Below are 114,004 nucleotides of genomic sequence, written 5' to 3' on the forward strand. Positions count from 1 at the left end.
CGGGAACGCGGGAACGCGGGAACGCGGGAACGCGGGAACGCGGGAACGCGGGAACGCGGGAACGCGGGAACGCGGGAACGCGGGAACGCGGGAACGCGGGAACGCGACCGCACGGAAACGCGGAAACGCGGGAACACGGTCACGAGGGGGCGGCCGACCGTCCGCGACCGGCGTCCGCGGACACGCGGCGCGGATCGGGGCTCTCCCCGCCGATGGGCACGAACCAGGGCCACACCAGACGGGCACGAACCGAGCCGCAACCAGACCGGCACGAACCCGGGCCGCAGCAGATAGGCGCGGCCCTGGGTCGCGGCCAGGTGGGCGACGCGACCCAGGCAGTGGCCATGTGGGGAGGGCCGAGTGGGCGGGTCGGTGGGCCGCGGGTGGGTCAGCCGGCGGGGGCCTCCGTGAGGATCTGGTCCAGCACCGCTTCCAGGGTGTCGCAGACCTCTTCCTTGCCCAGCGGGACGAGCCGGTCCGTACGGTCCAGGAAGGCGACCAGAGGCGCCGCACTGACCCGGAACAGGGCGCGCTCGATGCCCACTTGAAGGCTGATGAAGACGTCGCTGAGGTGCGCGGGCGAGGCCGGTTCGATCCGCACATCACCCTCACCGGACGGCCGACTCAGCCCGTCAAGCAGCAGCTCACGACCGAACGCCCAGGTCACGGGCGCATCGCCGGGCAGGTCGAAGGTGAGACGGACGGCATACGGATCGGCGCTGTCGAAGTCGAGATCCACCGGGATCCGGAACGAAAGCTCCTCGGAGACGACGAAGCTCATGATCACTTCTGCCTGAACTGTGTCGGTCATCAACCACTGCCCCGCACTTGATCGGAGATGGCCGGGAAACATCCCCCATAGCCCTATTGACGCCATCGTCGGCCAGGCGCAGGCAGATCACAAGGAGTGAGTTTTCAGATACTGATAGAGAAGGCGAGTGTCGTTAGTGTCGCCTCCGCCATTTTTCGTAGTCGATCCGTAACGGACCGCAATCGATGCAGTTCTTCCGCAGGCAGGGAGACCGCCAGGGCCGCCGCGGCCGCACCGACCTGGATGGGAATGGCTGCGCAGACCGTGCCGAGGGCATATTCGTGGCGCTCGTAGGCGGCCTGGCCGCGACGCACCGTATCCAGACGGCGTAGCAGATCGCCCTCGGTGTGCAGGGAGAACGGGGTTATGGACTGCACGGGATAGCGGGCCAGATGCTCCTTCCTCGTCGCGTCGTCAAGCTGAGCGAGCAGACATTGCCCGATCGCGTGGGCGTGGGCGGTGCTGCGGAAGTCGACCCACTCCTCCACCGGCGGCCGTTCCGGGTCGTCGGTCACCGCCACGACCTCTACTTCACCCTCGCGGTAGACGGCGAAGTAGACGGCGGCTCCCAACTCCCGGCCCGCGAGCGCCAGCGCTTCCGAGATCTGGGCCCGCTGCCGGCGCCTGGCCCCGGCCCGGCCGATGGCTTCGGCCGCCTCCCCGAAGACGAACACGCCGTTCTCCCGGCGCAGATAGCCCTCGTGGGTCAGGGTCCGCAGCAGGTGGTACGTCGTCGGCAGCGGCAGTCCGGTCTCTCTGGCGAGTTGTTTGGCAGGCGCCCCGTCCTCGTGCGCCCCCACCGCCTCCAGCAGCCGGAGCGCCCGCTGAACCGATCCGATCAGGGTGGGGTGAGAGCCGGATTCGCCATTCGCCATTGCCAACGCCAACCCCCAGGTTCCGCTCGCCGCGGGGCCTGGGCACCCCGGCCGCGGGAACCGCTCCCGCGCCCGCGCGCGTCGCCCGTCCCCCCGCGGTGACGCCCGTCCCGGCCTCGCCTCATGCAGCGCCTCCCGAACGTCACCACCCGCACCGCGACATCCGCACGCCACCATCCGAACGCCACCGCCCGGGCGTCATGTCCGAGCGGCACCGTGAGGACGTCAACATGCGGAATGTCACCATCCGGAAGACGTCTGCGGTCCGCACTCTAGCTCCGCACGTCGCACCGATAGGCCGAAAGCCGAGGGAGTTAACCCGCCTGGCCCAGCGGCAACCTCAAGGGAAGTGGGTGCGGCGGCGGGGGCGTGGTTGCGTTCGGCGCTTGCCGGGCATCGGCACCCGGGACCACCGCCGTCCCGGCCCAACCTGCCTCTGGACCACCCTCGTTCAGACGCCGTCGTCGCCCGGACCCACATCCGCCGGGGCCTTCGGCCCGCCATATTCCGGGTCGGCTGGGGCAGGTGATCGCCCGCCCCGGGAAGCGGGTGCCCGAACGCGGACCGCTGCGGAGAAGCGGGCGACCGGGCGGGCGCCCGCTGTGAGGGGAAGCCGCCGCCCGCGCGTGGGCCCCGGGGGGGGGGGAGAGAAACCCACACGCAGGTGGACCGCCGCGGTGGGCGGCCCCCGGCGCAGCCCCGTGGCTTACCAGTCGGTCTTCGACGAGGACGACGAGGAGCCGGTGAAGCGGCGGACCAGGTAAATGACCCCCGCGATCAGAGCCGCCGCTATGAGGACCTTGAACAGCAGGCCGATCAGGAAGTGGAGTGCGGAGGCGATCAGGCCGCCGAAGACCACGATCAGGATGACGGGCACCACAACCCAAGTGACCCACCACGGAAGTCCTGTGAATATCCCCTTACCAGCCACTGCTCTGCCCTGCTTTCTGTCGGTCGCGCTATCTGTACCGTTTGTCCGTACCGCGCTATCTGTCCGGTGCGCTGCGTCTCAGCGCCGATGGCACCGTCCGCGGGCCGCGCTCCTGCCGACTCGCCGCCTCCGGCTCTTCCATCACCCACGATGCTAGGGCGCAGAACATCGCCGCGGGGGCCTCACAGCCCCGGTTCAACCCTGACTTGTCCCCTACGGGTTCCGGGTCCCGACCCTTAGCTCTCAGGAGGAGAGAAGACCACCATGACCCGCAGATCCTCGCTGATGTGATGGAACTTGTGGGGTACCCCGGCCGGCACGTAGACGACGCTGCCGCGCGCCACCGGCTCCGTCTCGGCCCCGACGGTGATCAATCCCCGGCCGCTGACGACGAGGTACACCTCGTCCTGCGCGTGCGGCCGCTGCGGATCGGTGCTGCCGGCATCCAGCGCGTACAGCCCGACCGACATGTTGCGCTCCCGGATGAACTGCAGATAAGCGCCGTCGTTCGCGACCCTCTCTGCTTCCAGTTCCTCCAGCCTGAAAGCCTTCATGCCGTTCGCACCCCTCTGAGGATTCACACTCGTCTGCGACGATCTCACCATGAAGCATTTTCTGGTCAAGACGATCGCCAACGCCGCGGCGCTTGCCGTGGCCATCTGGCTGCTCAAGGACATCACGCTGACCGGCGAGAACACCGGCCGCAAGATACTCACCCTGATCCTCGTGGCGCTGATCTTCGGGGTGGTCAACTTCATCGTGAAGCCCGTCGTGAAGCTGCTGTCCCTGCCCTTGTTCATCCTCACCCTCGGCCTGATCACGCTGGTCGTGAACGCGCTGATGCTGCTGCTGACCTCCTGGCTCGCCGGCAAGGCCGACCTCGCCTTCCATGTGAACGGCTTCTGGACGGCTGTGCTCGGTGGCGTGATCGTCTCGGTCGTCTCCTGGGCGATGCACGTGATCCTTCCCGACGAGGACTGACCGTTGACCGTTCCGTACCGCGTCTGCTTCGTCTGCACCGGCAACATCTGCCGGTCGCCGATGGCGGAGTCCGTCTTCCGCGCCCGGGTCGCGGAGGACGGGCTCGACGGCCTGGTGGAGGTGGACAGCGCGGGCACCGGCGGCTGGCACGAGGGTGACGGCGCCGATCCGCGCACGGTCGCCGTCCTGCGCGCGGCCGGCTACCCGACCGCCCACACCGCCCGGCAGTTCCGCGCCTCCTGGTTCGCCCGCCTCGACCTGGTGATCGCGCTCGACTCCGGCCATCTGCGCGAGCTCCGCAGGCTGGCTCCCACGCCGCAGGACGCCGCCAAGGTGCGGCTGCTGCGTTCCTACGCGGTGCAGGCCGCCGCCGACCTCGACGTCCCGGACCCTTACTACGGCGGTTTCGAGGGCTTCGAGGAGTGCCTGGAGATGATCGAGACGGCGAGTGACGGCCTGCTGGCCGAGGTCCGCGCCGCGCTCACCGCGCGGCCGCTGCTCCCGGCGCGCGGACCCGAGCCCGACGACCGGCGCCCCGCGCAGGTCCCATACCGCCCGCAGGACACGCAGCTCCCGCCAGAGACACAGGCCCCGCACCCCCCGCAGGAGGACCTGTCCTCTCCGCAGGAGAAGGAGAACGCATGACGGGCGACGGCACTCGCGCCGTACGAGCCGGGCTCCCGGAGCCGGAAGCCTTCGAACCGGCGCTGCCCGGGCCGGTCTTCGCGGCCCACTACCACCTCCCCGGCGACGCCGCCGGCCCGTACACCTACGGCCGCGACACCAACCCGACGTGGACCCTTCTGGAACGTGCCATCGGGGAGTTGGAGTCCCCGGACGGCACCGCGCACACCGTTGCGTTCGCCTCCGGGATGGCGGCGATCAGCGCCGTCCTCTTCTCCCAGCTGCGCTCCGGCGACGCGGTCGTGCTGCCCAGCGACGGCTACCAGCTGCTGCCCGCCGTGCGCACCCGGCTGGAGAGCTACGGCATCGAGGTGCGTACGGCCCCGACCGCCCAGGACGCCCAACTCGACGTGCTGGACGGCGCCCGGCTGCTGTGGATCGAGACGCCCTCCAACCCCGGCCTCGATGTGTGTGACGTCCGCCGGCTCGCCGACGAGGCTCATCGGCGCGGTGCCCTGGTCGCGGTCGACAACACTCTCGCCACGCCGCTCGGCCAGCGCCCGCTGGACCTCGGGGCGGACTTCTCGGTCGCCAGTGGCACCAAGGCACTGACCGGCCACGGCGACGTCCTGCTCGGCTACGCCAGCACCCGGGACGCCGCGCTGGCCGACGCCGTACGGCAGTGGCGCAAGACCGTGGGCGCGGTCCCCGGCCCCATGGAGAGCTGGCTGGCGCACCGCTCGCTGGCCACCCTCGCCCTGCGCGTCCGCCAGCAGTCGGCCGGCGCCCTGGCGCTCGCCACCGCACTGGCCGACCGTCCGGAGGTCACCGGCCTGCGCCATCCCGGCCTGCCGGCCGACCCCGCCCACCCGCTCGCCGTTCGCCAGATGCGCCCCGGCCACTTCGGCTCCGTGGTGTCCTTCACCCTCCCGGACAAGGCCCACGCAGAACGCTTCCTGGCCGGCCTCACCCTGGTCGACGACGCCACGAGCTTCGGCGGCGTGCGCTCGAGCGCCGAACGCCGCGCGCGCTGGGGCGGCGACGCCGTCCCCGAGGGCTTCATCCGCTTCTCGATCGGGATCGAGGACCCGGACGATCTGATCGCGGACGTCCTCCGGGCCCTGGACACGGCCAACGCGGGCACCGCAGGAAGCGCAGACAACGCAGGCTGATCTGCCCTCGGTGGCCGACGCGGGCCCACATCGAGCTGGCCTGGCATCAGCGGGAGCATCAGCGTGAGCACCTGCGGCAGCGGCCATAGATCGAACGGCCAGCCCCAGGGCGCCACATGCGAGGTGCCGGATATGACAAGGGCCGGGCACAAGAGGGGCCGGCAGGGTATCCCCCCTCGTCACCCTGCCGGCCGCGGTTGTGTGGTGCGCGCCGCCACGTGTTTCACGTGAAACCGAATGTTCCACGTGAAACCAACCGCTCGAACAAGGCTAGTTGACTGAGCGTCAGTGTCCAATCACGCTATAGACACAGCCCTATCCGCAATTTTATGACTGGCTCGCGACCAGGCTTCCGAGGAGCGCAGGAGGTACGGGATGGATCTGGCTCTGCTGCGCACCTTCGTCACGGTGCACCGAGCCGGTTCCTTCACCCGCGCCGCGGCGTTACTCGGGCTGTCCCAGCCCGCCGTGACCAGCCAGATCCGGGCGCTGGAACGCCAGTTGGGCCGTCCGCTCTTCCTTCGCTACGCCCGTGGTGTCACGCCTACCACCGTCGGCGATGAGCTCGCCCACAAAGTGGCACCCCACCTCGACGCGCTCACCGAGATCACCGAGGCCGGGCTCGACCGGGAGTCCGTCACCCGCACCCTGCACCTCGCGGGGCCACCGGAGTTCATGGCCCAACGCGCCCTTCCCGCACTGGCTCCGCTCATCACCCAGGGCCTCTCCCTCCGCACCGCCTTCGGCTCCGCGGACGAGCTGCTGACCGGGCTGGCGGCCGGCCACCACGATCTCACCGTCACCACCACCCGGCCGCGCGGCGGGCTGCTGACCGCCACCGCCCTGTGCGACGAGGAGCACGTACTGATCGCTGCGCCCTCCTGGTCGGCGCAGTTCGGCGGCCCGGCCGAGCTACAGGCGGGCGGGGTCCGCGTACTGGATTCCGTACCGCTCGTCGAGGTCCACGAAAGCCTGCCGATGATCGCCCGCTACTGGACCGAGGTCTTCGACGCCAAGCCCGCGACGTCCGCCGCCGTCATCGCCGGCGATCTGCGCGCGGTACTGGCGTGTGTGACGGCCGGGGCGGGGCTGGCCGTGCTGCCGCGCTATCTGTGCGCCGAGGCGCTCGCGTGCGGCGAGGTCGTGGCGCTCCTCGATCCTCCGGTGCCGCCGCTGCGCACCTACTTCCTCGCCGTACGATCCGGGACGCTGGGCCTGCCGCATATCGCCCGGGCTCACGAGTGGCTGCTGCGGTCCGCGGTCGACTGGTGACGAGCCGCGGTGGCCGGTGGGCCGGTGGGGAGCTGCGGTGCCCGGCGGCTGGTGACGGAGGGGCGGGGGTTTCACCAGGGCGTGGTTGCGGCATCTGTCGACTATGACCGTACGGCCAGTCGTCAAACGCACCGCCCGCGCGATTCTGCTCGACGGCGAGGACCTGATTCTGATCAAACGCACCAAGCCGGGACGGGCCCCGTACTGGATCACCCCTGGTGGCGGCGTTGAGCCGGAGGACGCCACGGTCGTCGACGCGCTCCATCGCGAGCTGGACGAAGAGCTGGGGGCCAAGATCAAGGACGTGGTCCCGGTCTTCGTCGACACCGTCGAGCACTTCAGTGACGGCGGGGTGGACGGCGTGAAGGTCCAGCACTTCTTCGTCTGCCGGCTCGACTCCATGGACCCCACCCGCCGGCACGGCCCCGAGGTCGACGAGCCCTGCGGCGACTACGAGATCGTGCGGGTGCCGTTCACCCGCGTCGGCATCGCCTCCGTCGAGGTCGTCCCGCTGTCGCTGCGGCACTATCTCGACGGCAACATCGAGGGCGTACGGGCGATGCACGCGCCGGATCTGGGGTGAACCAGGGCCCGGCCCGCGCTGACCCTGACCAGGGGCGAGCCCACGGTGCAGGAGGCGCGGTTCAACGGTCGCGGCCGGGCTGACTCTCAGGCGTCGCGCCGGTCGAACCAGCCGCGGAACTCCGGCTCGTCCTCCGCCGGCCGACGCGGCTGGGCACGCGCCAGCACCCGCTCGACCCGGTCGAGGAACTCCGCGTTCAGCTCCCCCACGAAGTCGTCGTCGCCCGGGACAGCGGCCGCCCGGGCACTGGACGAGGGGCCGGTCAGCGAGGGCTGGGAGGGGAGAGAAGGAGAAGAAGGGAGAGAGCAGGGAGAGCGAGTTCCGCTTCCGTTCCCGGCACCGTGCGTCGCCGGTGGCTCCCCCGGCGTGTCCTCGTGCAGGCCGCCGCGGAGGTGTTCGTTCTTGCGCTCCGGACGACGGAAAGGCGCTCGGTCACTCGCCTCGGCCGCCGCGCCGAAGAAGTCACCGCCCTTCCGCTTGACGTCGTCGGTGCCCCAGGCCCGCGCCCCGCGCTGCTGCGGCGGGACCTTCTGGAGGTGCGGTATGTGCTTGGCGCAGTGGATGTACGCCTCCTCGACCTCGACCATGACCCACAACTGGGCGCGCCGGCCGGGGATCGGATCGACCGGCAGGCCGGGATGGCCGGCCCGCATCTCCTCGTCCATCACCACCCGGGCCCGGCCGTTGACGTGCAGGCCGATGCGGTCCCGGGTGAAGTCGACCATCAGGATGCCGAGACGGGGGTTCTCCGAGATATTGCCGATGGACGCCATGACGCCATTTCCCCGGTATTCCGGGTACGTCAGCGTGCGGTCGTCGAGCACCTGCACAAAACCGGGCGGGCCGGCGCGGAACGTCGCATCGCATTCACCGTGCCGGTCGGCCGTGGACAGGAAGAACATCTCCTGCCGGGCGACGAACTCCTGCATACGGGCATTGAGGTGGTCCAGCACCTGGTCCCGGTAGAACCGGTCGGCACGCTCGGTCGTACCGAGTCTCTGCTGCACCAGGTGCTCGCCGTCGCTCCCGGGGCGCTCCCCTTGCGGCATACCCCGCATGTCCCGCGCCTCTCGTGTCGGCCCGTATTCGCCGTGCTCTGCCAAGACCTCAATCCCCTACCGAGACCAGCTCTTCCACCGAGTCGTGCCGTATGCGGTCGGACGGAATGCCGACCCCCACCAAAGCGTCCACACCGCTGCGGATCAAGCCCGGCGGCCCGGAAAGATAGGCGTCGTATTCCCGGAACGGCCCGTATTGCCGGACTGCATCGGGGAGTTGACCGGTCTCGCTGCTTGTTCCGCCGCGGACCGCGGGCCCGGTGGCGACGACCGGGCGGACCGAGAGCCACTGGTGGGTCTGCTCCAGATGCAGCATGGTGTCGAGGTCATAGAGGTCGTGATCGCTGCGGGCTCCGTAGAACACCTCGACCGGGCGCCGGATGCCGTGGTCGGCGACGTCCTCGATCAGGGCCTTGATGGGCGCGATGCCGGTGCCGCCGCCGACGCAGAGCAGGCCGTTGCGGGTGGTGTGGTCGACGGTCATCGAACCGGCCGGTGCGCCGAGCCGAAGGACGTCGCCGGGGCGGGCGCGGTGGACCATGGCGTTCGAGACCCAGCCCGCCGGTACCGCCTTCACGTGGAAGGAGAGCAGACCGTCGGAACGCGGCGCGGCCGCGAAGGAGTAGTGCCGCCAGACCCGCGGCCACCAGGGCGTTTCGATGCTGGTGTACTGCCCCGCGAGGAACGGGTACGGCTGGTCGGGACGGACCGTGACCACCGCGATCTCGGGCGTGCGCAGCTCGTGCGAGACGACCTCGGCCTGCCACCAGGCAGGCGCCACGGCCTCGTTCTCGGCAGCCGCGTCGATCATGATCTGGGAGATCGCGGTATACGCGCGCACCCACGCGGCTTCGGTTTCCGGGCCCCAACTGGTCGTGGCATAACGGGAGAGCGCGCTGAGCAGGCATTCGCCGACCGCCGGATAGTGGTCGGGCTGGGTGCCGTATTTGCGGTGACCGCGGCCGAGGTTGGCGAGGTAGCCGGTGAGCACCTCGGTGTCGTCGATGTGCGTGGCCGCGGTGAGCAGCGCCTTGAACAGCCGGTCGCGCTGGGTGTCCATCGAGGCCGGGAAGAGGGCCCGCAGATCCGGGTGCTGGACGAAGAGCAGTGCGTAGAAGTACGAGGTGACCTTGTCGGCCACGGGCCCGATCTCGGCCATGGTGCGACGGATGAGGATCGCATCGGGCGAAGCGGACGCCTCGGACACGGTGGCCCCGAGCGCGGCGAGGGAGTGCTGGGGAGCGGGGGCCTGCTGGGGGGCGGGGCGAGCGGCGGGGGTACCGGTTGTGGGGTTACCGGGGTTGGGGTTACCGGGGTTGGGGTTACCGGGGCTGGGGTTACCGGGGCTGGGGTTACCGGGGCTGGCGGTGTTCGGGGCGGGGCGGTTCGTGGTGGGGGTGTTCGTGGTGGGGGTGCTGGGGTTCGTGATGCCAGGGCTGGGGGTGGCGCTGGGGGCAGGCGCCGCTGCCGTGCGCCGCGCCGCTTCGTGGACGGGCTCGGGCTCATGGCCACGGGCGGCGCCGCGCTCCCATACGGACGGGCGGGGCGACGGCTCTACGGGCTGACGGCGGGCGGCCTCTGGGGCCGGCTGGCGAGTGAGGTCGGCTGCCGGCTGGCCGGTGGGCTCCGGGACCGGCCGCCGGGTGGGCTCCGGGACCGGCTGGTGGGCGGGCTCTGGGGCCGGCTGGTGGGCGGGCTCTGGGGCCGGCCGGTGAACCGGCTCGCCGTAGGGGCGGGACAGGTCTCGGTAGGTCGGGGCGGGGTCGCCGTACGGGCGGGTGGGGTCCCCGTACTCGCCGTCGGGCTCGCCGAACGGGTTGGGGGGCTCGCGATGCGGCTGGGGCGCCTGCGGCGGCTCCGTCCCGCGATCGGCGGCGGTACCTACCGGCCGGATCGGGTTGACCGGCCGACTGGGTATCCGCTCCCGGTCGCTCGGAGTATGGGGGACGTTCGGCGCATCACGGCCGTCTTGTAGGCCGGCGTAGTCCCGTTCGCCTTGTTCGCCACGGTAGTCACGTTCGTCACGGTGAACGTGTCCGCCGCGTTCACCGTATTCGCCGTATTCGTCGCGTTCGCCGTAACCACCTTGCCCGCCGGGGTAGGCGCGTTCGTCCCGATAGACGCGCTCGTCCCGGTGGTTGGGCCCACCCCAGCCATGGGGCTCGTTCCAGTCATCGGACTCGGCCCGGCCACTTCCGTAGGAGGCGTTCCGGTCCTGGTCGCCCTGGTTCTCGCCTTCCTGGTTCTGGCCATCCCGGCCCTGGCCACCCCGGCGCCGACTGTCCTGACTGCCCGGATCCTGGCGGTCCCGGGCATTCTGTCGCTCCTGCCGTTCTCCGGAGGACTTCTTCTCCGGCGGAGTGAACCAACCCCAATCGCCGCTGCTGCCGCCAGAAGAGCCGCTATCGGCCGATGTGGTGGTCGGAGCGTCCATGGTCTGCCTCGCCTCGAACGTCTTTCGGTCGTCTTCGCACTTCCGTGGACCGGAACTGCCCGGAATTCCCCCGCCCTGGCCGGAATTCTTAATCGACTCAAGCGATCCCGGCAACACCCGTTAAAGCGGACAAATCTCACTTCCTTGCGGCAATGTGGAGCAGATGCCGCGTCAGCAGCATGCCACTCAGTCCAGCACAACGGACAAACAGTCGGAAGTCCGGGTGTCACGGGCCCCTTCACCGCTAGGCTGACGAGCTTTGCCCGCGTCCTTACGTGCCCGCGGAAGCCCTCACCACCGCCAAGCCGGACTCGACCATACCGGCAGTAGTTGAAACCACAAGCCCTGATCTTGGAACACTCCGCACACCCCTCCGATATCCGCGATCCTCCGTACAGAGCGCATTTTCCGCGCACACACGGGTGAATCCGCCGCAGAAAGCGTGGAATTACTCGCCGGTACGGACCAATGCGTACGCCTCCCGCAGATCACGTCCCGTGTAGGCAAATGAGGCCAGGTCGCTGACGTGGTGATCGGCATTCACCGCCACGGACCGGGGCACCGCCGCGAACAGTGCGGTGTCCGACATGGAGTCGCCGTACGCCACGCAGTCGTCACGGGTCAGCCCGTACTGCACACAGAGTTCATCTGCGATCCGCACCTTCGCCGCCGACGACAGGATGCCGTCCGGACTCACCGGCCGCCGGATCGGCACGGCGGGCCAGCGGGAACCGTGCGCCGTGTCGGCTCCCCAGTCCAGCAGCCGCTCGACGAAGAAGCCGGGCGAGAGGGAAATCACCGCGCATCGTTCGCCGCGTGCCCGGATATCGGCCCAGACCTCCCGAATTCCGGCGAGCCACGGGGCGCCGTCGAACGCGGCGGCCACTTGAAGTTCGGTCAGCTCGGCGGCCCACAGATCGCAGGCCAACTGCGCGAACTGCACCGGCGTCAGCTCCGCCGCGAAGAACCGGCGCTCCAACTCGGCGATCTCCCGCTCGAGACCGAGCTGCCGAGATATCTCCACGGCGGCCGCGGACCCGTACAGCAAGGTCCCGTCCATATCGAATAGATGCAGCGTCCCCATGCCGGGGAGCGTAACCACTCCACGATCACAGGGGCAGGGGGCAGGCGTCAGGGGTCAGGGGTCAGGGGTCAGGGGTCAGGTGAAGGCCGGGGCGAGGTGGGGGCGGGCCGAGGGGCGAGGCGGTGGGGCGAGGTGCGGGGCGGCAGACCAAGGTGCGGGGCGACAGACCAAGGGGCGGGGCGGCAGGTCCGGGAAATGAGAGGTCGGGCATCTAGGCGACTCGGACAGCGAGGCGACTCGGACGTCGGGAGGCAGCGGGGTTACCGCGACCGTGAACCGCCGCCCCGCGGGCCGTACTCAGGGGTGCGTATACGGGAATACTCCCCGCGGCAGATGTACGGCAGGGGCCCGGCCGCGACCGTGGACCGTATGCAGCAGCTCAACCGGCCCGCCCGCCGGGCCCTCCTCGTCCTCCATGTCGCCGTATCCGTCAGCTGGCTCGGTGTCACGCTCGGGCTGCTGGCGCTCGGCATCACGGGCTGGACCACCGACTCCCCCGAGATGGCAGCCGTCGCCTACCGCGCGATGAAGGTCTTCGGTGACTGGCTGGTCCTCCCCCTCGCCTTGAGTGCGCTGATCACCGGTCTGGTGCTGTCGCTGGGTACCCCGTGGGGACTGGCTCGGCATCGCTGGGTCTATCTCAAGTTCTGGCTCACACTCGTCGCGTTGCTGCTGTCGGTCTTCTCACTCCGTCCGGGCATCGACCGTCTCGCCGCCGAGGCCACCACCGGTGCCCCGGCCCCCGACATCAGCCTCGTCGCCGCACCGGCGGTCGCCTCGGCCCTCTACTTCTTCCTCACTGCGATCTCCGTCCTCAAGCCCTGGGGACTGACCCGCCACGGCCGCCGGCTGCGCGCGGACCGGGCCGCCGAAGCCCGCGCCCGCCGGGTGCCGGGGAACGGCAGGGCGGGCGCGGGGATCAGCTGACGGGCGGCCGGGCGGCCGCCCGGCCGATGCGTTCCCGCTCGGTCCAGCTCACTCCAGGCCCGCCTCCGCTATCGCGCTGAGGACGATCTGGTGGTCCTGATCGGGCGCGCCACCGCCGAAGCCGATCGCGCCGATCAGCCGGCCGTCGCGGTGGAGCGGCACCCCGCCCGCGAGGAAGAGCAGCGGCCGGTCCAGCGCGGTGGGCAGCGTGTGGAAGAGCCCGTCGGGCCGTACCAGCTCGACGAGGTCGGCGGTCGGCGCGTCCAACTGGAGGGCGGTGAACGCCTTGCGGGTGCTGGTCTCCCCGGAGATCAGCACGGCCGCATCGTCCCTACGGAAGCCGAGCAGATGCCCGCCCGCATCCAGAACGCTGACGCTGCCGCGCACCTCCATGCCCTCGGCCGCCCGCACGGCGGCCTCGATCAGGTTCTCCGCGTCGCGTGTGGTGAGCGGACGGACGACGGGAGCGCCGCTGTCGGTGGCGGAGGCGGAAGTGCGACCAGCGGTGGAAGGGGAGCCTGTGGAGGAGGAGGGGGAGGTCGTGGAGGAGGAGGTGCTCATGAGGTGTTCCTTGCCGGGTTCTTGCGGGGTTTCTTGCGTAATTTGCTGTCGGGGGAGGGAAGGCAGGGCCTTACCTGTGGTCTTGCTTGGGGACGTACGCGTGGGGCTTGCGTGCGGGTGACGTTGGGGCGGTGGAGGGGCCTGCGGCAGCTCGTACGAGGGGGCCTGCGGCGCTGCTCGTCCGGTGCGCTCGGCGTACGTCAAGCCGTAGGGGCCGCCGCGGGCTTCAGTGGTGCGCCGCTGCCACAGGCTCGGCGGCGACCGTGGCGGCGCCGCCCGCGGCCACCACCTGGCGACGGCCGGTCTGACGCCGCTCCAGGGCGGAGGCGAATATCGCCACACCGAGCGCGGCGGCAGTCATCAGCGCGCCGACCCAGTTGGGTGCGGTGTAGCCGAGGCCGGCCGAGATGACCAGCCCGCCGAGCCAAGCGGCCAGCGCGTTGCCGAAGTTGAAGGCCGCGATGTTGCCGGCCGAGGCGAGCGTGGGTGCGGCGGCCGCCTGGTCCATGACCCGCTTCTGCAGCGGTGGCACGGTCGCGAAGCCGAAGGTGCCGATCAGCGCGATGGTGATCGTCGCAGCGATCTTGTTGTGCGCGGTGAAGTTGAACGCGGCCAGCGAGAGCGCCAGACCGGTCATCGACACGTACAGCATCGGCATCATGGCGCGGTCGGTGAAACGGCCGGAGACCAGGTTTCCGCCGACCATGCCGAGGCCGAAGATGGCCGTCAGCCAGATGACGGAGGACGGGGCGAAGCCGGTGACCTCGGTCATCATCGAGGCGAGGTACGTGACCGCGGCGAAGACACCGCCGAAGCCGAGGATGGTCATCAACATCGCCAGGCCGACCTGCGGGTTGCGGAAGACCGCGAGCTCGCTGCCGATGCGCGAGGCGGCCCTCGCCTGCTGCGCCGGGATCAGCCTGATGATGCCCAGCAGGCCGATCACACCGAGCGCGGTGATGGCGTAGAAGGTGGTCCGCCAGCCGAACTGCTGGCTGAGCATCGTGCCGGCCGGGACGCCCACGACGTTGGCGACTGTCAGGCCGCTGAACATGAGCGAGAGGGCGGTCGCGCGCTTCTGGGGGGCAACGAGGTCGGCGGCCACGAGGGCGCCGATACCGAAGAACGCGCCGTGCGTGAAGGCGGAGACGATCCGGCCGGCGAGCATGATCCAGAAGCTGGGCGCGACGGCCGTGAGCAGGTTGCCCACGATGAACAGGCCCATCAGCAGCATCAGCATCTGCTTGCGCGTGAAGCGCGTGCCGAGCGCCGTCATCAGCGGGGCGCCGATCACCACGCCGAGGGCATAGAGGGTGGTGGCGTAGCCGGCGAGAGGGATGGAGACATCGAAGCCGGCCGCCATGTCGGGCAGCAGGCCCATGACCGCGAACTCGGTCGTTCCGATCCCAAAAGCACCGATGGCAAGAGCCAGGAGTGCGAGAGGCATGACGGATCCCTTCGAATCATTGCGTCCGTCCCTTACGAGCGTTCACAATAATTGCAGACGCGGGTTAATTGCAAGCGCTGGATATTTCGCCGGTGGCCTATCCTGGATCGTGCGCCCCATGAGGAGGTCTTCGATGACGCAGCAGACGCGCGAGAAGCAGGAAGCTCGACCGCAGACGGAGGCCGCGAGGGCAGGGTCCCCGCAGGCGGAGGCCGCGGGACCGGAGACCCCGGAGACCCCGGAGCCCGCAGTGGCCCCGGACGCCGGGTCCGGTTGCCCGCCGGCCGGTACCCCCGCCCTGGCCCAGGGCTGGTGCGCGCTCTCGGCTCTGCACGGTCGCATCGAGACGCACATCGAGCGCGCACTGCAGGCGCAGCACGATCTCAGCGTCCGCGAGTTCTCGGTCCTCAACGTGCTCAGCGAGCAGCACGACGGGCCGGGCGGCCACCTGCGGATGCACCAGGTCGCGGACTCGGTCGTGCTCAGCCAGAGCGCCACCACCCGCCTCGTGACCCGCCTCGAGGACCGCGGTCTGCTGTGCCGCTACCTGTGCCCTGACGACCGGCGTGGCATCTACACGAACGTCACGGCTGAGGGGCTGGCTCTTCTGGTGGAGGCCCGGCCGACGCATGACGGGGCCCTCTACGAGGCCCTGAAGGAGGCGGCACAGCGGCCTGAGCTGGCACCGCTGGTCACCGCGGTCCAGACACTCGCCCCGTCGGAGACCTGAGCAGCGGCCCAGGTCGGCGCGGCGGAGACGCCGAGGCCTAAGGTCGCGCCCATGAGCGACATCGAGATACGCCGCGCCACCGAGGCCGACCTGCCCGCCATCGTCGCAATGCTTGCCGACGACCCGTTGGGCGCCACCCGCGAATCGACGGACGACCTGACTCCGTACGTCGCCGCCTACACGGCACTGGCCGCCGACCCGAACCAGCACCTGATCGTCGCGTCGCGCGAAGGACGGACGATCGGGACCCTCCAGCTCACGGTCATCCCCGGCCTGTCCCGGCGCGGCGCCACCCGCTCGATCATCGAGGGCGTACGCGTCCACCGCGAGGAACGCAGCAGCGGCCTCGGCACCCAGCTCATCGAGTGGGCGATCGCCGAATCGCGCACGCTGGGCTGCCGGATGGTGCAGCTGACCTCCGACGCGACCCGCGTCGATGCCCACCGCTTCTACGAGCGCCTCGGCTTCGAGGCCTCCCACCTGGGGTTCAAGCTGATGCTGTGAACGAGGTACGGCGTCATACCCGCCGGGTGCGGCCCCGCGCCCGGTGTGCCCGCTGCCGGCAGGCCCCGCCGCAGTAGCGCGCGGGCCGGCCGGTGCGCGCGGTTTCGATCACCGTCCCGCACTCCGCACAGCACGTTTCGTTACGATTTCCGGGCGAACCAGGCAGTTTCGTTACGGTGTCATGAGTGCGCAGCGCCTCACACATCAGCGCCGTCATCCGGCCCGGCGCCCCGCCGTCAGCGTCCGATCCGGACCGGGCCTGCTCCATCGAGAGACAACCCACCAGCAGCGCCTTGAGGTCGGCCAACCCGACGTCAAGCCGTACCGCGCCGGCGAGTTGGGCCCTCGTGAGCAAGGATTCCAGCGCCTCGTCGAAGTCCCGCCCGACCTCCGGCGAGGGCGCGAAGTGTCCCGTTCCGGCCGCCTCCAGGGCGTCACACAGCGCCTTGTTCCGTGACGCGAGGCGCACCACCGAGGACAGGTAGCGGAAGAAGACCTCGCCGGGGTCGTCGACGTCCACCAAGTCCCTTGCGGTGTCCGTGAAGAGCTCGATCCGCTCCACGACCGCCGCCCTGAACAGGTCTTCCTTCGAAGGAAAATGGCGGTAGACGGTGCCCGCGCCGACCCCGGCCCGGCGGGCGATCTCCCCGAGCGGCACCCCCAACCCCTGTTCCTCGAAGGCCGATCGGGCCGCCTGGAGTACCAGCGCCCTGTTGCGCCGCGCGTCAGCACGCGCGGGCGCATGACCGTGCCGGGCACCACCCTCCGCCCTCACCGGACCTCCTGAAGACCCTGTCCAACCGGTTCACGCACCCCGCACTTCCAAGCGGGTCGCTCATTCCGATTCTACGAGAGCACTTGGACATGATCGTTAAGGGACTCACGGCGATGCAGCGGAGAGGGAGACGCGGTCGAGCCCGCGAGCCGGGGCCAGGGCCTGGGTGAGAGTCACCAGACGTGACGGAGGGAACCTCCAGCACGCCATAGATCTTCAGCATTCAGCCTGCGGCCGGAACCCCTGACGCGCCACCGGAGGGCACCCCATCGGGCCAGTCGCCGCGTCGGCGCGCTGCAGCAAATAGCACCCAACTCCGCCGCCAGGCAGGCCACTTGGCGAACAAAAAGGGGCCCGTGAGGAGCACTTCGGCGTCCTCGGGCCCGAGCGAATGAGCTGGTTTCATGTGAAACGCCGATGCATGGCGCATCGGCGTCGGGTCGTGTTTCACGTGAAACACGACCCGATCTCCGGCCTCCCTCAGCCGGCGGACACCTCGTCCCATGCCTCGCCCGCCGCCACGGCTGCGCCTTCGGCATCCACCGAGACGCCCAGCGCACGAAGCCCTCCGGCCAGCGCCACCAGCGAGGCCCGCACAACGGCGAGGTCGGCGGCACGGCCGTAGTGGTTCACCCGGATCATCTCCTTGGCCAGCGTGCCCGCCGCGGCCTGCACGGGTACCGCTCCATCCACCGCGAGTGCGGCGGCCACGATCTCCCGTGCGTCGACTCCCTCGGGCGCGCGCAGGGTTGTCGCTACCGGCGCCGCGTCTTCGTCACGCACGACATACGGAGTCAGCTCCCCCAGGGCACGTACGCCGGCCCTGGTCGCTGCTGCCGCTGCCCGGTGCCGAATGATGACCGCGTCCAGCCCCTCGGCCTCGATCCGGTCCGCCGCCTGCTCCAGAGCGAGCATCTCCAGCTGGGCCGGCGCGTGCGGCAGAGCCGTGCGACCGCCGTCGAGCCAGCGTTCCTTCCAGTCCAGCAGCGACAGGTACGAACGCCGCGGGGCCTGGTCATTGGCGGCGATCCGCTCCCACGCCCGGGCGCTGACCGAGGCCACGGACACTCCGGCGGGTCCGGCCAGTGCCTTCTGTCCGCCGATGACGCACAGGTCCACACCCCACTCATCGGTCAACAGGGGCTCGGCTCCGACCGAAGCGACCGCGTCCAGCATCAGCAGCGCCCCGTGCTCCCGCACCACGGCGCCGATCTCGGCGACGGGGTTGGTGTTGCCGGTGGCCGCCTCGGCGTGCACCAGGCTCACAAAGTCGATCTCGGGGCGCTCGCGCAGCGCCTCGGCCACCTGGCGCGGGTCGACCGCCCCGGTGAACGGTGCGGAGAGGGTGACCACCTCGGCTCCGCAGGAACGCAGCCAGCCGCCGAAGGTTTCGCCGTAGGGGCCGGTAATGATGTTGAGGGCGGTGCTGCCGGGCCGTACCGCGGACCGGATGCAGGCCTCCAGCGGCAGCAGCGCCTCACCCTGCATCGTCACGACGTCGCAGCGGGTGCGCATCAGCGCGGCGACCTTGTCCTCGATGCGCGCGAAGTGGGCCGCGGTGAGGGGCGGCAGGTCGAGCAGGTCGGGGGCGGCGGTGTTCGCGGTCGGATCAGACACGGCAGTCATGGGGCCTTCCAGCGGTAGCGAGCCGCCTCGGCGCGGCTCCTGACATCAGATTCGACTGTACGTCCGGAGTCCGCGCCGCCGCGTGACGGGCATCAGACCCGCCAACCCTCCGGATCCACTCCGCCGGGCACCGGCCCCGACGGCTCGTAGGGGCCACGGGTGAAGACGAAGGTGCCGAGGTCGAGATGGCTGACCACGCCCTGCTCGTCCCGCACCGCCTTCAGCGTCTCGCCCGCGTAGTAGCCGTCCAGGCCGGTCCAGGTGCCGTCGTCCTCGGCCCGGAACCGCGAGGCTCGTCCCGACCCGGACAGCGGGGCGAGTTCCAGCTCGCGGTCGGCCCGCAACCGCAGCGCATGCGGGTTCGCGCCCCAGTACCAGGGCCCTGTCAGCGCCAGCAGCTCCGGATCCAGCGGTCCGGACAGGGGGCGCCAGGGCTCGGGGATCCGGGGCTCGTGTGTGGTCACGATTCCGGCGAGCTCGGCAGCGATGGTGGGAACCGCCGGACCGGAGGTGCAGTTCGCCAGCACGATCGCCGCCACGTCCTCCTCCGGGTCGGTCCACAGTGCCGCCAGGAACCCGGGCATCGAGCCGGTGTGGCCGGCCAGCCGGCGCCCTTCCCGGCGTACGAGCTGGATCCCCAGCCCGCACCCGGCGTCCCAGCCGTTCTCCTCCGGCGGTACCGCGGGCGTGCGCATCTCGGCCACGGTCGACGCGCTCAGCACCCGGTCGTCTCCGCGCAGCAGGAAGGCCGCCCAGCGGCACAGGTCGTCCGGTGTCGACCACAACTGCCCGGCCGGAGCCATCAGTCCGGTGTCGTGGGCAGGTTCGGGCAGCAGCGCATCCGCCCACGGATGCACCGCCCAGCCGTTCGCGTGGGGTGCCTGGGGGCTCAGCGTCGTACGGACCATGCCCAGGGGCTGGAGGACCTCGCCCCGCAGCACCTCGTACCAGGGCATGCCACCCCGAAGCCGTTCGACCACCGCGCCGAGCAGGGCGTATCCCGGGTTGGAGTAGTGGTGCCGACGTCCCGCCGCGAGTCGCTGCGGGCGGTCATCGAACAGATCGGCCGGCTCGGGGCGCAGCTCGCCCGCGGTCCGCTCCCACCACGGGCCACGCGGCTCCGCCGTCAACCCTGAGGAATGGGAAAGGAGTTGGGCGATCGTCGCCTCAGGCACGGGGGTGCCCTTGAGGTGCTTGCTCACGGGGTCATTCAGACAGAGCAGCCCTTCGTCACGCAGCCTCATCACGAGGACGGCGACCAGCGTTTTGGTGAGCGAGCCGATCCGGTACTGCACGTCGCCGTGCGGCGCCTCCCCCTCGACGGAGCCCCGACTCCCCCTCCAGACCGCTCGTCCCCCGCGCACCACCGCACCCACCATCGAAGGCGCCCGCCCCTCGGCCTGCCCAACGGCCAGTCGGCGCAGCAGCGCCCGCCGCGTCTGCGGCAACAGCTCCGTGAACGCTTCATAGGTCTCGTCCCCCACCGGCCTTCTGCCCACCGGCCGGGGGCCGTCCGCTACGGGCTCATGCGACTCCGCGGACTGGGTGATGGTCATGGCGCGCTCCTCAACGACAGGTCCGACTCGGCCGGCCCCCATCCTCACCGTTTCACGTGAAACGTCGAGCAATCCGTCGCATGTTTCACGTGAAACGGCCCGCTGTCTCCCCTCGGCCTCTGCCTGGCCGCCGCCCTCACGCTCGCCCCTGGAAGAGACCGACAACGACACCAGCCCCCGACCGCCCCGCCACGGCGTCCCGCAGCGCCACCCCGCTCCCGTCAGCGCTTCTGGGCCCGCCTCATGCCGGCAAGGCGGCGGTTGCCAGCCTGGCCAGGGCAACCGCCTCACCGCTGCCCTCCTCGGCGCTGAAGACATGCACCACCAGGCCCGTCTCACCTGGTGCGGCCGGCACATGGAGCGTCTCGTAGTCCAGGGTGAGCAGGCCGGCCACCGGGTGCCGCAGTCGCTTGCGTCCGGCACCGCACATCACGACCTCGCCGCTGTCCCAGATCTGCCGGAACTCCGCACTGTGCGTGGACAGTTCGGTGATGAGCGCGACCAGTTCCGTGTCCTCGGGATAACGGCCTGCGGCGACCCGCAACTGGCCCACGGCCTCCGCTGCCCTGTCCTGCCACTCGGGATAAAGGTCCTGGGAGGCGGGGTCGCGGAAGAGGTAACGGGCGTTGTTCCGGTCGCGGCGTGCCGGGTCGGCCAGGCCACCGATCAGCTCGGCACCCAGGTCGTTCCACGCCACCACGTCGAGACGATGGTTCGTCACGAAGGCCGGGAGGCCGCCCATGGCGTCCAGCATCCGCTGCAGCCCGGGGCTGACCCGGACCGCGGGCGCGGGGCCCCGCCGGGCATCGGCCAGCGTGGCGAGGTGCCTGCGCTCCGCGGCGTCGAGGCCGAGCGCTTCGGCGAGGGCGTCGAGTACCTCGGGCGACGGCTGGGTGTTGCGGCCCTGTTCGAGGCGCACGTAATAGTCCACGCTGATCCCGGCGAGCTGGGCCAACTCCTCACGGCGCAGCCCCCGCACCCGGCGTCGCCGTCCGCCGGCGAGCCCGACGTCCTCCGGCGCCACCCGTCCCCGACGGGCCCGCAGAAAGCTGCCGAGCGCCCGCCGGGAGTCGCCGACCCCGTTCATCGCCCCGGTCTCGGTTCGGTTGCCGGTCCCGTGGCCCCTGCCACCCGTCTGCTCGTTGTGGTCCGCACCGTCCATGCGGTCAAGTATGGGTGGCCCTCGGATTACCAGGATCGCCGTTCCGGCGGTTGAAGCGGGTTCTGGTTACCCGGTCGCGTACGGGAGAACGTGGCCGCATGACCGAAGCCACGCCGCAGCAGCCGAAGAACATCCTCGTCGTCAGCGCCCATCCGGAACCCCGCTCGCTCAACGCCGTTCTGACCGCCTTCGCGGTCGAGCACCTGCGTGCGGCCGGGCACGAGGTGCGGGTGTCCGACCTCTACGCCATGAAGTGGAAGGCGACGGTGGACGCCGATGACTTCCCCGACCACAGCGCGGACCGGCGGCTGCAGGTGATGGCCGCCTCCGAGCGGGCCACGCTGACGGGGCGGCTGGCGCCCGACATCGCGGCGGAGCAGGAGAAGGTGCGCTGGGCGGACGCGGTGATCCTGCAGTTCCCGCTGTGGTGGTTCTCGGTGCCCGCGATCCTCAAGGGCTGGATAGACCGGGTGTTCACCAGCGGATTCGGGTACGGCCCGGCAGTTCCGCCGCCCTACAGCGAGGGTGCCCTGGCGGGGCGCCGGGCTCTTGTGTCGGTGACGGTCGGCGCCCGGGAGTCCGCGTTCTCCGACCGGGGCATCCACGGGCGGCTGACGGACGTCCTCCACCCGGTCCAGCACGGTCTGTTCTGGTTCACCGGCATGACGCCGCTCGAACCGTTCGCGAGGTACGGCGCGAACGACCTGCCGGAGGGCCAACTCACCGAGGCAAAGCGGGAGTTCGGCCGACGTCTCGACGGGCTCTTCACCGACGAACCGGTCCCCTTCCGGTCGCTCGACGGCGGGGACTACGGGCGGGACATGCGACTGTTGCCGGGCGTGGAGGCACCGGGAACGGGCGGACTCGACCTCCACCTCCGCGCAGCCGCGGAGATCCGCCCGGGCACCGGCATCCGACCGGACGTCCCCACCCGCCCTCGGGACTGACTCGGGCGCCGATCGCCAGGCCGGGGTGCGTCGTCAGGTCTGCGCCATGTCCACGAAGCGCGAGTAGTGGCCCTGGAAGGCCACCGTGATCGTGGCCGTCGGGCCGTTACGGTGCTTGGCCACGATCAGGTCGGCCTCGCCCGCGCGCGGGGACTCCTTTTCGTAGGCGTCCTCGCGGTGCAGCAGGATGACCATGTCGGCGTCCTGCTCGATCGAGCCGGATTCGCGGAGGTCCGAGACCATCGGCTTCTTGTCCGTGCGCTGCTCGGGGCCACGGTTCAGCTGGGAGAGCGCGATCACCGGGAGCTCCAGCTCCTTGGCCAGCAGCTTGAGGTTACGGGACATGTCCGAAACCTCCTGCTGGCGGCTCTCGGCGCGCTTGGAACCGCCGGACTGCATCAGCTGGAGGTAGTCGATGACCACGAGCTTGAGATCGTTGCGCTGCTTGAGCCGGCGGCATTTGGCACGGATCTCCATCATCGACAGGTTGGGCGAGTCGTCGATGTAGAGCGGCGCCGCGGAGACGTCCGGCATCCGGCGGGCCAGCCGCGTCCAGTCGTCGTCCGTCATGCTGCCGGAGCGCATGTGGTGCAGTGCCACCCGGGCCTCGGCGGACAGCAGGCGCATCGCGATCTCGTTGCGCCCCATTTCCAGCGAGAAGATCACGCTGGGGAGATTGCTCTTGATGGAGGCGGCGCGGGCGAAGTCCAGCGCGAGGGTGGACTTACCCATGGCGGGACGCGCGGCGATCACGATCATCTGGCCCGGGTGCAGGCCGTTCGTGAGGGAATCGAGGTCGGTGAAGCCGGTCGGCACGCCGGTCATCTGGCCCTGGCGGGAGCCGATCGCCTCGATCTCGTCGAGGGCGCCTTCCATGATGTCGCCGAGCGGGAGGTAGTCCTCGCTGGTGCGCTGCTCGGTGACGGCGTAGATCTCCGCCTGGGCGCTGTTGACGATCTCGTCGACGTCGCCGTCGGCGGCGTATCCCATCTGGGTGATGCGGGTGCCGGCCTCGACCAGGCGGCGCAGCACGGCGCGCTCGTGGACGATCTCGGCGTAGTACTCGGCGTTGGCGGCCGTCGGGACGGACTGGACGAGGGTGTGCAGGTAGGAGGCACCGCCGACCCGGCCGATCTCACCGCGCTTGGTGAGCTCGGCGGCGATGGTGATGGGGTCGGCTGGCTCGCCCTTGGCGTAGAGGTCGAGGATCGCCTGGAAGACCAGCTCATGGGCGGGGCGGTAGAAATCCTCGCCCTTGAGGACCTCGACGACGTCCGCGATGGCGTCCTTGGACAGCAGCATGCCGCCGAGCACGGACTGCTCGGCGTCGAGGTCCTGCGGGGGGACCCGTTCGAAGCCGCCGGGCCAGGAACCGCCGTCGTCCTCGCGGTCCGGCCGGTCACCGCGGCCGCGGCCCTTGCCGTCGGGCCGCCGGGACCGGGCGGCCGGCAGCAGGTCGCTGGGGCCGGAGCCCGCCCAGGGGTCCTCCATGGGCTCGGGAATGCTCACCCCGGCACCTCCTCCCGTCCGCGGCGCGGACCTTGCTGTGCGCTTCCTTCTTACGGCACAGCTCTGACAATCGAGACGCCCGACTCCGGTTACGGCGCGTCGAGTTCGGACGTGGTCTCAGGCCGGAACGGGCGGCGGGCGCCGGACCACGGTAGGCCCGTGGGCACCGTCCGCCAATCTGGTTATCCACAGGCCGTGTGGATGACTGGCTCCCAGCTGTGGAGAACCCCCCGGATCCTGTGCACGGGGCGGGGGAAACTTCTGTGGACAAGCACACAATCACCCCGTCCACACCGCTCTGACCTGCGGTTTCCTCATCCATAGGCTGTGGGGGAGAAAAACTTCACCCACCTGTTCAAGATCGCGGCAAACGGCACGGAGCAGACGACGCCGAACCACACAAAGTAAGGACCGCAAAGGGTTTGCATCTCTTACCTGTGGAAGATTAGATTGAGTGCATGACACAGGCTCCCGCGACCCCGCGGCGCATCGCCCGCCGCCACGACCGCGAGATCATCGCCCTCGCCGTGCCCGCCTTCGGCTCCCTGGTCGCGGAACCCCTCTTCGTCATGGTCGACAGCGCCGTCATCGGCCACCTCGGCACCCCCCAGCTGGCCGGCCTCGGCATCGCCGCCGGGCTGCTCACCACCGCCGTCTCCGTCTTCGTCTTCCTCGCCTACGCCACCACCGCCGCGGTCGCCCGCCGGGTCGGCGCCGGCGACCTGCCCGCCGCCATCCGCCAGGGCATGGACGGCATCTGGCTCGCCCTGCTGCTCGGCGCCGCGGTGATCGCTGCCGTGCTGCCCACCGCCCCCTGGCTGGTGGAGGCCTTCGGCGCCTCCGGCACCGCCGCGCCGTACGCCACGACCTACCTGCGCATCAGCGCACTCGGCATCCCCGCGATGCTCATGGTGCTGGCCGCCACCGGCCTGCTCCGCGGCCTCCAGGACACCCGGACCCCGCTCTACGTCGCCATCGGCGGCTTCTCCGCCAACGCGGCCCTCAACGTCGGACTGGTCTACGGCGCCGGCCTCGGCATCGCCGGCTCTGCCTGGGGCACCGTCATCGCCCAGTGCGGGATGGCCGCCGTCTACCTCACCGTCGTCGTCCGCGGCGCGCGCCGGCACGGCGCCTCGCTGCGCCCCGACGCGGCGGGCATTCGCGCCTCCGCCCAGGCCGGCGTGCCGCTGCTGGTCCGTACGCTCTCGCTGCGCGCGGTGCTGATGATCGCCACCGCCATCGCCGCCCGGCTGGGCGACGCCGAGGTCGCCGCCCATCAGATCGTGATCACGCTGTGGAACCTGCTGGCCTTCGCGTTGGACGCGATAGCCATCGCCGGGCAGGCCATCATAGGCCGCCACCTCGGCGCCGGGGACCGGACCGGCGCCCGGGCCGCCTGCCGCCGCATGGTGCAGTGGGGCATCGCCTCCGGCCTGGTCCTCGGGCTCCTGGTCGTGCTCTGCCGACCACTTTTCATCCCGCTGTTCACCTCCGACCCCGCCGTACGGGACCCGCTGCTGGCCACGCTGCTCGTGGTGGCCGTGACCCAGCCGGTCTCCGGTGTGGTGTTCATCCTCGACGGCGTCCTGATGGGCGCGGGGGACGGTCCGTATCTGGCCTGGGCGATGGTCCTGACGCTGGCCCTGTTCGCTCCGGCCGCGCTCGCCGTGCCCGCCTTCGGCGGCGGCCTGGTCACCTTGTGGTGGACCATGGCCCTGATGATGACCGTCCGCATGCTCACGCTCTTGCTGCGTACCCGGTCCGGCCGGTGGATTGTGACCGGAGCCTCCCGCTGAAGCATCTCCCGTAACACTCCGCGCCTGTCGATAATGACGGGGTGCGCTCGCTTGCCAGGAAGTCCTTGCTGTCCATGACGTTCGTCATCGTCATGGCCGCTGCCGTGGCGGGATCCGTCTCGGACGAGTCGGACACCAGCATCAGAGCCAGCGGGCGGAGCAGCTTCGGCAAGTCCGGCGAGTCCGGCCAGGACCCGCAGGACCAGGACCCCGCCGCGACCGCACCGGCCGATGACGGCAATGCGTACACCCCCCGCCGGACCGAGCAGAACGCCCGGGTCGGTGTGGTCTTCGAGAAGAACGACTCCGGCGATCACTTCTGCACCGCGAGCGTGGTGCAGAGCCCGGGCCGGAACATGCTGATCACGGCCGCGCACTGCGCCTTCGACGCCGAGGCCGGAAGCACGGTCGACGACCTCGTCTTCGCCCCCGATTACCGGGACGGCGACGAGCCCACCGGCCTGTGGAAGGTCAAGAAAGTGATCCTCGACGACCGCTGGGCCAAGTCACAGGACGAGGACCTCGACGTCGCCTTCCTCATCCTGGACAAGAAGGACGGCAAGAACATCCAGGACGTCCTGGGCGGCAATACCCTCGGCATCGACCGCGGCTTCGACAACGAAGTCAAGATCACCGGCTATCCCACCAGCCGCGACACCCCGATCTCCTGCCAGAACCGCACCACGAAGTACAGCGACACCCAGATGCGCATCCAGTGCACCGACTTCGAGGGCGGTACGAGCGGCAGCCCCTGGCTGGCCGACTACGACCCCAAGAGCCACACCGGCACGGTCATCGGTGTCCTCGGCGGCCACGAAGGCGGCGGCGACCAGGACGATGTCTCGTACGCGGCGTACTTCGACGACGACATCGCCGCGCTCTACCGGCGGGCCCAGGACGACGACTGAGCCCGCCGTCGCCGGCCACGCGACCGCGGACGGCACGGCGAAGGGCCGCACCCCAGGACGGGGTGCGGCCCTTCGGCTCGGTGCTGCGATTACGCGGCGACGACCTCGACGCCCAGCTTCGCGACGACCTCGGCGTGCAGACGCACGGAGACCTGGTGCGCGCCCAGGGTCTTGATCGGCGAGCCCAGCTCGACGCGACGCTTGTCGACGTCCGGACCACCGGCAGCCTTGATCGCCGCAGCGACGTCGGCCGGGGTGACGGAACCGAACAGGCGGCCCGCGTCGCCGGCACGCACGGCCAGCTTCACGTTGACGCCCTCGAGCTGGCCCTTGACCTCGTTGGCCTGCTCGATCGTGGCGATCTCGCGGATCTTGCGACCGCGGCGGATCTGCGCAACGTCCTTCTCGCCACCCTTGGTCCAGCGGATCGCGAAACCACGCGGAACCAGGTAGTTACGGGCGTACCCGTCCTTGACGTCAACGACGTCACCGGCGGTGCCGAGGCCGGAGACCTCGTGGGTGAGGATGATCTTCATTTGTCGGTCACCCTTCCCTTATCGCGCGGTGGACGTGTAGGGCAGCAGCGCCATCTCACGGCTGTTCTTCACGGCCGTGGCGACGTCACGCTGGTGCTGCGTGCAGTTGCCGGTCACTCGACGGGCACGGATCTTGCCGCGGTCGGAGATGAACTTCCGCAGCAGGTTCGTGTCCTTGTAGTCGACGTAGGAGATCTTCTCCTTGCAGAACACGCAAACCTTCTTCTTAGGCTTGCGAGCAGGCGGCTTCGCCATTGTCTCTCTCCAGTGAGTTCAAGAAGTTTGTGCTGACGCCCTCAAGGCCGCCGCCCGTTTCACGGCGCTGTTTCACGTGAAACAACGCAGTGCCGAGCCGATACGGACTTAGAAGGGCGGCTCGTCCGAGTAGCCACCGCCGGAGCCGCCGCCCCAGCCACCGCCGCCACCCTGCTGGCCACCGCCAGAAGGTCCGCCGGTCGCCCACGGGTCGTCGGCGGGAGCACCGCCGCCCTGCTGGCCGCCGCCGGAGCCACCGCCCCAGCCGCCGCCACCCTGGCCACCGCCCTGACCGCCACCGAAGCCGCCGCCCTGGCCACCGCGACCGCTGGTCTTGGTGATCTTGGCCGTGGCGTTCTTGAGGCTCGCGCCCACTTCCTCGACGTCGAGCTCATAGACCGTGCGCTTCACGCCCTCGCGGTCCTCGTACGACCGCTGCTTCAGGCGGCCCTGGACGACCACGCGGGTACCCCGCGTAAGGGACTCGGCGACGTTCTCGGCCGCCTGGCGCCACACCGAGCAGGTCAGGAACAGGCTCTCGCCGTCCTTCCACTCATTGGTCTGACGGTCGAAGGTGCGGGGAGTGGACGCGACGCGGAACTTCGCGACCGCCGCACCGGACGGGGTGAAGCGCAGCTCGGGGTCGTCGACAAGATTGCCGACAACCGTGATGACGGTCTCGCCTGCCATTAGGGGAACCTCTCGGCGGGTGTGCTGCTGGCTGCTGGTGTTGCTGCTACTCGGACCCGGTTACCGCTGGACGCTGACGCGTTCAGTGGGTCTCGGGACGGAGAACCTTGGTCCGGAGGACCGACTCGTTCAGGTTCATCTGACGGTCGAGCTCCTTGACGACCGCAGGCTCGGCCTGCAGGTCGATGACCGAGTAGATGCCCTCGGGCTTCTTCTTGATCTCGTACGAGAGACGACGACGGCCCCAGGTGTCGACCTTCTCGACCTTTCCGTTGCCCTCACGGACGACGGAGAGGAAGTTCTCGATCAGCGGGGAGACAGCGCGCTCCTCGAGATCGGGGTCGAGGATGACCATCACCTCGTAGTGACGCATGGTGAACCCACCTCCTTTGGACTCAGCGGCCACGGTCGTTCCGTGGCAGGAGGGTCATATGCGTTCCGCGCCGAGCCGGACCGGTCACCGGACAGACATGGGCGCAGACGGTACACAGTACCTGCCTGAAGTCTTCCGGTTGAAATCCGCCCGGTACACCCCCCAATCTGGAACGCAACGGGTGTGAGCGGCGTTACAGTGCGCCGCCCCTGTCATCGGAGGTGCTGCATGGCACAGGCAGCCAGGATCCAGCGCAGTCTGCTCTCGCTTCTCAACAGCGACGGCAAGGACCATCCCGTAGAGAACACCTTCGCCCTTGTCACCGTGGTGCTCGGCGCGATCGCCGCCTTCACCACTCTCTCTCCCAGTCTGCATCTGGTCAGTTCCTGGGTCGGCCTGGTCGGAATCGGCAGCGGCCTGTGGGGTCAGTTCATCTCGTCGACGACGGGTGAGCGCTTCTTGTTGATCATCGGTCTCGGAGCCTCAGGCTTCGGCTTCTTCCTCGGCATGGCGCACGGCGGCCTCTTCGGCGGCGTCATCGGATAGCCGCCCGGCCCCGTGCCACTGCGGCATACGGGGCCCCGGCGCGTACGGCCCAGACGGGGCGCTCCCCGGCCACAGTAGGCTTCGGCGCGAGAGCCGGAGCCCCGAACAAGGGGACACACCTGCCGAGGAGCGCCCCGCATGAGCCTGACCCTGAGGACCATCAGTCGAGAGCAGCATCTGGCATACATCCAGAGCCTGCCCGCGGCGAGCCACATGCAGGTTCCGGCCTGGGCGGATGTGAAGGCCGAATGGCGTTCGGAGAGCCTGGGCTGGTTCGACGCGAGCGGTGAGCTGGTCGGCGCCGGCCTGGTGCTCTACCGCCAGCTGCCCAAGATCAAGCGCTACCTCGCGTACCTGCCCGAGGGGCCGGTCATCAACTGGTACGCGCCGAATCTGGAGGACTGGCTGCAGCCCATGCTCAGCCACCTCAAGCAGCAGGGCGCCTTCTCCGTGAAGATGGGCCCGCCGGTGATCATCCGCCGCTGGGACTCCGCCGCGATCAAGTCCGGCATCCAGAACCCGGACGTCAAGCGGCTCCGCGACGTCGAGGCGACGCACATCGAGCCGCGCGCCTTCGAGGTGGCCGACCGGCTGCGGCGCATGGGCTGGCAGCAGGGCGAGGACGGCGGTGCCGGCTTCGGTGACGTCCAGCCCCGCTACGTCTTCCAGGTGCCGCTGGCCGACCGCTCGCTGGAGGAGGTCCACAAGGGCTTCAACCAGCTGTGGCGCCGCAATATCAAGAAGGCCGAGAAGGCCGGTGTCGAGGTCGTCCAGGGCGGCTACGACGACCTGGCCGAATGGCAGCGGCTCTACGAGATCACCGCGGAGCGCGACCGCTTCCGCCCGCGGCCGCTCGGCTACTTCCAGCGCATGTGGACGGCCCTCAACTCCGAGGACCCCAACCGCATGAAGCTGTACTTCGCCCGCCACAACGGCGTGAACCTCTCCGCGGCGACCATGCTCGTCGTCGGCGGGCACGTCTGGTACTCCTACGGCGCCTCGGACAACATCGGCCGCGAGGTCCGGCCCTCCAACGCCATGCAGTGGAAGATGCTGCAGGACTCCTACGCGCTCGGCGCCACGGTCTACGACCTGCGCGGCATCAGCGACTCGCTGGACGAGAACGACCACCTCTTCGGCCTGATCCAGTTCAAGGTCGGCACGGGCGGGCAGGCAGCTGAGTACCTCGGTGAGTGGGACTTCCCGCTCAACAAGCTGCTGCACAAGGCGCTCGACATCTACATGTCGCGCCGCTGACCGCTCCACCGCACCGTCCGTACTCCTGACACACCCCAGCCACGAGAAAGGTTCCGGGCCCGGCCATGGCGCTCACCCTCTACGTCGACACCGCGCGCTGGCGGGCGCATCAGCAGAGCGTTCTCCAGCAGTTCCCCGGGCTGGTCCCGGTCTGCAAAGGCAACGGTTACGGCTTCGGCCATGAGCGGCTCGCCGAGGAGGCCACCCGCCTGGGTGCCGACATTCTCGCGGTCGGGACGACCTACGAAGCGGCTCACATCAAGGACTACTTCAGTGGTGACCTGCTCGTCCTGACGCCGTTCCGGCACGGCGAGGAGCCGGTGCCGCTGCCCGACCGGGCGATCCGCTCGGTCTCCTCGGTCGAGGGCGTGGGCGGTCTGGTCGGCGCCCGGGTCGTGATCGAGGTCATGAGCAGCATGAAGCGGCACGGCGTCAGGCCGGAGGACCTGCCGAAGCTGGCCACGGCCATCGAGGACGTCCGGCTCGAAGGCTTCGCGATCCACCTGCCGCTGGACCGAGCCGACGGGTCCGACGCCGTCGAGGAGGTCATCGGCTGGATGGACCGGCTGCGGGCCGCCCGCCTCCCGCTGCACACCATGTTCGTCAGCCACCTCAAGGCCGATGAACTCGCCCGTCTCCAGCAGCAGTTCCCGCAGACCCGGTTCCGCGCCCGGATCGGGACCCGGCTCTGGCTCGGCGACCACGACGCCACCGAGTACCGCGGCGCGGTGCTGGACGTCACCCGGGTCGCCAAGGGCGAGCGCTTCGGCTACCGCCAGCAGAAGGCGGCCTCCGACGGCTACCTGGTCGTGGTGGCCGGCGGCACCTCGCACGGCGTCGGACTGGAGGCGCCCAAGGCGCTGCACGGTGTGATGCCGCGTGCCAAGGGAGTCGCCCGGGCCGGCCTGGCGACCGTCAACCGCAACCTCGCGCCGTATCTCTGGGCCGGCAAGCAGCGGTGGTTCGCCGAGCCGCCGCACATGCAGGTCTCGATCCTGTTCGTGCCGGCCGACGCGCCGCAGCCGCAGGTCGGCGAGGAGCTGGTGGCCCATCTGCGGCACACCACCACGCAGTACGACCGCCTCGTGGACCGCTGAGCCGGACCGCAGCCCACCGGACGGACGACGGGCCCGGTGCCGCAGATCCCCTCTGCGGCACCGGGCCCGTCGCATGGGACCGGCCGGCTCAGTCGCGGGCCACACCCCAGCGCACCGGTGGCACCTTCTCGAAGTGCACCGCAGGGCGCGGCGGGTGGTACGCCCGCCCGAGCACGAACGCATCGGGGCTGCGGTCCAGGACACCGCCCGACGGGTCGTCTTCACCGTCCCTGCGGACCACATCGCGCTCCGGCATCAGGACGTCCCGGACGACCAGGGCGCACAGGTAGAAGGTGCCCAGGAGGTGCAGTGCGATGGCCAGCTGGTAGCCCTCCGGCGGCAGCCCCTGGTGCTTGTCGCCGTTGCCGGTGTACGCGAGGTACATCCAGATCCCGAGGAAGTACATGACCTCGCAGGCCTGCCAGACCAGGAAGTCCCGCCAGCGCGGCCGGGCCAGGACGGCCAGCGGGGTCAGCCAGAGGACGTACTGCGGGGAGTAGACCTTGTTGGTGAGGATGAACAGCGCCACGACGAGGAAGGCGAGCTGGGCGAAGCGCGGCCGGCGCGGCGCGTAGAGCGTCAGCAGGCCGATGGCGCCGCAGCCCAGGATCATCAGCAGCGTGGCATAGGTGTTGGCGTTCTCCAGCGGGGACCCGGTGCGCTGGGAGATCAGCAGCCAGACGGAACCGAAGTCGATGGGCCGCTCCTGGCTGAAGACGTAGAACTTGGCCCAGCCCTCGCGGATGTGGAATCCCGTCGCATCGTGCGTGATCATCACCGGCAGGTTCACCACCAGCCATGACGCCACCGCGCCCGCCACCGCCTTGCCGTACGCGCGCCAGGCCCCCGCCCGCCAGCACAGCACCAGCAGCGGCCCCAGCAGGAGCACGGGATACAGCTTCGCCGCGGTCGCCAGACCGATCAGGACACCGGCGGCCAGCGGGCGGCTGCGGGACCACATCAGCATCCCCGCGGCCGTCAGGGCGATCGCCAGCAGGTCCCAGTTGATGGTGGCGGTGAGCGCGAAGGCGGGCGCCAGCGCCACCAGCAGTCCGTCCCAGGGACGCCGCCGGTGGGTACGGGTCACGCACACCGCGATGACGGCGGCGCAGATCATCAGCATCCCGGCGTTGACCAGCCAGTAGATCTGCTCCCGGAACTGAAGGTCCCCGCCGTGCGGCGTCATCCAGGAGGCGACCTCCATGAAGACACCGGTCAGGACCGGGTATTCCAGATACTCCATGTCGCCGGGCAGCCGGTCGAAGTACGGGATCAGCCCGTCGGCGAAGCCACGGCCGGCATAGAGATGGGGGATGTCGGAGTAGCAGGCATGGGTGTACTGGCTTGTGGCGCCGAAGAACCAGCCGCCGTTGTAACAGGGCAGCTTCTGCACCATGCCGAGCGCGAACATCCCGATCGCGACCAGCGCGATGACGCGTACCGGCGTCAGCCAGTTCGTGCCGAGCAGTGCGTGCCGGCCGATCGGCCCTCCGATCAGCTCGCTGCCGGCCGCCGCCACCTCGTCCCGCTTCGTCGGCCGCACCGGCTCGTCCTGTCGCACGCTCGTCATGGGCCCATCCTGCCGTACGAGCAGGGGCAGAACATGGCGAAGCCCCCACCCGGTCGAGCTGGGCAGGGGCTTCGTCAGTTCCTCCGTTTCACGTGAAACATCGCGCTGTTTCACGTGAAACGGTCGCGGCGTCAGCCTTGGGGGCCGCCGAAGATGCCGCCGCCTCCGTTGGCATCCGTGGGATCCGGTGTCGGAGTCGTGCCTCCGGTACCGCCGCCCGGTCCGCCGGTGCCGCCGCCCTTTCCGCCACCGTTGCCGTTACCGCCGGTGTTCCTGCAGGTGGGGTCGAACGGCGAGCAGGTGTCGGTCGGCGACGGGCTCGGGCTGTCGCTCGGGGGAGCGGACTCGGTGGGCTTGTCCGACGGGGTCGCCGACGGGGTGTCGGACGGCGTGGGCGTCGGCGTCGGGGCCGGCATCCCCGCCTCGTCCGCCTTCTGCCCGATGGGCGTCGCCGGGGGGAAGTCCACCGGGGTGACACCGTTCATCGCCTGCAGCATGTACTCGGTCCACACCTCGGTGGGCAGCGCACCACCGTGGATCGAGTCGAAGCCACCGACACCGTTCATGGACAGCTGACGCGGGTTCTGGGCGTCCTCACGGAACATCGTGATGGCCGTCGAGAGCTGCTTGGTGTAGCCGACGAACCAGGCCGACTTGTTCTCGTCGGTGGTACCGGTCTTGCCCGCGGCCGGCATGTTCAGTCGGCGGGCTGCCTTACCCGTGCCGTTCTGGATGACGTTCTTCAGGACCTTGGTGACGTTGTTGGCGATGTTGGAGTCCATCGCCGTCTCCTGCTTGGGCTTCTCGAAGTTCGGCAGGTCACGACCCTGTGACGTCACCTTGGTCACCGAGTACGGCTCCACCTTGGTGCCCGACTCGGCGAACGTCGCATAGGCATCGGCCATGCGGATCGCACTCGGCGTGGAGGTGCCCAGCGCGAACGACGGGTTGAGGTGCTTGTCGAAGCTGGCGTCCGAGATGCCGCAGGCCCGCGCCATGTCCCGGACCTTGTCCATGCCGACGTCCATGCCCAGTTGGACGAAGGGCGTGTTGACGGACTGCTCCATGGCCTTGACCAGCGAGATGTAGCCCCAGGGGTGGTTGCTCTCGTTCTCCTGGTAGAAGGGCGAGTTGTCCCGCTTCAGGACAAAGTTGCCTTGTGCGTCCTTCACCTTGAGGTGATCGTTGCCGTTGTAGAGGCTGTCCGGCGAGAGCCCTTCGGGCCGGGTCTTGGGGACGCCGTACTTCATCGACGCCGCGAGCACGAACGGCTTCCAGGTCGAGCCGACCGGCACACCGAAGGTGTCGGCGTTGTTGCTGAAGTGACCCTTGTCGTAGCCCTCACCGCCGTACAGGGCGACGATCTTGCCGTCTCCCGGCACCACGGACGCGCCACCGAACTGGACGAACTTGTCCTTCGCCCGCGTCTTCGGGTCGATGTAGCGCTTGTCGACCTTCTTGACCGCGGCCTCCAGCTCCCGGGTCTTCTTCTCGTCGAAGGTCGTCCGGATCGTGTAGCCGCCCTTGTCGAACCGTGCCTCGGGGATGCCGGCGTGCTTCAGGACGTACTTCTTGGCGACGTCCATCAGATAGCCGATCTGACCGCTCTTGCCGGCCACGGGCTTCGGCCGGATGGGCTTCGGGAACCGGTCCATCGTGTACTTGGCCCGGTCTGCCTTCTTCATGAGGCCGTTGGCCACCTCACGGTCCAGGATCCACGACCAGCGGGCCTTGACGCGCTTGGTGTTCTCCGCCGCCGTGGCCCCCGGCCCGGTACCGCCCGCGGGGTCGTAGAGATTGGCACCCTTGAGGACGGCCGCGAGGAACGCCCCCTCGTCCGGCGACAGCTTCCTCGCGTCCTTGCCGTAGTACGCCTGCGCCGCCGCCTGGACGCCGTACGCGCCGCGACCGTAGTAGCTGGTGTTGAGGTAGCCCTGCAGGATCTTGGGCTTGGTCATCTTCCAGCCGACCTTGATCGCGATGAACAGCTCCTTGAACTTGCGGTCAAGGGTCTGCTCCTGGCTCAGCATCGCGTTCTTCACGTACTGCTGCGTAATGGTCGAGCCACCCTGGGTCTCACCGCCCCTGGCCATGTTCACCAGGGCGCGGGCGATACCCATCGGGTCGACACCGGAGTCCGTCCGGAAGGACGCGTTCTCCGCCGAGATCGCGGCATCCTGCATCGATTTCGGAATCTCATCTATCGTCACGTTCTGACGGTTCGTCTCACCGTCGCGGGCCATGACCTTGCCATTGGCCCAGAGATAGACGTTGTTCTGCGACTTGGCGGCGTCGCTCTCACTCGGCACCTGGACCATCGCCAGCGCCACACCGGCCGCGCCGACGATCAGGCCCAGGAAGCCCACACACAGACTGGCGACCTGTTTCCAGGACGGGACGAACCGCCGCCAGCCGATCTTGTTGGCACGCGGATAGTCGATGAACCGCTTCTTGGCAGGTGGGCCGCCGCCCTCCCGACCGCGGCCGCGACCGCCCTCGGGGCCACCACCGCCACCGCCACGACGGCCTCCGCGGCCGCCGCCGCCGGAACCCATCGCGGCGGTGTCGGGCGCCCGGCGGCGGCTGCCGCGCTGGGCGGCCCTGCGGGCTTCGGCCCGCCCGCCCGGCCTCGGGTCCTGCCCGGGCGGGCCGGAAGGGGGCGTGGGGCCGGCAGCGGAGCCATGCGGAGGCGCGGCACGACGCCCTGGCCCTGACTGCTGTGCGGCGCGTCGGGCCGCGGCACGTCCGCCACTCTGCGGCTGTGGCGGTTTGCGACGGTGCTCGCTCATGGAACGGATACTCCTCGGGCAGGCGCGCTATCTCGTCGCCTGAAGGCGGCAGTTGTCTTCAGGTCCCCCCGATGCGCGGCCCGCCCCTGAGGCGCGAGCCGCACTACACCGAGGACGGGGACGTCTGATATCGGCCCGCGGTTCCCGGCAGTCTGCATGCCGCACAGACTACGCACGGCCAAAACCTGCCCAGTGTTGAAATTCACTCCAAATCAGTCAGGTTGGATGGCACGAATCAGTGATGTGACGCCGTTCACCGTCCCCCCTCTTGTTCCACCCCAGGGCCCGTTCTATCGTCTGGATGTATCGAGTCGATACATCAGGACGGCATAAAGAACGCACCGGGCCGAGGAGGCGGAGGATGAGCAGACGTTCCGGCATCCTTGAGTTCGCCGTCCTCGGCCTGCTCCGTGAATCCCCGATGCACGGCTATGAGCTGCGCAAACGGCTCAATACGTCGCTCGGGGTGTTCCGGGCGTTCAGCTATGGCACCCTCTACCCGTGCCTCAAGGCGCTGGTCGCGAACGGCTGGCTCACCGAAGAGACGGACGGTGACCCGGAGGGTGTTCCCGCCGCGGCGCTGACCGGGCGGCGGGCCAAGATCGTCTACCGATTGACCGCAGAGGGCAAAGAACACTTCGAAGAACTGCTCGCCCACTCCGGTCCGGATGCGTGGGAGGACGAGCACTTCGGCGTCCGCTTCGCATTTTTCGGCCAGACGTCGCGGGACGTACGGATGCGTGTGCTGGAAGGCCGCCGCAGCCGGCTGGAGGAGCGCCTCGAGAAGATGCGGACCTCCTTGGCCCGGTCCCACGAGCGGCTGGACGACTACACCCTCGAACTGCAACGCCACGGCATGGAGTCCGTGGAGCGTGAGGTCCGTTGGCTGAACGGACTGATCGAGAGTGAGCGTGCCGGGCGCGACCAGCGCGCACCGGACCCCGCGACGCAGAACAAGAAGAACCAGTCAGGAGATACGGGCGGCCTGCCCCGGCACCGGGGTGGATCCCGGCCGGATCCGTCCGATGACACCACCACATGAGGCGCTGCGGTGCAGTGCCTCATCGAGAACACAGGGAGCAACCGGAATGGGTTCGGTTCGCGTAGCCATCGTCGGCGTGGGCAACTGCGCCGCCTCGCTGGTACAAGGCGTCGAGTACTACAAGGACGCCGACCCGGACAGCCGCGTGCCCGGCCTCATGCACGTGCAGTTCGGCGACTACCACGTGCGTGACATCGAGTTCGTGGCTGCCTTCGACGTCGACGCCAAGAAGGTCGGCCTCGACCTCGCGGACGCCATCGGCGCGAGCGAGAACAACACCATCAAGATCTGCGACGTGCCGAACGCCGGCGTGCAGGTCCAGCGCGGCCACACCCTCGACGGCCTGGGCAAGTACTACCGCCAGACCATCGAGGAGTCCGCCGAGGCTCCGGTGGACATCGTCCAGGTCCTCAAGGACACCCAGGCGGACGTGCTGGTCTGCTACCTCCCGGTGGGCTCCGAGGACGCCGCGAAGTACTACGCCCAGTGCGCCATCGACGCCAAGGTCGCCTTCGTCAACGCCCTCCCGGTCTTCATCGCCGGCACCAAGGAGTGGGCGGACAAGTTCACCGAGGCCGGTGTCCCGATCGTCGGTGACGACATCAAGTCGCAGGTCGGCGCCACCATCACGCACCGTGTGATGGCCAAGCTCTTCGAGGACCGGGGCGTCATCCTGGACCGCACGATGCAGCTGAACGTCGGCGGCAACATGGACTTCAAGAACATGCTGGAGCGGGAGCGCCTGGAGTCCAAGAAGATCTCCAAGACCCAGGCCGTCACCTCCCAGATCCGCGACCGCGAGCTGGGCGAGGACAACGTCCACATCGGCCCCTCGGACTTCGTGGCCTGGCTGGACGACCGCAAGTGGGCCTACGTCCGCCTCGAAGGCCGCGCCTTCGGCGACGTTCCGCTCAACCTGGAGTACAAGCTCGAGGTCTGGGACTCCCCGAACTCCGCTGGCGTCATCATCGACGCGCTGCGTGCCGCGAAGATCGCCAAGGACCGCGGCATCGGCGGCCCGATCCTGTCCGCCTCCTCGTACTTCATGAAGTCCCCGCCGGTCCAGTACTTCGACGACGAGGCCCGCGAATACGTCGAGAAGTTCATCAAGGGTGAGGTCGAGCGCTGAGGCGCCGGTCGCAACCGCCGTTCGCAGGCCCCCGGGTATTCCACCCGGGGGCCTGCGGGCTGTGTGAGGCTGTGCCTCATGCATGCTGTGCGCGCCCTCCGCGTATTACTCCGGCTACGCGACTTCCGCTCGCTGCTCGCCGCACGGCTGCTCTCCCAAGCGGCCGACGGCGTGTACCAGGTCGCGCTCGCCACCTACGTCGTCTTCTCACCGGAAAAGCAGGCCTCGCCCGCGGCCATCGCCTCCGCCATGGCCATCCTGCTGCTCCCGTACTCGCTCCTCGGGCCGTTCACCGGTGTGCTGCTCGACCGCTGGCGACGCCGTCAGGTCCTGCTGTACGGGAACCTGCTGCGGACGCTGCTCGCCATGGCCACCGCGGCGCTGATCGTGTCGAAGGTCCCCGACTGGCTCTTCTACGCCTCGGCCCTGTCGGTAACGGCGGTGAACCGCTTCGTCCTGGCCGGGCTCTCGGCCGCGCTGCCCCGCGTGGTCGACGGTGAACAGCAACTGGTCATGGCCAACTCGCTCGCCCCGACGGCCGGGACGCTCGCCGCGACGGCCGGTGGCGGGCTTGCCTTCGCCGTCCGGCTGGCCGGCTCCGACGCGGATGCGTTCGTCGTGCTGCTCGCCGCGGCCTTCTACTTCCTTTCGGCGCTCACCGCCCTGCGTATGACGCCGCAGCTGCTGGGCCCCGACCCGGTGCAGCTCCAACCCGGGCTGGGCGAGGCCCTGTTGAGCACGGTGCGCGGCCTTACGGCGGGCCTGCGCCATCTCGCCCAGCGGCGGGTGCCGGCCCGGGCCCTGGCCGCGATGACCCTGGTGCGCTTCTGCTACGGGGCGCTGACGGTCATGGTGCTGATGCTGTGCCGGTATTCCTGGTCGGACACCGAGTCCGAGGGACTGGCGCTGCTCGGTATCGCCGTTGTGGTGTCGGGAGCGGGATTCTTCACCGCTGCCCTCGTCACTCCCTGGGCGGTGGGGCGGCTCACCGCGTTCGGCTGGATCGCCTGCTGTGCCCTCGGGGGTGCGGTGCTGGTGCCGGCGCTGGGCCTCTTCTTCACCCCGGGGCCGATGCTGGCTGCCGCGTTCGTGCTGGGTCTCGGCACACAGGGCACCAAGATTTCCACCGACACGGTCGTCCAGTCCTCGGTCGACGACGCCTTCCGCGGGCGCATCTTCGCCCTGTACGACGTGCTCTTCAACGTCGCCTTCGTCGGTGCCGCCGCGGTCGCGGCCCTCATGCTGCCGCCGGACGGCCGATCGGCCGCACTCATTGGGATGGTGACGGTCCTCTACGCGCTGGTCGCCGCGGCGATGGCCCGCTTCCGGCGCAGTTAGGCACCGCCCTCCCCGGCCCGCAGGGGACCGTGCCTGCAGTGGTGCGCCGAGACCCGGTACCTTACGGGCGTCCCACACAAGCCTGTACACAACAAAATCGGGGGAGTTCCATGACCATGCCGCCGCCGGGCCCCAATCCATACGGCCAGGCGCCGTACGGGCAGCAGCCTTACGGCCAGAACCCGTATCCGCAGGCGCCACCGGCTCCCCAAGCACCGTACGGCCAGCCCCAGGGCGGGTACGCCTACCCCCAGCAGCCGCAGGCGCCCTACGGACAACCCCAGCCCGGGTACCCGGCACAGCCGCAGCAGCCTTATGTCCAGCCCGGCGCTCCCATACCGCCGCCCCGCCCCGCCAAGACCCGTTCCGCCAAGTCGATTCTGCGGGGCATCGGGATCGTCTTCGTTCTGGTCGCCTTCGCGTTCTTCTGGTTCACCAGCCGGGACGACGCCAGCAACGCCGAGGCCGGCGACTGCGTGAAGAAGTCCAGCAGTGCACTCGACGACGGGCTCGCCGTGGTCGACTGCAGCAGCGGGGAGGCCCAGTACAAGGTGGCCAAGGTGCACGACGGCACCTCGGACCCGACCGTGTGCTCCGCCGGTGAGGACGCCTACGTCAAGACGGTGCACCGCCGTCGGCGGGCCGACACGGCCATGGTGCTCTGCCTGACCCCCACGAAGTAGCGCACTCCGTCTCCTGAAGACGATTCCGGGGCGGTGTTTCACGTGAAACACCGCCCCAGTCGTCTGCGCCACGTTTCACGTGAAACATGGCAGCGGTCCACCAACCGCTCGTTTCACGTGAAACATCGCATCGGTCGGCCGCCGGGCCGTTTCACGTGAAACATCAGCCCTGCTGCGTAGCCCACCAGTCCTTCAGCGCGGCGATCGCCGCATCACGCTCCATGGGCCCGTGCTCCAGCCGGAACTCCAGCATCTGCTTGTACGCCCTGCCGACCTCGGGCCCTGGCTGCAGACCCAGAATCTCCATGATGTCGTTGCCGTCCAGGTCCGGACGGATCGCATCGAGCTCTTCCTGTTCCTGCAGCCGTGCGATGCGCTCCTCCAGCCCGTCGTAGGCGCGGGACAGCGCACCGGCCTTGCGCTTGTTACGGGTCGTGCAGTCCGAACGCGTCAGCTTGTGCAGCCGCTCCAGCTGCGGCCCGGCGTCACGGACATAGCGACGGACCGCCGAGTCGGTCCATTCGCCCGTCCCGTAGCCGTGGAAGCGCAGGTGCAGCTCCACCAGCCGCGAGACGTCCTTGATCATGTCGTTGGAGTACTTCAGCGCGGCCATCCGCTTCTTGGTCATCTTCGCGCCGACCACCTCGTGGTGGTGGAAGGAGACCCGGCCGTCCTTCTCGAAGCGGCGCGTCCGCGGCTTGCCGATGTCGTGCAGCAGGGCCGACAGCCGCAGCACCAGATCGGGACCGTCCTCTTCGAGATCGATCGCCTGCTCCAGCACCGTGAGCGAGTGCTCGTAGACGTCCTTGTGACGGTGATGCTCGTCACTTTCCAGGCGCAGCGCGGGGAGCTCGGGCAGGACCCGGTCCGCCAGGCCGGAGTCGACGAACAGCCGCAGTCCCTTGCGCGGGTGCGGCGCAAGGATCAGCTTGTTCAGTTCGTCGCGGACCCGCTCCGCGGAGACGATGTCGATGCGGTCGGCCATCGCCTTCATCGCGGCGACGACCTCGGGCGCGACCTCGAAGTCCAGCTGGGCGGCGAACCGGGCCGCCCGCATCATCCGCAGCGGATCGTCCGAGAACGAGTCCTCCGGCGCGCCCGGGGTCCGCAGCACACGGGCGGCCAGGTCTTCCAGGCCGTTGTGCGGGTCGACGAACTCCTTCTGCGGCAGGAAGACCGCCATCGCGTTCACCGTGAAGTCCCGGCGCACCAGGTCGTCCTCGATGGAGTCGCCGTAGGACACCTCGGGCTTGCGGGAGGTGCGGTCGTAGGCCTCGGAACGGTAGGTCGTGATCTCGATGTCGAACGAGTCCTTCTTGCAGCCGACCGTGCCGAAGGCGATCCCGACCTCCCAGAGTGCGTCCGCCCACGGCCGGACGATCTTCAGGACGTCCTCGGGGCGTGCGTCGGTGGTGAAGTCCAGGTCGTTGCCGAGCCGGCCGAGCAGCGCATCCCGGACCGAGCCACCGACCAGGGCAAGTGTGAACCCGGCCTCCTGGAATCGGCGGGCCAGGTCGTCCGCGACGGGGGACACCCGCAGCAGCTCGCTCACGGCGCGGCGCTGCACGTGGTTCAACGCATTCGTCGACTGCGGGGTCCGCTCGGCGTGCGGGGCAGGGAGGTCATTGTTGGCGTTCGGCACAACAGAACAGGGTACGTGGCCGGGCCGCACGAAGCGCCACGTAATAAAGGCGCAGGTAATAAAGGGGACAGGCCGGTCGGGCGGCCGTCCGCTCCGCGATCATGTGGAGCAGTCCGCGGCACTGCCGCGCTGCGGGTCTCGTTACCATTCGTGGACGCACATTCCGACGACCACTGACGACGACGAGGGACGGGCGAGCGCGTGGCCGAGGCGGCAGGGTTCCAGGGGACTGAACGGCCGCGTGGTCGATGGCTACGCAGGACCGTGACACTCGTCACTGGAGTGCCCCTGCTCGTGGGCCTGCTCCAGACCCCGCACGCCCCCTCCGCCCAGGCCGCCCCGGCCGGGTCGCGCACGGTCGACGTGTCCATCGACGCCATGACGCCGTCGGCCCCCGGCAAGGGCGACACCGTCACCGTCTCCGGGACCCTGACCAACGACAGCAGCAGCACGATCACCGACGCGCACGTCGGCATGCACCGCGGCGATGCGCTGGGAAACCGCAGTTCGATCGAGGCGGCCTCCCGTCGCACCGGCTATCTGCCCAGCGTGGACGGCGAGGAGATCAAGGGCCACACGGAGAAGATCGCCAAGCTGGAGGCCGGTGCCAGCCGCCCCTTCAGCCTCAGCGTCCCGGTCAAGGACCTCGATCTCAACGATGACGGCGTGTACCAGATCGGTGTCTCTCTGTCGGGGCACTCCCAGGCCTCGCCGTACGACCAGCTCCTGGGCATCGACCGGACCTTCCTGCCCTGGCAGTCCGCGGATGCCGACAAGAAGACGCAGCTCACCTACATGTGGCCGCTGATCTCGTCCACGCACCTCACCGCGGAGACCGACGCCGACACCCAGCAGACCCCGGTCTTCCGCAATGACGATCTCGCCGCCGAGCTCGCCCCCGGCGGCCGGCTGCAGCAGATGGTCGCCCTTGGCAAGAACCTCCCGGTGACCTTCGTCATCGACCCCGACCTGCTCGCGACCGTCGACGCGATGACCAAGTCGTACCGCGTGAACGGCCCCGACGGCCCCATGGGGAAGAACCAGGCGGTCGCCAAGCAGTGGCTGCACCAGCTCGAAGAGGCGGTCAAGTCGCACCAGGTGGTCGCGCTGCCCTTCGCCGACCCCGACCTGGCCTCGCTGGCCCACCACGGCAAGGGCGTGCCGAGTGCGCTCAGCCACCTCGGCCCGGCCACCGACCTCGCCGACAAGACCGTGGACACGATCCTCGGGGTCAAGCCGCGCACGGACTTCGCCTGGCCCGTCGACGGCGCCCTCGACCGCTCGATCGTCGACGTCGCGACCTCGGCCGGCGCGCACAACGTGATCACCCGCAGCGACAGTCTCCGGGACGCCGGCCGGCTGTCCTACACCCCGACGGCGGCCCGCCCCATCGGCGGCGGCAACACGGCCATCGTGTCGGACGCACTGCTCTCCCGGGCCTTCGAGGGCGACATGTCGAAGGCGGCGAACGCGACGCACGCGGTCCAGGAATTCCTGGCCCAGACCCAGATGATCGGCCTCCAGGACCCGGAGCGGCAGCGCAGTATCGTCGTCGCGCCGCAGCGGATGCCGTCGGCCGGCCAGGCGCACGCCATGGCCACCGCCCTGCGCGAGCTGGACGAGTCCGGCCGCTGGACCCAGGCGCAGAACCTCGGCGCCGCGGCCAAGGCCAAGCCCGACCCCGCAGCCACCCGCCAGGTGCCGAGCGGCGCCTCCTACCCGTCCTCGCTGCGCCGGCAGGAGCTCCCCACCAAGGCGTTCCGGCAGATCCAGGACACGCAGTCGGCGCTGGAGGACTTCCAGCCGATCCTGGCCCAGCCTGAGCGGGTGGTGACCCCGTTCGGCAACGCGATAATGCGGGAGATGTCGACGCAGTGGCGCGGCGACCGCTCCGGTGCCGCCGGCTTCCGTCACTCCGTGCGCAACTACCTCAACGGCCTGACCACGAAGGTGCACCTGATCCAGAAGTCGGGTGCCACGCTTTCCGGACGCAGCGCCACGATTCCGGTGACGGTCCAGAACAACCTCTTCCAGGGCGTCAAGGACATGACGCTGCGGCTCACGTCCTCCCAGCCCAACCGGCTCGACGTGGGCAAATCGCAGCAGATCTCGGTGGACGGCGGGCACAGCCAGTCGTTCAAGTTCGACACCACCGCCAACGCCAACGGCCGGGCCTGGGTGACCGCCCAGCTCTACACCTCGGACGGCAAGCCCTACGGTGAGCCCATGACGTTCCAGGTGAACGTCACGGAGATCACCGCCACGGTGATGCTCGTCATCGCGGGCGGCGTGCTGCTGCTCGTGCTCGCGGGCGTACGGATCTACCTCCAGCGCAAGCGGGCGGGCAGCCGGCCCGAGGAGGACGGCCCCGATGACGGCTCCGAAGGCACGGCGGGCACGGGCGGCAACGACGGCGGCACGGACGGGGACGAGCCCGAGCAGCCGAGTGACCCCGCGCCGGACACCGGTTCGGAAAAGTCCGAGCCATCCGGCTCAGGTGAGAAAGTGGACCGTTGATAGATGGCGGGGCCGGATGGCCGGCGACTGATGAGGTGGGGCAGCGATGAATGCGCCGTACGACGGTGACCGGGGCCGGGGCGCCAATGGCGACCCCATGGGGCCGGTCCCTCCGACGCCCCCGTTCCCCGCGGATCAGGACCCGTACGTCCGGGACGCCTACCGCAACGACCCGCACCACGCCCAGGACCCGATGGCCCAGGATCCGGTGAACGACGCGCGCTACGACCGCGCCGCGCACCCGCCGCCGTCCCCGGGCCAGCCCACCCAGCCGCTCTACCCGCAGCCGGGGCCCGGACGGCAGGCGCCGGACCCGCAGGCCTGGGCCGCGCCCCGGACGCCCGCCCCGCAGCGCCCGGACCGGGCCGCTCCGTACGGTGACGACGCCGCGACGGCGCAGTTCATGGGTGTCGATCCCCTGGTCAACCAGGCCGGAGGCGAGCATCCGGAGTCCGACGCCTTTGCGCACCTCTACCGGGACCAGCATCCCTACGAGCCCCAGCGCTCCGCCCCGGCCGGCCCGCCCGCCGGGTTGCCGGTGACCGGGGCGGTGCCCGGGCCCGAGGCCGTTCCGCAGCAGACCGCGCCGGAGCCGGAGCCGGAGCCCGCTCCCGTGCCGGCGGCCGGCAAGCCCTCCGGCGGCCGGGCCTCCGGCCTGCTCAAGTCCAGTGCGGTGATGGCGGCCGGCACGATGGTGTCCCGCCTGACGGGCTTCGTCCGCTCGGCACTGATCGTCGCCGCGCTCGGCGGTGCGGTGCTCGGTGACTCCTGGCAGGTCGCCTACCAGCTCCCGACGATGATCTTCATCTTGACCATCGGCGGCGGTCTGAACTCCGTCTTCGTGCCGCAGCTGGTGCGCGCGATGAAGGAGGACGACGACGGGGGCGAGGCCTATGCCAACCGGCTGCTGACCCTGGTCATCGTGGTGCTCGGGGTGCTGACGGTGCTGGCGGTGTTCGCGGCGCCCCTCCTGGTGAAACTGGTCTCGTTCGACATCTCCCGGGACCCGGCGGCCAACGAGGTCGCGGTGGCGTTCACCCGCTACTGCGTCCCCACGATCTTCTTCATGGGCCTGCACGTGGTCATGGGGCAGATCCTCAACGCCCGCGGCCGCTTCGGCGCGATGATGTGGACCCCGGTCCTCAACAACATCGTCATGATCGCCACCTTCGGCCTCTTCATCTGGGTCTACGGCACGGCGAAGACCTCGCACATCGGCGTCACCACCATCCCCGACGAGGGCATCCGCCTCCTCGGCATCGGCACCCTCCTCGGGCTCGTCGTGCAGGCGCTGGCGATGATCCCGTACCTGCGCGACGCCGACTTCAAGCTCCGGCTGCGGTTCGACTGGCGCGGTCACGGCCTGGGCAAGGCCGCCAAGCTCGCCAAGTGGACCGTGCTCTTCGTGCTCGCCAACCAGGCCGGCGTGCTCGTCGTCACCCAGCTCTCCACCTGGGCCGGCAACACCGCCGACCAGCAGGGGCACCCGGGCACCGGTTTCATCTCCTACGCCAGCGCCCAGCTGATCTGGAACATGCCGCAGGCGATCATCACCGTCTCCGTCATGGCGGCGCTGCTGCCGCGGCTGGCCCGGTCCGCGCACGACGGGGACACCGGCGCCGTCCGGGACGACATGTCGCAGGGCCTGCGCACCTCCGCCGTCGCCATCGTCCCGATCGCGTTCGGCTTCCTGTCCCTCGGCGTCCCGCTGTGCACCCTGGTCTACGGATCGTCCGGCGCCGGCGTCCCGATGGGCTACATGCTGATGGGCTTCGGCATCGGCCTGATCCCGTTCTCGGTGCAGTACGTCGTCCTGCGTGCCTTCTACGCGTACGAGGACACCCGCACCCCCTTCTACAACACGGTGATCGTCGCTGCCGTCAACGCCGCCGCCTCCGGGCTCTGCTTCCTGGTCCTGCCGGCCCGCTGGGCCGTGGTGGGTATGGCGGCCTCCTACGGCCTGGCGTACATCATCGGCGTCGGGGTGGCCTGGCAGCGGCTGAGCAGGCGGATGGACGGTGACCTCGACACGGCGCACATCGTGCGGACCTACGCGCGGCTGGCCGGCGCCAGCCTCCCGGCCACCATCGTCTCCGGCGTCCTGGTGTACGGAATCATGCAGACGCTGGGCAGCGGGTTCGTCGGCTCCCTGGCCGCGCTGATCGCCGGCGCCGCCGCCCTTCTGGCCGTGTTCTACGTGGCCGCACGCAAAATGCGCATCGAGGAAATGAACGCCCTGGTCGGCATGGTCCGGTCAAAGCTTGGGCGTTGATTGAGCACAACCATCGACTGCCACCGTGTGTCGTGCATAGTGGCGGACTGTGGGCACAATTGTCTTGGCTCATTGAGCCTGCAACGGATGGGGAGGCAGGAACGACGGTGGCGGAACGGAGCACGGCTGCCGTCGACGTGGCCGACACGAGCGGCGAAGAGCCGCTGACCGCCAAGGCGGGCAAGGCCACGGACGACGGTGCTAAGGCCGAGAAGGTATCCGGCAGGGACAAGGACGTCGCACGTACCGACGAGACGCGTGCGGCGGACGAGGCCCAGCCACCGGAGCTGCACAGCGGCCACAAGCTCGCCAGACGCTACCGCCTCGAAGAGTGCGTCACCCGTCTGGACGGATTCAGCAGCTGGCGTGCGGTCGACGAAAAGCTGCGCCGCGCCGTCGGCGTACACATCCTGCCCGCCGACCATCCGAGGGCCCGGCCGGTGCTCTCCGCGGCCCGTTCCTCGGCGCTGCTCGGCGACCCCCGATTCGTCCAGGTCCTGGACGCCGTAGAGGAGAACGACCTCGTCTACGTCGTCCATGAATGGCTTCCGGACGCCACCGAGCTGGCCACCCACCTCGCCAACGGCCCCCTGGAGCCGCACGAGGCGTACCAGCTCGTCAGCCAGGTCTCCCAGGCCATGGCCGCCGCACACCGCGAGGGCCTGGCCCACCTCCGCATCACCCCCAGCTCGGTGCTGCGAACGGAATCCGGGCAGTACCGCATCCGCGGCCTGGCCGTCATGGCCGCGCTCCGCGGCATCACCTGCGAGCACCCGCAGCGCACGGACACCGAGGCGATCGGGGCACTGCTGTACGCCGCGCTCACCCAGCGCTGGCCGTACGAGAACGACGCGCACGGCCTGACCGGGCTGCCGAAGGGCGTCGGGCTGATCGCGCCCGACCAGGTGCGCGCCGGTGTCCACCGGGGCCTCTCCGAGCTCGCCATGCGCGCGCTGATCAACGACGGCGCCACGGCCTCCCGCCAGGAACAGCCGTGCACCACGCCCGAGGAGCTGGCCAAGGCGGTCGCGGCGATGCCCCGCATCCGGCCCCCGGAGACCGCGTTCACCACGCCCCCGCCGTACCAGCGCACGGGCTACCAGCAGGGCAGCTACCGGCAGACGGCCTCCCACAACGCCCAGCCCGGCCGACCGACCCAAGCGATCCCCACGCCGCCGCCCCCGCTCCAGAGCCGTACCGGCCGGGCCCTGAAGTGGTCCGTCTCCGCGCTGCTCATCGCGGCGCTGGGCCTGGGCAGCTGGCAGCTCGCGGACACCCTGCTGAAGCGCGAGAAGGACCAGGAAGATCCGGGGAACTCGCAGGCGCAGGGCGGAAGCAAGAAGAAGAAGCCTTCGGTTCCCCTGGCGATCCAAAGTGCCACGGAGTTCTCTCCGCTGGCATCTGCGTTCTCCGGAAACGAGGCGTCGAACACGACGGACGGCAAGCCCTCGACCGCGTGGGTGACCGGCCGTTTCCAGGGCTGGCCCAATTTCGGGAACCTGCCGGCCCGCAAGGACGGCAGCGGCATCGTCATAGACCTCGGAAGCGCCAAGGACGTCTCCGGCGTAGAGGTCAGCATGTACCGGCCGGGCCAGACGGTGGAGGTTCTGGCAGCGGCAGCGTCCGCGTCGAACCCGGCGGCGCTCAGCGACTTCTCGCAGCGGCTCTCCAAGCCGGCGAAGGCCGGTGAGAAGCTGACGGTGAAGCTGGACAAGGCCGTCAAGGCACGCTACGTGCTGGTACACATCACCGAGCTGCCGAGCGACGGCGTCTCGGACTGGTTCCGCGGCGGGATCTCCGAGATCAAGGTGACGGGCTGAGCAACAGCGGGCGAGCGGCCGAAACAGGGCGCTCGCCCGCTGATCAACGCCCCTGGGCACATTTACTTTCCCCACCCGGCGGGCTTCAATGGGACCGAGATCAGGCAGCTACGGCCGGGGGGCCCGTGTCCACCGACAGCGACAAGGCTTCGACACCAACCGACGCCGATCTCCTTGCGCTGCATGTGAAGGGCGACCCCGATGCGTTCGGGGAGATCGTCCGACGCCATCGCGACCGGCTCTGGGCGGTGGCGCTCCGCACTCTCGGTGATCGTGAGGAAGCGGCGGACGCCGTACAGGACGCCCTGGTCTCCGCCTACCGCGCGGCCCACACCTTCCGAGGGCAGTCCGCAGTGACGACCTGGCTGCACCGCATCACGGTCAACGCCTGCCTGGACCGGGCCCGCAAGGCCGCCTCCCGACGCACCTCGCCGGTTGCCGACACCGAGCGGCTGGAGCAGCTCCTCGAACCCGAGGAGTCCGCCGCGATCCCCGCCGAACGCCAGGACCTGCACCGCGAGCTGCTCCGCGCCCTGCGCACCCTCCCCGAGGAACAGCGCGCCGCCCTGGTCCTCGTCGACATGCAGGGCTACCCCGTCGCCGAGGCAGCCGAGATCCTCGACATCCCGACCGGAACGGTGAAGAGCCGCTGCGCACGCGGCCGTGCCCGCCTCCTCCCCTTGGTCACCCATCTGCGGGCTGACGGCGGGGGTAGCAACCCGGTGAGCGGGGGAAGGAACCGGGCGCAGGGGACATCCGTCCCACCGACGGCAGGAACGAAGGACACAGGTGCCGTGAAGGGCGGAGGTGGGCGAGCGTGACGTCGACAACCGGCACGGGTGAGCACCCGGAGGTTTCCGAGATCTCCGACCTCACGGACGGGCTGCTCTCCCCCTCGCGCAGCGCGGATCTGCGCGCCCACCTTGCCGGCTGCGCGCTGTGCGAGGACGTCTACGCCTCCTTGGAGGAGATCCGCCGGATGCTCGGCAGGCTCCCGGGCCCGACGCGCATGCCGACTGAGGTGGCAGGGCGCATCGACGCCGCCCTCGCGGCCGAGGCACTTCTCAACGCCACCGTTCCGGGCTCCGCGACGCAGGTTTCACGTGAAACAGCGCCCCGTGAAACGGCGGCTCGTGCCACGACGACCCGTGAAACGACCGCCCGCCCCGCTTCTGTTTCACGTGAAACCGAGCCCGAGGTCCGCAGCACGCCGATCACCCGCCCCGCCGGGCGTCCCACTGGTTCCTCCGGACCGGGTCGACACACACGCGGCGGCCGGGCCTCCCGCGCACGTCGCTGGCCGCGGGTGCTGCTCGGCACCACAGCGGCCGCGGCCGTCCTCAGTGTCGGCGGACTGCTCCTGCAGAACGCCGCCATGGACGGTACGCAGGCCGGGCCCAGCCGGACCACGGCGACCCACGAGAAGGGGTCGGGCGGTGCGGCCGGCCTGACCGCCACCAATCTCGGTTCCCATGTTCACGCCCTGCTGGCAACCAAGGGCTCGCACAAGTCGCCGGGCATCGGTGCCCGCAGCTCTCCCGAGACCCCGCTGCGGGGCAGCGCCGACACCGTTCCATCCTGCGTCCGCCAGGGCATCGGCCGCCCGGAGGCCCCGCTCGCCTCCAGCCACACCCGCTACCAGGGCAAGGACGCCTTTCTGGTCGTGCTGCCGGACCCGGCGGACGCCAAACGCGTCTCGGCGTACGTGGTCTCGTCCTCCTGTGTCTCCGCCACGCCGCCGGCGCCCGGAAAGGTCCTGCTGGCGCACTCGTACCCGCGAGATTGAACGACGAGTAGTGCGCTGTGACACTCCGGGAATGCACGCCCCGTAGGATCCGTTGGGTGGGGTGAGAGTTCCGAGAGCCCCAGCAAGCAGTCGGCAGAGACAAGGAAGACACCCGTGAGCGACGTCCGCAACGTGATCATCATCGGCTCCGGGCCCGCGGGCTACACCGCAGCGCTCTACACCGCCCGCGCGTCCCTGAAGCCGCTGGTCTTCGAAGGTGCCGTCACCGCCGGAGGCGCGCTGATGAACACCACCGACGTGGAGAACTTCCCCGGTTTCCGCGACGGCATCATGGGGCCGGACCTCATGGACAACATGCGCGCCCAGGCCGAGCGCTTCGGCGCCGAGCTGGTGCCCGACGACATCGTCTCGGTCGACCTCAGCGAGGACATCAAGACGGTCACCGACACCGCCGGCAATGTGCACCGTGCGAAGGCGGTCATCGTCAGCACCGGCTCGCAGCACCGCAAGCTCGGTCTGCCCCGTGAGGACGAGCTCTCCGGTCGTGGCGTGTCCTGGTGCGCCACCTGCGACGGGTTCTTCTTCAAGGACCAGGACATCGCCGTCATCGGTGGCGGCGACACCGCGATGGAGGAGGCCACCTTCCTCTCGCGGTTCGCCAAGTCGGTCACGGTCGTCCACCGCCGCGACACCCTTCGGGCCAGCAAGGCGATGCAGGAGCGCGCCTTCGCCGACCCGAAGATCAAGTTCGTCTGGGACAGCGAGGTCGCCGAGATCCACGGCGAGAGCAAGCTCTCCGGCCTGACCCTGCGCAACCTCAAGAGCGGCGAGACCTCGGAGCTCCCCGTCACCGGTCTCTTCATCGCGATCGGCCACGACCCGCGCACCGAGCTCTTCAAGGGCCAGCTGAACCTCGACGACGAGGGCTACCTCAAGGTCGACGCACCCAGCACCCGCACCAACCTGACGGGCGTCTTCGCGGCCGGCGACGTGGTCGACCACACCTACCGCCAGGCGATCACCGCCGCCGGCACGGGCTGCTCCGCCGCCCTCGACGCCGAGCGGTATCTCGCGGCGCTGGCGGACGGGGAGTCGACCCCCGAGCCCGAGAAGACCCCCGCCGCCTGACCCGCGGCTCCAGCTTTCCCATCACCCACCCCATAAGGAGATTGCCATGGCCGGCGCCACGGTGACCGTCACGGACGCCAACTTCGAAGAGGTCGTCCTCAAGAGCGACAAGCCCGTCCTCGTGGACTTCTGGGCCACCTGGTGCGGCCCGTGCCGCCAGGTCGCCCCGTCCCTGGAGGCCATTGCCGCGGAGCACGACGAGATCGTCATCGCCAAGCTGAACACCGACGAGAACCCGGCGACCACTGCCAAGTACGGCGTCATGTCGATCCCGACGATGAACGTCTACAAGGACGGCGAGGTCGTGAAGACCATCGTCGGCGCCAAGCCGAAGGCCGCGATTGAGCGCGACCTGGCGGACTTCCTCGCCTGAGTCACCTCCTCGTCTGTTTCACGTGAAACGGGCCCGTTCCTCACCGAGGACGGGCCCGTTCTCCGTTTCACGTGAAACAGAGCTCGGTTGCACGTGAAACATCGTGCGCTACAACGGCCGCAGGGCAGGCTCCTTCTGGACGGCGCCCAGCAAACGGTCAAGCGCCATCTCCACATCTTCCTTCCACGAGATCGTGGTCCTCAGCTCAAGGCGCAGCCGCGGAAAGCGGGGATGGGGGCGTACGGTCTTGAAGCCCACCGCGAGGAGGTGGTTGGCGGGGAGCACACAGGCCGGCTCGGTCCAGCGGGCGTCTCCGAACGCCTCGATCGCCTTGAATCCTCGCTGAGTGAGGTCCTTGGCGACCGTCTGGACCATGACCCGCCCCAGCCCCTGACCCTGGTATCCGGGCGTCAGCCATGCGGTGAGCAGCTGCACGGCGTCCGGCGATACGGGACTGGTCGGGAAGGCGGTCGAGCGCGGCACATAGGCCGGCGGGGCGTACATCACGAACCCCACCGGCACCTCATCGACATAGACGACCCGCCCGCAGGATCCCCACTCCAGCAGGACCGCCGAGATCCAGGCTTCCTTCTCCAGCTCGGGACGTCCCGCCTTTACCGCGGCCTCGCCGCTGACGGGGTCGAGCTCCCAGAAGACACAGGAGCGGCAGCGCTTGGGGAGATCCGGAAGGTTGTCCAGCGTGAGCGGTACGAGCCGACGGCCCATGGAACCAGGTCCTCACTTCTCTCGCCTGCCGCACCCCGCAGTGCCGTCAGCACGGCCGGCTCCCTGAGCAGACCACCAACGAACCCTCCGACGGCTGCCAGGCCGAAGCCCGCTGCCAGCAGTCCGGTGCGGCTCACCGATCGCATGGCCCTCTCCTCGATGTGAGGCGTCTCCACGTGGATGCGTGCCATACCCGATCGCATCGTATCGACCCTTTACGGGCACGGGTAGCGCGAGAGAGCAAAGGGCGGACCGTGTTCCGGTATGAACTCCGGAACACGGCCCGCCCTGGAGCCGTAGGCGTCAGCTCACTGCTTGTCGCTGGTCTCCTCATCGTTCTCCTCGGCCAGCGACTGGCCCAGGACGGGACCTTCGCCCGGGGCGAGGGTACCGAGGATGCGCTCCAGATCGTCCATCGAAGCGAACTCAACGACGATCTTTCCCTTCTTCTGGCCCAGGTCGACCTTCACCCGGGTTTCGAAGCGGTCGGAAAGCCGGGAGGCGAGCCCGGTGAGCGCGGGGGAGACCCGCGTACCCGCGCGGGGCCCCTTCGCCTTGCTCGGGCCCGTGGGGGTCGACCCCATGAGCGTCACGATCTCCTCGACCGAACGCACGGACAGCCCCTCGGCGACGATGCGGCGCGCAAGATGGTCCTGCTCCTCCGAGTCCTCCACGGAGAGCAGCGCCCGGGCATGTCCCGCCGAGAGCACCCCTGCGGCCAGCCGCTTCTGCACGGACGGGGAGAGCTTCAGCAGGCGCAGCGTGTTGGAAACCTGCGGACGCGAGCGGCCGATCCGGTCGGCCAGCTCGTCATGCGTGCACTGGAAGTCCTTGAGCAGCTGGTCATAGGCGGCTGCCTCTTCCAGCGGGTTGAGCTGGGCTCGGTGCAGGTTCTCCAGCAGCGCGTCGAGAAGGAGCTTCTCGTCCTCCGTGGCTCGTACGATCGCCGGAATCTTTTCCAGCCCCGCCGCACGGCAGGCCCGCCAGCGGCGCTCCCCCATGATGAGCTCGTACCGTCCGGGCTCGGCCTGACGGACCACCACCGGCTGGAGCAGGCCCACTTCCTTGATAGAGGTGATCAGTTCGGCGAGGGCGTCCTCGTCGAAGACCTCCCTCGGCTGGCGCGGGTTCGGGGTGATGGCATCGAGCGGCACCTCGGCGAAGTGCGCACCCGCCACTTCCGATACGCCGTCCGCCGGCGGCTCCACCGCTGCCGGTGCTTCCGTTTCACGTGAAACACCGTGCGTCGGCAGCGAGGTCACCTTGGCGGCGGCCACCCCTCGCTCCGGCGTCAGGACCGGTACGGACGTGGGTGATGTCGCTCCCTGCCCCACCGCGGGCCCGGCATGGTCCGTGCTCTGCGGTGCCGCGGGGATCAGCGCCCCGAGCCCACGGCCCAGGCCTCTACGTCGTTCGCTCACTGAGTCCCCTCCGAGATGCTGTGCTGTCCTTCATAGGTGACGCTGAGGCCCTGGCCCCCGGTCTGCGGGGCCCCACGCAGCGCGATCTCTCGAGCCGCTTCGAGATACGAAAGCGAACCACTGGATCCGGGATCATAGGTGAGCACTGTCTGCCCATAGCTGGGGGCCTCGGAGATCCGCACGGAGCGGGGGATGCTGGTACGGAGCACCTCGTGGCCGAAGTGGTTACGGACCTCGTCGGCGACCTGAGAGGCCAGCCGGGTGCGTCCGTCGTACATGGTCAGCAGAATCGTCGAGACATGGAGCTGCGGGTTGAGATGGCCCCGCACCAGGTCGACGTTCCGCAGCAGCTGTCCCAGCCCCTCCAGTGCGTAGTACTCGCACTGAATCGGGATCAGCACCTCGGCCCCCGCGACCAACGCATTGACCGTCAGCAGGCCGAGCGAGGGCGGGCAGTCGATGAAGATGTAGTCCAGCGGCTGCTCATACGCCTTGATGGCTCGGTCCAGACGGCTTTCCCGGGCCACCAGCGAGACCAGTTCGATTTCGGCGCCGGCAAGATCGATCGTGGCGGGCGCACAGAACAGCCCCTCCACATCCACGACCGGCTGCACCACATCGGAGAGTGGCTTGCTGTCCACCAGCACGTCATAGATGGACGGCACTTCGGCGTGATGGTCGATCCCCAGCGCCGTCGACGCATTGCCCTGGGGATCGAGGTCGATGACCAGAACCCGCGCCCCGTGCAGGGCCAGGGAGGCCGCCAGGTTCACTGTGGTCGTGGTCTTACCGACCCCGCCCTTCTGGTTGGCAACCACCATGACCCGGGTCTGTTCGGGCCGGGGAAGCCCCTCGCCCGCGCGGCCGAGTGCCTCTACCGCCAGCTGAGCTGCACGACCGATCGGGGTGTCGTCCATCGGGGGCGGCGTTTCACGTGAAACGTCGTCCCCGAACGACTCGCTACGGGGACCGGGGACCGGATCGGTCATCGGTCCCGCGATGTTGGCGTCGGACCGCAAGGATTCACTCTCCTCGACATCAGGCTCGCAATGGTCAGAGCCTGCCATGCTTTCGGCGTCGTGAACCAGTGAGGTCCGTTCTCCTGTGGACAAACCCACGTCTGTGGATACTTCCGTTACCCGTGTGGGTCTACGGTCGCGCGGCGCGGCAGCCGCACGACCACGGCCGATGATCCCTTGCAGCAGAGAGCGACGTTTCACGTGAAACACGATGCCAGCGTCGCGTCCGAATAAGACGCGACACTCCGTCTTGTGCCGTTTTGATGGGGTTTACGGAAATACCGCATCGCCTATTTCGCGGAACGGGATTCCCTCCCCCACTGCCGGTCTCCACGGCTCCGGCTATGCCTCAGCGCCGGCGCCCCCCAGTCGAACGGCTGGCCCGCGCCGCCTTCGCCCGCTTCGCCGCGAAGCGCACGCCACCAGGGCTCTCGCCCACCTCGACCCGCACCACCGTCGTCGGCGGATCCACGATGCCCTCACCGACCTGCACCACCGAGGTGTCGACCACACCGAGCTTGCTCAGCGCGGCCCGGGCACCCTTGAGCTCCTCCTCCGCGGCATCGCCCTTGAGCGCCAGCATCGCGCCGTACGGACGCAGCAGCGGAACGCCCCACCCGGCCAACCGGTCCAGCGGAGCCACCGCACGCGCGGTCACCACATGCACCTGGGGGAGCTTGCCCATGACCTCTTCGGCCCGTCCCCGCACGACCGTCACATGGTCGAGGCCGAGCAGCTCGACGACTTCCTGAAGGAAATTCGTCCGCCGCAGCAGCGGCTCCAGCAGCGTGATCTTCAGATCCGGCCGCACCAGAGCCAGCGGGATGCCGGGCAGCCCGGCCCCCGAGCCCACGTCACAGACCGAGACGCCCTCGGGCACGACCTCGGAGAGCACCGCGCAGTTCAGTAGATGCCGCTCCCACAGCCGCGGCACCTCGCGCGGCCCGATCAGCCCTCGCGTCACCCCCGCGTCGGCGAGCAGTTCGCCGTACCGCACGGCCTCCGGAAAGCGCTCACCGAATACCTCCTGTGCCGCCTTCGGCGCAGGAGGGAGCTCCGCTGCTGCCTCCGTCACGGGAACCGCCCTTCCTCTGGACTGCTTTTCCTGCCGGGAACCCGGGTCACGCACCCGGAATAACACAGAACGCTGACAACTTTTGGCCCCGCCTGCGAGCAGACGGGGCCAAAGAAAAAATGGATGCGCTGAGCGGTCAGGCCGGGAGGACAACCACTCGGCGCTGCGGCTCCTCGCCCTCGGACTCACTGCGCAGGCCGGCGGCCGCCACCGCGTCATGCACAACCTTGCGCTCGAACGGCGTCATCGGGTCCAGCTTCACCGGCTCACCGGTACCGCGGGCCTCCTCGACCGCCTTCGTACCGATCGCCGTGAGCTGCTCGCGCTTACGCGCCCGGAAGCCGGCGATGTCCAGCATCAGACGGCTGCGGTCACCGGTCTCCCGGTGCACGGCCAGCCGGGTCAGTTCCTGCAGCGCCTCCAGCACCTCACCGTCGCGGCCCACCAGCTTCTGCAGGTCGCGGCTGGTCGAGTCGCTGATGATCGACACCGCGGCGCGGTCGGCCTCGACGTCCATGTCGATGTCACCGTCGAGGTCGGCGATGTCCAGCAGACCCTCGAGGTAGTCGGCCGCGATCTCGCCTTCCTGCTCCAGGCGGGTCAGGGTGTCGGTGCCCTCGGCGGCAGGGGTCGTGTCCGTCACGAAAGGACTCCTTCTTACTTCTTCGACGGGTGCTTGGGGCGCTGCTGGCCCTTGCGCTGGCCGGACTTCGCGGAGCGGGACCCGGACGAGCCGCTCTGCGCGGTGCCGTCCTGCGCGGCCTTCTTCTCCAGCGACTGCTTCTTCGCTCCGCCCCGGCCGGAGTCCGCCGAGCCGTTCGCCGTATCACTCGATGCCGAGCCGGCCCGCGTACGGTTCTGGGCACCACCGGCCGGCGCAGCGCCGGTCTGCCGCTTGGCCTTCGTCTGGCGCTTGGGCTGCTGACGGTTCTGGCGCGCTTCCTCGACGGCCTTCTTCGCCGCGACCTCGGCCGGGCTCTCGACCAGCTTGCCCTGGGCCCGCAGCCGCTCCTGGCGCTCGGCGAACGCCTTGCTGCCGGGGGTCGGGTTACGACGGATGACGAACATCTGCTGGCCCATGGTCCACACGTTGGTGGTCAGCCAGTAGACGAGGACACCGACGGGGAAGTTGATGCCGAAGACGGCGAACATGATCGGGAAGACGTACATCAGCATCTTCTGCTGCTGCATGAACGGCGTCTTCACCGTGAGGTCGACGTTCTTGGTCATCAGCTGGCGCTGCGTGTAGAACTGCGACGCCGACATCAGGACGATCATGATGATCGTGACCACGCGGACGTTGGTGACCGAGGCACCGAGGCTCTCGATCTTCGCCGCGCTGTCCATGAACTTCGCCGCCAGCGGGGCACCGAAGATGTGTGCCTTCTGCGCGCTCTGCAACAGCGTCGCGTCGATGAAGCCGACCGTCTTGCCGTTCGCGATGTGGCTGAGGACCTGGTACAGCGAGATGAAGAACGGCGACTGGGCCAGAATCGGGAGACAGCTCGAGAGCGGGTTGGTGCCCGTCTCCTTGTAGAGCTTCATCATCTCTTCGGACTGGCGCTGCTTGTCGCTCTTGTAGCGCTCCTGGATCGCCTTCATCTTCGGCTGGAGCGCCTGCATGTTCCGCGTCGACTTGATCTGCTTCACGAAGAGCGGGATCAGGCAGATACGGATCAGCACCACCAGCGAGACGATGGACAGACCCCACGCCGCGCCACTGTTCGGATTAAAGATCAGGCTGTAGAACGAGTGGAACTGGACGATGATCCAGGAAACGGCGTAATAGAGAGGATTCAGGATCGTGTCCACGAATCAGGCTCCTTGGGCGTTGGGCTGAGTCTCGGGCTGGGCGGCGGGTTCATGGACGGCAGTCCCGCCCAGACGGCTCCTCAGCCGCTGGTGCCAGACCGGACGCTTCCGGGGAGGGACGTGGTCGACGCCACCGAGCGACCACGGGTTGCAGCGCAGAATGCGCCAGGCTGTCAGCGCAGTCCCTTTCACCGCGCCGTGCCGGTCGATGGCCGTGTAGCCATAGTGCGAGCACGACGGGTAGTACTTGCAGACCGGCCCCAGCAGGGGGCTGATGGTCCACTGATAGACCTTGATCAAAAGCAGCAGCGGGTACTTCACTGTGCGCTCCCTCCCGGGCCCCGGCCGGGGTTCCGGGGGTCCGCGGTGCGACCGCTGTCGGTCGCGGCCCCCGTGGGGTTGGAGCCTCTCGGCGCCCCTCCCAGCAGCCGCTCCAGGGCGGCGTCCAGGTCGCGGGCCAGTTCGTCGTGGTCCGCAGTGCCCGCGCCGGGCAGGGCCCGTACGACAACCAGGCTACCGGCGGGAAGCCGGTCCAGCCGGTCACGCAGGAGATGGCGAAGCCGTCGCTTGACCTTGTTGCGGACGACCGCGATGCCAACGGCCTTGCTCACGACGAAACCCGCACGTGTCGGGGGAACACATTCCCCCGACACGTGCGGGTCCGTTGAACCGCTACGACAATGCACGACAAGGAGCGGGCGCCCGGCCCTGCGCCCCCGGCGTACCGCGGTCGCGAAGTCCTCGCGCCGCCTCAGCCGATTTTCGGTAGGCAGCACGTCATGGACCTAGGTCGGGCTGCTCAGGCCGACAGGCGGGCGCGACCCTTGCTGCGGCGCGACGCGAGAATCGCGCGGCCGGCACGCGTCCGCATGCGCAGACGGAAGCCGTGGGTCTTCGCGCGGCGGCGGTTGTTCGGCTGGAAGGTGCGCTTGCTCACTCGGGGGCTCCAGGAATGCTTGTTGTCTCAAGGAGAGACAGATGTGGGGCGTCGTTGGCTGTCACCGTGCGCCCACGAGTAGCTCGCAACGCCTAAGTGCACCGCTACACGATCACCAGAGCGCGATCTTTGCCCATCGGAGGCAGGCGGCAGCAGCCATCGACAACTCGACCTGGTCACGGTACGCGCGGCTACGCCATCCGGTCAAACCGGCTCCATGTGAGCTCGCGCGGTCCGTCGTCAGGACACACTATGCACAGCCTGTGGACAACAACTTGAATCCCCAGGCCCGCCCTGACTACCGTGGCTGAACTCCGATTCCTTCCCGCCCGTCCTGAGAATCACACATTCGTGGGACTGTGAGAGAGCGTGCCCTGTGGCTGATGTACCTGCCGATCTTGCCGCAGTGTGGCCGCGCGTGCTCGATCATCTCCTCCGTGCGGAGGCCGACGGCCTCAAGCCGAAGGACCAGGACTGGCTCAAGCGGACCCAGCCGCTGGCGCTGGTGGCCGACACCGCGCTGCTCGCCGTGCCCAACGAATTCGCCAAGGGCGTGCTCGAAGGCCGGCTGGCGCCGCTGATCGGGGAGGCCCTCAGCCATGAGTGCGGCCGCCCGATCCGGATCGCGATCACCGTCGACGACTCCTCCGACGAGCCGCCGGCGCCCTCCGCGCCCGTACAGCACCAGTCGCCCCAGCAGCAGCCGCACCACCAGCAGCACCCGGCGCCGCAGCAGCACGAGGCGTACGACTACGAGCCCCGGCACGACAGCCGGCACGACAGCCGGCAGGGGTACGGGCACCAGGGCGACGACCTGCCCGGCGTCCGCCCCGCCTACCCGGACTACCAGCAGCCGCGGCACGAACCCGGCGCCTGGCCCCAGCACCTCGCCCCCGGCGGCCCCGGCCCGCGCGAGGACTACGGCTGGCAGCAGCAGCACCTCGGCGGCTTCCCCGAGCGCGAGACGTCCGCGGAGCAGTGGCGCGAGCCGTACCCGTCGGCGCCCCACGTACCGCAGCACCAGCAGGCGCAGCCCGACTACCGCGGCCAGGACCGCGGCCTCCCCCCGCAGCACTCCGACGGTGCGCGCTCCCCGTACGACGCGCAGCGCCGCGACCTTCCCGAGCACCAGCCCGGTGGCCACAACGGCCGCTCCGGTCCCGGTGCGCTGCCGGCGCCCAGCGGCGCCCCGGGCCCGCTCGCCGCGCAGCCCGCGCCGGCCACCGGCCCGGGTGAGCCGACCGCCCGGCTGAACCCGAAGTACCTCTTCGACACCTTCGTCATCGGTGCCTCCAACCGCTTCGCGCACGCCGCCGCGGTCGCCGTCGCCGAAGCACCGGCCAAGGCGTACAACCCGCTGTTCATCTACGGGGAGTCGGGTCTGGGCAAGACCCACCTGCTGCACGCGATCGGGCACTACGCGCGCAGCCTCTACCCCGGCACCCGCGTGCGGTACGTGAGCTCGGAGGAGTTCACCAACGAGTTCATCAACTCCATCCGCGACGGCAAGGCGGACGCGTTCCGCAAGCGCTACCGCGACATGGACATCCTGTTGGTCGACGACATCCAGTTCCTGGCGAGCAAGGAGTCGACGCAGGAGGAGTTCTTCCACACCTTCAACACGCTGCACAACGCCAACAAGCAGATCGTGCTCTCCAGTGACCGGCCGCCCAAGCAGCTGGTCACCCTGGAGGACCGGCTGCGCAACCGCTTCGAGTGGGGCCTGATCACCGACGTCCAGCCGCCCGAGCTGGAGACCCGGATCGCGATCCTCCGTAAGAAGGCGGTGCAGGAGCAGCTGAACGCCCCGCCGGAGGTGCTGGAGTTCATCGCGTCCCGGATCTCGCGCAACATCCGCGAGCTGGAGGGCGCCCTGATCCGGGTCACCGCGTTCGCGTCGCTCAATCGGCAGCCGGTGGACCTGGGGCTCACCGAGATCGTGCTGAAGGACCTGATCCCCGGTGGTGAGGACGCCGCTCCGGAGATCACCGCCACCGCGATCATGGCCTCGACCGCCGACTACTTCGGCCTGACCATCGACGATCTCTGCGGCTCGTCCCGCAGCCGGGTGCTGGTCACCGCCCGGCAGATCGCCATGTATCTGTGCCGCGAGCTGACGGACCTGTCGCTGCCGAAGATCGGCGCGCAGTTCGGCGGCCGGGATCATACGACCGTGATGCACGCCGACCGCAAGATCCGCGCGCTGATGGCCGAGCGGCGGTCGATCTACAACCAGGTCACCGAGCTGACCAACCGCATCAAGAACGGCTGAGGACGCGGCCGCCGCGCCGCCTCGGACCGACCGCGCACAGGGCGCCCGGGACCCGCTCCCGGGCGCCCTTCGCCGTTCTGGGGCCGCCCGGCGCGGCGGCCGACGCGGTGTACCACGCACTGCGCCGTCGTCCCGGAGCTGTGGAGAGCCGTCTCCCGTGTTCGATTCCGTGCCTGGTCACGGCCTCTCTCCACAGATTGGGCAAGAATCTTCCGTCCACACCCTGGGGAGAGGAAAGTTATCCCTGTGGGATCCACAGCCTGGGTCTCCGAAGGAAGATCGTAGGAGGTCAGCCGGGTGTGGATTTGTGGCCAACCGGTCTCCACAGGCTGTGGACAAAGATTTCGTCCACAGCGAGGTGGATCTCTTGTCCACCGCCCGCCCACAGGTGAGCCGCCGTTGTCCCCAGCAATCCCCAGCTTCTCCACACCCCTGTCCACTGTTCGGCAACACAACACCCCCTCTCACCGGGCTGAGTGAAAGCCGTCACATCAAGGTGATGGGTTGGGCTGTGGGGAACGTGGGTAAAGCTGGGGATGGCACTGGGGAGAACTGCCCGCCTCCTGTGCATCGGGTGTGCAGAACTTTCCGTGGTCCACAGCACGGGCCGTTTATCCACGGCCCCCGCCCACAGCCGCGGTGGACAAAAAACCGACGCTGACCTGCGTAGACGCAGTTGTCCACGGTTTCCACAGGGCCTACTACTACGACCACGGATATCTACCGGGGAACTCGTTCGGAAACGGGGCCTGTGCACAACTCGGCGGCCCGGCGTCCGACGTCGCCCGAGTCGACTTGACCCCGAGCCGCACCGACTGTCGGTGGCGTGCGTCAGACTGGTCTCCGGCAACTGAGCCGACGACGAAGGCCAGCAGGGCGTAAGCCAGCAACAGCAGGAGGCGGTTTCCGGTGAAGATCCGGGTGGAGCGCGATGTACTCGCGGAGGCAGTGGCCTGGGCGGCCAAGAGCCTCCCGGCCCGTCCGCCGGTGCCCGTCCTCGCGGGCCTGCTGCTGAAGGCCGAGGACGGCGCACTGAGCCTCTCCGGCTTCGACTACGAAGTCTCGGCGCGCGTCTCGGTGGAGGCCGAGGTCGAGGAGGAGGGCACGGTCCTCGTCTCCGGCCGGCTGCTCGCCGACATCTGCCGCGCCCTCCCCAACCGCCCGGTGGAGATTTCCACCGACGGTGTACGGGTGACCGTCGTCTGCGGCTCCTCGCGGTTCACCCTCCACACGCTTCCTGTGGAGGAGTACCCGTCCCTGCCGGCGATGCCCACCGCCACCGGCACGGTCCCCGGCGAGGTCTTCGCCGCGGCCGCCGCCCAGGTGGCCATCGCGGCCGGCCGTGACGACACCCTCCCGGTGCTCACCGGCGTCCGCATCGAGATCGAGGGCGACACGGTCACCCTGGCCTCCACCGACCGCTACCGCTTCGCGGTCCGCGAGTTCCTGTGGAAGCCGGAGAGCCCGGACGCCTCCGCGGTCGCGCTGGTCCCGGCCAAGACGCTGCTGGACACCGCCAAGTCCCTGAGCAGCGGCGACACGGTCACGATCGCGCTCTCCGGCTCCGGCCAGGGCGAGGGCCTGATCGGCTTCGAGGGCGCCGGGCGGCGGACGACGACCCGTCTGCTGGAAGGCGACCTGCCCAAGTACCGCACGCTCTTCCCGACCGAGTTCAACTCGGTCGCGGTGATCGAGACCGCTCCGTTCGTCGAGGCCGTCAAGCGCGTGGCGCTGGTGGCCGAGCGCAACACCCCGGTCCGGCTGAGCTTCGAGCAGGGCGTGCTGATCCTGGAGGCCGGCTCCAGCGACGATGCACAGGCTGTGGAGAGGGTCGACGCCGATCTGGACGGCGACGACATCTCGATCGCGTTCAACCCGGGCTTCCTGCTGGAGGGCCTGTCGGCGATCGACTCCCCCGTGGCGCAGCTGTCGTTCACGACGTCCACCAAGCCGGCGCTGCTGAGCGGTCGCCCCGCCAAGGACGCCGAGGCGGACGAGGCCTACAAGTACCTGATCATGCCCGTGCGGCTGTCCGGCTGACGGCCGGGAGCGCGAGGGTCGGCCCTCGGACGGCCGCAGCATGCCCGTGCGGCTGTCCGGCTGACGGGCCCTGATGAGCGGTTGAGCCCACAGGTGTGCGCGGACCTGCGGGCGTAGGCTCGGACTCGGGTCAGAACAGCAACGACTACGTGCAAAGAGGGTCTCTGATGGAGCTCGGTCTCGTCGGTCTCGGCAAGATGGGCGGCAACATGCGCGAGCGCATCCGCCGCGCCGGCCACACCGTCGTCGGATACGACCGCAACCCGGACCTGGCGGATGTGAACAGCCTCCAGGAGCTTGTGGACAAGCTGAAGGGTCCGCGGGTGGTCTGGGTCATGGTGCCAGCCGGCGCCGCCACCCAGTCCACGATCGACGAGCTGGCCGAACTGCTCTCGCCCGGTGACATCGTCGTGGACGGCGGCAACTCCCGCTGGACCGACGACGAGAAGCACGCCGAGGAGCTGAAGGCCAAGGGCATCGGCTTCGTCGACTGCGGGGTCTCGGGCGGCGTCTGGGGCCTGGAGAACGGCTACGCGCTGATGTACGGCGGCGAGAAGGACGACGTCGCCAAGGTGCAGCCGATCTTCGACGCCCTCAAGCCGGAGGGCGAGTTCGGCGCGGTGCACGCCGGCAAGGTCGGCGCCGGCCACTTCGCGAAGATGGTCCACAACGGCATCGAGTACGCGATGATGCAGGCCTTCGCCGAGGGCTGGGAGCTGCTGGAGAAGGTCGACTCCGTCACGGACGTGCGCGAGGTCTTCCGCTCCTGGCAGGAGGGCACGGTCATCCGCTCCTGGCTGCTCGACCTGGCCGTCAACGCCCTCGACGACGATGAGCACCTGGACAAGCTGCGCGGTTATGCACAGGACTCCGGCGAGGGCCGGTGGACCGTGGAAGCCGCCATCGACAACGCCGTGCCGCTGCCCGCGATCACGGCCTCGCTCTTCGCCCGCTTCGCGTCCCGCCAGGACGACTCCCCGCAGATGAAGATGATCGCCGCGCTGCGCAACCAGTTCGGTGGCCACGCGGTCGAGAACAAGAAGTAACCACCAGCAGTACTGGCACTACCACGCAGCCGGGGGAGGTCGGCGCACCGCCATGCACGTGACGCATCTGTCGCTCGCCGACTTCCGCTCGTACGCCCGGGTCGAGGTCCCGCTCGATCCGGGCGTCACGGCGTTCGTGGGCCCCAACGGGCAGGGCAAGACCAATCTCGTCGAGGCGATCGGCTATCTGGCCACGCTCGGCAGCCACCGGGTCTCCTCGGACGCGCCGCTGGTGCGGATGGGCGCCGAGCGGGCGATCGTCCGGGCCGCCGTCACCCAGGGCGAGCGGCAGCAGCTGATCGAGCTGGAGCTGAATCCCGGCAAGGCCAATCGCGCCCGTATCAACAGGTCCTCGCAGGTCAGACCGCGTGATGTGCTGGGCATCGTGCGGACGGTGCTGTTCGCGCCGGAGGACCTGGCGCTGGTCAAGGGCGACCCCGGCGAGCGCCGGCGGTTCCTGGACGAGCTGATCACCGCGCGCTCGCCCCGGATGGCCGGGGTCCGGTCCGACTACGACCGCGTCCTCAAGCAGCGCAACACCCTGCTCAAGACCGCCGCGCTGGCCCGCCGTCACGGTGGCCGCCAGATGGACCTGTCGACGCTGGACGTCTGGGACCAGCATCTGGCCCGGGCCGGCGCCGAGCTGCTGGCGCAGCGTCTCGACCTGATCGCCGCGCTGCATCCGCTTGCCGACAAGGCGTACGAGCAACTCGCCCCGGGCGGCGGCCCGTTGGCGCTGGAGTACCGCCCCTCGGCGGGCGAGGCGATGGCCGGCGCGACGTCCCGCGAGGAGCTGTACGGCGTGCTGGTGGCCGCACTCGGCGAGGCCCGCAAGCAGGAGATCGAGCGCGGCGTGACGCTGGTCGGCCCGCACCGCGACGACCTGGTGCTGAAGCTCGGCCAGCTGCCGGCCAAGGGCTACGCCAGCCACGGCGAGTCCTGGTCGTACGCGCTGGCGCTGCGGCTGGCCTCGTACGACCTGCTGCGTGCCGAGGGCAATGAGCCGGTGCTGGTCCTGGACGACGTCTTCGCCGAGCTGGACGCGCGGCGCCGGGAGCGGCTGGCGGAGCTGGTGGCCCCGGGAGAGCAGGTGCTGGTGACCGCGGCGGTCGACGACGATGTGCCCGGGGTGCTGGTCGGGGCGCGCTACGCGGTCTCCGACGGCGCGGTCGAGAAGGTGACTCCGTGAGCGAGCAGCAGTCCGACCGGCCCGAGCCTCCGGCGCTGTCCGGTGTGGACCTGGCCCGGCAGGCGCTGGTGGCCGCGAAGGAGCAGGCGCGGGCGCGGGGCGCGGCCGCGCAGCAGAAGAAGCAGGCCCGGCGCGGTGGCCTGCGCTCCGGCGCGCGGGCGGACGGCCGCGATCCGCTGCCGCTGGGCGCGGCGATCAACCGGCTGATCACGGAGCGCGGCTGGGAGACCCCGGCGGCGGTCGGCGGGGTGATGGGCCGCTGGCCGCAGCTGGTCGGCCCCGAGGTGGCGCAGCACTGTGAGCCGCAGCGCTACGACGAGGAGGCCCGGGTCCTGACCGTGGCGTGCGATTCCACGGCGTGGGCGACCCAGCTGCGCCTGCTGGCCCCGCAGCTGGTGGCCCGGCTCAACGAGGACCTGGGCCACGGCACGGTCAAGATGCTCAAGGTGCTGGGTCCGGGCGGCCCCGCCCGCCGGTACGGAGCGCTGCGCGCGCCCGGCAGCAAGGGCCCCGGCGACACCTACGGATAGGCCGCGGGACACCGGTGCACCACTGCGGCGGGTGAGACTCCGCTCACGGTAGCCGCCGGTTGACAGCCGGAAGCGCTGAGTGCCCGTTTGAGCGTCCTGGGGCCCCGTCTCGGATATGGGGAGTCGGCGGACGGCGGTTCAGGGCGGCACATGACGACTCAGGTGCCTGCAAACCCCCATGAGTGTCGGCGCCACCGGTACACTGGTAGCAATCCCGCCCACTCGCGGAACATGTCGAACGACGCAGCCGCTCCCGCCTGTTTTCAAGGGGTGACCCGCACAGGCGCGGAAGGGGCTTGTGCTGTGCCAGAAAGGGCGCTTCGTGGCCGACTCCGGCGACCTCAACGAGAACAACACGGCTTCTACTGAAGAGGAGGGGGTTCCGGCCGGCGCCATGGGCGACTCCTCGGAGGCGAAGTCGTACGACGCCAGCGCGATCACCGTCCTCGAAGGCCTGGACGCGGTCCGTAAGCGCCCTGGCATGTACATCGGCTCAACGGGTGAGCGCGGTCTGCACCACCTCGTGCAGGAGGTCGTCGACAACTCCGTCGACGAGGCGCTGGCCGGGCACGCCGACACCATCGACGTGACGATCCTCGCCGACGGCGGCGTGCGGGTCGTGGACAACGGCCGCGGCATCCCCGTCGGCATCGTGCCGTCCGAGAACAAGCCGGCCGTCGAGGTCGTGCTGACCGTCCTGCACGCCGGCGGCAAGTTCGGCGGCGGCGGCTACGCGGTCTCCGGTGGTCTGCACGGTGTCGGTGTCTCCGTCGTGAATGCGCTCTCCACGCGTCTGGCTGTGGAGATCAAGACCGACGGCTTCCGCTGGACCCAGGAGTACAAGCAGGGTGTGCCGACCGCCCCGCTGGCCCAGCACGAGGCCACCGACGAGTCCGGCACCTCGGTCACCTTCTGGGCCGACGGCGAGATCTTCGAGACCACCACCTACAGCTTCGAGACGCTGTCCCGGCGCTTCCAGGAGATGGCGTTCCTCAACAAGGGGCTGACCATCTCGCTCAAGGACGAGCGTCCGGACCACGTGGACGAGGACGGCAAGCCGCTCTCGGTGCGGTACCACTACGAGGGCGGCATCGTCGACTTCGTGAAGTACCTCAACTCCCGCAAGGGTGAGCTGGTCCACCCGACGGTCGTCTCGGTGGAGGCCGAGGACAAGGAGCGGAACCTCTCCGTCGACCTCGCGATGCAGTGGAACACCCAGTACAGCGAGGGTGTCTACAGCTTCGCGAACATCATCCACACCCATGAGGGCGGTACCCACGAAGAGGGCTTCCGGGCCGCGCTGACGGGTCTGATCAACCGTTACGCGCGCGACAAGAAGCTGCTTCGCGAGAAGGACGACAACCTCACGGGTGAGGACATCCGCGAGGGTCTGACGGCGATCATCTCGGTCAAGCTCGCTGAGCCGCAGTTCGAGGGCCAGACCAAGACCAAGCTGGGCAACACCGAGGTCAAGACCTTCGTCCAGAAGGTGGTCCACGAGCACCTCAACGACTGGCTGGACCGCAACCCCAACGAGGCCGCGGACATCATCCGCAAGGGCATCCAGGCGGCGACCGCCCGCGTGGCCGCCCGTAAGGCGCGCGATCTGACCCGCCGCAAGGGCCTGCTGGAGACGGCGTCGCTGCCCGGCAAGCTGAGCGACTGCCAGTCCAACGACCCGACCAAGTGCGAGATCTTCATCGTCGAGGGTGACTCCGCCGGCGGCTCGGCCAAGTCCGGCCGTAACCCGGAGTACCAGGCGATCCTCCCGATCCGAGGAAAGATCCTCAACGTCGAGAAGGCCAGGGTCGACAAGATCCTGCAGAACAACGAGGTCCAGGCGCTGATCTCGGCCTTCGGCACGGGCGTGCACGAGGACTTCGACATCAGCAAGCTCCGCTACCACAAGATCATCTTGATGGCGGACGCCGACGTCGACGGCCAGCACATCAACACCCTGCTGCTGACCTTCCTGTTCCGCTTCATGCGCCCGCTGGTCGAGGCCGGTCACGTCTACCTCTCCCGCCCGCCGCTGTACAAGATCAAGTGGGGACGGGACGACTTCGAGTACGCCTACTCGGACGCGGAGCGGGACGCACTGGTCGAGCTCGGCAAGCAGAACGGCAAGCGGATCCGCGAGGACTCGATCCAGCGGTTCAAGGGTCTCGGCGAGATGAACGCCGAGGAGCTGCGGGTGACGACCATGGACATCGACCACCGGGTCCTCGGCCAGGTCTCGCTGGACGACGCGGCCCGCGCCGACGACCTGTTCTCGGTGCTCATGGGCGAGGACGTCGAGGCACGCCGCTCGTTCATCCAGCGCAACGCCAAGGACGTCCGCTTCCTCGACATCTGAGCCCTGTCGGCCCTTCCAACAGCCGCAGCTCGAAAGGACTTTGAACCACCATGGCCGACGAGAACCCCCCTGTGACCCCGGACGGCGTGACCGCCGAGGGCGCGCCCGCCACCATCGAAGGCGTCGGGATGCGCGTCGAGCCCGTCGGGCTCGAGACGGAGATGCAGCGCTCCTACCTCGACTACGCGATGTCCGTCATCGTCTCGCGTGCGCTGCCGGACGTCCGGGACGGCCTCAAGCCCGTCCACCGCCGCGTCCTGTACGCGATGTACGACGGCGGGTACCGCCCCGAGAAGGGCTTCTACAAGTGCGCCCGCGTCGTCGGTGACGTCATGGGTACGTACCACCCGCACGGCGACTCCTCGATCTACGACGCGCTGGTGCGTCTGGCGCAGCCGTGGTCGATGCGGATGCCGCTGGTGGACTCCAACGGCAACTTCGGTTCCCCGGGCAACGACCCGGCCGCGGCCATGCGGTACACCGAGTGCAAGATGAAGTCGCTGTCCATGGAGATGCTCCGGGACATCGACGAGGAGACCGTCGACTTCCAGGACAACTACGACGGCCGCAACCAGGAGCCGACGGTCCTGCCGTCCCGCTTCCCCAACCTGCTGATCAACGGCTCGGCCGGTATCGCGGTCGGTATGGCCACGAACATCCCGCCGCACAACCTCCGCGAGGTCGCCGCCGGTGCCCAGTGGGCGCTGGAGCACCCGGAGGCCTCCCACGAGGAACTGCTGGACGCGCTGATCGAGCGGATCAAGGGCCCGGACTTCCCCACCGGCGCGCTGGTGGTGGGCCGCAAGGGCATCGAGGAGGCGTACCGCACCGGCCGTGGCTCGATCACGATGCGCGCGGTGGTGGCCGTCGAGGAGATCCAGAACCGCCAGTGCCTGGTGGTCACCGAGCTGCCCTACCAGGTCAACCCGGACAACCTCGCGCAGAAGATCGCCGACCTGGTGAAGGACGGCAAGATCGGCGGCATCGCGGACGTCCGTGACGAGACCTCCTCGCGCACCGGCCAGCGCCTGGTGATCGTCCTCAAGCGGGACGCGGTCGCCAAGGTCGTCCTCAACAACCTCTACAAGCACACCGATCTGCAGACCAACTTCGGTGCGAACATGCTCGCCCTGGTGGACGGTGTGCCGCGCACGCTCTCCCTGGACGCGTTCATCCGCAACTGGGTCACGCACCAGATCGAGGTCATCGTCCGCCGGACGAAGTTCCGGCTGCGCAAGGCCGAGGAGCGGGCGCACATCCTGCGCGGTCTGCTCAAGGCCCTGGACGCCATCGACGAGGTCATCGCGCTGATCCGGCGCAGTGAGACGGTCGAGGTCGCGCGCGAGGGCCTGATGGGCCTGCTGGAGATCGACGAGATCCAGGCGAACGCGATCCTGGAGATGCAGCTGCGCCGGCTGGCCGCCCTGGAGCGCCAGAAGATCACCGCCGAGCACGACGAGCTGCAGCGCAAGATCAGCGAGTACAACGCGATCCTGGCCTCCCCGGAGCGCCAGCGCCAGATCATCAGCGAGGAACTCGCCGCGATCGTCGAGAAGTTCGGCGACGACCGGCGCTCCAAGCTGGTGCCCTTCGAGGGCGACATGTCCATCGAGGACCTGATCGCCGAGGAGGACATCGTCGTCACGATCACCCGTGGCGGCTATGTGAAGCGCACGAAGACGGACGACTACCGCTCGCAGAAGCGCGGCGGCAAGGGCGTCCGGGGCACGAAGCTCAAGGAAGACGACATCGTCGACCACTTCTTCGTCTCCACCACCCACCACTGGCTGCTGTTCTTCACGAACAAGGGCCGGGTCTACCGCGCCAAGGCCTACGAGCTGCCGGACGCCGGGCGCGACGCCCGCGGCCAGCACGTGGCCAACCTGCTGGCCTTCCAGCCGGACGAGCAGATCGCGCAGATCCTGGCGATCCGCGACTACGAGGCCGCGCCGTATCTGGTGCTCGCCACGAAGGCCGGCCTGGTGAAGAAGACGCCGCTGAAGGACTACGACTCGCCGCGGTCCGGTGGTGTCATCGCGATCAACCTGCGCGAGCAGGAGGACGGAACGGACGACGAGCTGATCGGCGCCGAGCTGGTCTCGGAGACCGATGACCTGCTGCTGATCAGCAAGAAGGCCCAGTCGATCCGCTTCACCGCGTCCGACGACGCGCTGCGGCCGATGGGCCGGGCGACCTCCGGTGTGAAGGGCATGAGCTTCCGCGAGGGCGACGAGCTGCTCTCGATGAACGTGGTCCGTGCGGACACCTACGTCTTCACGGCCACGGACGGCGGGTACGCCAAGCGCACCGCGGTCGACGAGTACCGCGTCCAGGGCCGCGGCGGTCTGGGCATCAAGGCCGCCAAGATCGTCGAGGACCGGGGTTCGCTGGTCGGCGCGCTGGTCGTCGAGGAGACCGATGAGATCCTGGCCATCACGCTCGGCGGTGGCGTGATCCGCACGCGGGTCAACGAAGTCCGGGAGACCGGCCGTGACACCATGGGCGTCCAACTGATCAACCTGGGCAAGCGCGATGCCGTCGTGGGCATCGCACGGAACGCCGAGGCCGGCCGGGAAGCCGAAGAGGTCGACGGGGACGAGCCCGGGACCGAGGCGGCAGAGGTGACCGAGCCCCCGGCGGAGTAGCACGAGGAGTAGGTCATGAGTGGAGCCACGGGCGCTGCGGCGGGTGGACGGGGAGTTCGGAAGGACTCCCCGTCGGGACCCGCGACCGTGCAGGAGGACAGCGCCCGTGGCTCCGCCATTTCTGCCGACGGCCCCCGACACGAGGGCGCGCACCAGGGGGGACCCGTGAGCGACACCCGCCAGCCACAGCCGCAACCGCAGCCCCGGCCGCAGGACCCGGCCCCGCAGGCCGCAGAGGGCCCGCAAACGCCGTACCAGCCGCCCCAGGCGTATTCCACCGCCGGCGGGCCGGGCAGCGGCTCCCAAGCGGTCCGCAAGCCCCGTACGGGCGCCGCCACGGCCCCGCGGACGCGCAAGGCCCGGCTCCGGGTCGCGCGCGCCGATCCGTGGTCGGTGATGAAGGTCAGCTTCCTGCTCTCGATCGCGCTGGGCATCTGCACGGTCGTGGCCGTCTCGGTGCTGTGGATGGTCATGAACGCGATGGGCGTCTTCACCACGGTCGGCGGGACGATCAGCGAGGCCACCGGCTCCGGCGACGGCGGCGGCTTTGATCTGCAGTCGTTCCTGTCGCTGCCGCGGGTGCTGCTGTTCACCGGGATCATCGCGGTGATCGACGTGGTGCTGGCGACCGCGCTGGCCACACTCGGGGCCTTCATCTACAACCTCTCGGCCGGGTTCGTCGGGGGCGTGGAGCTGACCCTCGCCGAGGACGAATGAGGCCCGGGCGGGAGGGCGTCCGGGAGGCTCCCGGAACCGATTTTGGGAACGCCTCTGAAGTGCGCTAATCTTTCGGTGCAGCGAACGCGCGGCTATAGCTCAGACGGTTAGAGCGCTTCCCTGATAAGGAAGAGGCCCCAGGTTCAAGTCCTGGTAGCCGCACTGCACCATCGGCCCGGCCGGGGAACTCCCCGCCGGGCCGATTCGTTGTTCCGGTGCGGAAGTTGGCTCGCGGCGGGCGCCCGCGAACGAGGTGTTGCCGACCGCGAGCTAGGTAACCGATCGGTATCGGCCGGTGTGTATCATCGGCCGACATAGGTCCCCTACGTCAACGAAAGACGAGGTCGCGCGGTGAAGAAGCTTCTCCTGGTCGCACTGGCCGCCATCGGCGGGCTCCTCGTGTACCGCCAGATCCAGGCGGATCGCGCCGAGCAGGATCTGTGGACGGAGGCGACCGACTCCGTGCCCGCAGGTTCGGGTGTCTGAGACCCACCTACGTACAGCAAGTTCGTACGAACCCCGATTGCCCGGTGGCAGTCGGGGTTTCGTATGTCCGGGGGCGGGCGGGGCGGTGTGCGGTGGGAGCCGGGGAGCGGGCCGGGGTGGCTGATTGTCGTTGCGGGACCGTGACGGTGATCCTCTTGAGTTTGCTATCGCACACCATTAGCTTGCATAAGCAAAGTTTCTGTCGGTGATGTGACCAGCAGGACTCTGGGGGGATCAAGGAATGGCACACCGACCACGCAGAGGGGCGGGGGCGTTGCTCGGCGGGCTGATGCTGGCCCTGGCCGCCGTGGCCGCACCGTTTCAAGCCACCGCCGCGGGGACGTCAGACGCGGCGCCGGCCGCGGCCGGCAGCGGCATGGTGATGGTGCTCGACTCCTCCGGCTCGATGAGCGGGAGCGACGGGGCCGGCAGTACCCGGATCGCCGCCGCCCGCAAGGCCGTGGGCGCCGTCGTGGACGCCCTGCCCGACGGCTATCCGACCGGTCTGCGGGTCTACGGCGCGGACAAGCCCAAGGGCTGCGACGACACCCGGCTCGTCCAGCCGGTCGCCGCGCTCGACCGGGCGGGGCTGAAGCGGGCCGTCGCGGGCGTCCGGCCGAAGGGCGACACCCCCATCGGACTGTCGCTGCGCAAGGCGGCCGGTGACCTCCCCCGGCCGGCCGGCGGCTCGGGCGGCAAGCGCACGGTCCTGCTGATCTCCGACGGTGAGGACAACTGCCAGGCACCGCCGCTGTGCAAGGTCGCGGCCCAACTCGCCGCCTCCGGCGTCGATCTGCACATCGACGCCATCGGTTTCCAGGTGGCCGGCAAAGCCCGCGCACAGCTGGAATGCATCGCCAAGGCCGGCAACGGCCGCTACTACGACGCCCCGGACGCCCGGGCGCTCGCCCGTCAGCTCCAGCGGGCCGGCCAACTCTCCGCGGAGGGCTACCGGTTCAAGGGGAAGCAGGCCCGCGGCACGACGACGAAGAGCGGCGCCCCGCACCTCGTTCCCGGCCAGTATCTGGACTCCATCGGGCCCCACGAGGAGCGCTGGTACGCGGTCGAACTGGACGCCCGATCGACGGCCGACTTCTCGGCGACCGTGGTGCCGCAGTCCGGGGCCACCGTCGGCCTCCTCGACACCCTGAACACCCGGATCGCGTACGGCACCGACAGTGCCTGTGATTCCCGTACCGCGTTGTTCGGGCAGTCGGAGGGCGCCACGCCGCTGACGTCCGGCGTCAGCCGGGTCCCCTCGCAGACCGGCACCGGTACCTGCGACAAGGCGGGCCGGTACTGGCTGGTCGTCCAGCGCAAGGCCCCCAAGGGCTCGGACGCAGCGCGCTGGCCGATGGAGCTGACGTTTCACGTGGAACCACCGCTGACGAAGGGCGTCACCCCCGCGCAGTCGGAGCCCGAGTACGGAGCGGGCGGGAAGGACGCGACCCTGCCCACCACCGCGCCCCGGGACGTCACCGGCGGCACCGGCTTCAACGACGCACGCATCCTGCACCCCGGCGTCTGGCGGGACAGGATCCTTCCGGCGCAGACCCTTTGGTACAAGATGCGGGTCGGCTGGGGCCAGCAGCTGCGCTACGACGTGGAGTTCGCCAACGAACCGACGGTCAGGGGCCACAGCGCCGCCCTCTCCTCCGGCGGCACCCAGGTCTACACGCCGTTCCGCATCCCGGTCGGCAGCGGCACCGGTGAGTTCGACCCCTCGGTCCCGTACGACGGCCGGCCGGCCGCACTCAAGATGGGCACGGTCCCGGTCGCGTGGACCAACCGCTACGAGAACCACCCCAACGTCATTCCCGTGCACCAGAGGGGCGACTTCTACATCGCCGTGACGCTGGGCGCCAAGGCCGCCGAGATCGCCCAGAACCCGCGTATCGGGGTGGTGCTGCGGGTCGCGGTGCTGGGCAAGGAGAAGGGCGGCCCCGAGGCGGGCGCGGGCACGGTCAGCGGTGCCGCCGCCGAGCGAACTCCCGGGGCCCGGGCGGACGGTGCGTCACAGGACGTTGGAGGATGGTCCACAGCACGCGTGGTGGCCGTAGCCGTCGGTGCGGTGGGGGTCCTGATGCTGGCCGGTCTGGCACTGGCCTACGTAGGGGCCCGCCGGAAGTCGGCGGTCCGCGGCGGGGATTCGGATCCGATGAGGGGTGGCTCGTGGTGACCGGACGCACGGCGAGGCGGACCGTGTTTCACGTGAAACATGGCGGACGGGCGGTCGCCGCGCTGGCGGCGCTGGCCGCGGTGGCCGTACTTCCCGGGACGGTGGGCGTGGCCGCGGCCGCGACCGTGCCCGGCTACCGGATGGCGGACGACGCCACGGCGGTCAAGGGCACCGCCAGCCGCGCGGACGCCCCCGCGCTCAAGCCCGGGCTGCACACCGACACCCTCCGGCGCGGCCAGCAGAAGTACTACGCGGTGACCCTCGACGCCACGACCAACGCCTACTTCTCGGTGGTCGCCGCGCCCCGGCCGGGCACCAAGATCGAGGACTACAAGGACCAGTTCACCGTCAGCGTCCAGGACAGCAGCGGCCAGCCCTGCGGCACGGATGCGACACCGTCCTTCCACGGCGGCGGAATGGCCTATCCGATCGCCGACTACGCCACCCGCCGCATCGGCAGCGACCGCACCCAGTGCCAGGAGCCCGGGCCGTACTTCGTCGTCCTCACCCGGGAGGGATCGCAGACCTCCGGGCCCGACGCCTGGCCGGTCGAGCTGGACTACCTGCAGGAGCCTGCGGTCAAGGGCAGTGCCCCCGCCCGCCCGGCGCCGGGCTCCTGGTCCACCGCCACGCCCCCGGCGCGTACCGACACCACCAAGCGCCGGGCCAAGGGCGGCACCAGCTTCAACGACGCGGGCTCGGTCGCCGCCGGGGTGTGGACGGACCACATCGAGCCGGGCGAGACCCGCTTCTACCGCGTTCCGGTGGACTGGGGCCAGCGGCTCAACCTCAGCGCGGAGCTGCCCAACTCGGCCACCGGGAAATCGCGTTTCCTCGCCAACGCGCTCGGGCTGAGCGTCTACAACCCGGCCCGTGGTGCGGTCGGCAACGACAGCTTCGTCGCGTACGACAACGGGGCCGCCGCGAAGAAGTTCACCGCGCCGGTCGATTACGGCAACCGCTTCAACCCGACCGACGCGGTCAGCGCGATGCGCTTCGCCGGCTGGTACTACCTGGAAGTGAGCCTCAACCCCCACACCGCCCCGTACTTCCCCAAGGGCGCCGACCTCACGCTCCGGGTGGACGTCCGCCAGAGCCCGAAGCCGGGCCCCGCATACGCCTCCCCCAGCAAGGACTTCTCCGTCACGCCCGACGACCAGGAGGCGGCGCGGAACGGCCGCAGCGCACAGGCGGCCTCGGCGCGGAGCGGCACCCTGATGGCGGTCGCGTACGCCGGGATCGGCACGGGCGTGGTGCTGCTGACCGGGCTCGGGGCGTGGACGCTGGTGGCCCGGCGGTCCGCGGCGGCTGGTCCGCAGGTTCAACGCACGCCGGAAAGCCGGCCGTTCGGGCCACCTCGGGGCCGGTAGGCCGGGGTGGCCGGCGGGGTGGGGCGCGGTCTCAGGCGGTGAGAAGCGCCCAGACGCCGACCGCGATGCACAGCAGCGCCACGATCAACACCGGGACCGCGACCTTCGGGGGCGGTCCCGGTTTGCGGTACGGGGCGGGCGGCGCCACGGCCGGAGCGACGACCGGCATGCCGGCCGGCGGCTGCCCGGGAACCGGGTGCGGGCCCGCCGTGTAGGGACGGGTGGCGGCCGCCTCGGGCCGGACCGTGGCGGTGGGTTCGTACGCCGGCACCGGAGGCGGCGGGGGCACCACGGGGACCGGCTGGGGCAGGGGAGCGGGCGTCGGCGGGGTGGACGGCTCCGGCGGGGTGCGCGGCTCCGGCGGGGCGAGCGGGAAGCCGTCGGTGCCGGTGAAGAAGCCGCGCCCGGCCGTCCCAGGGTCGGTGAAGGAGCCGCGCCCGGCCGTCCCGGGATCGGTGAGGGAGCCGCGCCCGGCCGTCCCGGGATCGGTGAGGGAGCCGCGCCCGGCCGTCCCGGGATCGGTGAGGGAGCCGCGCCCGGTCGTCGTGGAACCGGTCGTGCCGGTGCCGGCCGCCGCGGGTCCGCCGTCCTGCGTGGGCTCGTCCGGCCCGCCGGTCGCCAGCGGCCCGTCCGGTCCGAACCCGGCCGGAAGCGGCCCGATGTGGTCGAAGACCTCGACGACCTCGTCCTCGACCGTTACCTCCGGCAGCAGCTCGACCACCGACAGGATCGCCTTGCGCGCCCCCGTGGCCGTCTTGAACCGGGCGTCCGGGTTCGGGTGCACCAGGGACGCCAGCACCTGCCACAGCGGCTCCGGTACGCCCTCGGGCGCGCTCGGGATCCCGTCGGCGAAGTGCCCGATCAGCGCCTCGGGATCCGGTTTGACGCCGGTGAGCAGATAGATCGCGACCAGCCCGACGGCGAACAGGTCGCCGGGGAAGTCCGGTTCGGCGCCCAGCAGCTGCTCCGGTGCGAAGTAACCGGGCGTCCCCACCACGTAGTTGGCCTCGGTGAGCCGGGGCTCGCCCTTGCGCATCGCGATGCCGAAGTCCGACAGCCGCAGATGCGGGCGGCCGGTGCCGGTGGCCTCCAGCAGGATGTTCGCCGGCTTGATGTCGCGGTGCACCACGCCCTCGGCGTGCACCGCGGTCAGCCCGGCCAGCAGCTGGTCCAGCAGCGTGCACACGAACCGCGCCGGCAGGGGCCCGTAATCACCGGTCAGATGAGCCAGCGAACCGCCGCTCACCAGGTCCATGGTGAACAGCACCTTGTCGTCGTCCGCCGCCCAGCTCGCCGGGGCCAGCACGTGCGGATGGTCGATCCTCATGGCCTGTTCGCGGACGAAGCGCAGCAGCGTGTGCGCATCGCTCTGCTGGAGCACCTTCGCCGCCACGTAGCGCCGCCGCCGGTGGTCCCAGGCACGCCAGACCGCGCCCACCCCGCCGCGCCCGATCGGGTCGATCAGCTCGTACCGGCCGGCGAAGATCTCACCCATTGCGCCCCGTCCGCTTCTTGGCCCGCGAAAGTCCCCTGTGGCTAACTCTGGTGCGCCTCATAGTGGGCGACCGCGTCCGCGGTGCGACCGGCACCGTAGACCCGGAGGAACTCTGCCAGTTCGGGGTGAGTGGGGGCGAGGGTGTTCGCCGCATCGATGATGTCCCCGGCGTCGGAGACCGAGCGCAGCAGCGACTGGATCTCGCGGACCACCCGGCGGACCGTGGTCGCCCCCGTCGACGACGTCTGCTGCGCGGTGTTGTTGAGCACCGAGCCGCCGGCCGTCTTCTTGATCTCTTCCATGCGGTCGGTGGCCTCGGCGGCGCTGATGCTGCCGTCCGCGACCTGGCCCGACAGCTCCTGCAGCGCCTGGACCCGCTGCACCACGGCCGGGTTGCCTATCTTCGCCCGCTGCCCGCTCATCAGCTGGGAGAGCATCGGGGCCGAGAGCCCGAGCACGGCGGCGAGCCGGGCCTGGTTGAGACCGAGGTCGTCGATGAGTCGGCGGAACAGCGCGCCCAGAGGCTCCCCGTACCAACTGCGCTGCAGCTCCCGGGCTCGCGCGGTGGCTTCCTGCTGTGCTGCGTCCATGCCGTCTCCCCTGTCTCCCCGATCGCTTCGCTGCCGCGAATCTCGCGAAGCATCCTACGGAGAGCGACGGTGTGCGGCGATACCCGGTCGGGAAAGCGCCCGGACACCGGGTACCCTGGTGCGCGAAGGGGCCTTAGCTCAGTTGGTAGAGCGCTGTCTTTGCATGGCAGATGTCAGGGGTTCGACTCCCCTAGGCTCCACTCCTCAAGCCCTTCCGGTCGGCGTCATCGCTGGTCAGAAGGGCTTTTTGCTGCGCTTGGGACTGACGGGCCATCACCGTGTCCCCGTTCGGGGCCCGCGGCCGCCGGCAGGCGAACGGGCCGCGCCCGCCGCCCCGCGGACGGGGTGGGGACGCGGCCCGGTGTGCTGTGGCGGTGCCCGGCGTCAGGCCGTGCCGCCGCCGCCTCGTTCATCGGCCTCTTCCTGCTTGGCCTGGACCTCTGGGTCGAGCGAGGCACCCTCGCTGCCGTCGACCGCGCTCAGCCGGCCGCGGTCGCCGACCTCGGTGGGGGCCGGCGGCTCGACCAGCCAGTCGGGGTTGGCCTGCTTGTCCCACCACTTCCATGCGGCGACCGCACCGGCGGCCAGGATGCCGAGCACCGCGAAGCGCTTGGCGGCCTTGCCCCGCCGGGCGCGGCGGCGGTGCTTCTTCTGCAGCCTGGCGATCTCCTTGGCGGTCACCTGGCCGCGCAGTGCCGCGAGCGCGGCGGTACCGCGGGCCACGGCTTCCTCACGTACCGGATCGGTCGCGGCGCGGGCACTGCTCACGGCGTGTTCCAGCCGCGGCGCGGTGTAGTCGGCGGCCTGGCGGGCCGCCTTGCGGGTCCGGCGCGCCGCCCGGTTCGCCGCCGCGTCCACCTTGGGCGGCAGGGCGCCGCGGGCGTGCTCGATACGCGGATGCAGATGGGCGTCGTACTGCACACGGGCCTGGTGGGCGGCTTCGGCCACCTTGGGGGCCATGCGCGTACGGGCCTCGTGCGCGTAGTGCACGGCGGCGTCCTTGGCCGTACCGGCATACGGAGCCACCGCCTCCGCGGCGTGCCGCACGCTGTCCCTGGCCGAACTGGTCGCGGTGCGCACGCTGTCCTTGCGGGTCACGGGATCCTCCTCCTCGGTGGCGTGTCCGGGGCTCGGGGGGTCGGTTCCCCTTGTCTGCTATGTCGCCTGTCCACCCGTTGGAAGATCATGCCCGCTCGCGCGACATACGGCATGTGCGAGGTGGCATACGGGTCAATACCGGACACTTCGGAGCTCTGTGGACGACGATGCCACGCTTTGCCGCCTGCCGCGCCCGAAATCAGTGCGAAGCCCGGTAAGAGGTGGTGGTCCGGCGACGGGAGGGGCACTTCGTGCGAGGATCGGGGGCCCGTCAGCAAAGACTCATGGAAGGTTGATCGTGGCTGAGCAGCTGTACGCCACCCTGAAGACGAACCAGGGCGACATCGAGATTCGGCTCCTGCCGAACCACGCACCCAAGACGGTCAAGAACTTCGTCGAGCTCGCCAAGGGTGAGCGGGAGTGGACGAACCCGGAGACCGGGGAGAAGACCACCGCTCCGCTGTACGACGGCACCGTCTTCCACCGGGTGATCAGCGGCTTCATGATCCAGGGCGGCGACCCGCTGGGCAACGGCACCGGCGGCCCGGGCTACGAGTTCGGCGACGAGTTCCACCCCGACCTGGCCTTCGACAAGCCCTACCTGCTGGCCATGGCCAACGCCGGCCCGGGCACCAACGGCTCCCAGTTCTTCGTCACGGTCTCCCCGACCGCCTGGCTGACCGGCAAGCACACCATCTTCGGTGAGGTCAGCAACGAGGCGAGCAAGAAGGTGGTGGACGCCATCGCCACCACCCAGACCAACCCGCGCACCGATCGTCCGGTCAAGGACGTGGTGATCGAGTCGGTGGTCGTCGAGACCCGCTGACCCGCGGCGCGCCCGGGCGCGGCCCGGGAACCATTGCGCCCCGCCTGGACGTACATCAAGCGGGGCGCGCAGCATGTCCGGGGTGGTGGTCGGGTGACGGGCGGGCGGGGCGGTGTGTTGTGATGCCCGTGTTTCGACGCCGCCCGGCGGACGTGGAAGAGGACGAGGGGACCGATGGACCAGGTGCCAGGCAGCCCGCAGGAGCCGCAGGACGCGCACGGCGATGACGGCCTGCCCGGCTGCTACCGCCATCCGGACCGCCCGAGCGGCATCCGCTGTACCCGCTGCGACCGCCCGGTCTGCCCCGAGTGCATGGTCAGCGCCTCGGTGGGGTTCCAGTGCCCGGACTGCGTACGCGGCGGCAGCGGCACCGGCCACTCCCCGCGGGCGACCGCCCCGCGCACGCTCGCGGGCGGCGCGGTCGCGACCGACCGGCGGCTGGTCACCAAGATCCTGCTGGGACTGAACGCCGCGGTGTTCGTGGCCGTGCTGGCGACCGGCGGCGAGACGAGCCCGCTGCCCGACCGGCTCGACCTGCTGGGCCTGGCCGCCGACCCGATCCGCTATCAGCTCGTCGGGGTCGCTGCGGGCGAGTGGTACCGCCTGCTGACCGCGATGTTCCTGCACCAGCAGATCGCGCACATCGCGTTCAACATGCTCTCCCTGTGGTGGCTGGGCCCGCCGCTGGAGGCGGCGCTCGGCCGGCTGCGGTTCACCGCGCTGTACCTGCTCTCCGGTCTCGGCGGCAGCGCGCTGTCGTACCTCCTCGCCGCCCAGAACCAGCCCTCGCTGGGGGCGTCCGGCGCGATCTTCGGCCTGCTGGGGGCGACCGCGGTGCTGATGCGCCGGCTGAATTACGACATGAAGCCGGTGCTGATCCTGCTCGCCTTCAACCTGGGCTTCACGTTCCTGTGGCCGCACATCGCCTGGCAGGCGCACGTCGGCGGGCTGATCGTGGGCGCCGCGGTGGCGTTCGGGATGGTGCACGCACCGCGTGACCGCCGGAACGCGGTGCATGTGGCGACGTGTGCGGTGGCGGTGCTGGCGATCGCCGCGGTGGTGTGGGTACGGACCCTCCAGCTGCTGGGCTGAGGGGTCGTCCCCACACGTTGTCCACAGTGCGTGGCCGATCTTGTGCAAGCTGTGCGGAACTCTGCCTCCGGACCGCTCTGACCTGTGTTTCCGCAGGAAGAGCCATGGAGGGAGCGGCCGGGCCGGAGGGCCCGGCCGATCACACCGGCGTCAACCGCCCGAGGGTTATCCACAGATCTTCTGAAGTTTTCCCCGGCTGTGGATAACCGTGTGGATGGCCTTGGGCAGGGCTTGCGCTACTTCCACTGAGTGGATACGCCGAAGCCCACCGCGATGAAGCCGAAACCGCAGACGATGTTCCAGTTGCCCATGGCCGCGATCGGCAGATCGCCCTCGGACACGTAGAACAGCACGATCCACACAAGACCGATCAGGAACATCGCCAGCATCACCGGCGCCACCCAACCCCGACCGGAGTTCATCTTCAGGTTGGTGGTCTTCGCCGGCGGCGGCGTGAAATCGTCCTTTTTGCGGATCCGTGACTTCGGCACGAGGAACTCTCCTGTCGATGCGCTGCGGTGTGCGCCGGGCGCGGACGCGGTGGGGTCGGATTCCTTTCCCGGGCGTCCGTTAGCGTAGTGCTTCCGCGGCGTCGTAAGGAGTAAGGGTACGTTGAGCAATCCCGCCGACCCCTCCGGCCTTCCCCGCCGTGCCCGTCTGCGGCCCGTCCGGCTGCTGACCCTCGTGGTCTTCGCCCTCGCCGGGCTGCTGTTCTGGCTGAGCTTCGACACCGCGCGGGGCACCAATCTGCGCTCCGACGACTCCATGCTGCGCCTTTCCGACCTCATCCAGGAACGCAGCCACAAGAACGGCGTCCAGGACGACCGCAACGCCACCCTGCGCGGGGAGGTCGACGCCCTCGCCCGGCGCGACAACGGCAGCTCCGCCGCCGAGGACGCCAAGCTCCGGGCGCTGGAGAAGAGCGCCGGCACCAAGCAGGTGTCCGGACAGGGCGTGACGGTCACGCTCATGGACGCCCCGCCGAACGCCACCGCCAAGATCCCCGGCGTCCCCGAGCCGCAGCCCAACGACCTGGTCATCCACCAGCAGGACCTCCAGGCCGTGGTCAACGCCCTGTGGCACGGCGGCGCCAAGGGCATCAAGGTCATGGACCAGCGGCTGATCTCCACCAGTGCGGTCCGCTGCGTCGGCAACACCCTGATCCTCCAGGGGCGGGTCTACTCCCCGCCGTACAAGATCACCGCGGTCGGCGACCGCGAGGCGCTCAACAACGCGCTGACCGCCTCCCCCGCCATCCAGAACTACCTGCAGTACGTCAACGCCTACGGCCTGGGCTGGAAAGTCGACCAGCGCGAGGCGGTGACTCTGCCCGGCTACTCCGGCACAGTGGATCTCCACTACGCACAGCCTGTGAAGCCGTAAGCCGTGCCCGCGGGCCGGCGGGAGGGCGGGCCGGATGACACTGCGGAGCCGGACAGCGGCGCGATGGATCGTACGGACGCTCAGCGAGATCTGCCTCACCGCCGGCGCACTGATCGTCCTCTTCGTGGTCTACCTGCTCTTCTGGACCGGCGTACGGGCCGACAGCGCCATGGACGGCGAGATCGGCGAGCTCCACGACCGGTGGTCGTCCACAGCGGCGGCCGCCCCCGACCGCACGCCGCCGCCCGGTAAGAGCCCCACCTCGGCCCCACCGCCCCGCCGTTACCGGTCGGGCGACTCCTTCGCCGTGATGTACATCCCGCGCCTCGGCGCCGACTGGGCCAAGCCCGTCCTGGAAGGCACCGCGACCGGCACCCTCCAGCGCGGCCTCGGCCACTACGCCCGCACCGCACGCCTCGGCGGCCTCGGCAACTTCGCCGTCGCCGGCCACCGCCGCACGTACGGCGATCCGTTCAAGGACTTCCCCGAACTGCGGCCCGGGGACGCCGTGGTCCTGACCGACGGCACGACCTGGTTCACCTACCGCATCGACAACCGCCCCTACACGACGCTGCCGGGCGACATCGGCGTGATCGACCCGGTGCCGCGGAAGTCCGGCTTCAACGGCCCGGGCCGCTACCTCACGCTGACCACCTGCGAACCGGAGTGGGGGCACAGCCACCGGCTGATCGCCTGGGCCCACCTCGATGCCACCCAACCCGTCGCCCAGGGAAGGCCGTCGGCTTTGACCGGCTGACCCACCCGCCCCCGCCCTCGCCCCTTACTCTGGTGTCGCAATCGACATCGTCATCGGCATCGGCAAGGGGACAGCGACAGCATGTACGGCTGGATCTGGCGGCATCTGCCGGGCAACACATGGGTCAAGGCGCTGATTTCCGTGGTGCTCGTACTGGCGGTCGTCTTCGTACTCTTCCAGTACGTCTTTCCGTGGGCGGAGCCGCTGCTGCCCTTCAATGACGTCACTGTCGACGAAGGGATGGCTGCCCTCTGATGACCGCACGGATTCTCGTCGTCGACAACTACGACAGCTTCGTCTTCAACCTCGTCCAGTACCTCTACCAGCTCGGTGCCGAGTGTGAGGTGCTGCGCAACGACGAGGTCGCGCCCCGGCACGCCCAGGACGGCTTCGACGGCGTACTGCTCTCGCCTGGACCCGGTACGCCCGAGCAGGCCGGCGTCTGCGTCGACATGGTCCGGCACTGCGCGGACACCGGCGTCCCGGTCTTCGGCGTCTGCCTGGGCATGCAGTCGATGGCGGTGGCCTACGGCGGGGTCGTGGACCGTGCGCCGGAGCTGCTGCACGGCAAGACCTCCCTCGTCGAGCACGGCGGCAAGGGCGTCTTCGCCGGACTGCCCTCGCCGTTCACCGCGACCCGCTACCACTCGCTGGCCGCCGAACCCGCCACCGTCCCGGACGCGCTGGAGGTCACGGCCCGCACGCACGACGGCATCATCATGGGCCTGCGGCACCGCCAACTCCCGGTCGAGGGAGTGCAGTTCCACCCCGAGTCGGTGCTCACGCAGTGGGGGCACCGGATGCTGGCCAACTGGCTCGTCGAATGCGGCGACGCAGGAGCAGTGGAGCGCTCGACGGGGCTTGCCCCGGTGGTCGGCAAGGTCGGCGCGTGACCGACCTACGCCCCGAGCGTGAAGGGAGACCCTACGAGCCGCACGGGCCGGAAGAGCCGTACGCGCCGCAGGACCCGTACGGGCCCCCGGACCCGCTCGGGCAGCCCGATGCGTTCGAGGCGGCGGTGGGCCGGCTCAGCGACCCGCTGAACGACCCGCTGCCTGGCCAGGACGCGCCGCCGCCCGGCACCGGCCGACGGCGGCGCCATGCGGCGCCACCGGCCGACGAGGGGCCGTCCTCGCCCTGGTTCCGCCCCCACCAGGAGCCGCAGCCCCCGTCCCCGCCCCGGCCCGACCCCGGGACGCCGCGGTCCTACGGCCCGGACCCCGCCGCCTACGGCCAGGCGTACGGCCCCCGCACCCGGTCCGGCGGCCCCGCCCCAGCCCCCGCCGCGCCCGAACCGATACCCGGGCCGCAGACCGCAGCCGCGCCCCCGGCGGCGCCTGCCCCCGCCCCGGCCGCTCCCGCCGCGCCTGCTCCCGCCCCGATGCCGCGGCGGGACGACGAGACCATGGCCCTGCGCCAGGCGGAAAAGCCCGGGTCGGCTGGCCGGAACGCCGTTTCACGTGAAACCGACGTCGTTTCACGTGAAACAGGAGCCGGTGTTTCACGTGAAACCACGTCCACGGCGTCCGGGTCGGCCGCGGCAGAGACGCCCGTGCCCGGCGGTCGCGCGGCCCGCCGTAAGGCCGCTCAGGAGGCCGCCAGGAGAGGCGGCCGGCGCGGCCGTCACAGCGGCGCTGCCCCCGCCGCCGCTGCCACGGCCTCCTCCGAACAGGCGCGTCCCCTCTCCCGCGTGGAAGCCCGCCAGGCCGCCCGCGCCGCGAAGGACAGCCCCAGCCTGATCGCCAGCCGCGCCCTGGGCGAGGCGTTCATCACCCTCGGCGTGCTGATGCTGCTCTTCGTCACCTACCAGCTGTGGTGGACGAACGTACGGGCCGAGGAGGAAGCCGGCGGCGCCGCCACCAACCTTGAGCACGAGTGGAACAAGGGCGGCGCGGAGAAGAAGAACCTCGCCGTCGGCGAGCGCTTCGGGATCATGTACATCCCCAAGCTCGATGTGAAGGCGCCGATAGCGGAGGGCACCGACAAGCACTCCGTGCTGGACCACGGCATGGTCGGTCACTACGACAAGAGCAGCGGGATCAAGACCGCGATGCCCTGGGACAAGAAGGGCAACTTCGCGGTCGCGGCCCACCGCAACACCCACGGCGAGCCGTTCCGCTACATCAACCGGCTCGTCAAGGGCGACAAGGTCATCGTCGAGACGAAGGCCGCGTACTACACGTATGAGATGGAGAGCGTGCTCCCGCAGACGTCGCCCAGCAACACCAGCGTGATCACGCCCGTACCGCCCGGCTCGGGCTTCACCAAGCCCGGCCGCTACATCACCCTGACGACCTGCACCCCGGAATTCACCAGTACCTTTCGGTTGATCGTCTGGGGCAAGATGGTCGACGAGCGGCCGCGGAGCAAGGGCAAACCGGAAGCGCTCGGCGGCTAGAAAACAAGAGGGGTGCTACGCGGTGACTGCAACCGGAACCGACGAAGAGAGCGACCGGTCCGCGCCGCCCTCGCCACCGCACCGGGTGCGCCGGACCATCGCGTCCGTCGTCAGCGTCATCGGTGAACTGCTGATCACCACCGGCCTGATCCTGGGCCTGTTCGTCGCGTACTCGCTGTGGTGGACCAACGTCCTCGCCGACCGCGAGGCGCACCAGCAGAGTGACCAGGTGCGCCGGCACTGGGCCAGCAGCGGCCCCAAGGGGCCCGGCGCGTTGGACACCAAGGACGGCATCGGCTTCCTGCACGTCCCCGCGATGGACAACGGCGAGGTGCTGGTCAAGAAGGGCACCAGCACCGAGGTCCTCAACGAGGGCGTGGCCGGCTACTACACGAAGCCGGTCAAGTCGGCGCTGCCGCAGGACAAGAAGGGCAACTTCACCCTCGCCGCGCACCGCGACGGCCACGGTGCGAAGTTCCACAACATCGACAAGCTCAAGGACGGCGACCCGGTCGTCTTCGAGACCAAGGACACCTGGTTCATCTACAAGGTCTTCGCGGTCCTGCCCGAGACGTCGAAGTACAACGTCGACGTCCTCAACAAGGTCCCCAAGGAGTCCGGCAAGCACCGGGCCGGCCGCTACATCACCCTGACGACCTGCACCCCCGTCTACACCTCGACCTACCGCTACATCGTCTGGGGCGAGCTGGAGCGCACGGAAAAGGTCGACGCGGACCGCACACCGCCGAAGGAACTGCGCTAGCCGCACACGGCCCGCCACGGCCCCGTACCGCCCAGCCGGCACACGACGAAGCCCCGGCCGCCCTCCACGGGCTGCCGGGGCTTCCTCGTCGTGCTGTACGGCTGTCAGCCGAACGGTCCGCCGATGAACCCGCCGCCGTTGTCACCGCCGTTGTCGCCGCCCCCACCGGCGGTGGTCAGCGTCACGGTGGTGGACTTCGGGTCGGACGGGGTGTTCGGCGCCGGGTCCTGGTTGATCACCCGGGCGTTGTCGTCCTGCGGCCCGTTGATCTGGATGTTGGTGAAGCCGGCCTGCTGCAGCGCCTTCTTCGCGTCCTTCAGCTTCTGGGTCCGCACCTCCGGCACCTGGACCTGCGCGGCTGCCTTGCCGATCACGAGGTTGACCGTGGAGCCGCTCTTGGCCGGGGTGTTGCCCGCCGGGGTCTGGTCGATCACCTTGCCGACCTGGCTCGGGTCGGGGGCGTCCTGCTCGGTCTTGGTGACGTTGAAGCCCAGGTCCTTCAGCTGCTTCTCGGCCGCCGCCGCGTCCTGGCCCTTGACGTCCGGCACGCCGGTCTTCTGGATCTCCTTGGCGACGGTGAGGGTGATCTCGGTGTCCTTGGTCGCCTTGCTCTGCCCGTCAGGGTTCTGCTTGATGACGGTGCCCGGCGAACGGTCGGACTCCTCGTCGACCCGCCTGACGTTCTGGAACCCCTTGTTGTGGAGCTCCCGCTCGGCTTCATCGAACTGCAAGCTCTTGACGTCGGGGACCGGCACCTTCGCCGCCCCCGCGCAGATCGTCACCGTGATCGTGTCGTTCTTGGCGATCTGGACGCCGGCCTCCGGGGTCTGGGAGGTGACCTGGTTCTTCTTGACGTTGGTACAGGGCTTGCGGCCGGCCGATTCGACCTTGAAGGAGCTGTTCACCCCGGACTGCTTGGCTTCCTTCAGCGTCCTGCCGACCAGGTTCGGGGCGTCGAACTTGGCGTCCTGCTTGCTGCCGGTGAACATCGCCTTGCCGATGAAGATCGCGCCGACCAGGACCAGCACCGCGGCCAGGACCAGCAGGATCGTCGAGACGTTGCTCTTCTTCTGGCCGCCGCCGCGGCGCCGGTCGGCCCGCTCGTCGTAGCCGTGGGCGCCGTCGTCCGGGTTCATCGGCGGGAGCATCGTGGTCTGGCCCGCCGGGTCCTGCGCCCGCAGCATCGTCGTGGGCTGGTCCTGGTCGTAACCGGCCGCGCCCATCGCCGAGGCCGCCGCGACCGGCTGGCCCTCCAGCGCCGCCTCGATGTCGGCGCGCATCTCGTCCGCCGACTGGTAGCGGTAGTCCGGGTCCTTGACCAGCGCCTTCAGGACGATCGCGTCCATCTCCGGCGTGATCTCGGGGTCGAAGTTGCTCGGCTTCTGCGGCTCCTCGCGGACGTGCTGGTACGCCACCGCGACCGGCGAGTCACCGACGAACGGCGGCCGCACGGTCAGCAGCTCGTACAGCAGGCAGCCGGTGGAGTACAGGTCGGAGCGGGCGTCGACCTGCTCGCCCTTGGCCTGCTCCGGCGAGAGGTACTGCGCGGTGCCGATGACCGCCGCGGTCTGCGTCATCGTCATGCCGGCGTCGCCCATCGCGCGGGCGATGCCGAAGTCCATGACCTTGACCTGGCCGGTGCGCGTCAGCATGACGTTGGCCGGCTTGATGTCGCGGTGGACGATCCCGGCCCGGTGGGAGTACTCCAGCGCCTGGAGGACCCCGATGGTCATCTCCAGCGAACGCTCGGGCAGCAGCTTTCTTCCGGAGTGCAGCAGCTCACGCAGCGTCGATCCGTCGACGTACTCCATGACGATGTACGGGATCGAGACACCGTCGACGTAGTCCTCGCCGGTGTCGTAGACCGCGACGATCGACGGATGGTTCAGCGAGGCGGCCGACTGGGCCTCACGGCGGAACCGGGCCTGGAAGGACGGGTCACGGGCGAGGTCCACCCGCAGCGTCTTCACAGCCACGGTGCGGCCCAGGCGGGTGTCATGCGCGAGGTACACCTCGGCCATGCCACCGCGGCCGAGCACCGAGCCCAGCTCGTACCGGCCGCCGAGGCGACGCGGCTCTTCCATAAGCTTCTCCAGCCCTCTCCGTCAGTCCCGACCGCACCCGTGTGTGTGGTCCGGCGGTGTGCTGTCCGAGCTACCGTACCCGGCACGCCCTACCGGACCGGGCCGGAGCCGCAACCTGATATGCGACCGGTATTGGCATGGCCCGGGTCACTTCTCGCCTTCGAGCACCGCTTCCATGACGCGCTTGGCGATCGGAGCGGCGAGCTTTCCACCCGCGATGTCGTTGCGCAGGGTGTCGGATCCCTCAATGACCACGGCGACCGCGACGGGGGTGCCCTTGTCGGTCTTCGCGTAGGAGATGAACCAGGCGTACGGGTTGTCCTTGTTGTTCTCACCGTGCTGTGCGGTACCGGTCTTACCGCCGACGGTGACGCCCTGGATCTGCGCGTTGGTTCCCGTGCCCTCCTTGACCACGGTCTCCATGATGCTCTGGACCTTCTGGGCGTTCTCCGGGCTCAGCGGCCGGCTCATCTCCTGCGGCGTGTGCTGCTGCACCACGTTGAGGTTCGGCGCGACCAGCGAGTCGACCATGTACGGCTTCATCAGCTTGCCGCCGTTGGCGACCGCGGAGGCGACCATGGCCATCTGCAGCGGGGTGGCCCGGTTGGATGCCTGGCCGATGCCCGCCATCGCGTTCTGCGGCCGGTTGTCCGTCGGGTAGATGCTCTCCGCGGCGCGGACCGGGGTGTCGATCTTGGCGTTGTTGAAGCCGAACTTCTCCGCCTCGGCCTTCATCTTCTTGTTGCCGAGGTCCGCGCTGATCTTGCCGAAGACGGTGTTGCAGGAGTACCGCAGCGCCTGCCGCAGGCTGGCGTTCTCACACGGGATGCTGCCCTCGTTCTTCAGCTCGATGCCCGAGGTGTCGGGCAGCGTGTACGGAAGTGGCGAGCGGGTGTCGGCATCGACGTCGGTGTAGAGCCCGTTCTCCAGCGCCGCCGAGGCCGTGACGACCTTGAAGGTGGAGCCCGGCGGGTAGGTCTGGCGCAGCGCCCGGTTGAGCATCGGCTCGTCGGGGTTGTTCTTCTTCAGCAGCGCGTTGTACGCCTCGGCGTCCTTGTCGCTCATCCCGGCGAAGGTGGACGGGTCGTACGACGGGGTGCTGGCCAGCGCCAGGATCGCGCCGGTCTCCGGGTTGATCGCGGCGACCGCGCCCTTGCTCTTGCCGAGCCCGTCGAAGGCGGCCTTCTGGGCCTTGGCGTCCAGCGTGGTCACCACGTTGCCGCCCTTCTGCTTGCTGCCGGTGAACATGTCCACCGTGCGGCTGAAGAAGAGCCGGTCGTCGGTGCCGCTGAGGATGCCGTCGTTGAGCTTCTCCAGCTGGTTGGCGTCGAACGCCTGCGAGGCGTAGCCGGTGACCGGCGCCCACATCTTGCCGTTCTTGTACGTGCGCTTGTACTTGAAGTCACCGCTGTCGGTGGTCGTCGAGCCGGTGATCGCCTTGCCGTCGACGATGATGTTGCCGCGCGGCGTGCTGTAGCGCTCGATCGCGACCCGGCGGTTGTGCGTGTCGTTCTTGAGTTCGTCGCCCTTGACGAACTGCACCCAGTTGACGCGGACCAGCAGGGCGAGGACGAGCAGGCCGCAGAAGATCGCGACCCGGCGCAGGGGCTTGTTCACGGGCGGACCACCTGGGTCATCTCGGCGTCGGTGGACGGTGCGGGGGTCGGTGCCGGGCGGCGCGCGGTGTCGCTGATGCGCAGCAGGATGGCCACCAGCGCCCAGTTGGCGATGACGGAGGAACCACCCTGGGCCAGGAACGGCATCGTCATACCGGTCAGCGGGATGAGGCCGGTCACACCGCCGGCGACGACGAAGACCTGCAGCGCGAAGGCGCCGGACAGGCCGATCGACAGCAGCTTGCCGAAGGGGTCGCGGGCGGCCAGTGCCGTACGGATACCGCGCTCGATCAGCAGGCCGTACAGCAGCAGGATCGCCATCAGACCGGCCAGGCCGATCTCCTCGCCGACCGTGGCGAGGATGTAGTCGCTCTTGGGGGCGATACCGCCGATGAGCCGGGAGTAGCCCTGGCCCAGGCCCGAGCCGAGGATGCCGCCGGAGCCGAAGGAGTACATCGCCTGCGCGGTCTCGGTGACACCGCCGTTGAGCAGCTCCAGCGGGTTCAGCCAGTTGTGGACGCGCACCTGGACGTGGGACTCGAACGTGGCCACGGCGACCGCGCCGCCCGCGCTGAGCAGCAGACCGAAGACGATCCAGCTGGTCCGCTCGGTGGCGACGTACAGCATGATCACGAAGAGGCCGAAGAACAGCAGCGAGGTACCCAGGTCCGTCTCGAAGACCAGGATCATCAGGCTGAGCGCCCAGATGACGAGGATCGGGCCGAGGTCGCGGCCGCGCGGGAGGTACAGGCCCATGAAGCGGCGGCTGGCCAGCGCCAGCGCGTCCCGCTTCACCATGAGGTAGCCCGCGAAGAAGATCGCGATGATGATCTTGGCGAACTCACCCGGCTGCAGCGAACCGACACCGGGGATGGTGATCCAGATGCGCGCGCCGAAACGGGCCGGGAAGAAGATCGGCGCGATCAGCAGCACCAGCGCGACCACCATCGAGATGTAGGTGTAGCGCTGCAGGACGCGGTGGTCCTTGAGGAAGATCAGCACGCCGAGGAAGAGCGCGACACCCAGCGTCGACCACATCAGCTGCCCCGGCGCCATCGCACCGCCCAGCTGCGGGGTGCTGATCTGCGGCTCCTGGTCCAGGCGCCAGATGAACACCAGGCCCAGACCGTTGAGAAGCGTGGCGATCGGCAGCATCAGCGGGTCCGCGTACGGCGCCCACTTGCGTACGACGAGGTGGGCGACGCCGGCCAGCAGGCCGAGGCCCAGTGTGTAGCCGAGCACGCCGGCGGGCACGGCCTCTTCCTTGGCCAGCCCGACGTTGATGTACGCGAACACCGGGATGAGCACGGCGAAGACGAGCATCGCCAGCTCGGTGTTGCGGCGGCTCGGGGCTCCGATCGTGCCGATGGTGGTGGTGTTGGTGGTACTGCTCATGAGATGTACGGCCCCCTACGCCCTACTGCTGGGTGCTGCAATTCTTTTCCAGCTTCTGCTGCTCCTCGGAGGGGGCCTGGCTGGGAGTGGGTGTGGGAGTCGCGGACGCGGGCGCCGACAGCGCCCCCGCCGTACCGGTGCCGGGCTTGGTGGTCGGCGTACCGGGCTTGGTCGGCGTGCCGGGCTTCGTTCCGGGCTTGGCGGGCGTGCCCGCCTGGCCCTTGCCCTTGTTGCGCGCCGCTTCGCGCTCGGCGGCCTCCCGCTGCTCCTTGCTGCGGCAGGCGTTCGCCTGCTTGCTCAGCTCGGTGACCTTGTCGCCGCCCTGCAGGCGGCTGTCGACCGCGATCGTCTGCTTGACCTGGTTGCGCTGGTACAGCGGCAGGTACTTGAGTTCGATCTCGGGGTGGTCCTCGTCCACGGCATTGAGCTTGAACCAGGCGAGGTCCTGGCTGATGCCGCGGTACAGCGCGACGTGGTCGTCCTTGGCGCCGACGAAGTACTGGGTCTGCGTCCAGCGGTAGCCCGCGTAGAGCCCGCCGCCGACGACGGCCAGCGCCAGCACGCCGAACAGCGACCGCTTGAGCCACCGCCCGCGCTTGGGCTTGACGAAGTCCTCGTCCATGAACGCGCCGAAGGAGCCCGGCGGCGGACCGCCGACCTCCGGGTCGCCGCTTCCGGGCGGTCCGAAGGCACCACCGGGCGCGGACGGCTGCCCGCCCGGGCGGCCGAGCTCGGCCGCCCGGGCGGCCGGCGTCTGGAGCGTGCTGGGGTCGTTGAGCTGGTTCTGGTTCTCCGCGACGGCACCGACGATCACCGGGGTGTCGTTGAGCTGCCCGGCCATCGCGTCGTTGCCGTCCACGTCCAGGACGTCGGCGACGATGCAGGTGATGTTGTCCGGGCCGCCGCCGCGCAGCGCGAGCTGGATCAGCTCCTGGATCGTCTCGTGCGGCCCGTGGTAGCCGGCCAGCGTCTCTTCCAGCGTCTGGTGGCTGACGACGCCGGACAGCCCGTCCGAGCAGATCAGATAGCGGTCGCCGGCCCGCACCTCGCGGATCGACAGATCGGGCTCGACGTGATCACCGCTGCCCAGCGCCCGCATCAGCAGCGACCGCTGCGGATGGGTGGTGGCCTCCTCCTCGGTGATCCGGCCCTCGTCGACCAGCCGCTGCACCCAGGTGTGGTCCTGCGTGATCTGGGTCAGCACACCGTCCCGCAGCAGATACGCACGGGAGTCGCCGACATGCACCAGGCCGAGCCGCTGGCCGGTCCACAGCAGCGCGGTCAGCGTCGTCCCCATGCCTTCGAGCTGGGGGTCCTCCTCGACCATCACCCGCAGCTGCTCGTTGGCACGCTGCACGGCACTGCCGAGCGAGGTCAGGATGTCCGACCCGGGGACGTCGTCGTCGAGCTGGACGAGCGTGGAGATCACCTCGGAGGAGGCGACCTCACCGGCGGCCTGGCCGCCCATGCCGTCCGCGATGGCGAGCAGCCGTGGCCCGGCGTAGCCGGAGTCCTCGTTGCCCTCGCGGATCATGCCCTTGTGCGATCCGGCGGCGAAGCGCAGTGACAGACTCATGTGCACCTCACCCGTCGGCTCGGGGTACAGCCGGTCTCGCCTGGCCACACTGCCCACCCTCCGGTCGGGAGCACGCCAGGGTCCGCCGAGTGGACCGCCGCGGCTCGCTCGCTCCGCTCGCTCATTGTCGTACTACTTCCGCAGCTCGATGACGGTCTTGCCGATGCGGATCGGGGCTCCCAGAGGAATCGGTGTCGGGGTCGTCAGTCGGGTCCGGTCCAGGTACGTGCCGTTGGTGGAACCGAGGTCCTCGACGATCCACTGGCCGTCACGGTCCGGGTAGATCCTGGCATGCCTGCTGGACGCGTAGTCGTCGTCCAGCACGATCGTGGAGTCGTGCGCACGGCCCAGGGAGATCGTCTGGCCTTGGAGGGCGACGGTGGTGCCGGTCAGCGACCCCTCGGAGACCACGAGCTTCGTGGGCGCTCCGCGGCGCTGGCGGTTGCCGCCGCGGCCGCCTTCCTGGCGGCGCTGTTGTTGTTGCTGCTGCGGGGGCGCGGCCTGGCGCTGCGTACGGGCTTCCTGCCCGCCGCGCCGGGCGGCCCCGCGCTGCGTCACGCGGGTGCCGAACAGATCGCTGCGGATGACCTGAACGGCCACGATGACGAACAGCCACAGTACGGCGAGGAAACCCAACCGCATGACCGTGAGGGTCAGCTCTGACATTGCCCCCGCTTCACCCTTCGGCTTGCCGGTAAACGATGGTGGTACTGCCCACGACGATCCGCGAGCCGTCGCGGAGACTAGCGCGGGTGGTGTGCTGCCCGTCTACCACGATGCCGTTGGTAGAACCCAGATCCTGGATCGTGGGGGGCGTTCCGACCCGGATCTCACAGTGACGCCGGGAGACACCCGGGTCGTCGATCCGTACGTCAGCGTCGGTGCTGCGGCCCAGCACGAGCGTGGGGCGCGAGATCTGGTGGCGGGTGCCGTTGATCTCGATCCAGCGCCGGGTCTGCGCGTGCGGCTGCGGCCCTGCACCGGGCGGTGCCGTACGGGGTACGGGCTGTGCGCCGCCGGGGGGCGGGGACGAAGGCATGGGGGGCGGGCTCACGTGGCCGGCGCCGGGCCGCGGGCCCTGCGGGATCGCCGAGGCGCGCTGGGCGGCCGCCTGGCCCGGGTGCTCCTGGGACGTGCTGGAGGCGAGGGTGCGGCTGCGCACGCGGTACAGGCCGGTGTCGAGATCGTCGGCCTTCTCCAGGTGGACCTTGATCGACCCCATGAAGGTGTAGCGCTGCTGCTTCGCGTAGTCGCGGACCATGCTCGACAGCTCGTCGCCGAGCTGCCCGCTGTACGGGCTCAGCCGCTCGTAGTCGGGGGCGCTCAGTTCGACGATGAAGTCATTGGGGACGACCGTGCGGTCGCGGTTCCAGATGGTGGCGTTGTTGTCGCACTCGCGCTGCAGCGCACCGGCGATCTCGACGGGCTGCACCTCGGACTTGAACACCTTGGCGAAGGTGCCGTTGACGAGACCTTCGAGACGCTGCTCGAAACGCTTCAGTACTCCCACGGGGCACCTCCTTCCTCAGTCTTCGTCGGTGTCGTCCTGATCGGGTGGTCCTGATACTGCTTACTGATCGTATCCACGCCTTGGGAAATCGGCTGGTTCCCCTTTCCCGCCTTGAGGACGAGTGTCGCCTCTCACAGGGTTGCCTGGTGCCTGTCCGCTCCTTGCCCGCTGCTCGTGCACTGCGATCGTAGATGTGCCCCGATGACAGTGTCCCGCAACCGCCGACCACTCCGGGCGGCCGGGCCCGCCGTCGTGCGGGCCCCGGACACCCTGCCCGCCACGGGGCCCCGCACGCCACCTCGTGGTTCCGTCCGTCACCACACCGCCCCGCACGTCCCCTTTGGCGGTGCTGCATGTCACCTCGACGGCATCTCGCGGTGCCGCACGTCACCGCTCGCCGCATGTCACCTCGCGGTGCCGCACATCACCTTGCGGTGCCGTCTGTCGCCTCCTGGTTCCGTTCATGGTTCCGTCTGTCGTCCTACGGCACTCACGTCCTTGTACGGCGCTGCACGGGCCGGGGACCCCGTCCAGGTCCCAGGGGACCCGGGCGGGGAGGGGCCCGGGGGAAAGGCGTGTGAACCCACCCCAGCCAGCGTGCTAATGTTCTGGATGTCGGCAGGCGCTCGCACAAGACCCGGACAGAACAACCCGGATCGCGTGAGAGAATCAACCGGCAGCACCCATGCGCGGGTGGCGGAATAGGCAGACGCGCTGGATTCAGGTTCCAGTGCCCGAAAGGGCGTGGGGGTTCAACTCCCCCCTCGCGCACAGATGAGACCCCCGGTCTCCGGAGAAATCCGGAGACCGGGGGTCTTTCGTTGTTCCTGGGCACGTTGCCTTCCTCACATTGTTGCCTCGGTCACCTTCTCGGTTGGGGATGGGTGCTGGGTGGGGACTGGGGGGCTGAGTGGGGGCTCGGCGAGGACTGGGGGCAGCTTGTGTGGGCTGCGTCACGGTCGCGTCACGGCCCGCCGTTAGGAGTCCGCAGGGAGTCTGCAGGGACGCCGTTGAGGCGTGCGCAGGGAGCCCGCGGGGAGGCCGCAGGGATATGGCTTCGCGGGATTCGTCAGGGCTGCTGCTGTAGTGAGTCCGTCACGGCCGTGCGGAAGGCGCGGATCCGGGCCGTCTCGCGGGCGGGGTGGTGGACCAGGCCGAGGACCGAGTCGGGGAGTCCGGTCACGGGGACGAAGGCGAGGTCGCGCCGGCCGTGGTAGTCCGCGGTGGGCCGGCACAGCAGCATCGCCCCGCGTCCGGCCGCGGTGAGGGTGAGGCCCTCCTGGAGAGTGCTGATCCGCGGCCCGGCAGGTACGGGGCAGCCCTGGGGTGTGGTGGCCGGGGCGTGGACCGCGCGCCAGTAGGGCGGAGCCGGATCGTCCGGGGAGATCAGCGGGACGCCGGCAAGCTCCTCGGCGCCGATCGCGGTCCGGGACGCCAGGGGATGCCGTACGGACACCGCGAGGGTCTGCTGCTGGGCGGAGAAGACCGGGCCGAGGGCGAGGTCCGGCTCGGCCATGGGCAGCAGCGTCACGGCGACGTCGACCGCTCCGCTGCGCAGCGCACCGAAGGGGTCGCACAAGGGGATCTCGACGATTTCGGTGGCGCAACCGGGGTGGCGGCGCTGGAAGGTGTCGATGGCCCGCATGATCCGGTCGTCCGCGGTCCCCTGGAACCCGATCGTCAGCCGCCCTTCGACGCCCCGGGCGGCACTGCGGGCACGCTCCACGGTGGCGCGCAGGGCGTCGTACGCGGGGCGCAGCGACGTACGGAACTCCTCGCCGAGCGGGGTCAGCCGGACCCGGCGGCTGGTGCGGTCGACGAGGCGGGCGCCGATCCGTGACTCCAGGGAACGCAGCAGCTGGCTGACGCGGCTCTGCGAGACGTACAGCCGCTCGCCGGTGCGCCCGAAGTGCAGTTCCTCGGACAGCACGAGGAAGCACTCCAGCTCGCGGAGTTCGAGGCCGGGGGCAGCGGTCATGAGGTGTACCCACTCCTGGGAGCGATGGGGAGCGGCGGGGGCGTTGGTGCTCGTTGGGGATCGGTGGGGGCGTTGGGGATCGATGAGTCCTGCTCATAGAAGGGTGAGGAGTTGGCCGTTGTTCCCCGGGCGCCGTGCGCCTTGGCTGGGGGCATGACGAACAGTGAGGACGGGCCGGTGACGAGTCCGGGGGTGAGCCTGGGGATGAGTCCGGAGAGCTCCGGGGTGGGCCCGGCGATGGGGCACGTGGGGGTGGCTGCGGAGCAGCCCGTGACGGCGACGGGCGATGGTCAGCAACTCGGGGACCGGGGTGGGGAGTTGGGCGCCCAAGGGACAGCTGGGCGGGGTGGGGGCTGGCCGGCGGTGGCGACGCTGGCGGCGGCGACCTTCACGGTCGTCACGTCCGAGATGCTGCCCGTCGGGCTGCTGACCCCGATCGGCCGGGAGCTGCGGGTCTCGGACGGGACGGCGGGGCTGACGCTGACCGTGACCGGCCTGGTGGCCGCGGTGGCCGCGCCGGTGCTGACGCTGCTGGTGGGGCGGCGGGACCGGCGGGCAGTGCTGGCCGCCCTGATGGCCACGCTGACGGCGGCGAACCTGCTTGCCGCGTACGCCCCGAACATCGCGGTGCTGCTGGTGGCCCGGGTACTGGTGGGGCTGGGGATGGGCGGGGTATGGGCGATTGCGGCGGGGCTTGCGGTGCGGCTGGTGCCCACGCACCGGGTCGCGGCGGCCACGTCCCTGGTCTTCAGCGGGGTCGCGGCAGCCTCGGTGCTGGGGGTCCCGGCCGGTACGTCCCTGGGCCAATGGAGCGGCTGGCGCGCGGCGTTCATGGGGATGGCCGCGGTGTGCGCGGTGGTGGCGCTCGCGCTGACCGTCCTGCTGCCGCCGCTTCCGGAGCCCGCCGCGGTCCGCCTCGCCGGGGTACTCGGGCTCCTGCGCGGTGCGCCCGTACGGACGGGACTGCTGCTGGTGACGCTTCTGGTGACGGGCCATTTCGCGGCGTACACGTATGTGCGGCCGGTACTGGAGGACGTGGCCGGTGTGCAGCCGGGGCAGATCAGCACGCTGTTGCTGGCCTTCGGCCTCGCCGGTCTGGCCGGGAACTTCGGGGCGGGGGCCGGGGCGGCGCGGGCCCCGCGCGCGACGCTGGTGGTGATCTGCGGGGTGCTCGCCGGAACGGTCCTGCTGGTGCCGCTGCTGGGGCGGGGCACCGGGGTGGCCGGGCCGGGGGCCCTGATGGCCGTGGGGGGCCTGTTGGCCGTATGGGGCCTGTCTTACGGGGGTGTCTCGGTCAGCACCCAGACGTGGCTGATGGCGGCCGCACCGAGTGCGCGGGAGGCCGCCTCCGCGCTGTTCGTGGCGGTGTTCAACGGGGCCATCGCCCTGGGCGCCTTCCTGGGCGGCCGGGCCGCGGACAGTTGGGGGCCGGCTGGCGTGATGTGGCTGGGCGGCGCACTGGCGGCGGGGGCGCTGGTGACGGCGGGGTGGGGAAGGGGCCAGGAAGGGGATGGGGATGGGGATGGGGCCGGTGATTGGTGATGCGGCCGGAGAAGGGGATGGGGTGGGGAAGGGGCGGGGGGCTCTCCGTAGAGGGGCTCTTTCGTTGGCGAGCCCCCGCCGCGGGTTCCGGGCTCTGCGGCTTGCCCGGAGCCCGCGGCTGGATGGTCCCGTTCAGGGGTTCAGGGGTTCAGGGGCGGAGTGCTGGAGTTCTGGGGCTTGCGCCCGAGGTTTCGGTGCCCGGCTCCCGTTCTCAGGCGGCGAGGCGCGCGACGAGGGCCTTGGCCTTGGCCGCGGCGTCCTCGTGGGCCTTGTCGCGGGAGGTCTCGTACAGCGGCACCAGGTCGGCCATCGCCGGGTTGACGGGTGCCATGGTCAGCTCGGGGACGATGAACTCGACGTCCAGGCCCATGCCGCTGCCCAGTACGGCCTCCAGGTAGTTCTGCACGTACTCCATGCCCTCACGGGGCGTGCCCGGCGCGTACGAGCCGCCACGGCTGGCGACGACCGTGACGGGCGTCCCCTTGGCGGACGGCGCCTCGCCCGCGGTACGGCCCATGATGATCACCTGGTCGAGCCACGCCTTGAGCGTGGAGGGGATCGTGAAGTTGTACATCGGCGCGGCGATGACGACCGCGTCGGCCTGCTCCAGCTCCTCGGCGAGCTTGACCCGCACGGCAAACGCGGCCTGCTGCTCGGGGGTGTGGGAGGCCGGGTCGGAGAACGCGGCGGAGGCGGCGACGCCGTCGAGGTGCGGCAGCGGGTCGGCGGCCAGGTCGCGGTGGATGACGGTGCCCTCGGGGTGCTGCTCCTCCCAGGTCTTGCGGAAGATCGCGGTGACCGAGCGGGAGGCGGAGACGCCCTCGGGGGAGACGGACGAGTCGATGAGCAGAAGCGTGGCCATGGGAATCGTTCCTTCGGTTGGTGTGGTCCGGTGGGTGCTGTCCGGTTGGTGCTGTCTGGTGGGTGCCGTCCGGTAGGGGCCGGGCGGTAGGGACCGTCCGGTAGGGGCCGGGCGGGGACAGCGGGGCTTCAGCAGGTGGGGCGGGTCCGGTGGGTTCGGCGCGTTCAGGTTCAGCGGGGCTTGCGAGTGGCCTCACCGGGGGCTCGGCCCTCGGGTCGGCGCCCCAGGGATCAGCGGGTACTCGTGCTGCCCCTGGCTGAGCACGGGATGACCAACGTTTGGCTAGCTGGTTGAATTCCGTACGTCACTATTCATAGCACAGGAGCTTACTTTTCTGCAGTAGCCAACGAGAGGGCGGTACGCTGGGTGGATGGCGGACCACAGCGAGGCGACGTGTAAGCAGGTCGATGACGGCATGGCGCGCGTCTTCGAGCTGTTCGGGAAGCGCTGGACGGGGCTGATCGTCGCCACCCTGATGTCCGGCCCGGTGCACTTCGCCGACCTGCGGCGGGCGATCCCCGGTATCAGCGAGCGGATGCTTTCCGACCGTCTGATGGAGCTGGCGGGGGTCGGCCTGATCGTCCGTGAAGTGGACGCGGGCCCTCCGCTGCGTGTCTCGTACCGGCTCACGGAGGCCGGCCTCGCGATGGACCCCGCCCTCAAGGAGTTGGGGCGCTGGGCGGAGACGTATCTGGCGGACGGCGGGCAGTGCCCGCAGCGGTTCCGGAGGTAGGCGGTCAGGGCGCAGGGGCAGGGCCCAGGGGGCAGGGGTCAGGGGTCTTCGTCCCTGGTTTTGTCTTGGATCTCCGTCTGGGGCTCTGTTCGGGTGGGGTGCCTCAGCCGCCCGAGTTAGCCCAGTTACCCCAGTTACCCCAGTCGCTCCTGGGCCGCGTTGTAGCGCCGTAGGTAGGTGGCGAAGCGGTCGAGGTCGGTCTCGTCCCAGTCGGCCAGGCGCTCGTGGAAGGCCTGCCGGCGGCTGGCGGTGACGTTGGCGAGCACCTGGGCGCCCTTCTCGGTGGGGTGGAGCACCTGGACGCGGTGGTCGTCCGGGTCGACGCGGCGCTCGACGAAACCGAGCTTCTCCAGTGCGGCGATCTGCCGGCTGACCGTGGACTTGTCCAGGAAGTAGTGCGCCGCGAGGTCCGTCGCGCGGCATCCGCGCTGGTCATCGAGGTGCGCAAGCAGGGTGTAGGAGACCAGTGACAGCTCGGGATGCATCCGGGCGGCGGTCGCGCGGGCCCGCCGGGCGAAAGCGGTCATCTCCTGCTGGATGGTCTCGACGGAGTCATCGCGGTGGGGCACGGGTTGCCTTTCGTAGATGTAGTTGTATAGTACAACGTAAGCGTGAGTTGTATTTGCCAACCATTGCCAACCATTGCCGGCTGCCCGCTCGCAGTCCGCCGCGGGCCAGCGACAGAACTTCCCTCAGCGTGAGAAGGCTCGCCCCATGAGTACGGTCCGACGTCCCGACCACCACCACAGTGCGCCCAAGACCCAAGGCGGCCACCGGGCCGGCTCCGCCGCCAGCCCCGCCGCCGGCCGCCCCGCCACCCACGCAGCCGGGCTCCGCCATGTCCTGGTGCATCTGGTCACGCCGATGCTGATGTGCATCGGCATGGGGCTCGCCTACCTGGGCGCGTTCGCGCATCCCGCACCCCACCACTTGCCGGTCGCGGTCGTCGGATCGAGCCGTAGTGCCCAGCTGCTCGCCCAGTCGATCAACGACAAGTCGGGCGGTGACCTTGAGGCGCGTACGGTCCCCCATCGCTCGACCGCGATCGAGCAGCTGAAGCACCAGGACATCTTCGGTGCGTACGTGATGAACGCGACGGCGCAGAACCAGCCGCAGGAGCGCACGCAGGGGCAGGCGCGCGGACAGACGCAGGGACAGCCGCAGGGACAGGCGCGCGGGCCGGAGGCCCCCGAACTGCTCGTCGCGAGCGCCGGATCCGACACCAGCGCCTCCGTCGTGCAGAAGATCTTCACTCCCGTCGCCGCCCGCCAAGGCGCCCCGCTGAAGGTCACGGACGTCGCACCGCCCGCCGAGGACGATCCGACCGGGCAGGGCATCTTCTTCCTGCTGGTCGCGATCAGCATCGGCTCGTACGCCTCGGTCGCGGTGATCGGCGGTGCAGGCGCCGTGCTGCCGCTCCGGTTGCGGGCTGCCTTGGCGATGGTTACATCCGTCGTGGTCAGCCTCATCGGCACGGCGTTCGCGGGCCCGGTGTTCCACCTCGTCGACCACGGCCTGTGGGGCCTGTGGGGTATGGCGTGGCTGTACTCCGCCGGTGTTCTGCTGATCGGTACCGGCCTGCACACCTTCCTCAAGCGGTGGACGACGCTCGGTGTGATGGCCCTCTTCGTGATGCTCAACTTCACCTCGTCCGGCGGGATTTTCCGGCCCGAGATGCAGAACGGCTTCTTCGCCGCGCTGCACTCCTTCTGGAACGGTGCCGGCTTCGTGGAGGGCCTCCGCAGTCACGTCTACTTCGACGGTTACGGCCTGTCCGGGCACGTTTGGACGCTGGTGGGCTGGCTGCTCGTCGGTGTGCTGATGGTCGGTCTGGCGGGGCTGGCCGAGCGACGCCGACGGGCCGCGGAGGCGGAGGCGGCGGCCAATGCGGCGGCGGTGGCGGCGGCCGCGGTGGCGGCAACGGTGCCGGAGCCCAGGCCGCGGCGGTCGGTGGGGGCGGCGGCACCCGGCACCGGCTCGGCGGACGAGGCCACCGAGGAAGAAATGGAGGAGGCGGCGGTGGTCGTCTAGCGGACCGATGACTCACCACTTCGAGGGCAGCCGCTGCTGTGGGCCTGGCGGGTTGCGGCTGACGGTGAGGGCTGGGCGGCTTGGCAGTGTGGGAGGTCGGCGGCTTGGTGGTTGGGGGGCTTGACGGTTTGGAGGGTTGGCGGCTTGGCCTGACCGCCTGACCGCCTGACCGCCTGACCGCCTGACCACCTGGCCGCCTGACCTCCCCTTCCCCCTTCCCCTTCCTCCCCCTCAACGACCAGCGGATACGCAGAGTCGCGGAGTTATCCACAGGCGCTGCGCGCGATGATGCGACGTCGGTAACGTCATTGCACGTCGGCAGGCCGGGCGCAGTCCCGTCCGGCGGCCGGTAAGTAGTGCCCAATGACAGAGAATTCGCCGACCCCACCGACCTGGTGGTTGTCGCCGAAGTCGCCGCAGCCGTAAAGGTCCTGAAGGGGGAGGTGGCCCGCATGACGCGTGTGCCATACGTACCGGGGTTTGCCAAGGCCGATGCACAGGGCCCGTCACCCAAGGCGGCCGGCCGGGCGTTGCGCGAGCGGCTGCCCCGTGCCGCGCAGTCCGCACTGTCGAGCGGGGCCGAACGCCCGGACGCGGTAGCGGCGGTGGAGGAGTCCAACGCCGGACGGCTTACCGACCTGACGCCCATACGGGTCGGCCGGATGGCCGCGAGCCCGTTCGCCTTCCTCCGCGGCTCCGCGGGCCTGATGGCGTACGACCTGACGGCCGACCCGGTGACCGGTATCGGCGCCCAGATCTGCGGGGATGCCCACGCCGCCAACTTCGGGCTCTACGGCGATGCCCGTGGCGGCCTCGTCATCGACCTCAACGACTTCGACGAGACCCTGTACGGGCCGTGGGAGTGGGATGTGAAGCGGCTCGCCACGTCGATGGTCCTGGCGGGACGGGAAGCGGGTGCGGCTGAGGATGAGTGCCGCAAGGCTGCCCAGGACGCGGCGGGCGCGTACCGACGCACGATGCGGCTGCTGGCGAAGCTGCCGGTGACCGAGGCGTGGAACGCGATCGCCGATGAGGAGTTGGTCTCGCACACCGACGCCCGGGACCTGCTGGGGACGCTGGAGCGGGTGTCGGCCAAGGCGCGGAAGAACACCAGCGCCCGGTTCGCGGCGAAGGCGACCGAGCGGACGACGGACGGTGGCCGTCGGTTCGTGGACGCGCCGCCGGTGCTGCGCCGGGTGCCGGACGCCGAAGCGGCAGCCGTGGCCGCCTCCCTCACCAGCTACCTGGACACCCTCCCCGAGGACCGGCTGCCCCTGCTGGCCCGGTACGCGGTGCACGACGTGGCCTTCCGAGTGGTCGGCACGGGCAGTGTGGGGTTGCGGTCGTACGTGGTGCTGCTGCTGGATCACCGGGGCGAGCCGCTGGTTCTGCAGGTGAAGGAGGCCCGCAGCTCGGCGCTGGCACGGTATGTGGAGAAGGCCGGCTTCCCGGCCCCGGCGGTGACGCATGAAGGCCGTCGGGTGGTGCTCGGCCAGCGGAGGATGCAGGTCGTCAGCGACATCCTGCTCGGCTGGACGACCGTGCAGGACATACCCCCGGCCGCCGGAGGAGGCACCCGCTCCACGGCGCCCGACCAGGGGACGGGCGATTTGGGTGCCGGACTTCCCTTCCAGGTCCGCCAGTTCAGAAACCGTAAGGGCAGCGTCGACCCGGCCCAGCTGACCGGCGACCAACTGGACGACTACGCCCGGATGACCGGCGCCCTCCTCGCCCGGGCCCACGCCCACAGCGCCGACCCACGCCTGGTGGCCGGCTACTGCGGCAAGAGTGAGGAACTGGACGAGGCCATAGCGAAGTTCGCCGTCGCTTACGCAGACCGCACGGAAGCGGACCACACGGCACTGACCACAGCAGTGAAGAACGGCCGCATAGCGGCAGAAATGGGGGTATGAGCTCGGCCGAGCCCGGCCGCGCCGCAGCAGATCACATCTGCCGGTGACCGCCAGGCTGCCTCTTTGGGGCTTGCCTGTGGCGACCGACGATGGCCTCACCGATCGAGGGTGGCCTATGCCGATTGACGGTGGCCTGTGGCCTCTGTCGACGCTCGAGGGCCTGTGTCGATCGATGAGTGCCGACCGTTGATCGTCGCGTTGATTCTCGCGGTGGCCATTGCGCTGGTCGTGGTGCTGATGGTGGCGCTGGCCGGGGGCGGCCTCGGTGGGGGCGGCCTCGGTGGGGGCGGGATAGGTGGTGGGTGATGAGCGGTGGCGGGTGGTGGTGGCGGTAGGTGGTAGGTGGTAGGCGGTGAGCGGGGAGTGGGGTGGTGGGTGAGGCGGTAGGTGGTGCGTGGTGGGGGGTGGGTGAGGGGCGGGGGGGGGGAGGGGCCCAGGGGGAAGGCAGCAGGGAAAGGCGAAGCGTCACCCTCCATCGCGGACCGTGGCCGAGGTTCGGGTCACGGAAGCCTTCAGGCGGTGGCGAGGCAGGGCGGGGGTCGGCTCGGGCCGTACGCTGACCGGGTGACGAACTCGCACGCGGAGAACACACAGGACGGCCAGCACCGAGCGGACGGACCGGGCACGGCGGATGCCCTGGGGGAACCGCAGGCGTCGGATGCTCGTGGCGGCGGTCAGGGCGCCCCAACCGCCGGCACGGAAGGACAGCCGGCCCCGTTCGACGGTTCCGGCTCGTCCGGCGACGCCTCCCCGTCGCGCGAACCCGGCAATGTCACCGGCCCGGACCCGACCGCCGGTCAGGCCGACTCTGCTGGCCAAGGCCCCTCCGTCGGCCAGGACCCGTCCGCCGACCAGGCCCCGTCTCTTGATCCGGACCCATCCTCCGGCCAGGACTCCAGTGCCCAGGACTCCCGTGATCAGGACTCTCGTGGTCAACAGGCCCCTCACGCTCAAGACGCGGCCGATGAGGGGACGCGGCGGTTGGCCAAGGCCGTGTTGGCGGCGGAGCGGGCGTTGATCGAGTTCGAGATCGCGGTGGAGACGTTCCGGGTGGAGGTGGAGAACTTCTCCCGGCTGCACCATCAGCGGCTCGGCCCCATGTACGCGCGGCTGGACGAGCTGGACGCGCAGATCGCCGAGGCCGTGGCAGCGCGTACCGGCGACCCCGAAGACATCCGTAAGGCCCGCGAGGCGCGGGCGTCGGTGCTGCCGATGCCGGAGGTGGAAGAGCTGTTCCACGGCTGGATGGGCTCGGACGGGCTGTTCCCGGAGGCGCAGGCGATGCTCACCGAGCAGCCGGTGCAGCCGCCGCAGAAGGTTCGGCCCAGTGAGGAGGCTCGTAAGGCCTACCGCGAGCTGGTCCGCAAGGCCCACCCGGACCTGGCGCGGGACGATGCGGAGCGGGCGCGGCGGGATGCGTTCATCGCGCGGGTCAATGCGGCGTACGGCCGGGGCGACGAGGCGGCGCTGCAGGAGCTGGCACGGGAGTGGGAGGCCGGTCCGGCGCCGGCCGAGGAGCGGCTCAGCGAGAGTGAGGAGCTGTACGCCCGTCTGGAGTGGCTGGCCACGCGCAAGGAACTGCTGGCGGCCGTTGCCGCCGAGCTGGAGGAGAGCGCGATCGGCGCGATGATCAAGATGGCGCCGGAGGACCCGGACCGGTTGCTGGACGAGATCGCCGAGAAGCTGCTCGCCGACGTCGCAGAACGTGAGGCGTACCTCACGCAACTGGTCGGGTAGCGTCGGACCATGCAATTTGGTTCTGTACCCACCGTCGGTGTCGATGCGCTCTCGGCCGAGGCCTTCCTCCTGGACGTCCGGGAGGACGACGAGTGGGAGGCGGGGCACGCCGAAGGTGCCCTGCACATCCCGATGAGCGAGTTCGTCGCCCGCTACGGGGAGCTGACCGAGAAGGCGCCCGAGGGCGACAAGGTCTACGTTCTGTGCCGCGTCGGTGGCCGTTCGGCCCAGGTGGCGCAGTACCTGGTTCAGCAGGGCATCGACGCCGTGAACGTCGCGGGTGGCATGCAGGCGTGGGAGGCTGCGGGTCGTCCTGTTTCGGACGGTAAGGGCGGAACGGGGACGGTTATCTAGCCGGCTGCCTACGCGGCTGGTGAGTACGCGACCAATGCCTACCCGGCCATTGCCTAGCTGATTGGGGTTGGTCGCCCCACTGGGCCGCTGCCCGCTGCCCGCTGCACATGTCCGTCGCCACGCCCTACCCCCTGCGCTCTCTCCCCCCCCCCGCGAGCCAAGGGCGGCGCACCCTGGACAGGCGAGCGGGCACCAGCCCGCTGAGCGCCCGACAACCCGGTGAGTCCGCGCGCCCTCCCCACCGAAGCTCACCCCACCGAAGCTCACCCCAGCGGATGCGCCGCGAGCAGGTCGCTGAGGGCCTCTTCGTGGGCGGCGGCGGGGCCGAGGGAGAGTTCGAGCTGCTTGGCCCAGGCGTGGTAGCGGTGCAGCGGGTAGTCGGTGTCGGCACCGAAACCGCCGTGCAGGTGCTGGGCGGTCTGGACGACGCGGCGTACGCCCTCGGAGGCCCAGATCTTGGCGACCGCGATGTCCCCGGCCGGTGGCAGCGGGCCGGGTGCCTCGGAGGCGAGGCGCCAGGCGGCCTGCCAGAGGGTGGCCTCCATGGCACGCAGGTCGATGAAGCGGTCGGCGGCCTGGACCGCCACGGCCTGGAAGGTGGCCAGCGGGAACCCGAACTGTTCGCGCTTGCCGGTGTACTCGCTGGTCATGGCGAGTACCCGCTCGCCGAGCCCCAGGGCCAGGGCACAGGTGCCGATGGTCAGGAGATGGCGGAGGGATTCCCAGGCGGCCGGGTCCGTGAGCGTTTCGGCGGCGCTGATACGAACGGAGTCGAGCCGTACCTCGGCCTGGCGCTCGCCGCTGGTCGAGATCTGGTCGGCGAGCGTGACGCCGGGGTGGGCACGGGGGACGAGGGTGAGGACGGCGTGGCCCTCGGCGGTGTGGGCGGGCAGCAGGATCCGGTCGGCGGTCGCGGCCCAGGGAACGGCGGTCTGCGTGCCGTCGAGGATCCAGTCGGTGCCCTCGTGGGTGGCGCGTACGGCGAGTTCGGCCGGTTCATGGCCCGTACGGCCGGCTGCGGCGACGGTGATGACGAGGTCGCCGGTGGCGATCTGCGGCAGTACGTCCGTACGGAGCGCGGCATCGGCGTACCGCTGGAGGGTGAGCGCGGCCGCGCCGGACTCCAGTAGAGGCACACGGGCCAGCACCTTCGCCGATTCGCGCAGTACGAGACAGAGGGCTATCGGGTCGAGGCCGGCGCCGCCGTGCTCCGGCGCGATGAGCAGGCCCAGCAGATCCGCGTCGGCGAGCTTGCGCCACAGTGCACGGTCGAAGTCGTCGGCGACCGCTCCGGTGGTGAGTGCCGGGCTGGGTACGTCGTCTGGAGCGGTCCCCGAGAAGACGGCCCGCGCCGCTTCGACGGCGGCCTGTTGTTCCTCGGTGAAGGTGAAGTCCACTGCCTGTCCTTCCTTCCGCACAACACCACGACCTGACGATCCGTCAAGTCAGGCGCCAAGGTAGAACATGTTCCAGGAATTGGGAATGGCGGTGGTGGCGAAGAGGCGGGGAGGACAGGGCAGTGCAGGCCAGGGAAGGGCGAGGGGCGGGAGCCGTGGGCGGACTTCGGCCCGGAACAGGCAAGGGTTGAGCTTCGGCCGCGGCGAGTCGAGTGCGGCTTGAAGGGCTTGAGTCGCTCGAAAGCACGGCCCCTCCACCCGAGCCCACCCCACCCCCCTACCGGTCGAAGTCCAGCTCCACCTTCTCCGTGACCGGGTGGGACTGGCAGGCGAGGACGTAGCCGGCGTCGACCTCGTCGGATTCGAGGGCGAAGTTGCGGTCCATGCGTATCTCGCCGGAGACCAGGAAGGCCCGGCAGGTGCCGCAGACGCCGCCCTTGCAGGCGTAGGGGGCGTCGGCGCGGTTGCGGAGGACGGCTTCGAGGAGTGATTCGCCGTCGTGGACGGGCCAGGTGCCCGAGCGGCCGTCGAGGGTGGCGGTCACCGTGCTGTGCGCGGGGGCCTTGGCCGCGGGTGCGGTCGGGGTGCCGTTGTCGACGTGGAAGATCTCTTCGTGGATGCGGTTGCGGGGGACACCGAGGGCGCGCAGGGCGCGTTCGGCGCCCTGGACCAGGCCGTACGGGCCGCAGAGGTACCAGCCGTCGATGGCGTCGGTCTTCAGCAGGGCGGGCAGCAGGGCGCGGAGCCGGTCCTCGTCCAGGCGGCCGGAGGGCAGGCCGGCCTGCTGTTCCTCGCGGGAGAGGGTGTGGATCAGCTGGAAGCGGTCGGGATAGCGGTCCTTCAGATCGGCGACCTCCTCCAGGAACATCGTCGAGGCCGCGGTGCGGTCGCTGCGGATCAGGCAGAAACGGGCGTCGGGCTGCTGGGCGAGGAGGGTGGTGGCGATGGAGAGTACGGGGGTGATGCCGCTGCCGCCGACGATCCCCACGAAGTGACCGGGGCGCGGCGCGAGGACGAACCGGCCGGCCGGGGCCATCACCTCCACCGTGTCGCCGACCGCCAGTTCCTTGAGCGCGTAGGTCGAGAAGGCGCCGTCCTCGACGTGCCGGATGCCGACGCGCAGGACGGGCTCGTCGGTGGCCGGGGCACAGACGGAGTACGTACGGCGGATCTCCTGGCCGTCGACCGTCCTGCGCAGGGCGATGTGCTGCCCGGGGGTGTGCCGGAAGGTGCTGCGGAGTTCGGGCGGGACGGTGAAGGTGACGGCCACCGCGTCGTCCGTGAGCCGCTCGACCTCCTGGACCCGGAGCGGGTGGAACATCACAACTCCTTGAAGTGGTCGAAGGGTTCGCGGCAGGACTCGCAGCGGCGCAGCGCCTTGCAGGCCGTGGAGGAGAACCGGCTCAGCAGGGTGGTGTCGGTTGATCCGCAGTGCGGGCAGCGGATCGTGAGGGCGACGGAGACCGGTCCGCCGGACGGGCCGGCCGGGCGCGGTGGGGCGATGCCGAAGTCGGCCAGCTTGCGGCGGCCCTCGGCGGTGATGGCGTCCGTGGTCCACGGCGGGCTGAGGACCGTACGGACCTCGACGTCGGGTATGCCGTGGTCGTGGAGTATCCGCTCGATGTCGGCGGACATGGCCTCGATGGCGGGGCAGCCGGTGTAGGTGGGGGTGAGCTCGACCTCGACGCGGTCGGGGGCGGTCAGCCGCAGACCGCGCATGACGCCGAGTTCGGCGAGGGTGAGGACGGGCAGCTCGGGGTCGGGAACGGAGCCGGCCAGTGCCAGCAGTTCCGCTTCGAGGGCCGTGGCCGTGGCCTGGGCGGTGGGCGGGGTGGCCGTGCCGACCGTGCCGGCCCTGCCGACCGTAGGGGGCATGCCGGGCCTGGTGGTCGTGGTGTCTCCGGTGGTCACCATGTCGCCCCCGGGTGGCTGCGGTGGAGGTGCTGCATCTCGGCGAGCAGCCGTCCGAACGGTTCGGTGTGCAGGCCCTGGCGGCCCGCGCCGGCGGTCCAGGCGCCGCGCTGCGGTCCTTCGGGGAGGCGGAGGGTGGCCTGCTCGACGGTGGCGGTGATGCGGGTGGTCCACGCGTCGTGGAACGTGGCCCAGGGCAGCGTTTCCAGCCCGGCCACCGGCTCGAACATCTCGCCCGTGAAGCGCCAGAGGGCGTCCAGGGCGCGCTGCATCCGGGTGTGGCTCTCGTCGGTGCCGTCGCCCAGCCGGAGGGTCCACTGGACGGCGTGGTCGCGGTGGTAGGCGACCTCCTTGACGGCCTTGCCGGCCAGGGGCGCCAACTCGGTGTCTCCGCTCGCCAGTTGCTCGAAGAGCAGCTCCTGGAAGGTGGAGAAGTAGAGCTGGCGGGCGATGGTGTGGGCGAAGTCGCCGTTGGGCTGCTCGACGAGCTGGAGGTTGCGGAACTCCCGCTCCTCGCGCAGATACGCCAGCTCGTCCTCGTCGCCGGCCAGGGAGAGCAGCACCCGGGCCTGACCGAGCAGGTCCAGCGCGATGTTGGCCAGCGCCACCTCCTCCTCCAGGACCGGGGCCCGGCCGGCCCACTCGCCCAGGCGGTGGGAGAGGATCAGCGCATCGTCCCCCAGGGGCAGGGCCGGGGTGGTCACGGTGTCCCTCACAGGTGGTGCACCCCCTCCGGGATCTCGTAGAAGGTCGGGTGGCGGTAGGGCTTGTCGCCGGCCGGTTCGAAGAAGGCGTCCTTCTCGTCCGGGGAGGAGGCGGTGATCTGGGCGGAGGGCACCACCCAGAGGGAGACGCCTTCGGAGCGCCGGGTGTAGAGGTCGCGGGCGTTGCGCAGTGCCATCTCGGCGTCCGGGGCGTGGAGGCTGCCGGCGTGGGTGTGCGACAGACCGCGGCGGCTGCGGACGAAGACCTCCCACAGGGGCCAGTCGGTGGGGCGGGCGTCCGCCGCTTCGGCGGGGGCGCCGGAGGCGGGGGTCTCCGCGGGGCGGGGTGTCGTCGTCATCGTCCGGCCTTCCCGTGCTTGGCCGCGTGTGCGGCGGCTGCCTCGCGCACCCAGGCGCCTTCTTCGTGGGCCTGTCGGCGGCGGTTGATCCGCTGTTCGTTGCAGGGCCCGTTGCCCTTGAGGACCTCGCGGAACTCGGTCCAGTCGATGGAGCCGAAGTCGTGGTGCCCGCGGTCCTCGTTCCACACCAGGTCGGGGTCGGGGAGGGTGAGGCCGAGGGCCTCGGCCTGGGGGACGCAGATGTCGACGAAGCGCTGGCGGAGCTCGTCGTTGGAGTGCCGCTTGATCTTCCAGGCCATGGACTGGGCGGAGTGCGAGGACTCGTCGTCCGGCGGGCCGAACATCATCAGGGAGGGCCACCACCAGCGGTTGACCGCGTCCTGCGCCATCGCGTGCTGGGCTTCCGTGCCGCGGCTGAGGGTCAGCAGGAGCTCGTAGCCCTGGCGCTGGTGGAAGGACTCCTCCTTGCAGATGCGGACCATCGCGCGGGCGTAGGGGCCGTAGGAGCACCGGCACAGCGGTACCTGGTTGGTGATCGCCGCGCCGTCCACCAGCCAGCCGATGGCTCCGACGTCCGCCCAGGTCAGGGTGGGGTAGTTGAAGATCGAGGAGTACTTCTGGCGGCCGGAGTGGAGCTTGTCGAGGAGCTCGTCGCGGCTTGTGCCGAGGGTTTCGGCGGCGCTGTAGAGGTACAGGCCGTGGCCGGCCTCGTCCTGCACCTTGGCCATCAGGATCGCCTTGCGGCGCAGGGAGGGCGCGCGGGTGATCCAGTTGGCCTCCGGCTGCATGCCGATGATCTCGGAGTGGGCGTGCTGCGCTATCTGCCGCACGAGTGTGGAGCGGTACGCCTCCGGCATCCAGTCCCGTGGCTCGATCCGCTCCTCCGCGGCCACGGTGGCGTCGAACGCGGCCTCCTGAGCCGCCTCCTCCGGCGCGATCGTCGTCATGTGTGCCCCCTCGCTCCCGACCGACCGATCGTTCGGTTCAATGGTGAGTGGGCGGGCAGCGGGTGTCAAGCCTGTGGATAAGTCGGGGGAGGGTGTGCCCGGTGCGGCCGCGTAGGTACGGTTCCCCAGCGGAGTTGACCGCATGGATTTACGGGAACGGGGCGGGAATGCAGTCATACGGGGACGAACCGCGGCCTTTGGCCGCGCTGTCGCTACCCTCGCGGATCGTCATAGGCGTGGCGGCCTGCGCCGTCGCCGTCATCGTCGCGATTCATCTCGCCATGATGTTTCTCCACGTCGCGCCGCAGAACACGCTCAGCAAGCAGCAGGGCGCCCTGATCAGCGACTACGTCTATCCCGAGTACGAACAGAACTGGAAGCTGTTCGCGCCCAATCCCCTCCAGCAGAACGTCGCGGTCCAGGTCCGAGCGGAGGTCCGTGCCGAGGACGGCAGCGGCCGCACCACCGGCTGGACCGACCTGACCGCCCGTGACGGCCGGGCCATACTCCACAACCCGCTGCCCAGCCACACCGAGCAGAACCAGCTGCGCCGGGGCTGGGAGCTCTTCCTCAACAGCCACAACGCCCAGGGCCGCCCGATCGGCACCCGCGGCGAGCTGGCCGAGCGCTACATCCGACGGATCGTGATGTTCCGGATGCAGGGCGAGTGGACCGCGGCCGGCGGCCGGGTCGAGCGCATCCAGGTCCGCTCCCGTACGTCCGCCGTCAGCCCGCCGCCGTGGAGCACCGAGAAGATCAGCGACAAGCCCGTGTACCGCGTGCAGCCCTGGTGGCAGGTCACCACGGCCGACCTCCCCGAGGGGGCGAACAGCCAGTGACCTCCCCGATGCCCCAGCAGCCCCAGAACACCTCGCAGCCCTCGCACACCACGGAGCCCACCGACGTGCCGCAGCAGGCGCACGCACCCCACGACCCCCAGGCCCCCGCCGCGACCCCGGCCGCCTACGAGGAGACCCGGATCGAGCGCACCGTCGGCCGCCTCTTCGGCCGCGCCACCGGCCGCGCGCTGGCCCCGTACCAGACCGCCGTGATCCGGATCGGCTTCTCGGCGACCTGGCTGCTGTTCCTGCTGCGCGAGTGGCCGCACCGCCTGACGCTCTACGGGCCCGACAGCCCCTGGAACCTGGACATGGCGCGCCACCTCCTGGACGCCAATCACGCCTTCTCCATGCTGCTGTGGTCCGACGGCCGCGGCTGGTTCGAGTGCGTCTACCTGATGGCCGTCGCGTCCAGCGCGGCGCTGCTGCTCGGCTGGCGCACCCGCACCATGTCGGTGCTCTTCATGCTCGGCGTGATCTCGCTGCAGAACCGCAGCGTCTTCATAGGGGACGGCGGCGACAACGTCATCCACCTGATGTCGATGTATCTCGTGCTCACCCGGTGCGGCCAGGTCTGGTCGCTGGACGCCCGCCGTGCCAAGCGTGCCCGGGCAGCGGCGGAGGCGTCCGCGGCAGAGGCGGCCGCAGCCGGCGGGGAGGCGCCCGAGGAGGCGCAGACCGCCGCACGCACGCCGGGTGCGGGCCGCGGACGCGATCTGACCGGCATCGTCCTGTGGGCCGTGCTCGGCCTCGCCCTCGCGGTCGCGCAGCTCACCGGCAGCTACGCCCTCCTGTGGTTCGACAACGGCCCGTTCCCGCACATCGGCTGGAGCCTGGTCCTGTGGGGCCTGTGGGCCGCGCACGCCCTCTGGTGGGCGGTCCAGCGCTACGCGCCGGGGGAGCCGCGCACCGTCCTGGACACCCTCACCAAGCTCGCCCACAACGGCGCACTGCTGGTGATCATGGTCGAGGTCTGCCTGGTCTACTCCACCGCCGGCTGGTACAAGATCCAGGGTTCCCGCTGGCAGGACGGCACCGCGGTCTACTACCCGATGCACCTGGACTACTTCTCGCCCTGGCCCGCGCTCTCCCAGCTGCTCGGCAGCAACGGCCTGATGGTCATGCTGATCACCTACGGCACGGTGATCGTCCAGGTGGCCTTCCCCTTCACGCTCTTCAACCGCCGGCTCAAGAACGTGCTCCTGGTCATCATGATCTGCGAGCACCTCTCGATCGCGTTCCTGCTGGGGCTGCCGTTCTTCTCGCTCGCCATGATCGCCGCGGACGCGGTCTTCCTGCCGACGAACTTCCTGACCTGGCTCTCCGCCCGCGTCTCCGGCCTGCGCGAACGCCTCTTCCCGCGCACCCTCCCGGCCGGCCCGGACGGCGGCCCCGGAGGGGGTGAGCCCCCGGCCCGTACGGAGCACGGCGGCGGTGGCCATACGCTCGTGGGGTGAGCAGCGAGAAAACCGCCCCCGCCGAGCCCCTCCAGTACGACGAGGGCTACGGGACCCAGATCGGCGTCGGCCCGCATCCGGCGCCCTGGCCGCAGGACGACCGTTACGACCCGGAGCTGCTCGCGCACGGCGACCGCCGCAACGTCGTCGACCACTACCGCTACTGGACGCGGGAGGCGATCGTCGCGGACCTCGACACCCGCCGCCACGACTTCCATGTGGCGGTCGAGAACTGGGGCCACGACTTCAACATCGGCTCCGTCGTGCGCACCGCGAACGCGTTCCTGGCCAAGGAGGTCCACATCGTCGGCCAGCGGCGCTGGAACCGGCGCGGGGCGATGGTGACCGACCGCTACCAGCACGTCCGCCACCACCCGGACACCGCGGACCTCACCGCCTGGGCCACCGCCGAGGGACTGCCGATCATCGGGATCGACAACCTCCCGGGGGCCGTGCCGCTGGAGACGACGGAGCTGCCGCGGCGCTGTGTGCTCCTCTTCGGACAGGAGGGCCCGGGGCTGACCGAGGAGGCGCGCCGCCACGCCTCGCTGGTCTGCTCGATCGCGCAGTTCGGCTCGACCCGCTCGATCAACGCGGGGGCGGCGGCCGCCATCGCGATGCACGCCTGGATCGGCCGCCACGCGCGGATCGACGGGCCGGACGCCGGCTGACCGGCGCCGGCCCCGGCCACGTCACGCGGGCCGGCGCCCGGCCCGCTCACATCATGCGGGTCGGCGCACCTCCACCATCCGGAAGCGGTTGGCCACGAACGCGCCGTCGCAGAGCACCGCATTCGCCGCCGGGTTACCGCCGGAGCCGTGGAAGTCCGAGAACGCCGCGGTCTGGTTCACATAGACCCCGCCGGTGAGGTTCAGCGACAGCTGGGCGCACTCCTCCAGGCAGGCGTCCTCCACCAGCCGCTCGACCTCGGCGTCCGTGGTGTACGCGCCGACCGTCATGGCGCCCTTCTCGCGGACCGTCCGCCGCAGCAGGTCCACGGCGCCGGCGGCGGAGTCGACGGCCACCGCGAACGACACCGGCCCGAAGCACTCCGACAGATACGCCGCCTCGGAATCCGGCTTGGCGCCGTCCAGCTTGACGATCACCGGGGTGCGGACCGTCGCCCCGGGGAAGTCGGGGTTGGCCACCTCACGGGAGGCCAGGGCCACCTCGCCGAGCCCGGCGGCGGCGTCGATCCGCTCCTTGACCTGCGGATTGACGATCGCGCCCAGCAGCGCGTTGGCCCGCGCGTCGTCGCCCAGCAGCCCGCTCACCGCGCCCGCGAGGTCGCTGACCACCTCGTCGTACGACTTGGGCCCGGCGTCCGTGGTGATGCCGTCGCGGGGGATCAGCAGGTTCTGCGGGGTGGTGCACATCTGGCCGCTGTAGAGCGACAGGGAGAAGGCGAGGTTGCTGAGCATGCCCTTGTAGTCATCGGTGGAGTCGATGACGACGGTGTTCACGCCGGCCTTCTCGGTGTGGACCTCCGCCTGCCGGGCGTGGGTCTCCAGCCAGTCGCCGAACGCGGTCGAGCCGGTGTAGTCGATGATGCGCACCTCGGGGCGGACGGCCAGCGTCTTGGCCAGGCCCTCGTCCGGCTTGTCCACGGCCAGGCACACCAGGTCGGCGGGGAACCCGGCGTCGTCGAGGACCTCGCGCGCCACCTTGACGGTCATGGCCAGCGGCAGCACGGCCCGCGGATGCGGCTTGACCAGGACCGGGTTGCCGGTGGCCAGGGAGGCGAACAGGCCGGGGTAGCC

At 69.9% G+C, this 114,004-nt stretch carries 102 protein-coding genes, 3 tRNA genes and 2 pseudogenes (1 of these 107 running past the window's edge); 57 read left to right on the top strand and 50 right to left on the bottom strand.

The window, feature by feature from the left end; all coding sequences use genetic code 11:
• Positions 1-388: 388 nt before the first annotated feature.
• The 4 genes from ACZ7MX_RS12390 to ACZ7MX_RS12405 form a co-directional block, all read right to left on the bottom strand.
• Positions 389-811, bottom strand: coding sequence for an SsgA family sporulation/cell division regulator (locus ACZ7MX_RS12390; protein ID WP_037837830.1), 423 nt, complete (start codon positions 809-811; stop codon positions 389-391).
• Between the two features lie 104 nt (positions 812-915).
• Positions 916-1,686, bottom strand: a complete 771-nt coding sequence (locus ACZ7MX_RS12395; RefSeq protein ID WP_472131515.1) for an IclR family transcriptional regulator — start codon at positions 1,684-1,686, stop codon at positions 916-918.
• 706 nt (positions 1,687-2,392) lie between these two features.
• Positions 2,393-2,617 carry a DUF5326 family protein gene (locus ACZ7MX_RS12400; RefSeq protein ID WP_030411993.1) on the bottom strand — a complete coding sequence of 75 codons (225 nt, stop codon included), beginning with the start codon at positions 2,615-2,617 and terminating at the stop codon, positions 2,393-2,395.
• Positions 2,618-2,853: 236 nt separating this feature from the next.
• Positions 2,854-3,171, bottom strand: a complete 318-nt coding sequence (locus ACZ7MX_RS12405) for a cupin domain-containing protein (protein ID WP_030798295.1) — start codon at positions 3,169-3,171, stop codon at positions 2,854-2,856.
• A 49-nt stretch (positions 3,172-3,220) separates the two neighbouring features.
• Between ACZ7MX_RS12405 and ACZ7MX_RS12410 the strand changes: the two genes are divergently transcribed.
• The 5 genes and pseudogenes from ACZ7MX_RS12410 (at position 3,221) to ACZ7MX_RS12430 (ending at position 7,249) form a co-directional block, all read left to right on the top strand.
• Complete coding sequence (locus tag ACZ7MX_RS12410) at positions 3,221-3,598, top strand: phage holin family protein (protein ID WP_472131516.1); 378 nt, start codon at positions 3,221-3,223, stop codon at positions 3,596-3,598.
• A 3-nt stretch (positions 3,599-3,601) separates the two neighbouring features.
• Positions 3,602-4,090: pseudogene (locus ACZ7MX_RS12415) on the top strand (low molecular weight protein-tyrosine-phosphatase); the annotation flags it as partial.
• 149 nt (positions 4,091-4,239) lie between these two features.
• A complete protein-coding gene (locus ACZ7MX_RS12420; RefSeq protein ID WP_472131517.1) occupies positions 4,240-5,394 on the top strand; it encodes a cystathionine gamma-lyase in 1,155 nt (384 codons plus the stop codon).
• 375 nt (positions 5,395-5,769) lie between these two features.
• Positions 5,770-6,666, top strand: coding sequence for a LysR family transcriptional regulator (locus ACZ7MX_RS12425; RefSeq protein ID WP_472131518.1), 897 nt, complete (start codon positions 5,770-5,772; stop codon positions 6,664-6,666).
• Between the two features lie 103 nt (positions 6,667-6,769).
• Positions 6,770-7,249: an NUDIX domain-containing protein gene (locus tag ACZ7MX_RS12430; RefSeq protein ID WP_030411999.1), complete on the top strand. Its 480-nt coding sequence runs from the start codon at positions 6,770-6,772 to the stop codon at positions 7,247-7,249.
• 86 nt (positions 7,250-7,335) lie between these two features.
• Here ACZ7MX_RS12430 and ACZ7MX_RS12435 read toward each other — a convergent pair whose 3' ends face one another.
• The 3 genes from ACZ7MX_RS12435 to ACZ7MX_RS12445 all read right to left on the bottom strand — a co-directional run bounded on the left by ACZ7MX_RS12435 (position 7,336) and on the right by ACZ7MX_RS12445 (position 11,825).
• Positions 7,336-8,298 carry a pyridoxamine 5'-phosphate oxidase family protein gene (locus ACZ7MX_RS12435; RefSeq protein ID WP_472131802.1) on the bottom strand — a complete coding sequence of 321 codons (963 nt, stop codon included), beginning with the start codon at positions 8,296-8,298 and terminating at the stop codon, positions 7,336-7,338.
• Positions 8,299-8,356: 58 nt separating this feature from the next.
• The gene (locus tag ACZ7MX_RS12440) at positions 8,357-10,741 is read right to left on the bottom strand and encodes a globin domain-containing protein (protein WP_472131519.1); all 2,385 of its coding nucleotides are present in this window, start codon (positions 10,739-10,741) and stop codon (positions 8,357-8,359) included.
• A gap of 448 nt (positions 10,742-11,189) precedes the next feature.
• Positions 11,190-11,825, bottom strand: a complete 636-nt coding sequence (locus ACZ7MX_RS12445; protein WP_472131520.1) for an HAD family hydrolase — start codon at positions 11,823-11,825, stop codon at positions 11,190-11,192.
• A gap of 369 nt (positions 11,826-12,194) precedes the next feature.
• On the opposite strand from ACZ7MX_RS12445, the gene ACZ7MX_RS12450 reads away from it, so the two are divergent.
• Entirely contained in the window at positions 12,195-12,752 is a 558-nt protein-coding gene (locus ACZ7MX_RS12450) for a DUF2269 family protein (protein WP_472131521.1), read from the top strand.
• Positions 12,753-12,800: 48 nt separating this feature from the next.
• Here ACZ7MX_RS12450 and ACZ7MX_RS12455 read toward each other — a convergent pair whose 3' ends face one another.
• Complete coding sequence (locus ACZ7MX_RS12455; RefSeq protein WP_472131522.1) at positions 12,801-13,313, bottom strand: GlcG/HbpS family heme-binding protein; 513 nt, start codon at positions 13,311-13,313, stop codon at positions 12,801-12,803.
• A 226-nt stretch (positions 13,314-13,539) separates the two neighbouring features.
• Positions 13,540-14,760, bottom strand: coding sequence for an MFS transporter (locus tag ACZ7MX_RS12460; RefSeq protein WP_472131523.1), 1,221 nt, complete (start codon positions 14,758-14,760; stop codon positions 13,540-13,542).
• Between the two features lie 250 nt (positions 14,761-15,010).
• Here ACZ7MX_RS12460 and ACZ7MX_RS12465 point away from each other — a divergent pair, with 250 nt between their 5' ends.
• Both ACZ7MX_RS12465 and ACZ7MX_RS12470 read left to right on the top strand, forming a co-directional pair.
• Complete coding sequence (locus tag ACZ7MX_RS12465) at positions 15,011-15,490, top strand: MarR family winged helix-turn-helix transcriptional regulator (RefSeq protein ID WP_472131804.1); 480 nt, start codon at positions 15,011-15,013, stop codon at positions 15,488-15,490.
• Positions 15,491-15,541: 51 nt separating this feature from the next.
• Positions 15,542-15,994 (top strand): GNAT family N-acetyltransferase, encoded by a 453-nt coding sequence (locus ACZ7MX_RS12470; protein WP_472131524.1) that lies wholly within the window; start codon positions 15,542-15,544, stop codon positions 15,992-15,994.
• 13 nt (positions 15,995-16,007) lie between these two features.
• Here the strand turns inward: ACZ7MX_RS12470 and ACZ7MX_RS12475 are convergent, their stop codons facing one another.
• The 4 genes from ACZ7MX_RS12475 to ACZ7MX_RS12490 all read right to left on the bottom strand — a co-directional run bounded on the left by ACZ7MX_RS12475 (position 16,008) and on the right by ACZ7MX_RS12490 (position 21,113).
• On the bottom strand, positions 16,008-16,769 hold the full coding sequence (locus ACZ7MX_RS12475; RefSeq protein WP_472131525.1) for a TetR/AcrR family transcriptional regulator: 762 nt from the start codon (positions 16,767-16,769) through the stop codon (positions 16,008-16,010).
• Positions 16,770-17,249: 480 nt separating this feature from the next.
• Positions 17,250-18,395: a pyridoxal-phosphate-dependent aminotransferase family protein gene (locus tag ACZ7MX_RS12480; RefSeq protein ID WP_472131526.1), complete on the bottom strand. Its 1,146-nt coding sequence runs from the start codon at positions 18,393-18,395 to the stop codon at positions 17,250-17,252.
• Between the two features lie 92 nt (positions 18,396-18,487).
• Positions 18,488-19,951, bottom strand: a complete 1,464-nt coding sequence (locus tag ACZ7MX_RS12485) for a serine hydrolase domain-containing protein (protein WP_472131527.1) — start codon at positions 19,949-19,951, stop codon at positions 18,488-18,490.
• A 241-nt stretch (positions 19,952-20,192) separates the two neighbouring features.
• Positions 20,193-21,113 (bottom strand): helix-turn-helix domain-containing protein, encoded by a 921-nt coding sequence (locus ACZ7MX_RS12490; RefSeq protein ID WP_472131528.1) that lies wholly within the window; start codon positions 21,111-21,113, stop codon positions 20,193-20,195.
• A 98-nt stretch (positions 21,114-21,211) separates the two neighbouring features.
• Here ACZ7MX_RS12490 and ACZ7MX_RS12495 point away from each other — a divergent pair, with 98 nt between their 5' ends.
• Complete coding sequence (locus tag ACZ7MX_RS12495) at positions 21,212-22,060, top strand: NAD(P)H-dependent oxidoreductase (RefSeq protein ID WP_472131529.1); 849 nt, start codon at positions 21,212-21,214, stop codon at positions 22,058-22,060.
• A 33-nt stretch (positions 22,061-22,093) separates the two neighbouring features.
• Here ACZ7MX_RS12495 and dnaB read toward each other — a convergent pair whose 3' ends face one another.
• A complete protein-coding gene (gene dnaB / locus ACZ7MX_RS12500; protein WP_362137834.1) occupies positions 22,094-23,551 on the bottom strand; it encodes a replicative DNA helicase in 1,458 nt (485 codons plus the stop codon).
• A 476-nt stretch (positions 23,552-24,027) separates the two neighbouring features.
• On the opposite strand from dnaB, the gene ACZ7MX_RS12505 reads away from it, so the two are divergent.
• Together ACZ7MX_RS12505 and ACZ7MX_RS12510 are read left to right on the top strand one after the other, a co-directional pair.
• Positions 24,028-25,365, top strand: coding sequence for an MATE family efflux transporter (locus tag ACZ7MX_RS12505; RefSeq protein WP_472131530.1), 1,338 nt, complete (start codon positions 24,028-24,030; stop codon positions 25,363-25,365).
• A 41-nt stretch (positions 25,366-25,406) separates the two neighbouring features.
• Positions 25,407-26,273: a trypsin-like serine peptidase gene (locus ACZ7MX_RS12510; RefSeq protein WP_472131531.1), complete on the top strand. Its 867-nt coding sequence runs from the start codon at positions 25,407-25,409 to the stop codon at positions 26,271-26,273.
• 89 nt (positions 26,274-26,362) lie between these two features.
• On the opposite strand, the gene rplI is transcribed toward ACZ7MX_RS12510, so the two are convergent.
• From rplI to rpsF, 4 genes are all read right to left on the bottom strand, one after another.
• The gene (rplI, locus tag ACZ7MX_RS12515) at positions 26,363-26,809 is read right to left on the bottom strand and encodes a 50S ribosomal protein L9 (protein WP_030412253.1); all 447 of its coding nucleotides are present in this window, start codon (positions 26,807-26,809) and stop codon (positions 26,363-26,365) included.
• A gap of 18 nt (positions 26,810-26,827) precedes the next feature.
• Complete coding sequence (rpsR, locus tag ACZ7MX_RS12520) at positions 26,828-27,064, bottom strand: 30S ribosomal protein S18 (RefSeq protein ID WP_003978893.1); 237 nt, start codon at positions 27,062-27,064, stop codon at positions 26,828-26,830.
• 108 nt (positions 27,065-27,172) lie between these two features.
• A complete protein-coding gene (locus ACZ7MX_RS12525; RefSeq protein WP_472131532.1) occupies positions 27,173-27,754 on the bottom strand; it encodes a single-stranded DNA-binding protein in 582 nt (193 codons plus the stop codon).
• 82 nt (positions 27,755-27,836) lie between these two features.
• Positions 27,837-28,127, bottom strand: coding sequence for a 30S ribosomal protein S6 (gene rpsF / locus ACZ7MX_RS12530; RefSeq protein ID WP_006604399.1), 291 nt, complete (start codon positions 28,125-28,127; stop codon positions 27,837-27,839).
• Between the two features lie 228 nt (positions 28,128-28,355).
• Here rpsF and ACZ7MX_RS12535 point away from each other — a divergent pair, with 228 nt between their 5' ends.
• The 3 genes from ACZ7MX_RS12535 (at position 28,356) to ACZ7MX_RS12545 (ending at position 31,027) form a co-directional block, all read left to right on the top strand.
• Positions 28,356-28,673 carry a hypothetical protein gene (locus ACZ7MX_RS12535; RefSeq protein ID WP_265361889.1) on the top strand — a complete coding sequence of 106 codons (318 nt, stop codon included), beginning with the start codon at positions 28,356-28,358 and terminating at the stop codon, positions 28,671-28,673.
• A 138-nt stretch (positions 28,674-28,811) separates the two neighbouring features.
• Complete coding sequence (locus tag ACZ7MX_RS12540; protein ID WP_362137720.1) at positions 28,812-29,930, top strand: lipid II:glycine glycyltransferase FemX; 1,119 nt, start codon at positions 28,812-28,814, stop codon at positions 29,928-29,930.
• A 65-nt stretch (positions 29,931-29,995) separates the two neighbouring features.
• A complete protein-coding gene (locus ACZ7MX_RS12545; protein ID WP_472131533.1) occupies positions 29,996-31,027 on the top strand; it encodes an alanine racemase in 1,032 nt (343 codons plus the stop codon).
• 88 nt (positions 31,028-31,115) lie between these two features.
• Here the strand turns inward: ACZ7MX_RS12545 and ACZ7MX_RS12550 are convergent, their stop codons facing one another.
• Both ACZ7MX_RS12550 and ACZ7MX_RS12555 read right to left on the bottom strand, forming a co-directional pair.
• Positions 31,116-32,597: a glycosyltransferase family 87 protein gene (locus ACZ7MX_RS12550; RefSeq protein WP_472131534.1), complete on the bottom strand. Its 1,482-nt coding sequence runs from the start codon at positions 32,595-32,597 to the stop codon at positions 31,116-31,118.
• Between the two features lie 131 nt (positions 32,598-32,728).
• Positions 32,729-35,386, bottom strand: coding sequence for a transglycosylase domain-containing protein (locus ACZ7MX_RS12555; RefSeq protein ID WP_472131535.1), 2,658 nt, complete (start codon positions 35,384-35,386; stop codon positions 32,729-32,731).
• A 361-nt stretch (positions 35,387-35,747) separates the two neighbouring features.
• Here ACZ7MX_RS12555 and ACZ7MX_RS12560 point away from each other — a divergent pair, with 361 nt between their 5' ends.
• The 4 genes from ACZ7MX_RS12560 to ACZ7MX_RS12575 all read left to right on the top strand — a co-directional run bounded on the left by ACZ7MX_RS12560 (position 35,748) and on the right by ACZ7MX_RS12575 (position 39,578).
• Positions 35,748-36,428, top strand: coding sequence for a PadR family transcriptional regulator (locus ACZ7MX_RS12560; RefSeq protein ID WP_472131536.1), 681 nt, complete (start codon positions 35,748-35,750; stop codon positions 36,426-36,428).
• Positions 36,429-36,474: 46 nt separating this feature from the next.
• Positions 36,475-37,557 (top strand): inositol-3-phosphate synthase, encoded by a 1,083-nt coding sequence (locus ACZ7MX_RS12565; RefSeq protein ID WP_472131537.1) that lies wholly within the window; start codon positions 36,475-36,477, stop codon positions 37,555-37,557.
• A 78-nt stretch (positions 37,558-37,635) separates the two neighbouring features.
• Positions 37,636-38,895 carry an MFS transporter gene (locus ACZ7MX_RS12570; protein ID WP_472131538.1) on the top strand — a complete coding sequence of 420 codons (1,260 nt, stop codon included), beginning with the start codon at positions 37,636-37,638 and terminating at the stop codon, positions 38,893-38,895.
• Between the two features lie 110 nt (positions 38,896-39,005).
• Positions 39,006-39,578: an LppU/SCO3897 family protein gene (locus tag ACZ7MX_RS12575; RefSeq protein WP_472131539.1), complete on the top strand. Its 573-nt coding sequence runs from the start codon at positions 39,006-39,008 to the stop codon at positions 39,576-39,578.
• A gap of 163 nt (positions 39,579-39,741) precedes the next feature.
• Here the strand turns inward: ACZ7MX_RS12575 and ACZ7MX_RS12580 are convergent, their stop codons facing one another.
• The gene (locus ACZ7MX_RS12580; RefSeq protein WP_472131540.1) at positions 39,742-41,220 is read right to left on the bottom strand and encodes a CCA tRNA nucleotidyltransferase; all 1,479 of its coding nucleotides are present in this window, start codon (positions 41,218-41,220) and stop codon (positions 39,742-39,744) included.
• 282 nt (positions 41,221-41,502) lie between these two features.
• Here ACZ7MX_RS12580 and ACZ7MX_RS12585 point away from each other — a divergent pair, with 282 nt between their 5' ends.
• From ACZ7MX_RS12585 to trxA, 7 genes are all read left to right on the top strand, one after another.
• Positions 41,503-43,737 (top strand): DUF6049 family protein, encoded by a 2,235-nt coding sequence (locus ACZ7MX_RS12585; RefSeq protein ID WP_472131541.1) that lies wholly within the window; start codon positions 41,503-41,505, stop codon positions 43,735-43,737.
• A gap of 46 nt (positions 43,738-43,783) precedes the next feature.
• The gene (gene murJ / locus ACZ7MX_RS12590; RefSeq protein WP_472131542.1) at positions 43,784-46,009 is read left to right on the top strand and encodes a murein biosynthesis integral membrane protein MurJ; all 2,226 of its coding nucleotides are present in this window, start codon (positions 43,784-43,786) and stop codon (positions 46,007-46,009) included.
• A 107-nt stretch (positions 46,010-46,116) separates the two neighbouring features.
• Positions 46,117-47,829 carry a protein kinase family protein gene (locus tag ACZ7MX_RS12595; protein WP_472131543.1) on the top strand — a complete coding sequence of 571 codons (1,713 nt, stop codon included), beginning with the start codon at positions 46,117-46,119 and terminating at the stop codon, positions 47,827-47,829.
• Positions 47,830-47,954: 125 nt separating this feature from the next.
• Positions 47,955-48,650 (top strand): RNA polymerase sigma factor SigM, encoded by a 696-nt coding sequence (gene sigM, locus ACZ7MX_RS12600; RefSeq protein ID WP_472131544.1) that lies wholly within the window; start codon positions 47,955-47,957, stop codon positions 48,648-48,650.
• Positions 48,647-49,615, top strand: a complete 969-nt coding sequence (locus ACZ7MX_RS12605) for an anti-sigma factor family protein (protein ID WP_472131545.1) — start codon at positions 48,647-48,649, stop codon at positions 49,613-49,615. The genes sigM and ACZ7MX_RS12605 overlap by 4 nt, the downstream gene beginning before the upstream one ends.
• Before the next feature lie 114 nt (positions 49,616-49,729).
• Positions 49,730-50,704, top strand: a complete 975-nt coding sequence (gene trxB, locus ACZ7MX_RS12610) for a thioredoxin-disulfide reductase (protein ID WP_030412270.1) — start codon at positions 49,730-49,732, stop codon at positions 50,702-50,704.
• 46 nt (positions 50,705-50,750) lie between these two features.
• Complete coding sequence (gene trxA / locus ACZ7MX_RS12615; protein ID WP_360942433.1) at positions 50,751-51,077, top strand: thioredoxin; 327 nt, start codon at positions 50,751-50,753, stop codon at positions 51,075-51,077.
• A 108-nt stretch (positions 51,078-51,185) separates the two neighbouring features.
• On the opposite strand, the gene ACZ7MX_RS12620 is transcribed toward trxA, so the two are convergent.
• The 9 genes and pseudogenes from ACZ7MX_RS12620 to rpmH all read right to left on the bottom strand — a co-directional run bounded on the left by ACZ7MX_RS12620 (position 51,186) and on the right by rpmH (position 58,067).
• Positions 51,186-51,803: a GNAT family N-acetyltransferase gene (locus ACZ7MX_RS12620; RefSeq protein ID WP_030412272.1), complete on the bottom strand. Its 618-nt coding sequence runs from the start codon at positions 51,801-51,803 to the stop codon at positions 51,186-51,188.
• Between the two features lie 308 nt (positions 51,804-52,111).
• Positions 52,112-53,224 carry a ParB/RepB/Spo0J family partition protein gene (locus ACZ7MX_RS12625; protein ID WP_472131546.1) on the bottom strand — a complete coding sequence of 371 codons (1,113 nt, stop codon included), beginning with the start codon at positions 53,222-53,224 and terminating at the stop codon, positions 52,112-52,114.
• Positions 53,221-54,291, bottom strand: a complete 1,071-nt coding sequence (locus ACZ7MX_RS12630; RefSeq protein WP_078871841.1) for an AAA family ATPase — start codon at positions 54,289-54,291, stop codon at positions 53,221-53,223. Before ACZ7MX_RS12630 ends, ACZ7MX_RS12625 begins: the two co-directional genes overlap by 4 nt.
• A gap of 301 nt (positions 54,292-54,592) precedes the next feature.
• The gene (rsmG, locus tag ACZ7MX_RS12635) at positions 54,593-55,318 is read right to left on the bottom strand and encodes a 16S rRNA (guanine(527)-N(7))-methyltransferase RsmG (RefSeq protein ID WP_472131547.1); all 726 of its coding nucleotides are present in this window, start codon (positions 55,316-55,318) and stop codon (positions 54,593-54,595) included.
• 136 nt (positions 55,319-55,454) lie between these two features.
• Positions 55,455-55,961 (bottom strand): Jag family protein, encoded by a 507-nt coding sequence (locus ACZ7MX_RS12640; RefSeq protein WP_472131548.1) that lies wholly within the window; start codon positions 55,959-55,961, stop codon positions 55,455-55,457.
• 14 nt (positions 55,962-55,975) lie between these two features.
• Positions 55,976-57,130, bottom strand: coding sequence for a membrane protein insertase YidC (gene yidC, locus ACZ7MX_RS12645; RefSeq protein WP_472131549.1), 1,155 nt, complete (start codon positions 57,128-57,130; stop codon positions 55,976-55,978).
• Positions 57,131-57,133: 3 nt separating this feature from the next.
• Entirely contained in the window at positions 57,134-57,451 is a 318-nt protein-coding gene (gene yidD, locus ACZ7MX_RS12650; protein WP_472131550.1) for a membrane protein insertion efficiency factor YidD, read from the bottom strand.
• Positions 57,452-57,537: 86 nt separating this feature from the next.
• Positions 57,538-57,906: pseudogene (gene rnpA, locus ACZ7MX_RS12655) on the bottom strand (ribonuclease P protein component); the annotation flags it as partial.
• A gap of 23 nt (positions 57,907-57,929) precedes the next feature.
• Positions 57,930-58,067, bottom strand: a complete 138-nt coding sequence (gene rpmH, locus ACZ7MX_RS12660; RefSeq protein WP_003956500.1) for a 50S ribosomal protein L34 — start codon at positions 58,065-58,067, stop codon at positions 57,930-57,932.
• A gap of 376 nt (positions 58,068-58,443) precedes the next feature.
• On the opposite strand from rpmH, the gene dnaA reads away from it, so the two are divergent.
• From dnaA to ACZ7MX_RS12720, 12 genes are all read left to right on the top strand, one after another.
• Positions 58,444-60,339, top strand: coding sequence for a chromosomal replication initiator protein DnaA (gene dnaA / locus ACZ7MX_RS12665; RefSeq protein ID WP_472131551.1), 1,896 nt, complete (start codon positions 58,444-58,446; stop codon positions 60,337-60,339).
• Between the two features lie 909 nt (positions 60,340-61,248).
• Positions 61,249-62,379 (top strand): DNA polymerase III subunit beta, encoded by a 1,131-nt coding sequence (gene dnaN, locus ACZ7MX_RS12670; RefSeq protein ID WP_472131552.1) that lies wholly within the window; start codon positions 61,249-61,251, stop codon positions 62,377-62,379.
• 167 nt (positions 62,380-62,546) lie between these two features.
• Positions 62,547-63,425 carry a phosphogluconate dehydrogenase (NAD(+)-dependent, decarboxylating) gene (gene gnd / locus ACZ7MX_RS12675; RefSeq protein ID WP_472131553.1) on the top strand — a complete coding sequence of 293 codons (879 nt, stop codon included), beginning with the start codon at positions 62,547-62,549 and terminating at the stop codon, positions 63,423-63,425.
• A 52-nt stretch (positions 63,426-63,477) separates the two neighbouring features.
• Positions 63,478-64,614 (top strand): DNA replication/repair protein RecF, encoded by a 1,137-nt coding sequence (gene recF, locus ACZ7MX_RS12680; RefSeq protein WP_472131554.1) that lies wholly within the window; start codon positions 63,478-63,480, stop codon positions 64,612-64,614.
• Positions 64,611-65,144, top strand: coding sequence for a DciA family protein (locus ACZ7MX_RS12685; RefSeq protein ID WP_472131555.1), 534 nt, complete (start codon positions 64,611-64,613; stop codon positions 65,142-65,144). Before recF ends, ACZ7MX_RS12685 begins: the two co-directional genes overlap by 4 nt.
• Before the next feature lie 298 nt (positions 65,145-65,442).
• A complete protein-coding gene (gyrB, locus tag ACZ7MX_RS12690; RefSeq protein WP_472131556.1) occupies positions 65,443-67,500 on the top strand; it encodes a DNA topoisomerase (ATP-hydrolyzing) subunit B in 2,058 nt (685 codons plus the stop codon).
• A 50-nt stretch (positions 67,501-67,550) separates the two neighbouring features.
• Positions 67,551-70,145: a DNA gyrase subunit A gene (gyrA, locus tag ACZ7MX_RS12695; RefSeq protein WP_472131557.1), complete on the top strand. Its 2,595-nt coding sequence runs from the start codon at positions 67,551-67,553 to the stop codon at positions 70,143-70,145.
• A gap of 15 nt (positions 70,146-70,160) precedes the next feature.
• A complete protein-coding gene (locus ACZ7MX_RS12700) occupies positions 70,161-70,862 on the top strand; it encodes a DUF3566 domain-containing protein (protein WP_472131558.1) in 702 nt (233 codons plus the stop codon).
• An 88-nt stretch (positions 70,863-70,950) separates the two neighbouring features.
• Positions 70,951-71,024 (top strand) — tRNA-Ile (locus ACZ7MX_RS12705).
• Positions 71,025-71,213: 189 nt separating this feature from the next.
• Positions 71,214-71,348 (top strand): DLW-39 family protein, encoded by a 135-nt coding sequence (locus ACZ7MX_RS12710; RefSeq protein WP_003958712.1) that lies wholly within the window; start codon positions 71,214-71,216, stop codon positions 71,346-71,348.
• 241 nt (positions 71,349-71,589) lie between these two features.
• Positions 71,590-73,527 (top strand): vWA domain-containing protein, encoded by a 1,938-nt coding sequence (locus ACZ7MX_RS12715; protein ID WP_472131559.1) that lies wholly within the window; start codon positions 71,590-71,592, stop codon positions 73,525-73,527.
• Positions 73,528-73,559: 32 nt separating this feature from the next.
• A complete protein-coding gene (locus tag ACZ7MX_RS12720; protein ID WP_472131560.1) occupies positions 73,560-74,897 on the top strand; it encodes a hypothetical protein in 1,338 nt (445 codons plus the stop codon).
• Between the two features lie 31 nt (positions 74,898-74,928).
• Here ACZ7MX_RS12720 and ACZ7MX_RS12725 read toward each other — a convergent pair whose 3' ends face one another.
• Together ACZ7MX_RS12725 and ACZ7MX_RS12730 are read right to left on the bottom strand one after the other, a co-directional pair.
• Positions 74,929-76,392 carry a serine/threonine-protein kinase gene (locus ACZ7MX_RS12725; protein WP_472131561.1) on the bottom strand — a complete coding sequence of 488 codons (1,464 nt, stop codon included), beginning with the start codon at positions 76,390-76,392 and terminating at the stop codon, positions 74,929-74,931.
• Between the two features lie 41 nt (positions 76,393-76,433).
• On the bottom strand, positions 76,434-76,982 hold the full coding sequence (locus tag ACZ7MX_RS12730; RefSeq protein WP_472131562.1) for a helix-turn-helix domain-containing protein: 549 nt from the start codon (positions 76,980-76,982) through the stop codon (positions 76,434-76,436).
• Between the two features lie 127 nt (positions 76,983-77,109).
• Here ACZ7MX_RS12730 and ACZ7MX_RS12735 point away from each other — a divergent pair.
• Positions 77,110-77,182 (top strand) — tRNA-Ala (locus tag ACZ7MX_RS12735).
• A gap of 184 nt (positions 77,183-77,366) precedes the next feature.
• Here the strand turns inward: ACZ7MX_RS12735 and ACZ7MX_RS12740 are convergent.
• A complete protein-coding gene (locus ACZ7MX_RS12740; protein WP_472131563.1) occupies positions 77,367-78,080 on the bottom strand; it encodes a DUF5324 family protein in 714 nt (237 codons plus the stop codon).
• A gap of 298 nt (positions 78,081-78,378) precedes the next feature.
• Between ACZ7MX_RS12740 and ACZ7MX_RS12745 the strand changes: the two genes are divergently transcribed.
• Both ACZ7MX_RS12745 and ACZ7MX_RS12750 read left to right on the top strand, forming a co-directional pair.
• Positions 78,379-78,906: a peptidylprolyl isomerase gene (locus ACZ7MX_RS12745; protein ID WP_030412293.1), complete on the top strand. Its 528-nt coding sequence runs from the start codon at positions 78,379-78,381 to the stop codon at positions 78,904-78,906.
• A gap of 174 nt (positions 78,907-79,080) precedes the next feature.
• Positions 79,081-79,998 (top strand): rhomboid family intramembrane serine protease, encoded by a 918-nt coding sequence (locus ACZ7MX_RS12750; protein ID WP_472131564.1) that lies wholly within the window; start codon positions 79,081-79,083, stop codon positions 79,996-79,998.
• Between the two features lie 236 nt (positions 79,999-80,234).
• Here the strand turns inward: ACZ7MX_RS12750 and crgA are convergent, their stop codons facing one another.
• Positions 80,235-80,489 carry a cell division protein CrgA gene (crgA, locus tag ACZ7MX_RS12755; protein ID WP_030412295.1) on the bottom strand — a complete coding sequence of 85 codons (255 nt, stop codon included), beginning with the start codon at positions 80,487-80,489 and terminating at the stop codon, positions 80,235-80,237.
• A 121-nt stretch (positions 80,490-80,610) separates the two neighbouring features.
• Here crgA and ACZ7MX_RS12760 point away from each other — a divergent pair, with 121 nt between their 5' ends.
• From ACZ7MX_RS12760 to ACZ7MX_RS12785, 6 genes are all read left to right on the top strand, one after another.
• Entirely contained in the window at positions 80,611-81,381 is a 771-nt protein-coding gene (locus ACZ7MX_RS12760) for a DUF881 domain-containing protein (RefSeq protein ID WP_030798418.1), read from the top strand.
• 34 nt (positions 81,382-81,415) lie between these two features.
• A complete protein-coding gene (locus ACZ7MX_RS12765; protein ID WP_472131565.1) occupies positions 81,416-82,138 on the top strand; it encodes a class E sortase in 723 nt (240 codons plus the stop codon).
• An 81-nt stretch (positions 82,139-82,219) separates the two neighbouring features.
• The gene (locus tag ACZ7MX_RS12770) at positions 82,220-82,393 is read left to right on the top strand and encodes a hypothetical protein (RefSeq protein WP_030412298.1); all 174 of its coding nucleotides are present in this window, start codon (positions 82,220-82,222) and stop codon (positions 82,391-82,393) included.
• Complete coding sequence (locus ACZ7MX_RS12775; RefSeq protein WP_472131566.1) at positions 82,393-83,031, top strand: aminodeoxychorismate/anthranilate synthase component II; 639 nt, start codon at positions 82,393-82,395, stop codon at positions 83,029-83,031. Before ACZ7MX_RS12770 ends, ACZ7MX_RS12775 begins: the two co-directional genes overlap by 1 nt.
• A complete protein-coding gene (locus ACZ7MX_RS12780; protein WP_472131567.1) occupies positions 83,028-84,536 on the top strand; it encodes a class E sortase in 1,509 nt (502 codons plus the stop codon). The genes ACZ7MX_RS12775 and ACZ7MX_RS12780 overlap by 4 nt, the downstream gene beginning before the upstream one ends.
• Before the next feature lie 22 nt (positions 84,537-84,558).
• Positions 84,559-85,299, top strand: a complete 741-nt coding sequence (locus ACZ7MX_RS12785) for a class E sortase (RefSeq protein WP_472131568.1) — start codon at positions 84,559-84,561, stop codon at positions 85,297-85,299.
• A 104-nt stretch (positions 85,300-85,403) separates the two neighbouring features.
• On the opposite strand, the gene pknB is transcribed toward ACZ7MX_RS12785, so the two are convergent.
• From pknB to ACZ7MX_RS12815, 6 genes are all read right to left on the bottom strand, one after another.
• Complete coding sequence (gene pknB / locus ACZ7MX_RS12790) at positions 85,404-87,383, bottom strand: Stk1 family PASTA domain-containing Ser/Thr kinase (RefSeq protein ID WP_472131569.1); 1,980 nt, start codon at positions 87,381-87,383, stop codon at positions 85,404-85,406.
• 147 nt (positions 87,384-87,530) lie between these two features.
• A complete protein-coding gene (locus ACZ7MX_RS12795) occupies positions 87,531-89,000 on the bottom strand; it encodes a peptidoglycan D,D-transpeptidase FtsI family protein (RefSeq protein ID WP_472131570.1) in 1,470 nt (489 codons plus the stop codon).
• A complete protein-coding gene (locus ACZ7MX_RS12800; protein WP_030412304.1) occupies positions 88,997-90,394 on the bottom strand; it encodes an FtsW/RodA/SpoVE family cell cycle protein in 1,398 nt (465 codons plus the stop codon). The genes ACZ7MX_RS12795 and ACZ7MX_RS12800 overlap by 4 nt, the downstream gene beginning before the upstream one ends.
• Positions 90,395-90,416: 22 nt before the next feature.
• The gene (locus tag ACZ7MX_RS12805) at positions 90,417-91,970 is read right to left on the bottom strand and encodes a PP2C family protein-serine/threonine phosphatase (RefSeq protein WP_472131571.1); all 1,554 of its coding nucleotides are present in this window, start codon (positions 91,968-91,970) and stop codon (positions 90,417-90,419) included.
• A 132-nt stretch (positions 91,971-92,102) separates the two neighbouring features.
• Complete coding sequence (locus ACZ7MX_RS12810) at positions 92,103-92,636, bottom strand: FHA domain-containing protein FhaB/FipA (protein ID WP_030798432.1); 534 nt, start codon at positions 92,634-92,636, stop codon at positions 92,103-92,105.
• A gap of 10 nt (positions 92,637-92,646) precedes the next feature.
• Positions 92,647-93,480, bottom strand: a complete 834-nt coding sequence (locus ACZ7MX_RS12815; protein ID WP_467700580.1) for an FhaA domain-containing protein — start codon at positions 93,478-93,480, stop codon at positions 92,647-92,649.
• A 687-nt stretch (positions 93,481-94,167) separates the two neighbouring features.
• On the opposite strand from ACZ7MX_RS12815, the gene ACZ7MX_RS12820 reads away from it, so the two are divergent.
• A tRNA-Leu gene (locus ACZ7MX_RS12820) sits at positions 94,168-94,251 on the top strand.
• Positions 94,252-94,549: 298 nt separating this feature from the next.
• Here ACZ7MX_RS12820 and ACZ7MX_RS12825 read toward each other — a convergent pair.
• On the bottom strand, positions 94,550-95,458 hold the full coding sequence (locus ACZ7MX_RS12825; protein WP_472131572.1) for a LysR family transcriptional regulator: 909 nt from the start codon (positions 95,456-95,458) through the stop codon (positions 94,550-94,552).
• A gap of 363 nt (positions 95,459-95,821) precedes the next feature.
• On the opposite strand from ACZ7MX_RS12825, the gene ACZ7MX_RS12830 reads away from it, so the two are divergent.
• Positions 95,822-97,000 carry an MFS transporter gene (locus tag ACZ7MX_RS12830; protein WP_472131805.1) on the top strand — a complete coding sequence of 393 codons (1,179 nt, stop codon included), beginning with the start codon at positions 95,822-95,824 and terminating at the stop codon, positions 96,998-97,000.
• Positions 97,001-97,211: 211 nt separating this feature from the next.
• On the opposite strand, the gene ACZ7MX_RS12835 is transcribed toward ACZ7MX_RS12830, so the two are convergent.
• Positions 97,212-97,862: an FMN-dependent NADH-azoreductase gene (locus ACZ7MX_RS12835; protein WP_472131573.1), complete on the bottom strand. Its 651-nt coding sequence runs from the start codon at positions 97,860-97,862 to the stop codon at positions 97,212-97,214.
• 370 nt (positions 97,863-98,232) lie between these two features.
• Between ACZ7MX_RS12835 and ACZ7MX_RS12840 the strand changes: the two genes are divergently transcribed.
• Entirely contained in the window at positions 98,233-98,595 is a 363-nt protein-coding gene (locus tag ACZ7MX_RS12840; protein ID WP_472131574.1) for a winged helix-turn-helix transcriptional regulator, read from the top strand.
• A gap of 134 nt (positions 98,596-98,729) precedes the next feature.
• On the opposite strand, the gene ACZ7MX_RS12845 is transcribed toward ACZ7MX_RS12840, so the two are convergent.
• Positions 98,730-99,164, bottom strand: a complete 435-nt coding sequence (locus ACZ7MX_RS12845) for a MarR family winged helix-turn-helix transcriptional regulator (RefSeq protein ID WP_261956725.1) — start codon at positions 99,162-99,164, stop codon at positions 98,730-98,732.
• Positions 99,165-99,309: 145 nt separating this feature from the next.
• Here ACZ7MX_RS12845 and ACZ7MX_RS12850 point away from each other — a divergent pair, with 145 nt between their 5' ends.
• From ACZ7MX_RS12850 to ACZ7MX_RS12870, 5 genes are all read left to right on the top strand, one after another.
• Complete coding sequence (locus ACZ7MX_RS12850; protein WP_472131575.1) at positions 99,310-100,626, top strand: ABC transporter permease; 1,317 nt, start codon at positions 99,310-99,312, stop codon at positions 100,624-100,626.
• Between the two features lie 452 nt (positions 100,627-101,078).
• Positions 101,079-102,539, top strand: a complete 1,461-nt coding sequence (locus ACZ7MX_RS12855) for a DUF2252 domain-containing protein (protein WP_472131576.1) — start codon at positions 101,079-101,081, stop codon at positions 102,537-102,539.
• Positions 102,540-102,701: 162 nt separating this feature from the next.
• On the top strand, positions 102,702-102,845 hold the full coding sequence (locus tag ACZ7MX_RS12860; protein ID WP_472131577.1) for a hypothetical protein: 144 nt from the start codon (positions 102,702-102,704) through the stop codon (positions 102,843-102,845).
• Positions 102,846-103,103: 258 nt separating this feature from the next.
• A complete protein-coding gene (locus tag ACZ7MX_RS12865) occupies positions 103,104-104,276 on the top strand; it encodes a J domain-containing protein (protein ID WP_472131578.1) in 1,173 nt (390 codons plus the stop codon).
• 9 nt (positions 104,277-104,285) lie between these two features.
• The gene (locus tag ACZ7MX_RS12870) at positions 104,286-104,630 is read left to right on the top strand and encodes a rhodanese-like domain-containing protein (protein ID WP_030411554.1); all 345 of its coding nucleotides are present in this window, start codon (positions 104,286-104,288) and stop codon (positions 104,628-104,630) included.
• 263 nt (positions 104,631-104,893) lie between these two features.
• Here the strand turns inward: ACZ7MX_RS12870 and ACZ7MX_RS12875 are convergent, their stop codons facing one another.
• The 6 genes from ACZ7MX_RS12875 to paaA form a co-directional block, all read right to left on the bottom strand.
• The gene (locus ACZ7MX_RS12875; RefSeq protein ID WP_472131579.1) at positions 104,894-106,027 is read right to left on the bottom strand and encodes an acyl-CoA dehydrogenase family protein; all 1,134 of its coding nucleotides are present in this window, start codon (positions 106,025-106,027) and stop codon (positions 104,894-104,896) included.
• A gap of 277 nt (positions 106,028-106,304) precedes the next feature.
• The gene (gene paaE / locus ACZ7MX_RS12880; protein ID WP_472131580.1) at positions 106,305-107,348 is read right to left on the bottom strand and encodes a 1,2-phenylacetyl-CoA epoxidase subunit PaaE; all 1,044 of its coding nucleotides are present in this window, start codon (positions 107,346-107,348) and stop codon (positions 106,305-106,307) included.
• Positions 107,348-107,941 (bottom strand): 1,2-phenylacetyl-CoA epoxidase subunit PaaD, encoded by a 594-nt coding sequence (gene paaD, locus ACZ7MX_RS12885; RefSeq protein WP_472131581.1) that lies wholly within the window; start codon positions 107,939-107,941, stop codon positions 107,348-107,350. The genes paaE and paaD overlap by 1 nt, the downstream gene beginning before the upstream one ends.
• A complete protein-coding gene (paaC, locus tag ACZ7MX_RS12890; protein ID WP_472131582.1) occupies positions 107,935-108,654 on the bottom strand; it encodes a 1,2-phenylacetyl-CoA epoxidase subunit PaaC in 720 nt (239 codons plus the stop codon). The genes paaD and paaC overlap by 7 nt, the downstream gene beginning before the upstream one ends.
• Positions 108,651-109,001, bottom strand: a complete 351-nt coding sequence (paaB, locus tag ACZ7MX_RS12895; RefSeq protein ID WP_310724046.1) for a 1,2-phenylacetyl-CoA epoxidase subunit PaaB — start codon at positions 108,999-109,001, stop codon at positions 108,651-108,653. The genes paaC and paaB overlap by 4 nt, the downstream gene beginning before the upstream one ends.
• Complete coding sequence (paaA, locus tag ACZ7MX_RS12900) at positions 108,998-109,948, bottom strand: 1,2-phenylacetyl-CoA epoxidase subunit PaaA (protein WP_472131583.1); 951 nt, start codon at positions 109,946-109,948, stop codon at positions 108,998-109,000. The genes paaB and paaA overlap by 4 nt, the downstream gene beginning before the upstream one ends.
• 167 nt (positions 109,949-110,115) lie before the next feature.
• On the opposite strand from paaA, the gene ACZ7MX_RS12905 reads away from it, so the two are divergent.
• The 3 genes from ACZ7MX_RS12905 to ACZ7MX_RS12915 are packed head-to-tail and all read left to right on the top strand — an operon-like array spanning position 110,116 to position 112,915.
• Positions 110,116-110,787 carry a DUF5819 family protein gene (locus ACZ7MX_RS12905; protein ID WP_472131584.1) on the top strand — a complete coding sequence of 224 codons (672 nt, stop codon included), beginning with the start codon at positions 110,116-110,118 and terminating at the stop codon, positions 110,785-110,787.
• Positions 110,788-110,795: 8 nt separating this feature from the next.
• Positions 110,796-112,244: an HTTM domain-containing protein gene (locus ACZ7MX_RS12910; protein WP_472131585.1), complete on the top strand. Its 1,449-nt coding sequence runs from the start codon at positions 110,796-110,798 to the stop codon at positions 112,242-112,244.
• Positions 112,241-112,915 carry a TrmH family RNA methyltransferase gene (locus tag ACZ7MX_RS12915; protein ID WP_030802955.1) on the top strand — a complete coding sequence of 225 codons (675 nt, stop codon included), beginning with the start codon at positions 112,241-112,243 and terminating at the stop codon, positions 112,913-112,915. The genes ACZ7MX_RS12910 and ACZ7MX_RS12915 overlap by 4 nt, the downstream gene beginning before the upstream one ends.
• Positions 112,916-112,966: 51 nt before the next feature.
• On the opposite strand, the gene paaN is transcribed toward ACZ7MX_RS12915, so the two are convergent.
• Positions 112,967-114,004, bottom strand: partial view of a phenylacetic acid degradation protein PaaN gene (gene paaN, locus ACZ7MX_RS12920; RefSeq protein ID WP_472131586.1) — the 3' portion only. The gene runs 645 nt beyond the window's last position; only the last 1,038 of its 1,683 coding nucleotides appear in the window; the start codon falls outside the window, past its right edge — the gene reads right to left on this strand; it ends in the stop codon at positions 112,967-112,969.

This window comes from Streptomyces sp. NPDC107765, assembly GCF_055657085.1.

What these genes read in the sequence shown, in the direction of transcription:
- ACZ7MX_RS12390 (WP_037837830.1), bottom strand. Translation starts at nt 811, where the DNA reads ATGACCGACACAGTTCAGGCAGAAGTGATCATGAGCTTCGTCGTCTCC.
- ACZ7MX_RS12395 (WP_472131515.1), bottom strand. Translation starts at nt 1,686, where the DNA reads ATGGCGAATGGCGAATCCGGCTCTCACCCCACCCTGATCGGATCGGTT.
- ACZ7MX_RS12405 (WP_030798295.1), bottom strand. Translation starts at nt 3,171, where the DNA reads ATGAAGGCTTTCAGGCTGGAGGAACTGGAAGCAGAGAGGGTCGCGAAC.
- ACZ7MX_RS12410 (WP_472131516.1), top strand. Translation starts at nt 3,221, where the DNA reads ATGAAGCATTTTCTGGTCAAGACGATCGCCAACGCCGCGGCGCTTGCC.
- ACZ7MX_RS12420 (WP_472131517.1), top strand. Translation starts at nt 4,240, where the DNA reads ATGACGGGCGACGGCACTCGCGCCGTACGAGCCGGGCTCCCGGAGCCG.
- ACZ7MX_RS12425 (WP_472131518.1), top strand. Translation starts at nt 5,770, where the DNA reads ATGGATCTGGCTCTGCTGCGCACCTTCGTCACGGTGCACCGAGCCGGT.
- ACZ7MX_RS12430 (WP_030411999.1), top strand. Translation starts at nt 6,770, where the DNA reads ATGACCGTACGGCCAGTCGTCAAACGCACCGCCCGCGCGATTCTGCTC.
- ACZ7MX_RS12435 (WP_472131802.1), bottom strand. Translation starts at nt 8,298, where the DNA reads ATGCCGCAAGGGGAGCGCCCCGGGAGCGACGGCGAGCACCTGGTGCAG.
- ACZ7MX_RS12440 (WP_472131519.1), bottom strand. Translation starts at nt 10,741, where the DNA reads ATGGACGCTCCGACCACCACATCGGCCGATAGCGGCTCTTCTGGCGGC.
- ACZ7MX_RS12445 (WP_472131520.1), bottom strand. Translation starts at nt 11,825, where the DNA reads ATGGGGACGCTGCATCTATTCGATATGGACGGGACCTTGCTGTACGGG.
- ACZ7MX_RS12450 (WP_472131521.1), top strand. Translation starts at nt 12,195, where the DNA reads ATGCAGCAGCTCAACCGGCCCGCCCGCCGGGCCCTCCTCGTCCTCCAT.
- ACZ7MX_RS12455 (WP_472131522.1), bottom strand. Translation starts at nt 13,313, where the DNA reads ATGAGCACCTCCTCCTCCACGACCTCCCCCTCCTCCTCCACAGGCTCC.
- ACZ7MX_RS12460 (WP_472131523.1), bottom strand. Translation starts at nt 14,760, where the DNA reads ATGCCTCTCGCACTCCTGGCTCTTGCCATCGGTGCTTTTGGGATCGGA.
- ACZ7MX_RS12470 (WP_472131524.1), top strand. Translation starts at nt 15,542, where the DNA reads ATGAGCGACATCGAGATACGCCGCGCCACCGAGGCCGACCTGCCCGCC.
- ACZ7MX_RS12480 (WP_472131526.1), bottom strand. Translation starts at nt 18,395, where the DNA reads ATGACTGCCGTGTCTGATCCGACCGCGAACACCGCCGCCCCCGACCTG.
- ACZ7MX_RS12485 (WP_472131527.1), bottom strand. Translation starts at nt 19,951, where the DNA reads ATGACCATCACCCAGTCCGCGGAGTCGCATGAGCCCGTAGCGGACGGC.
- ACZ7MX_RS12490 (WP_472131528.1), bottom strand. Translation starts at nt 21,113, where the DNA reads ATGGACGGTGCGGACCACAACGAGCAGACGGGTGGCAGGGGCCACGGG.
- ACZ7MX_RS12495 (WP_472131529.1), top strand. Translation starts at nt 21,212, where the DNA reads ATGACCGAAGCCACGCCGCAGCAGCCGAAGAACATCCTCGTCGTCAGC.
- dnaB (WP_362137834.1), bottom strand. Translation starts at nt 23,551, where the DNA reads ATGGAGGACCCCTGGGCGGGCTCCGGCCCCAGCGACCTGCTGCCGGCC.
- ACZ7MX_RS12505 (WP_472131530.1), top strand. Translation starts at nt 24,028, where the DNA reads ATGACACAGGCTCCCGCGACCCCGCGGCGCATCGCCCGCCGCCACGAC.
- rplI (WP_030412253.1), bottom strand. Translation starts at nt 26,809, where the DNA reads ATGAAGATCATCCTCACCCACGAGGTCTCCGGCCTCGGCACCGCCGGT.
- rpsR (WP_003978893.1), bottom strand. Translation starts at nt 27,064, where the DNA reads ATGGCGAAGCCGCCTGCTCGCAAGCCTAAGAAGAAGGTTTGCGTGTTC.
- ACZ7MX_RS12525 (WP_472131532.1), bottom strand. Translation starts at nt 27,754, where the DNA reads ATGGCAGGCGAGACCGTCATCACGGTTGTCGGCAATCTTGTCGACGAC.
- rpsF (WP_006604399.1), bottom strand. Translation starts at nt 28,127, where the DNA reads ATGCGTCACTACGAGGTGATGGTCATCCTCGACCCCGATCTCGAGGAG.
- ACZ7MX_RS12535 (WP_265361889.1), top strand. Translation starts at nt 28,356, where the DNA reads ATGGCACAGGCAGCCAGGATCCAGCGCAGTCTGCTCTCGCTTCTCAAC.
- ACZ7MX_RS12540 (WP_362137720.1), top strand. Translation starts at nt 28,812, where the DNA reads ATGAGCCTGACCCTGAGGACCATCAGTCGAGAGCAGCATCTGGCATAC.
- ACZ7MX_RS12545 (WP_472131533.1), top strand. Translation starts at nt 29,996, where the DNA reads ATGGCGCTCACCCTCTACGTCGACACCGCGCGCTGGCGGGCGCATCAG.
- ACZ7MX_RS12550 (WP_472131534.1), bottom strand. Translation starts at nt 32,597, where the DNA reads ATGACGAGCGTGCGACAGGACGAGCCGGTGCGGCCGACGAAGCGGGAC.
- ACZ7MX_RS12555 (WP_472131535.1), bottom strand. Translation starts at nt 35,386, where the DNA reads ATGAGCGAGCACCGTCGCAAACCGCCACAGCCGCAGAGTGGCGGACGT.
- ACZ7MX_RS12560 (WP_472131536.1), top strand. Translation starts at nt 35,748, where the DNA reads ATGAGCAGACGTTCCGGCATCCTTGAGTTCGCCGTCCTCGGCCTGCTC.
- ACZ7MX_RS12565 (WP_472131537.1), top strand. Translation starts at nt 36,475, where the DNA reads ATGGGTTCGGTTCGCGTAGCCATCGTCGGCGTGGGCAACTGCGCCGCC.
- ACZ7MX_RS12570 (WP_472131538.1), top strand. Translation starts at nt 37,636, where the DNA reads ATGCATGCTGTGCGCGCCCTCCGCGTATTACTCCGGCTACGCGACTTC.
- ACZ7MX_RS12575 (WP_472131539.1), top strand. Translation starts at nt 39,006, where the DNA reads ATGACCATGCCGCCGCCGGGCCCCAATCCATACGGCCAGGCGCCGTAC.
- murJ (WP_472131542.1), top strand. Translation starts at nt 43,784, where the DNA reads ATGAATGCGCCGTACGACGGTGACCGGGGCCGGGGCGCCAATGGCGAC.
- trxA (WP_360942433.1), top strand. Translation starts at nt 50,751, where the DNA reads ATGGCCGGCGCCACGGTGACCGTCACGGACGCCAACTTCGAAGAGGTC.
- ACZ7MX_RS12620 (WP_030412272.1), bottom strand. Translation starts at nt 51,803, where the DNA reads ATGGGCCGTCGGCTCGTACCGCTCACGCTGGACAACCTTCCGGATCTC.
- ACZ7MX_RS12630 (WP_078871841.1), bottom strand. Translation starts at nt 54,291, where the DNA reads ATGGCAGGCTCTGACCATTGCGAGCCTGATGTCGAGGAGAGTGAATCC.
- gnd (WP_472131553.1), top strand. Translation starts at nt 62,547, where the DNA reads ATGGAGCTCGGTCTCGTCGGTCTCGGCAAGATGGGCGGCAACATGCGC.
- recF (WP_472131554.1), top strand. Translation starts at nt 63,478, where the DNA reads ATGCACGTGACGCATCTGTCGCTCGCCGACTTCCGCTCGTACGCCCGG.
- gyrA (WP_472131557.1), top strand. Translation starts at nt 67,551, where the DNA reads ATGGCCGACGAGAACCCCCCTGTGACCCCGGACGGCGTGACCGCCGAG.
- ACZ7MX_RS12700 (WP_472131558.1), top strand. Translation starts at nt 70,161, where the DNA reads ATGAGTGGAGCCACGGGCGCTGCGGCGGGTGGACGGGGAGTTCGGAAG.
- ACZ7MX_RS12715 (WP_472131559.1), top strand. Translation starts at nt 71,590, where the DNA reads ATGGCACACCGACCACGCAGAGGGGCGGGGGCGTTGCTCGGCGGGCTG.
- ACZ7MX_RS12725 (WP_472131561.1), bottom strand. Translation starts at nt 76,392, where the DNA reads ATGGGTGAGATCTTCGCCGGCCGGTACGAGCTGATCGACCCGATCGGG.
- ACZ7MX_RS12730 (WP_472131562.1), bottom strand. Translation starts at nt 76,982, where the DNA reads ATGGACGCAGCACAGCAGGAAGCCACCGCGCGAGCCCGGGAGCTGCAG.
- ACZ7MX_RS12750 (WP_472131564.1), top strand. Translation starts at nt 79,081, where the DNA reads ATGGACCAGGTGCCAGGCAGCCCGCAGGAGCCGCAGGACGCGCACGGC.
- ACZ7MX_RS12765 (WP_472131565.1), top strand. Translation starts at nt 81,416, where the DNA reads ATGACACTGCGGAGCCGGACAGCGGCGCGATGGATCGTACGGACGCTC.
- ACZ7MX_RS12770 (WP_030412298.1), top strand. Translation starts at nt 82,220, where the DNA reads ATGTACGGCTGGATCTGGCGGCATCTGCCGGGCAACACATGGGTCAAG.
- ACZ7MX_RS12775 (WP_472131566.1), top strand. Translation starts at nt 82,393, where the DNA reads ATGACCGCACGGATTCTCGTCGTCGACAACTACGACAGCTTCGTCTTC.
- pknB (WP_472131569.1), bottom strand. Translation starts at nt 87,383, where the DNA reads ATGGAAGAGCCGCGTCGCCTCGGCGGCCGGTACGAGCTGGGCTCGGTG.
- ACZ7MX_RS12800 (WP_030412304.1), bottom strand. Translation starts at nt 90,394, where the DNA reads ATGAGCAGTACCACCAACACCACCACCATCGGCACGATCGGAGCCCCG.
- ACZ7MX_RS12805 (WP_472131571.1), bottom strand. Translation starts at nt 91,970, where the DNA reads ATGAGTCTGTCACTGCGCTTCGCCGCCGGATCGCACAAGGGCATGATC.
- ACZ7MX_RS12810 (WP_030798432.1), bottom strand. Translation starts at nt 92,636, where the DNA reads ATGTCAGAGCTGACCCTCACGGTCATGCGGTTGGGTTTCCTCGCCGTA.
- ACZ7MX_RS12825 (WP_472131572.1), bottom strand. Translation starts at nt 95,458, where the DNA reads ATGACCGCTGCCCCCGGCCTCGAACTCCGCGAGCTGGAGTGCTTCCTC.
- ACZ7MX_RS12835 (WP_472131573.1), bottom strand. Translation starts at nt 97,862, where the DNA reads ATGGCCACGCTTCTGCTCATCGACTCGTCCGTCTCCCCCGAGGGCGTC.
- ACZ7MX_RS12840 (WP_472131574.1), top strand. Translation starts at nt 98,233, where the DNA reads ATGGCGGACCACAGCGAGGCGACGTGTAAGCAGGTCGATGACGGCATG.
- ACZ7MX_RS12850 (WP_472131575.1), top strand. Translation starts at nt 99,310, where the DNA reads ATGAGTACGGTCCGACGTCCCGACCACCACCACAGTGCGCCCAAGACC.
- ACZ7MX_RS12855 (WP_472131576.1), top strand. Translation starts at nt 101,079, where the DNA reads ATGACGCGTGTGCCATACGTACCGGGGTTTGCCAAGGCCGATGCACAG.
- ACZ7MX_RS12870 (WP_030411554.1), top strand. Translation starts at nt 104,286, where the DNA reads ATGCAATTTGGTTCTGTACCCACCGTCGGTGTCGATGCGCTCTCGGCC.
- paaE (WP_472131580.1), bottom strand. Translation starts at nt 107,348, where the DNA reads ATGTTCCACCCGCTCCGGGTCCAGGAGGTCGAGCGGCTCACGGACGAC.
- paaD (WP_472131581.1), bottom strand. Translation starts at nt 107,941, where the DNA reads ATGGTGACCACCGGAGACACCACGACCACCAGGCCCGGCATGCCCCCT.
- paaB (WP_310724046.1), bottom strand. Translation starts at nt 109,001, where the DNA reads ATGACGACGACACCCCGCCCCGCGGAGACCCCCGCCTCCGGCGCCCCC.
- paaA (WP_472131583.1), bottom strand. Translation starts at nt 109,948, where the DNA reads ATGACGACGATCGCGCCGGAGGAGGCGGCTCAGGAGGCCGCGTTCGAC.
- ACZ7MX_RS12905 (WP_472131584.1), top strand. Translation starts at nt 110,116, where the DNA reads ATGCAGTCATACGGGGACGAACCGCGGCCTTTGGCCGCGCTGTCGCTA.
- ACZ7MX_RS12910 (WP_472131585.1), top strand. Translation starts at nt 110,796, where the DNA reads ATGCCCCAGCAGCCCCAGAACACCTCGCAGCCCTCGCACACCACGGAG.